This window comes from Micromonospora coerulea (genome assembly GCF_016598485.1).
Classification (GTDB): domain Bacteria; phylum Actinomycetota; class Actinomycetes; order Mycobacteriales; family Micromonosporaceae; genus Micromonospora; species Micromonospora coerulea.
Genome location: NZ_JAEMUW010000021.1, coordinates 1 through 106,235 on the forward strand (window position 1 = coordinate 1; position 106,235 = coordinate 106,235).

Annotated in this window: 103 protein-coding genes and 3 pseudogenes; 44 read left to right on the forward strand and 62 right to left on the reverse strand. The window is 73.8% G+C overall.

The genetic code is table 11. The features are described from left to right. Positions 1-55 precede the first annotated feature (55 nt). The 4 genes and pseudogenes from I8N68_RS34520 to I8N68_RS24210 all read right to left on the reverse strand — a co-directional run. Positions 56-505 (reverse strand): annotated as a pseudogene (locus tag I8N68_RS34520) (hypothetical protein); the annotation flags it as partial. An 80-nt stretch (positions 506-585) separates the two neighbouring features. Further along, a pseudogene (locus I8N68_RS34525) lies at positions 586-775 on the reverse strand (hypothetical protein); the annotation flags it as partial. Positions 776-1,090: 315 nt separating this feature from the next. After that, positions 1,091-2,023 (reverse strand): annotated as a pseudogene (locus tag I8N68_RS34530) (DUF3626 domain-containing protein). A 63-nt stretch (positions 2,024-2,086) separates the two neighbouring features. Further along, the gene (locus tag I8N68_RS24210) at positions 2,087-2,557 is read right to left on the reverse strand and encodes a VOC family protein (RefSeq protein WP_307812952.1); all 471 of its coding nucleotides are present in this window, start codon (positions 2,555-2,557) and stop codon (positions 2,087-2,089) included. Positions 2,558-2,693: 136 nt separating this feature from the next. On the opposite strand from I8N68_RS24210, the gene I8N68_RS24215 reads away from it, so the two are divergent. Continuing rightward, on the forward strand, positions 2,694-3,563 hold the full coding sequence (locus tag I8N68_RS24215; protein WP_200214504.1) for an MEDS and STAS domain-containing protein: 870 nt from the start codon (positions 2,694-2,696) through the stop codon (positions 3,561-3,563). A 173-nt stretch (positions 3,564-3,736) separates the two neighbouring features. Next, positions 3,737-4,144, forward strand: coding sequence for a tRNA (N6-threonylcarbamoyladenosine(37)-N6)-methyltransferase TrmO (gene tsaA, locus I8N68_RS24220; RefSeq protein WP_200214506.1), 408 nt, complete (start codon positions 3,737-3,739; stop codon positions 4,142-4,144). A gap of 105 nt (positions 4,145-4,249) precedes the next feature. Here the strand turns inward: tsaA and I8N68_RS24225 are convergent, their stop codons facing one another. The 3 genes from I8N68_RS24225 to I8N68_RS24235 form a co-directional block, all read right to left on the reverse strand. Continuing rightward, on the reverse strand, positions 4,250-4,777 hold the full coding sequence (locus I8N68_RS24225) for a hypothetical protein (RefSeq protein WP_200214509.1): 528 nt from the start codon (positions 4,775-4,777) through the stop codon (positions 4,250-4,252). A 128-nt stretch (positions 4,778-4,905) separates the two neighbouring features. Next, complete coding sequence (locus I8N68_RS24230; RefSeq protein ID WP_200214511.1) at positions 4,906-5,535, reverse strand: MBL fold metallo-hydrolase; 630 nt, start codon at positions 5,533-5,535, stop codon at positions 4,906-4,908. Continuing rightward, positions 5,532-6,620, reverse strand: coding sequence for an S-(hydroxymethyl)mycothiol dehydrogenase (locus I8N68_RS24235; protein ID WP_200214514.1), 1,089 nt, complete (start codon positions 6,618-6,620; stop codon positions 5,532-5,534). The genes I8N68_RS24230 and I8N68_RS24235 overlap by 4 nt, the downstream gene beginning before the upstream one ends. A gap of 203 nt (positions 6,621-6,823) precedes the next feature. Here I8N68_RS24235 and I8N68_RS24240 point away from each other — a divergent pair, with 203 nt between their 5' ends. Further along, positions 6,824-7,243 (forward strand): hypothetical protein, encoded by a 420-nt coding sequence (locus tag I8N68_RS24240; RefSeq protein WP_200214516.1) that lies wholly within the window; start codon positions 6,824-6,826, stop codon positions 7,241-7,243. 20 nt (positions 7,244-7,263) lie between these two features. On the opposite strand, the gene I8N68_RS24245 is transcribed toward I8N68_RS24240, so the two are convergent. The 3 genes from I8N68_RS24245 to I8N68_RS24255 all read right to left on the reverse strand — a co-directional run bounded on the left by I8N68_RS24245 (position 7,264) and on the right by I8N68_RS24255 (position 10,413). Further along, a complete protein-coding gene (locus I8N68_RS24245) occupies positions 7,264-8,559 on the reverse strand; it encodes an MFS transporter (RefSeq protein WP_200214519.1) in 1,296 nt (431 codons plus the stop codon). Then, positions 8,556-9,218, reverse strand: coding sequence for a GntR family transcriptional regulator (locus I8N68_RS24250; RefSeq protein ID WP_200214522.1), 663 nt, complete (start codon positions 9,216-9,218; stop codon positions 8,556-8,558). Before I8N68_RS24250 ends, I8N68_RS24245 begins: the two co-directional genes overlap by 4 nt. An 88-nt stretch (positions 9,219-9,306) precedes the next feature. After that, positions 9,307-10,413: a CapA family protein gene (locus I8N68_RS24255; RefSeq protein WP_200214525.1), complete on the reverse strand. Its 1,107-nt coding sequence runs from the start codon at positions 10,411-10,413 to the stop codon at positions 9,307-9,309. A 101-nt stretch (positions 10,414-10,514) separates the two neighbouring features. Here I8N68_RS24255 and I8N68_RS24260 point away from each other — a divergent pair, with 101 nt between their 5' ends. Beyond that, complete coding sequence (locus I8N68_RS24260; RefSeq protein WP_200214527.1) at positions 10,515-11,393, forward strand: glycosyltransferase family 2 protein; 879 nt, start codon at positions 10,515-10,517, stop codon at positions 11,391-11,393. A 78-nt stretch (positions 11,394-11,471) separates the two neighbouring features. Further along, complete coding sequence (locus I8N68_RS24265) at positions 11,472-12,641, forward strand: low temperature requirement protein A (protein ID WP_307812953.1); 1,170 nt, start codon at positions 11,472-11,474, stop codon at positions 12,639-12,641. 66 nt (positions 12,642-12,707) lie between these two features. On the opposite strand, the gene I8N68_RS24270 is transcribed toward I8N68_RS24265, so the two are convergent. The 3 genes from I8N68_RS24270 to I8N68_RS24280 are packed head-to-tail and all read right to left on the reverse strand — an operon-like array spanning position 12,708 to position 16,098. Beyond that, positions 12,708-13,565: an alpha/beta fold hydrolase gene (locus I8N68_RS24270; RefSeq protein ID WP_200214530.1), complete on the reverse strand. Its 858-nt coding sequence runs from the start codon at positions 13,563-13,565 to the stop codon at positions 12,708-12,710. Continuing rightward, complete coding sequence (locus I8N68_RS24275; protein ID WP_200214532.1) at positions 13,562-14,527, reverse strand: SDR family NAD(P)-dependent oxidoreductase; 966 nt, start codon at positions 14,525-14,527, stop codon at positions 13,562-13,564. The genes I8N68_RS24270 and I8N68_RS24275 overlap by 4 nt, the downstream gene beginning before the upstream one ends. A gap of 35 nt (positions 14,528-14,562) precedes the next feature. Beyond that, the gene (locus I8N68_RS24280) at positions 14,563-16,098 is read right to left on the reverse strand and encodes a flavin-containing monooxygenase (RefSeq protein ID WP_200214534.1); all 1,536 of its coding nucleotides are present in this window, start codon (positions 16,096-16,098) and stop codon (positions 14,563-14,565) included. A 114-nt stretch (positions 16,099-16,212) separates the two neighbouring features. Between I8N68_RS24280 and I8N68_RS24285 the strand changes: the two genes are divergently transcribed. Then, positions 16,213-16,875, forward strand: a complete 663-nt coding sequence (locus I8N68_RS24285; protein WP_200214536.1) for a TetR/AcrR family transcriptional regulator — start codon at positions 16,213-16,215, stop codon at positions 16,873-16,875. A gap of 6 nt (positions 16,876-16,881) precedes the next feature. Here I8N68_RS24285 and I8N68_RS24290 read toward each other — a convergent pair whose 3' ends face one another. Continuing rightward, a complete protein-coding gene (locus I8N68_RS24290) occupies positions 16,882-17,337 on the reverse strand; it encodes a hypothetical protein (RefSeq protein ID WP_200214538.1) in 456 nt (151 codons plus the stop codon). Beyond that, on the reverse strand, positions 17,337-17,813 hold the full coding sequence (locus I8N68_RS24295; RefSeq protein WP_200214540.1) for a hypothetical protein: 477 nt from the start codon (positions 17,811-17,813) through the stop codon (positions 17,337-17,339). The genes I8N68_RS24290 and I8N68_RS24295 overlap by 1 nt, the downstream gene beginning before the upstream one ends. Positions 17,814-17,856: 43 nt before the next feature. Here I8N68_RS24295 and I8N68_RS24300 point away from each other — a divergent pair, with 43 nt between their 5' ends. Continuing rightward, positions 17,857-18,870: a helix-turn-helix transcriptional regulator gene (locus tag I8N68_RS24300; RefSeq protein WP_200214542.1), complete on the forward strand. Its 1,014-nt coding sequence runs from the start codon at positions 17,857-17,859 to the stop codon at positions 18,868-18,870. A 33-nt stretch (positions 18,871-18,903) separates the two neighbouring features. Here I8N68_RS24300 and pdxR read toward each other — a convergent pair whose 3' ends face one another. Beyond that, positions 18,904-20,379, reverse strand: coding sequence for a MocR-like pyridoxine biosynthesis transcription factor PdxR (gene pdxR / locus I8N68_RS24305; RefSeq protein ID WP_200214544.1), 1,476 nt, complete (start codon positions 20,377-20,379; stop codon positions 18,904-18,906). Positions 20,380-20,407: 28 nt separating this feature from the next. Here pdxR and I8N68_RS24310 point away from each other — a divergent pair, with 28 nt between their 5' ends. Then, the gene (locus tag I8N68_RS24310; protein WP_200214546.1) at positions 20,408-21,019 is read left to right on the forward strand and encodes a LysE family translocator; all 612 of its coding nucleotides are present in this window, start codon (positions 20,408-20,410) and stop codon (positions 21,017-21,019) included. Between the two features lie 9 nt (positions 21,020-21,028). After that, entirely contained in the window at positions 21,029-21,730 is a 702-nt protein-coding gene (locus tag I8N68_RS24315) for a B3/B4 domain-containing protein (protein WP_200214548.1), read from the forward strand. 172 nt (positions 21,731-21,902) lie between these two features. Here the strand turns inward: I8N68_RS24315 and I8N68_RS24320 are convergent, their stop codons facing one another. Together I8N68_RS24320 and I8N68_RS24325 are read right to left on the reverse strand one after the other, a co-directional pair. Beyond that, positions 21,903-23,174 (reverse strand): exo-alpha-sialidase, encoded by a 1,272-nt coding sequence (locus I8N68_RS24320; RefSeq protein ID WP_200214550.1) that lies wholly within the window; start codon positions 23,172-23,174, stop codon positions 21,903-21,905. Continuing rightward, positions 23,167-23,703, reverse strand: a complete 537-nt coding sequence (locus I8N68_RS24325; protein ID WP_307812954.1) for an RNA polymerase sigma factor — start codon at positions 23,701-23,703, stop codon at positions 23,167-23,169. The genes I8N68_RS24320 and I8N68_RS24325 overlap by 8 nt, the downstream gene beginning before the upstream one ends. A 147-nt stretch (positions 23,704-23,850) precedes the next feature. On the opposite strand from I8N68_RS24325, the gene I8N68_RS24330 reads away from it, so the two are divergent. Together I8N68_RS24330 and I8N68_RS24335 are read left to right on the forward strand one after the other, a co-directional pair. Then, the gene (locus I8N68_RS24330) at positions 23,851-24,273 is read left to right on the forward strand and encodes a VOC family protein (protein ID WP_200214555.1); all 423 of its coding nucleotides are present in this window, start codon (positions 23,851-23,853) and stop codon (positions 24,271-24,273) included. After that, positions 24,270-25,229: an RNA polymerase subunit sigma-70 gene (locus I8N68_RS24335; protein ID WP_200214558.1), complete on the forward strand. Its 960-nt coding sequence runs from the start codon at positions 24,270-24,272 to the stop codon at positions 25,227-25,229. Before I8N68_RS24330 ends, I8N68_RS24335 begins: the two co-directional genes overlap by 4 nt. Positions 25,230-25,376: 147 nt before the next feature. Here I8N68_RS24335 and I8N68_RS24340 read toward each other — a convergent pair whose 3' ends face one another. Next, positions 25,377-25,565, reverse strand: coding sequence for a hypothetical protein (locus I8N68_RS24340; RefSeq protein ID WP_200214560.1), 189 nt, complete (start codon positions 25,563-25,565; stop codon positions 25,377-25,379). 135 nt (positions 25,566-25,700) lie between these two features. Continuing rightward, complete coding sequence (locus tag I8N68_RS24345; RefSeq protein ID WP_200214561.1) at positions 25,701-26,114, reverse strand: hypothetical protein; 414 nt, start codon at positions 26,112-26,114, stop codon at positions 25,701-25,703. A 68-nt stretch (positions 26,115-26,182) separates the two neighbouring features. Here I8N68_RS24345 and I8N68_RS24350 point away from each other — a divergent pair, with 68 nt between their 5' ends. Then, the gene (locus tag I8N68_RS24350; RefSeq protein WP_200214562.1) at positions 26,183-26,611 is read left to right on the forward strand and encodes an archease; all 429 of its coding nucleotides are present in this window, start codon (positions 26,183-26,185) and stop codon (positions 26,609-26,611) included. A 6-nt stretch (positions 26,612-26,617) separates the two neighbouring features. On the opposite strand, the gene I8N68_RS24355 is transcribed toward I8N68_RS24350, so the two are convergent. Next, positions 26,618-28,036: an RtcB family protein gene (locus I8N68_RS24355; RefSeq protein WP_200214563.1), complete on the reverse strand. Its 1,419-nt coding sequence runs from the start codon at positions 28,034-28,036 to the stop codon at positions 26,618-26,620. Between the two features lie 77 nt (positions 28,037-28,113). On the opposite strand from I8N68_RS24355, the gene I8N68_RS24360 reads away from it, so the two are divergent. Further along, positions 28,114-28,920 carry an SDR family oxidoreductase gene (locus I8N68_RS24360; protein WP_200214564.1) on the forward strand — a complete coding sequence of 269 codons (807 nt, stop codon included), beginning with the start codon at positions 28,114-28,116 and terminating at the stop codon, positions 28,918-28,920. 14 nt (positions 28,921-28,934) lie between these two features. On the opposite strand, the gene qcrB is transcribed toward I8N68_RS24360, so the two are convergent. The 9 genes from qcrB to coxB are packed head-to-tail and all read right to left on the reverse strand — an operon-like array spanning position 28,935 to position 37,665. Next, on the reverse strand, positions 28,935-30,707 hold the full coding sequence (gene qcrB, locus I8N68_RS24365) for a cytochrome bc1 complex cytochrome b subunit (protein WP_200214565.1): 1,773 nt from the start codon (positions 30,705-30,707) through the stop codon (positions 28,935-28,937). Then, entirely contained in the window at positions 30,704-31,567 is an 864-nt protein-coding gene (locus I8N68_RS24370) for a QcrA and Rieske domain-containing protein (protein ID WP_200214566.1), read from the reverse strand. Before I8N68_RS24370 ends, qcrB begins: the two co-directional genes overlap by 4 nt. Beyond that, positions 31,564-32,361, reverse strand: coding sequence for a cytochrome bc1 complex diheme cytochrome c subunit (qcrC, locus tag I8N68_RS24375; RefSeq protein WP_200214568.1), 798 nt, complete (start codon positions 32,359-32,361; stop codon positions 31,564-31,566). Before qcrC ends, I8N68_RS24370 begins: the two co-directional genes overlap by 4 nt. A gap of 3 nt (positions 32,362-32,364) precedes the next feature. Then, positions 32,365-32,757 carry a c-type cytochrome gene (locus I8N68_RS24380; protein ID WP_200214570.1) on the reverse strand — a complete coding sequence of 131 codons (393 nt, stop codon included), beginning with the start codon at positions 32,755-32,757 and terminating at the stop codon, positions 32,365-32,367. After that, positions 32,754-33,668 carry a cytochrome c oxidase assembly protein gene (locus tag I8N68_RS24385; RefSeq protein WP_200214572.1) on the reverse strand — a complete coding sequence of 305 codons (915 nt, stop codon included), beginning with the start codon at positions 33,666-33,668 and terminating at the stop codon, positions 32,754-32,756. The genes I8N68_RS24380 and I8N68_RS24385 overlap by 4 nt, the downstream gene beginning before the upstream one ends. Further along, positions 33,656-34,048 (reverse strand): hypothetical protein, encoded by a 393-nt coding sequence (locus I8N68_RS24390; RefSeq protein ID WP_200214576.1) that lies wholly within the window; start codon positions 34,046-34,048, stop codon positions 33,656-33,658. Before I8N68_RS24390 ends, I8N68_RS24385 begins: the two co-directional genes overlap by 13 nt. Next, entirely contained in the window at positions 34,048-34,677 is a 630-nt protein-coding gene (locus tag I8N68_RS24395; protein ID WP_200214578.1) for a cytochrome c oxidase subunit 3, read from the reverse strand. The genes I8N68_RS24390 and I8N68_RS24395 overlap by 1 nt, the downstream gene beginning before the upstream one ends. Continuing rightward, on the reverse strand, positions 34,674-36,602 hold the full coding sequence (gene ctaD / locus I8N68_RS24400; RefSeq protein WP_200214580.1) for a cytochrome c oxidase subunit I: 1,929 nt from the start codon (positions 36,600-36,602) through the stop codon (positions 34,674-34,676). Before ctaD ends, I8N68_RS24395 begins: the two co-directional genes overlap by 4 nt. A gap of 16 nt (positions 36,603-36,618) precedes the next feature. Beyond that, a complete protein-coding gene (gene coxB, locus I8N68_RS24405; RefSeq protein WP_200214582.1) occupies positions 36,619-37,665 on the reverse strand; it encodes a cytochrome c oxidase subunit II in 1,047 nt (348 codons plus the stop codon). A gap of 135 nt (positions 37,666-37,800) precedes the next feature. Here coxB and ccsA point away from each other — a divergent pair, with 135 nt between their 5' ends. The 6 genes from ccsA to I8N68_RS24435 all read left to right on the forward strand — a co-directional run bounded on the left by ccsA (position 37,801) and on the right by I8N68_RS24435 (position 42,883). Further along, complete coding sequence (gene ccsA / locus I8N68_RS24410) at positions 37,801-38,559, forward strand: cytochrome c biogenesis protein CcsA (protein ID WP_200214591.1); 759 nt, start codon at positions 37,801-37,803, stop codon at positions 38,557-38,559. Next, positions 38,556-38,966 carry a cytochrome c maturation protein CcmE gene (locus tag I8N68_RS24415; RefSeq protein WP_200214593.1) on the forward strand — a complete coding sequence of 137 codons (411 nt, stop codon included), beginning with the start codon at positions 38,556-38,558 and terminating at the stop codon, positions 38,964-38,966. Before ccsA ends, I8N68_RS24415 begins: the two co-directional genes overlap by 4 nt. Continuing rightward, positions 38,956-40,890 (forward strand): heme lyase CcmF/NrfE family subunit, encoded by a 1,935-nt coding sequence (locus tag I8N68_RS24420; protein WP_200214595.1) that lies wholly within the window; start codon positions 38,956-38,958, stop codon positions 40,888-40,890. Before I8N68_RS24415 ends, I8N68_RS24420 begins: the two co-directional genes overlap by 11 nt. Continuing rightward, complete coding sequence (locus tag I8N68_RS24425; protein WP_200214598.1) at positions 40,887-41,453, forward strand: TlpA family protein disulfide reductase; 567 nt, start codon at positions 40,887-40,889, stop codon at positions 41,451-41,453. The genes I8N68_RS24420 and I8N68_RS24425 overlap by 4 nt, the downstream gene beginning before the upstream one ends. Next, on the forward strand, positions 41,450-42,352 hold the full coding sequence (locus I8N68_RS24430; RefSeq protein WP_200214600.1) for a cytochrome c-type biogenesis protein CcmH: 903 nt from the start codon (positions 41,450-41,452) through the stop codon (positions 42,350-42,352). Before I8N68_RS24425 ends, I8N68_RS24430 begins: the two co-directional genes overlap by 4 nt. A 114-nt stretch (positions 42,353-42,466) precedes the next feature. Next, positions 42,467-42,883: an SSI family serine proteinase inhibitor gene (locus tag I8N68_RS24435; protein ID WP_200214602.1), complete on the forward strand. Its 417-nt coding sequence runs from the start codon at positions 42,467-42,469 to the stop codon at positions 42,881-42,883. 47 nt (positions 42,884-42,930) lie between these two features. Here the strand turns inward: I8N68_RS24435 and I8N68_RS24440 are convergent, their stop codons facing one another. Continuing rightward, positions 42,931-43,539 (reverse strand): hypothetical protein, encoded by a 609-nt coding sequence (locus tag I8N68_RS24440; RefSeq protein ID WP_200214604.1) that lies wholly within the window; start codon positions 43,537-43,539, stop codon positions 42,931-42,933. Between the two features lie 196 nt (positions 43,540-43,735). Between I8N68_RS24440 and I8N68_RS24445 the strand changes: the two genes are divergently transcribed. From I8N68_RS24445 to I8N68_RS24455, 3 genes are all read left to right on the forward strand, one after another. After that, on the forward strand, positions 43,736-44,626 hold the full coding sequence (locus I8N68_RS24445) for a pentapeptide repeat-containing protein (RefSeq protein ID WP_200214607.1): 891 nt from the start codon (positions 43,736-43,738) through the stop codon (positions 44,624-44,626). Positions 44,627-44,730: 104 nt separating this feature from the next. Further along, the gene (locus I8N68_RS24450; RefSeq protein WP_200214609.1) at positions 44,731-44,967 is read left to right on the forward strand and encodes a preprotein translocase YidC; all 237 of its coding nucleotides are present in this window, start codon (positions 44,731-44,733) and stop codon (positions 44,965-44,967) included. Between the two features lie 93 nt (positions 44,968-45,060). Further along, positions 45,061-45,291 carry a hypothetical protein gene (locus tag I8N68_RS24455; protein WP_200214612.1) on the forward strand — a complete coding sequence of 77 codons (231 nt, stop codon included), beginning with the start codon at positions 45,061-45,063 and terminating at the stop codon, positions 45,289-45,291. 113 nt (positions 45,292-45,404) lie between these two features. On the opposite strand, the gene rnhA is transcribed toward I8N68_RS24455, so the two are convergent. Further along, the gene (rnhA, locus tag I8N68_RS24460; protein WP_200214615.1) at positions 45,405-45,881 is read right to left on the reverse strand and encodes a ribonuclease HI; all 477 of its coding nucleotides are present in this window, start codon (positions 45,879-45,881) and stop codon (positions 45,405-45,407) included. 332 nt (positions 45,882-46,213) lie between these two features. Between rnhA and I8N68_RS24465 the strand changes: the two genes are divergently transcribed. From I8N68_RS24465 to I8N68_RS24490, 6 genes are all read left to right on the forward strand, one after another. Then, positions 46,214-47,317: an L-dopachrome tautomerase-related protein gene (locus I8N68_RS24465; RefSeq protein WP_307812955.1), complete on the forward strand. Its 1,104-nt coding sequence runs from the start codon at positions 46,214-46,216 to the stop codon at positions 47,315-47,317. Between the two features lie 1,009 nt (positions 47,318-48,326). Then, the gene (locus tag I8N68_RS24470; RefSeq protein WP_200214620.1) at positions 48,327-50,687 is read left to right on the forward strand and encodes a glycosyltransferase; all 2,361 of its coding nucleotides are present in this window, start codon (positions 48,327-48,329) and stop codon (positions 50,685-50,687) included. After that, positions 50,684-52,354: a glycosyltransferase family 39 protein gene (locus I8N68_RS24475; RefSeq protein WP_200214623.1), complete on the forward strand. Its 1,671-nt coding sequence runs from the start codon at positions 50,684-50,686 to the stop codon at positions 52,352-52,354. Before I8N68_RS24470 ends, I8N68_RS24475 begins: the two co-directional genes overlap by 4 nt. Continuing rightward, positions 52,351-53,727, forward strand: coding sequence for an alkaline phosphatase family protein (locus I8N68_RS24480; protein WP_200214625.1), 1,377 nt, complete (start codon positions 52,351-52,353; stop codon positions 53,725-53,727). Before I8N68_RS24475 ends, I8N68_RS24480 begins: the two co-directional genes overlap by 4 nt. Continuing rightward, positions 53,718-56,015 (forward strand): glycoside hydrolase family 71/99 protein, encoded by a 2,298-nt coding sequence (locus tag I8N68_RS24485; protein WP_200214632.1) that lies wholly within the window; start codon positions 53,718-53,720, stop codon positions 56,013-56,015. The genes I8N68_RS24480 and I8N68_RS24485 overlap by 10 nt, the downstream gene beginning before the upstream one ends. 50 nt (positions 56,016-56,065) lie before the next feature. Further along, entirely contained in the window at positions 56,066-58,897 is a 2,832-nt protein-coding gene (locus I8N68_RS24490; protein ID WP_200214635.1) for a CBM96 family carbohydrate-binding protein, read from the forward strand. On the opposite strand, the gene I8N68_RS24495 is transcribed toward I8N68_RS24490, so the two are convergent. Next, positions 58,892-60,097, reverse strand: coding sequence for a lycopene cyclase family protein (locus I8N68_RS24495; protein WP_200214717.1), 1,206 nt, complete (start codon positions 60,095-60,097; stop codon positions 58,892-58,894). The two genes, I8N68_RS24490 and I8N68_RS24495, sit on opposite strands and share 6 nt — an antisense overlap. Before the next feature lie 87 nt (positions 60,098-60,184). Between I8N68_RS24495 and I8N68_RS24500 the strand changes: the two genes are divergently transcribed. After that, positions 60,185-61,252 carry a Gfo/Idh/MocA family protein gene (locus I8N68_RS24500; protein ID WP_200214637.1) on the forward strand — a complete coding sequence of 356 codons (1,068 nt, stop codon included), beginning with the start codon at positions 60,185-60,187 and terminating at the stop codon, positions 61,250-61,252. Positions 61,253-61,258: 6 nt separating this feature from the next. Here the strand turns inward: I8N68_RS24500 and I8N68_RS24505 are convergent, their stop codons facing one another. Continuing rightward, positions 61,259-61,513 carry a hypothetical protein gene (locus I8N68_RS24505; protein WP_234040509.1) on the reverse strand — a complete coding sequence of 85 codons (255 nt, stop codon included), beginning with the start codon at positions 61,511-61,513 and terminating at the stop codon, positions 61,259-61,261. 564 nt (positions 61,514-62,077) lie between these two features. Between I8N68_RS24505 and I8N68_RS24510 the strand changes: the two genes are divergently transcribed. Together I8N68_RS24510 and I8N68_RS24515 are read left to right on the forward strand one after the other, a co-directional pair. Continuing rightward, entirely contained in the window at positions 62,078-62,593 is a 516-nt protein-coding gene (locus I8N68_RS24510; RefSeq protein WP_200214638.1) for a pyridoxamine 5'-phosphate oxidase family protein, read from the forward strand. 84 nt (positions 62,594-62,677) lie between these two features. After that, entirely contained in the window at positions 62,678-63,187 is a 510-nt protein-coding gene (locus I8N68_RS24515) for a mycothiol transferase (RefSeq protein ID WP_200214639.1), read from the forward strand. 177 nt (positions 63,188-63,364) lie between these two features. On the opposite strand, the gene I8N68_RS24520 is transcribed toward I8N68_RS24515, so the two are convergent. From I8N68_RS24520 to I8N68_RS24535, 4 genes are read right to left on the reverse strand one after another with little or no spacing between them, the layout of a single operon-like run. Further along, a complete protein-coding gene (locus I8N68_RS24520; protein WP_200214640.1) occupies positions 63,365-63,901 on the reverse strand; it encodes a GNAT family N-acetyltransferase in 537 nt (178 codons plus the stop codon). 39 nt (positions 63,902-63,940) lie between these two features. Beyond that, on the reverse strand, positions 63,941-64,534 hold the full coding sequence (locus I8N68_RS24525) for a hypothetical protein (RefSeq protein WP_200214641.1): 594 nt from the start codon (positions 64,532-64,534) through the stop codon (positions 63,941-63,943). Positions 64,535-64,594: 60 nt separating this feature from the next. After that, the gene (locus tag I8N68_RS24530; RefSeq protein WP_200214643.1) at positions 64,595-66,217 is read right to left on the reverse strand and encodes an AMP-binding protein; all 1,623 of its coding nucleotides are present in this window, start codon (positions 66,215-66,217) and stop codon (positions 64,595-64,597) included. Then, positions 66,214-67,905, reverse strand: a complete 1,692-nt coding sequence (locus I8N68_RS24535; protein ID WP_200214645.1) for an AMP-binding protein — start codon at positions 67,903-67,905, stop codon at positions 66,214-66,216. The genes I8N68_RS24530 and I8N68_RS24535 overlap by 4 nt, the downstream gene beginning before the upstream one ends. 76 nt (positions 67,906-67,981) lie before the next feature. Between I8N68_RS24535 and I8N68_RS24540 the strand changes: the two genes are divergently transcribed. From I8N68_RS24540 to I8N68_RS24550, 4 genes are all read left to right on the forward strand, one after another. Then, on the forward strand, positions 67,982-68,953 hold the full coding sequence (locus I8N68_RS24540) for a helix-turn-helix transcriptional regulator (protein WP_307812956.1): 972 nt from the start codon (positions 67,982-67,984) through the stop codon (positions 68,951-68,953). A 381-nt stretch (positions 68,954-69,334) separates the two neighbouring features. Then, the gene (locus I8N68_RS33720; protein ID WP_267909661.1) at positions 69,335-69,463 is read left to right on the forward strand and encodes a hypothetical protein; all 129 of its coding nucleotides are present in this window, start codon (positions 69,335-69,337) and stop codon (positions 69,461-69,463) included. A 217-nt stretch (positions 69,464-69,680) separates the two neighbouring features. Then, positions 69,681-70,985 carry an MFS transporter gene (locus I8N68_RS24545; protein ID WP_200214647.1) on the forward strand — a complete coding sequence of 435 codons (1,305 nt, stop codon included), beginning with the start codon at positions 69,681-69,683 and terminating at the stop codon, positions 70,983-70,985. 93 nt (positions 70,986-71,078) lie between these two features. After that, positions 71,079-71,357, forward strand: coding sequence for a low temperature requirement protein A (locus I8N68_RS24550; protein WP_200214649.1), 279 nt, complete (start codon positions 71,079-71,081; stop codon positions 71,355-71,357). A 113-nt stretch (positions 71,358-71,470) separates the two neighbouring features. Here I8N68_RS24550 and I8N68_RS24555 read toward each other — a convergent pair whose 3' ends face one another. From I8N68_RS24555 to aceB, 6 genes are all read right to left on the reverse strand, one after another. Continuing rightward, positions 71,471-72,160, reverse strand: a complete 690-nt coding sequence (locus I8N68_RS24555; RefSeq protein ID WP_200214652.1) for an ankyrin repeat domain-containing protein — start codon at positions 72,158-72,160, stop codon at positions 71,471-71,473. 70 nt (positions 72,161-72,230) lie between these two features. After that, complete coding sequence (locus tag I8N68_RS24560; protein ID WP_200214655.1) at positions 72,231-74,105, reverse strand: L-lactate permease; 1,875 nt, start codon at positions 74,103-74,105, stop codon at positions 72,231-72,233. Between the two features lie 43 nt (positions 74,106-74,148). Further along, entirely contained in the window at positions 74,149-75,552 is a 1,404-nt protein-coding gene (locus I8N68_RS24565) for a (Fe-S)-binding protein (RefSeq protein WP_200214657.1), read from the reverse strand. Then, a complete protein-coding gene (locus tag I8N68_RS24570; RefSeq protein WP_200214660.1) occupies positions 75,552-76,892 on the reverse strand; it encodes an FAD-binding oxidoreductase in 1,341 nt (446 codons plus the stop codon). The genes I8N68_RS24565 and I8N68_RS24570 overlap by 1 nt, the downstream gene beginning before the upstream one ends. Next, on the reverse strand, positions 76,892-78,364 hold the full coding sequence (locus I8N68_RS24575) for an FAD-linked oxidase C-terminal domain-containing protein (RefSeq protein ID WP_200214663.1): 1,473 nt from the start codon (positions 78,362-78,364) through the stop codon (positions 76,892-76,894). Before I8N68_RS24575 ends, I8N68_RS24570 begins: the two co-directional genes overlap by 1 nt. Before the next feature lie 44 nt (positions 78,365-78,408). Next, the gene (aceB, locus tag I8N68_RS24580) at positions 78,409-79,992 is read right to left on the reverse strand and encodes a malate synthase A (RefSeq protein WP_200214665.1); all 1,584 of its coding nucleotides are present in this window, start codon (positions 79,990-79,992) and stop codon (positions 78,409-78,411) included. A gap of 628 nt (positions 79,993-80,620) precedes the next feature. Between aceB and I8N68_RS24585 the strand changes: the two genes are divergently transcribed. The 3 genes from I8N68_RS24585 to I8N68_RS24595 all read left to right on the forward strand — a co-directional run bounded on the left by I8N68_RS24585 (position 80,621) and on the right by I8N68_RS24595 (position 83,024). Continuing rightward, positions 80,621-81,109, forward strand: a complete 489-nt coding sequence (locus I8N68_RS24585; protein WP_200214667.1) for a hypothetical protein — start codon at positions 80,621-80,623, stop codon at positions 81,107-81,109. Positions 81,110-81,199: 90 nt separating this feature from the next. Further along, positions 81,200-81,850 (forward strand): class F sortase, encoded by a 651-nt coding sequence (locus tag I8N68_RS24590; RefSeq protein ID WP_200214722.1) that lies wholly within the window; start codon positions 81,200-81,202, stop codon positions 81,848-81,850. A gap of 64 nt (positions 81,851-81,914) precedes the next feature. Next, positions 81,915-83,024, forward strand: a complete 1,110-nt coding sequence (locus I8N68_RS24595) for a magnesium and cobalt transport protein CorA (protein WP_200214670.1) — start codon at positions 81,915-81,917, stop codon at positions 83,022-83,024. A gap of 86 nt (positions 83,025-83,110) precedes the next feature. Here the strand turns inward: I8N68_RS24595 and I8N68_RS24600 are convergent, their stop codons facing one another. Next, a complete protein-coding gene (locus I8N68_RS24600) occupies positions 83,111-84,151 on the reverse strand; it encodes a phosphotransferase family protein (RefSeq protein WP_200214672.1) in 1,041 nt (346 codons plus the stop codon). 71 nt (positions 84,152-84,222) lie between these two features. Between I8N68_RS24600 and I8N68_RS24605 the strand changes: the two genes are divergently transcribed. Together I8N68_RS24605 and I8N68_RS24610 are read left to right on the forward strand one after the other, a co-directional pair. Further along, on the forward strand, positions 84,223-84,990 hold the full coding sequence (locus I8N68_RS24605; protein WP_200214674.1) for an SGNH/GDSL hydrolase family protein: 768 nt from the start codon (positions 84,223-84,225) through the stop codon (positions 84,988-84,990). 99 nt (positions 84,991-85,089) lie between these two features. After that, positions 85,090-86,064, forward strand: a complete 975-nt coding sequence (locus I8N68_RS24610) for a glycoside hydrolase family 6 protein (protein ID WP_200214677.1) — start codon at positions 85,090-85,092, stop codon at positions 86,062-86,064. Between the two features lie 7 nt (positions 86,065-86,071). Here I8N68_RS24610 and I8N68_RS24615 read toward each other — a convergent pair whose 3' ends face one another. The 3 genes from I8N68_RS24615 to I8N68_RS24625 form a co-directional block, all read right to left on the reverse strand. Beyond that, positions 86,072-88,132, reverse strand: coding sequence for a bifunctional polysaccharide deacetylase/glycosyltransferase family 2 protein (locus I8N68_RS24615; RefSeq protein WP_307812958.1), 2,061 nt, complete (start codon positions 88,130-88,132; stop codon positions 86,072-86,074). A gap of 113 nt (positions 88,133-88,245) precedes the next feature. After that, on the reverse strand, positions 88,246-88,662 hold the full coding sequence (locus tag I8N68_RS24620) for a hypothetical protein (protein ID WP_200214683.1): 417 nt from the start codon (positions 88,660-88,662) through the stop codon (positions 88,246-88,248). A gap of 142 nt (positions 88,663-88,804) precedes the next feature. Next, a complete protein-coding gene (locus tag I8N68_RS24625; protein WP_200214684.1) occupies positions 88,805-89,749 on the reverse strand; it encodes a hypothetical protein in 945 nt (314 codons plus the stop codon). Positions 89,750-90,009: 260 nt separating this feature from the next. On the opposite strand from I8N68_RS24625, the gene I8N68_RS24630 reads away from it, so the two are divergent. Then, positions 90,010-90,555: a hypothetical protein gene (locus I8N68_RS24630; RefSeq protein ID WP_200214685.1), complete on the forward strand. Its 546-nt coding sequence runs from the start codon at positions 90,010-90,012 to the stop codon at positions 90,553-90,555. 31 nt (positions 90,556-90,586) lie between these two features. Next, positions 90,587-91,003 (forward strand): YchJ family protein, encoded by a 417-nt coding sequence (locus I8N68_RS24635; protein ID WP_200214686.1) that lies wholly within the window; start codon positions 90,587-90,589, stop codon positions 91,001-91,003. A gap of 36 nt (positions 91,004-91,039) precedes the next feature. Here I8N68_RS24635 and I8N68_RS24640 read toward each other — a convergent pair whose 3' ends face one another. The 8 genes from I8N68_RS24640 to I8N68_RS24675 form a co-directional block, all read right to left on the reverse strand. Beyond that, the gene (locus I8N68_RS24640) at positions 91,040-91,585 is read right to left on the reverse strand and encodes a gluconokinase (protein ID WP_200214687.1); all 546 of its coding nucleotides are present in this window, start codon (positions 91,583-91,585) and stop codon (positions 91,040-91,042) included. After that, positions 91,575-92,804 carry a D-mannonate dehydratase ManD gene (manD, locus tag I8N68_RS24645; protein WP_200214688.1) on the reverse strand — a complete coding sequence of 410 codons (1,230 nt, stop codon included), beginning with the start codon at positions 92,802-92,804 and terminating at the stop codon, positions 91,575-91,577. Before manD ends, I8N68_RS24640 begins: the two co-directional genes overlap by 11 nt. A 24-nt stretch (positions 92,805-92,828) precedes the next feature. Beyond that, the gene (locus I8N68_RS24650; RefSeq protein WP_200214689.1) at positions 92,829-93,782 is read right to left on the reverse strand and encodes a sugar kinase; all 954 of its coding nucleotides are present in this window, start codon (positions 93,780-93,782) and stop codon (positions 92,829-92,831) included. After that, positions 93,779-94,402: a bifunctional 4-hydroxy-2-oxoglutarate aldolase/2-dehydro-3-deoxy-phosphogluconate aldolase gene (locus I8N68_RS24655; protein ID WP_234040510.1), complete on the reverse strand. Its 624-nt coding sequence runs from the start codon at positions 94,400-94,402 to the stop codon at positions 93,779-93,781. The genes I8N68_RS24650 and I8N68_RS24655 overlap by 4 nt, the downstream gene beginning before the upstream one ends. Positions 94,403-94,404: 2 nt before the next feature. After that, a complete protein-coding gene (gene dgoD, locus I8N68_RS24660; RefSeq protein WP_200214693.1) occupies positions 94,405-95,553 on the reverse strand; it encodes a galactonate dehydratase in 1,149 nt (382 codons plus the stop codon). 7 nt (positions 95,554-95,560) lie between these two features. Then, positions 95,561-96,376 (reverse strand): carbohydrate ABC transporter permease, encoded by an 816-nt coding sequence (locus tag I8N68_RS24665; protein ID WP_200214695.1) that lies wholly within the window; start codon positions 96,374-96,376, stop codon positions 95,561-95,563. Next, positions 96,373-97,320, reverse strand: coding sequence for a carbohydrate ABC transporter permease (locus tag I8N68_RS24670; protein WP_200214697.1), 948 nt, complete (start codon positions 97,318-97,320; stop codon positions 96,373-96,375). Before I8N68_RS24670 ends, I8N68_RS24665 begins: the two co-directional genes overlap by 4 nt. A 76-nt stretch (positions 97,321-97,396) precedes the next feature. Continuing rightward, a complete protein-coding gene (locus I8N68_RS24675) occupies positions 97,397-98,638 on the reverse strand; it encodes an ABC transporter substrate-binding protein (protein WP_234040511.1) in 1,242 nt (413 codons plus the stop codon). A gap of 184 nt (positions 98,639-98,822) precedes the next feature. Between I8N68_RS24675 and I8N68_RS24680 the strand changes: the two genes are divergently transcribed. Both I8N68_RS24680 and ligD read left to right on the forward strand, forming a co-directional pair. Then, entirely contained in the window at positions 98,823-99,581 is a 759-nt protein-coding gene (locus I8N68_RS24680; protein ID WP_307812959.1) for a FadR/GntR family transcriptional regulator, read from the forward strand. A gap of 73 nt (positions 99,582-99,654) precedes the next feature. Next, the gene (gene ligD, locus I8N68_RS24685; protein WP_372433836.1) at positions 99,655-100,620 is read left to right on the forward strand and encodes a non-homologous end-joining DNA ligase; all 966 of its coding nucleotides are present in this window, start codon (positions 99,655-99,657) and stop codon (positions 100,618-100,620) included. A gap of 6 nt (positions 100,621-100,626) precedes the next feature. Here the strand turns inward: ligD and I8N68_RS24690 are convergent, their stop codons facing one another. From I8N68_RS24690 to I8N68_RS24715, 6 genes are all read right to left on the reverse strand, one after another. Beyond that, entirely contained in the window at positions 100,627-101,034 is a 408-nt protein-coding gene (locus tag I8N68_RS24690) for a DUF2267 domain-containing protein (protein ID WP_307812960.1), read from the reverse strand. Positions 101,035-101,103: 69 nt separating this feature from the next. Continuing rightward, entirely contained in the window at positions 101,104-102,975 is a 1,872-nt protein-coding gene (locus tag I8N68_RS24695; RefSeq protein WP_234040535.1) for a transketolase, read from the reverse strand. Between the two features lie 143 nt (positions 102,976-103,118). Further along, positions 103,119-104,381 carry an MFS transporter gene (locus I8N68_RS24700; protein ID WP_200214705.1) on the reverse strand — a complete coding sequence of 421 codons (1,263 nt, stop codon included), beginning with the start codon at positions 104,379-104,381 and terminating at the stop codon, positions 103,119-103,121. A 251-nt stretch (positions 104,382-104,632) separates the two neighbouring features. Further along, positions 104,633-105,598, reverse strand: coding sequence for a mechanosensitive ion channel family protein (locus tag I8N68_RS24705; protein ID WP_200214707.1), 966 nt, complete (start codon positions 105,596-105,598; stop codon positions 104,633-104,635). Between the two features lie 81 nt (positions 105,599-105,679). Next, positions 105,680-105,898, reverse strand: a complete 219-nt coding sequence (locus I8N68_RS24710; protein ID WP_200214728.1) for a hypothetical protein — start codon at positions 105,896-105,898, stop codon at positions 105,680-105,682. Next, the gene (locus I8N68_RS24715) at positions 105,799-106,224 is read right to left on the reverse strand and encodes a zinc ribbon domain-containing protein (RefSeq protein WP_234040536.1); all 426 of its coding nucleotides are present in this window, start codon (positions 106,222-106,224) and stop codon (positions 105,799-105,801) included. The genes I8N68_RS24710 and I8N68_RS24715 overlap by 100 nt, the downstream gene beginning before the upstream one ends. Positions 106,225-106,235: the final 11 nt, after the last annotated feature.

Sequence of the window (106,235 nt, forward strand, 5' to 3'; positions counted from 1 at the left end):
CCGCAACCAAAGACGGCACCGGCCGATCCCAAAGGGACCGGCCGGTGCGGAAACCTCACCAGAGCTGCTGCACGATGTCCGCCGCCTGCTCCTCCCACTGCGCGTACGCGTAGGGGAAGGCGGAGACCTGCACCGTCTGGGCCGCCGCGGTCAGCGGCAGCTGCCGCCACCCGCCGACGTTCTTCAGCGCGCCGAAGAACGCCTTGGCGGCGTAGTCGGGGTCGGTGATCTGGTCGGGCGTGCCCCAACCGGACGACGGGCGCTGCTGGAACAGGCCCTGCGAGTCGTGGTCGTTGTACGCGCCGAGGTGACCGAGGTTGTACAGCTTCGACTCCTGCAGCGAGGTGGCGATGCCGATGACGGCCCCGCGCTCCCCCACGCCGGTCTCCTTGGCCGCCTTGATGATCGCCTTGGCGTTGGCGATCTGCGCGTCGTCGAGCGGGATGCGCGACTGTGCGCCCTCAAGGCCGTGCGGGATGAGCTCTTCCCGGCTGGGCCGGTTGGCCTTGGTGGGGACCTTGTCGCTGCCGGTGGTCAGGCCGGATTCGACGGTCTTCTTGCCGGTGGTCAGGCCGGATTCGGCGGTCTTCTTGCCGGTCGCCAGGTCGATCGCGGCGACGGCGCCGGAGTGCGGTCCGCTGGTGACGGGCGCGGCGATGGCCGTCGGGCCGAATGCGAGGCCACCCAGGGCGACAACGCCGGCGACGGTCAGCGCGGACTTGCGGTTCGGGGTCTTCGCGATGGCGGGGAGCCATCGAGTGAAGTTTTGCTTCACGATGGTTGCCCTTTCGATCGTTACGACGCGCTCCCGGGTGAGCGCCCCTCGGGGGAATTACCGGCCGGTACAGGTTTGCGGGCCGGCCGTACGGGGGACACAACCAGCTTCCGTTGTCGGTCATTCCGGAAATGCCGGGGTGGCGATGGGCTGCGGCCCAGGTCACGCAGGTATTCGGACAGCGGGCGGAAGCGGCGTCCGGGACGACACCGAGGCACCCGTTGCGGGGCACCCGACGCACCCGGAATGCGCCTGGGCCAGGAGAGCATCAGCGTCGCCAGTCCGGCCGAAAGTGGCCGGGCGGTGGGTGACCGGTCAGCGGGTGGGCGCGCCGAACCGGACGAGGACGTGCCAGAGCTGCTTGAGGTGCTGAAGCGTGACGTCGGTCGGGCCACGGTCGGCCCAGCGGTCCGGATCCGTGACCACCGACGCGGCGGCCCGACCGATCAGGGCGGCGTGAACCGGCTCCCCCGGCCGGGCGAACTCGGCGTGCACCCGCGCGGCCAGCGGTGGGATGGCCGCCCCCGGAACTCCGGGTCGATTCCGTCCACCGGCAGCCCGAAGCCGGCGTGCCACCGCAGCGGGAATCCGTGCCGCCGGGCGACGGCCGCCAGCGTCCGTCCCTCTTCGGTGTCCCGGAACGACGGGTCCACCACCAGGGCCGCCACGTCCCTCGCCAGGCTCAGCTCGCCGTGGATCTGGGCCTCGACGTAGTCGTCGAGCGCCCGCCCGGGGACGCCGGGCCGGGCCGCATCGCGTTCCCGCCGCCGCACGAGGGTGCGGAGCAGGGTATCGGTGTCGATGCCCGCCACCCCGAGGCTGACCCCGGTGCTCGCGGTGGCCTCCAGCAGCGCCGCGAGCACCGGCTCCAGGACGTCGACGGTGCCCAGGTCCTTGGGCCCGAGGTGGCTCCCAGCGGTCCCGGTCGCCGCCCGGAAAGGCGGTCAGGCCACCGTTTGAGATACCCGTTTCGAACTGGCTGCGGTAGACGCCCTCCTCGTCCAACGCGGTGGCCACCGTACGACCGTCGCGCAGCAGTCGGTCGGGGTGGAAGTTGAGCGTCAGCCGGCCGTGCGCGGCGACCGCCGCGATCACCTCCTCCGGCCGGTACGCGGCACCGGAACCGGCCAGGTGCCGGGCGATGACGGCGAGCGCCGCCGGCCGGTCGGCCAGCGCGACCTGCCGGACGTGCCGCAGGGCGGCGGCCTGCGGCGGCGTGAGCGCGCACTGGTCGGGAGAGACGGGCACGGCCGAAGTATCGGCAGCGCCACCGCCCGGCGCAGCCCAATTACGCCGGCTCGCCGCCGGCGGTCAGCCGTCCCGGTCGGTGCCGAAGCCGTCGAGCGCGGCCCGCTCGTCCAGCGTGCGCAGCTCCTCGAAGACGGTGATGTGCAGGCCCGCCGGCGCGTCGAGCCGCGCGTTGAGCGACTGCCATGGTGTCACCGTCGGTGGCGCCACCTCGCGGGCACCCGCCGCGACCAGCCGGTCCGTGACGGCCCGCCCGTCGTCCACTTCGAACGCGACCCGGATCCGCGGGGCGACCTGCCGGCCGACCTCCACCTCGTCGATCAGCCGGCGCTGCGCCGGATTCGCGATCTCCAGGGTGGCCCGGCCGGCGTCGAGGATCACCACCCGCGCCCCGTCCCCGCCGGAGTACGCGGCCTGCTCCGGCAGGCCGAGGGCGTCGCGGAAGAAGGCGACCGCGGCGTCGTAGTCCTCGGCCTCCACCACGAGGCGCAACTGGCGGACGGTCGGCGGCCGGTCGGTGGGATCGTCGGTCACGCCCTCCGATGCTAGTCCCGGCGGGTCCAGCCGGTGCGGAGGCGGGGCGACCCACGCAGTCGGCTCGACGCGGCCCGTTGGGCCGGCACCGGGGCCGGCGTAGAGTGAGCAACGCGCAGACCGGAAGGCGATGACAGTGACGGCATCCGCTGTGGTCGACCGGGTCCAGCTGGGAGACCACGTCTGCTGGGCACATGACGACGAGCGCGACGCGCGCGACGCCGTCACTCGCTTCACCGCCACCGGTCTCCGGCTCGGCCACAAGGTCATCTGCTTCACCGACACCTTCGCCCCTGCGGTGGTCCGGGCGAACCTCGAGGACGCCGGCGTGCCGACCCAGACGGCGGTGGCCGTCGGCCAGCTGCGCATCGTGCCGGCGATGGAGAGCTACGTGCGCCATCTCCGGGGCGGTCGGTTGGCCATCGGGGCCATGCTCGAATCCCTCGCCGGCGAGGTGGCCCGGGCCCAGCGCGAGGGCTACCCCGGCCTCCGGCTGGTCGGCGACATGACCTGGGTCGCGCGCACCGGCACCGGGCTGGACGACCTGACCCGTTACGAGGCGCAGGCGAACCGGTTCTTCCTGGACCGCCGGGTCGCCGGGATGTGCCTGTACGACCGGCGGCTGTTCCCGCCGGAGCGGCTGCGCGCGGTGGGCGCCGCGCACCCGGCCACCATCGGGCCCTACGCCGACCGGGAGTGGACCCCGCTGCTGCGGGCGTACCGGACGGCCGACCCGCCGGGGCTGCGGCTGGTGGGCGAGGCGGATCAGAGCAACCGGGACGCGTTCGCCGCCGTGCTCGGGGTCTTGACCGGGCAGGGCGTGGCCGGTCGGCCGGCGGTGCTCGACCTGTCCGGGCTGAGCTTCGCCGACGTACGCGCCGCCACCGCCCTGGTCCGGGCCGATCGGGCCGCCACCGCGGGCCTCCGGTTGGTGGGGTGCCGCCCCGCGCTGAACCGGCTGCTCGGCCTGGTCCGGGAGAGCGAGTCGGCGGAGTGGACCGCGTGAGCGCGCGCAGCGGCCCGCCGGCGGGCGGGCTGGTCCACGAGGGACTGTTCTACACCGAGGCCGCCAGCCTGCTGGCGGCCGGTCATCGTGCACGCCCTCTGCGACCTGGTGCGGGTGCACACCACCGCGGCCGGCACCACCGTCCGGCTGCACATGCTGCGGGAGGTATCTAGGTGACCGACGAGTACGCGCTGCGCCCGGTGGGCCGGGTGGAGTCGCCGCTGACCCATCCGGAGCGGGCGCCGAAGCAGGGCGACGCGGGCGCGCCGGAGGCCTGGCTGGTCTTCGACGAGCGGATGGCCACCGCGCTGCGCGACCTGCGTCCCGGGGCGGACGTGCTGGTGCTGACCTGGCTGGACCGAGCCCGGCGGGACGTGCTGGCAGTGCATCCCCGCGGGGACCGGTCCCGCCCGGAGACCGGTGTGTTCAGCACCCGGTCGCCGCACCGGCCGAACCCGATCGGGTTGCACCGGGTCCGGGTCCGCGAGGTCGACGGCCTGCGGGTTCGGGTGGCCGACCTGGAGGCCCTGGACGGTACGCCGGTACTGGACGTCAAACCGGTGCTCGACGGCGAACGCTGAGCCCGCATGAGGCCAATCTCCCGCTGGCCCGCTGTCACGACCATGGACTTGATCATCTACAACTTTGATCCACCTTGGCGACCAAGCCAGACTGTGCGACGGACGTCAGCCAGCCTCGACGACCGGCATTCGGCTTGGGAAATCCGGCGGCAGACCGTCCGGGGGAGCCGTTCCGCGTGCCTTCGCCGCCAGATAGGAGGTCAGGCTCCCGTCGTACTCACACCAGTCGTCGTTATGGCTGGCGATCAGCACGGTCCACGACTCGGCTTCCGCGCCTGTTGTGCGCCAGTAAGAGGTGTCACCTTCGGCGGAATCGCCCCAGGGGAGAAGCCGGCCAGGCTCGGGGTATGGGGGGTGACCGTGCGACATCCCGGCGTCACGCAGCTCCGACAGGTTGCGCAGGCCCTCCTGCACGCCACGGACGAAGTACTGCTCCTCTCCGGCCGACGGGATGTGCAGGCCCAGGAAGTCGTCCACCGTGAACGGCGGGTAGGCCTCCGCGAGGGCAACGAAGTCCGAGGGCAGTACGACACCTGTCTCGCGCCGGACGAACTCCCAGTCGATGAGTCGGTGCTCGGCCGACCGGATGCCCAGCAAAGCTGGGAGGGCTTCCTCCAGCTCGCGCAGACTCACCACGTCACCTGACTTCCGGGAGGGTGCCGACGGACGCACGGCTAGCTAAATCCCCTGGCCGTTAGCCAGGCCGCAGCGCTTCACAGCGCCTAATCATCTACGGTCTTGATCCACTTCCGCAACAGGCCCTAGTGCCCCCGGGCGAGCCACTCGTCCAGGTGCGGCGCCTCGGCACCGATGGTGGTGCTGTCGCCGTGGCCGGTGTGCACGACGGTCTGCGGCGGCAGGGTGAGCAGCCGGGCCCGGATCGACTCGACGATGGTGCCGAAGTCGCTGTGGGAGCGCCGGGTGGCGCCCGGCCCGCCGGCGAAGAGGGTGTCACCGGTGAACACCACGCCGAGGTCCGGCGCGTGGAAGCTGCACGCGCCGGGGCTGTGCCCGGGGGTGTGCAGCACCCGCAGGGCGGTGCCGGCCACCGCCACGGTCGCGCCGTCGGTCAGCTCGCCGTCGGGCGGCGCGTCGGGGTGAACCAGGTCCCACAGCACCCGGTCGGCCGGGTGCAGCAGCACCGGGGCGCCGGTCGCCCGGGCCAGCTCAGGCGCCACCCGTACGTGGTCGTCGTGGGCGTGGGTGGCCAGCACGGCGACCACCCGGCGGTCGCCGACGACCCGCCGGACGGCGGCCACGTCGTGCGGCGCGTCGATGACGACGCACTCGGCGTCGTCGCCGACCACCCAGACGTTGTTGTCCACGTCGAAGGTCTGCCCGTCGAGGGAGAACGTGCCGGAGGTGACGGTGTGGTCGACGCGGGCCGTCACGGGAAGACCACCACCGAGCGCAGCACGTCACCGTGGTGCATCCGGGTGAACGCCGTCTCGACCTGGTCCAGGGCGATCTCCTCGGTGACGAACGCGTCCAGGTCGAGGCGGCCCTGCAGGTAGAGCTCGGTGAGCAGCGGGAAGTCGCGGCTGGGCAGGCAGTCGCCGTACCAGCTGGACTTCAGGGCGCCGCCGCGGCCGAAGACGTCCAGCAGCGGCAGGTCGATGGTCATCTGCGGGGTGGGCACGCCGACCAGCACCACCGTCCCGGCCAGGTCGCGGGCGTAGAAGGCCTGCTTCCAGGTCTCTGGCCGGCCCACCGCGTCGATCACCACGTCGGCGCCGAAGCCGCCGGTGGCCGCGCGGATCGCCTCGACCGGGTCGTCGTCAGAGGCGTTGACGATGTGCGTGGCGCCGAACTTCCGCGCCCAGTCGAGCTTGCGGGAGTCGGTGTCCACGGCGACGATCGTGGTGGCGCCGGCCAGCGCGGCCCCCGCCACCGCCGCGTCGCCGACGCCGCCGCAGCCGATCACGGCGACCGAGTCGCCCCGGGTGACCCCGCCGGTGTTCATCGCCGCGCCGAGGCCGGCCATCACCCCGCAGCCGAGCAGGCCCACGGCGGCCGGCCGGGCGGCCGGGTCGACCTTGGTGCACTGCCCGGCGTGGACCAGGGTCTTCTCGGCGAAGGCGCCGATGCCCAACGCGGGCGACAGTTCGGTGCCGTCGGTGAGGGTCATCCGCTGGGCGGCGTTGTGGGTGTTGAAGCAGTACCAGGGGCGGCCGCGGCGGCAGGCCCGGCACACCCCGCAGACGGCCCGCCAGTTGAGCACCACGAAGTCGCCCGGGGCCAGCCCGGTGACCCCCTCCCCCACCTGCTCGACGATGCCGGCGGCCTCGTGGCCCAGCAGGAACGGGTACTCGTCGTTGATGCCGCCCTCCCGGTAGTGCAGGTCGGTGTGGCAGACCCCGCAGGACTGGACGCGGACCACCGCCTCGCCCGGCCCCGGGTCGGGCACCACGATGGTGGTGACCTCCACCGGCGCGCCCTTGCTCCGCGACACGACTCCCCGGACTTCCTGGCTCACGGTGCCTCCTTCGTTCGCGACTGCGGGGCTCGCAGGCCCGGCTCACTCCTCGCGCTCACGGTGCCCCCTTGCCTGCGAATGCGATCACGCTCCCCGCGAACCTACCGCCGGGCGCCACCGCCGGCCCAGCGCCGTTCGGCGGGTTAGCCCCGCCCGTAGCGGGTAGGCCGGGGCACGGTTCTCCGGCACCGACGGGGGTGGTCATGAAGCTGACGCATGCGCCGCTACGGCTCAGCATCGGCGCGTTCTTCCTGAATTCCGGGCTGAGCAAGCGCAGCCTGGAGGGCGAGGCGGCCGAGGCGATGCATGGCATGGCCGTGGGGGCGGTCCCGCAGCTCCGGCAGCTGGACGCCGCCCGGTTCGCCAAGCTGCTGTCCCGCAGCGAGATCGCCCTGGGTGCCGCGCTGGTCGCCCCGTTCGCCCCGACGTTCCTGGTCGGGCTGGGGCTGACCGCGTTCGGCGCCGGGCTGATGCAGCTCTACCTGAAGACGCCGGGCCTGCGGGAGCCGCACAGCCTGAAGCCGACGCAGGCGGGCGTCCCGATCGCCAAGGACGTCTGGCTGGTCGGCGCGGGGCTGACCCTGGTGCTGGACTCGCTCACGCACCGACGCCTCCGCCGCTGACCCGGCCGGTCGCCGACGGTTCAGGTGCCCGCGACGGCCGGGACCGGCGCGGTCGCCCGCTCGGCGGCGTGCCGGCGGCGCGCCGCGTTGCGGTAGCGCAGCACCTGCGCCGCGCCGAGGCCCCAGAGCAGATACTGCACGGCGAAGGCCCAGCGGAACGCGTCCAGCGGCGGGGTCGACCGGCCGGCGGGGGTGGCCAGGTCGAGGACCACGCCGACGGCCAGGATCAGGGCGATCGAGGCGACGAAGCCGCCCACGTTGACGATGCCCGTGGCGCTGCCGATCCGGTGCACCGGATTGAACGTGCGCGCGTAGTCGAAGCCGATCACCGAGCCGGGGCCGTTGACCGCGAGGACCAGCACCAGGGTCAGCAGCAGCCAGTGCGGCGCGCGGCCCGGCCAGGCGAGCACCACCGCCCAGACGGCGGCGGTGGCCGCCGTGATGGCGAAGACCACGACCGAGCGGCGGAACGGGTGGCGGGCGCACAGGTGCGCGATGACCGGCCCGCAGACCAGGGTCGCGAGCGTCATCACGGTGAGCAGTGCGGCGGCCGAGGTGGGCGACAGCCCCTGCCCCTGCACCAGGAACGGATAGCCCCACAGCAGCGCGAAGACCGCGCCGGAGAACTGGGTGACGAAGTGCGTCCAGAGCCCGAGCCGGGTGCCCGGCTGGGCCCAGGCATCGGCGAGCTGCCGGCGTACGGTGGCCAGGTCCGGGGCGACCGCGGCGGTCTGCCCGGCGTGCGGGGTGTCCCGTACCCCCACGAGCACCAGCAGCAGCACGGTCGCGCCGAGCGCGGCGGCGGTGAGGAAGGCCGGGGTCCAGCCGGCGTGGTGCAGCAGCGCCACCAGGGGTACCGCGCCGAGGATCGCGCCGAGCTGCCCCACGGTGCCGGTGAGCTGCACCAGCAGGGGGTTGCGCCGGCCCGGGAACCAGAACGCCACGATCCGCAGCACGCTGATGAAGGTCATCGCGTCGCCGAGGCCGACCAGCACCCGGGCGGCGACGGCCAGCCGGACGTCGGTGGCGACGGCGAAGCAGAGCTGCCCGGCCACCATCAGCGCCCCGCCGGTCAGCAGCAGCCGGCGGGAGCCGAAACGGTCGAGCAGCACCCCGACGGGCACCTGCATGGCGGCGTACACGGCGAGCTGGGCGACGGAGAAGGTGGCCAGCGCGGCGGCGTTGATGTGGAAGCGGTCGGCCGCGTCCACCCCGGTGACGCCGAGCGAGCTGCGGTGGAACACCGCGGCCACGTACGCGGTGACGGCCACCGGGTAGACCAGGGCGGCGCTACGGCGGGCGGCGGGGACCCTCACCGCAGGGTCCGCAGCACCGTGGCGGCGTTGTCGATGTGCGCGCCGACGGCGTCGAGCCAGGCGGCCGGGTCGTCGCCGTCGAGAGCGGCGAGCTGGCCGGCGTGCTCGGTGAGGGCCACCTCCGCCCAGCCGGGGGAGAGCCGGAAGGTGGCCTCCCCCATCCGTAGCTGCCGGTCGCGCAGCCGGTGGTAGAGCTCGGCGAGGATCTCGTTGCCGGCGGCCTCGACGACGGTGGCGTGGAAGGCCCGGTCGGCGGCCATCAGCGCGGTGACGTCGCCGGCGGCGTGCGCTCGGCGCATCTCGGCGAGCCAGCGGGCGAGGTCGGCCTTCAGCTCGGCGCGGCGCGGCCACACCCGCTCCGCGGCGTGCAGCTCCACCAGCCGGCGGGCCTCGATGACGTCGGCGATCTCGCGCGCCGAGACCGGGCGGATCAGCGCGCCGCGCTTCGGGTAGAGGGCGACCAGTCCCTCCGCCTCCAGCCGCAGCAGCGCCTCCCGGACCGGGGTCCGGGAGACCCCGGCCGCCTCGGCGATCTCGCCCTCGCTGACCAGCAGGCCACCGGGGTAGACCTGCTCCAGGATCGCCCGCTTGAGGTGCCGGTACGCCCGCTCCGCGGCGGACGGCGAGGCGGCGCGCGGCGAGGCGGTGGGGTGCGTCATGTATCTATGATGCGTCCCAGTCGGCGGCCGGACCCGGGCCGGTCGGGCGAAGGTGGTCCACGCCACGCCCCCGCCGCTCCCGGCGGGCTCAGCCGCGCCGCAGCATGAGCAGGCCGTCGTCGCCGAGGCCGAACCGGGTCCGGTACGGCGCGCCGAGCCCGTCCAGCAGCTCCGCCAGCCAGCGGCCCTCCGCGGGTGTCGCGGGTGCCAACCGCATCCGCCGCATCCGCAGCGGCACCAGCCGCAACCGGCGCAGGTCTCCCGTCTCGGCGTCCAGCGTGGCCAGATACAGCAGGCGCAGCTCTGGCCGGTACGACTCCTGCCCGCCGATCCCCTCGTAGTCGTCGATCAGGTCACCGCAGCCGTACAGCACGAGCCGGCCCCGGTGCAGCTCGACCGGGCGGGGGTGGTGCGACGAGTGCCCGTGCACCAGGTGCGCGCCGGCCTCGACGAGCCGGTGCGCGAACTGGACCTGCTCGTCCGGCACCTGGTACCCCCAGTTCGACCCCCAGTGCACCGAGACCACCACCAGGTCGGCCGGCCCGGCCTCCCGGCCGATCCGTTCGGCGAGCGCCGCGGCCGTCGCCTCCGAGGCGTCCGGCAGGTACGCCACCCCGGGCCGCCGGTCGGTCGCCGCCCACTGCGGCGGGATGCCGCTGGACGGCACGCCCACCGACCACACCAGCAACGAGCGATCACCGCCGAGCGGCACCCGCGCGGGGCGCCACGCCTCCGGGGCGTCCCGGCCAGCGCCGGCCGGCCTGATTCCGGCCTCCCGCAACGCATTCAGGGTGTCGGCGAGTCCCTCCGGCCCGAAGTCCAGTACGTGGTTGTTGGCCAGCGCGCAGACGTCGAGGCGGGCGGCGGTCAGGCAGGACAGGTTCGCCGGGTGCATCCGGTAGTGGATGCCCTTGCCGGGGGCGGGTTCGCCGCGCCCGGTCACCGCCGTCTCCAGGTTGACGATCCGGACGTCCGGGCGCAGCTCGTCGAGCAGGCGCAGCGCCTCGCCCCACGGCCACGCCGGCGGGGCCGGCCGGGGCACCGGCCCGGCGACGGACTCGGCCAGCTCGACGTACCGGCGGGCGTCGGTGACGGCCTGCTCCCACAGCTCGGGCGGCCCGGGCCGGGGCAGGATCTGGTCGACGCCGCGACCGGTCATCACATCGCCGGCGAGCAGGAGGGTGACCTCGGGCATGCCGTGACCTTCCCACCCGCGGCGGTCCCGCACCTGCCGACGGCGGAATTGCGCCGGCCGCGGTCGAGTGGCTGAGGCCGCCGGAGGGTATCTGGGCCGTCATGACTTCGGACCTGACGACCGTGGTCGCCACCCGAAACCGGCGGGACCAGCTCCTGGACCTGCTCCCCCGGCACGCCGCCCCGGTGATCGTGGTGGACAACGGCTCGGACGACGGCACACCGGCCGCGGTGGCGCGGGCGTTCCCCCACGTCCGCGTGGTCGAGCTGGGCCGCAACGCCGGTGCCGGGGCGGCCCGTAACGTCGGGGTGGCGCTGGCCGACACCCCGTTCGTGGCGTTCGCCGACGACGACTCGTACTGGGCGCCCGGATCGCTGGAGCGGGCCGCGGAGCTGCTGGGCGCCCATCCCCGTACCGCGCTGCTCACCGGGCAGGTCCTGATCGGCCGGGAGGGTCGGCCGGACCCGATCTCCGCGGGCATGGCGCAGGCACCGCTGGGCACCGCCCCGGGCGCGCCCGGCCCCGCCGTGCTGGGCTTCCTGGCCTGCGCGGTGGTGCTGCGCCGCGCGGCGTACCGGCAGGTCGGCGGCTTCGCCGAGCGGCTCGGGACGTACGGCGAGGAGGCGCTGCTGGCGATGGACCTGGCCGCCGCCGGGTGGCGCCTGGCGTACGTCCCGGAGCTGGTGGCCCACCACCTGCCGGCGGCGACGGACCGGGACGCCCGCGCCCGGCGGCGGATCGAGGCGCGCAACCGGGTGCTCACCGCCGCCCTGCGCCGGCCCGGCCGGGTGGTCCGCGCGGTGGTCGCCGAGACCTGGCGCGACCCGGCGGGGCGCGCCGGGCTGGCCGACGCCGCGCGGGAACTGGGCTGGGTGCTGCGCCAGCGGCGGCCGCTGCCGGCGGCCGTGGAGGCGGACCTCGCCACGCTGGCCGCCGCGGAGACCGACGTCGCGAGGCCCGCGCCCGCGCCGGCCGGCTGACCGGATCCGGGCCGGTCGCGGGCGCCGGTACGGCTATCGTGTGGGCGCAACCGGCCCGCCCCGGCGAGGAGCAGTCCCGTGACCACCAGCACCACGCGGTTCCGCTCCTGGTACCGGCCCATGCGGGGCCGCCGGCCCGACGAGCCGCACCGGACCGCCACGCCGCTGGAACTCTTCTTCGACCTCTGCTTCGTGGTGGCGGTGGCCCAGGCGTCCAACAGCCTGCACCACGACCTGGCGGAGAACCACCTCGGGCACGCGCTGGTCAGCTACCTGACGGTCTTCTTCGCGATCTGGTGGGCCTGGATGAACTTCACCTGGTTCGCCTCCGCCTACGACACCGATGACGACGTCTACCGGGTCACCACCCTGGTGCAGATCGCCGGCGCGCTGATCCTCGCCGCCGGCGTGCCACGCGCGTTCACCGACGCGGACTTCACCACCATCACCTACGGGTACGTGGTGATGCGGCTCGGCACGATCGTCAACTGGCTGCGCGCGTCCGCCGCCGACCCGGACCGTCGGGACACCGCGATCGCGTACGCGGTGGGGGTGGGCGTCGTCCAACTCGGCTGGCTGCTGCGGCTCGCCCTGCCGGACGGCTGGGGGATGCCGGCGTTCCTGGTGCTGGCGCTGGCCGACGTGCTGGTGCCGGTGGTCGCCGAGCGGCACGGCAAGACCGGCTGGCACCCGCACCACATCGCCGAGCGGTACCAGTTGTTCACCCTGATCGTGCTCGGCGAGGCGATCCTGTCCATCTCGGTGGCGATCCAGCGCGGGGTGGACGCCGGAAACCCGGAGCTGTGGGGGCTCGCCGCCGCCGGGATGGTGATCGTCTTCGCGCTCTGGTGGCTCTACTTCGATCGCCCTGGGCAGCTACCGCCGTCCAGCCTGCGCGGCGCGCTGTTCTGGGGGTACGGCCACTATCTGATCTTCGCGGCGATCGCCGCGGTGGGCGCCGGGCTGGCCGTCGCGGTCGACCACGACCTGCACGCCGCCCACGTCTCCGGCCGGGCCGCCGGGTACACCGTGGCGGTGCCCGTCGCGGTGTACCTGGTCGCCCTCTGGGCGCTGCACCTGCGCTGGAAGCGCGGCCTCGGGCTGGTGCTCTTCCCGATCGTGTCCGTGCTGGCGCTGGTCACACCCTGGCTGCCGGCGCCCGTGCCGGCGCTCGCCGTCCTGCTCCTCGTCCTGGTGGCGGTGACCCTGGTGCTGCGGCACCGCCAGGCCACCGACGTCCCCGGCTGACACGCGGCATCCCGCCGGCCGGCCCGCAGCCGGCCGCCGCCGGGCGGCGCCGGCCGGCGTGACCTGTCAGGGCCGGGCGGGGGCGCCGGCCCAGAAGTCGCGGAGCAGCGTGTGGAACTCCTCGGCGCACTCGATCTGCGGCATGTGCCCGGTGTCGCGGAACAGGTGGGTCCGCGCCCGGGGCAGCCGGGACCGGGCGGCCGCCAGGTGGGTGGCGGGCAGGATGAGGTCCCGATCGCCCCAGACCACCAGCGTCGGCAGGTCCAGCCGGGCCACCGCGTCGAGAAGTTCCGCGCGCCACTGCGGCCGTACGCCCCGCCAGGTGCCCAGGCTGCGGACCAGTTCCACCATCACCCGGGCGGCGTGCGGCTGCCGGGCCACCGCGAGCGCGGTCGCGATCCGCTCCTCGGTGGCGTACGCCGGGTCGCGGAAGATCGCCAGCTCGGTCCGGCGGGCGATGGCCGGATGGGGGCGCAGCAGCAGCCGGCCGAGCGGGCGCAGCGCGAGCAGCCGCAGCGCGATGGTGACCTCCCGGCCGAATCCGGCGCTGTTGACCAGCGCCAGGGTGGCCGCGTGGGACGGGTCCTCGACGGCCAGCCGCATCGCGACCGCGCCGCCGAGGGAGTTGCCGACCAGGTGCGCCGGGCGGTCGACGCCGGCCGCGTCGAGGAACTCCCCGACGGCCGCGGCGAGCGCCGGCAGCGTGTGCGAGGCGGCCAGCGGCGCGGAGCCGCCGTGGCCGGGCAGGTCGACGCTGACCACCCGGTGGTCGGCGGCGAGCAGCTCGTGCTGGGCGGTGAAGTCGTCCAGGGTGCGCCCGATGCCGTGCAGCAGCACCACGGCCGGGCCGGCGCCGGAGATCCGGCAGCGTACCCGCCGCCCGGCGACGGTGAACTCCTCGGCGGGCGGCAGGGAAATGGTCACGCCGGCTGCCCTGGGGTGGTCTCCGGAGTCAGCGGGTCGACCGCCGGCCGGGGCGCGGGCACCGCGTCGGCGGGGGTGGGCGCGGGCGCCGGGGCGGGTTCCAGCCGGGAGGCCGACCGGGCGGCCGGCCCGCCGGCGCCCCGGTTCAGCCCGGCCGCCAGGATCTGGTGGTAGGAGGCGGGGGCGATCCGGGCGAGCAGGTCGGGCAGCTTCGCCGACCAACCGATCAGCACCCGGCCGCGGCGGCGCTGCACCCCGCGCAGGATCACCTCGGCGGCCTTCGCCGGCTCGATGGAGAGCAGCTTCTCGAACTGTCGGCGGCCCTCCTCGTACTCCTCTGGCGAGACGCCGCTGCCGACGCGGGCGCTCTGCGCGATCCGGGTCCGGATGCCGCCGGGGTGCACGGAGGTGACGCCCACGCCGTCGTCGGCCAGTTCGTGCCGCAGCGCCTCGGTGAAGCCGCGGACGGCGAACTTGCTGGCCGAGTAGGCGGCCTGACCGGCGGGCGCGATCAGGCCGAAGAGGCTGGAGACGTTGACCAGGTGCGCGCCCGGCTCGGCCTTGAGCGCGGGCAGCAGCGCGTGGGTCAGCCGGACCACGGCCCGGAAGTTGATGTCGACGACCCAGAGGAACTCGTCCAGGGTGACCTGGTCGAACCGGCCGCCCAGCGCGACGCCGGCGTTGTTGACCAGCAGCCGGATCCGCGGGTGCGCCCGGCGGATCTCCGCGGCCACCCGGTCGGTCGCGTCGGCGTCGGCCAGGTCGACCAGGTGGGTGTCGACCCGCCGGTCGGGGTGCGCCGCGCGGATTGCGGCGACCACCGCGTCGAGCCGTTCGGCGTCCCGGTCGAGCAGCACCAGGTCGGTGCCGCGCCGGGCGAGGGCGTGCGCCAGGGCCTCGCCGATGCCGCTGGCCGCCCCGGTGACCACGGCGGTGCCGCCGGGGAAGACGAAGTCACGCATGCGATGTGCTCCTATCCGTGCCGATGGGGCGGCGGTCAGGCGACGGGGGTGTCGGCAGGCGCGTCCGCGTCCCGTGCCGCGAGCGGTTGCCCGACGGCGGGTTCGGCGGGTGCCGGCGCGGCGCGGGAGAAGCGGACGCCGGAGTCGGTGAGCCGGCCGTGCCGCATCAGCAGCACGTCGCGGGGATAGTTCTGGTGCAGCCGCCAGGGCGCCGCCGGGCCCTGCTTCGGCAGTTGGTCGACGGCGCGCAGCACGTAGCCGGCCTTCAGGTCGATGATCGGCTCCAGTTCGCCGGTGGCCGGCGCGACCGGGGTGACGATCTGCTGGCCGGTGGCGTCGAGGTGGCGCAGCAGGCGGCAGACGTAGGTGGCGACCAGGTCGGCCTTCAGGGTCCAGGAGGCGTTGGTGTAGCCGATCGTCATGGCGAAGTTCGGCACTCCGGAGAGCATCATGCCCTTGTACGCGACGGTGTCGGCCAAGTCGACCTCGGCGCCGTCCACGGCGACGGTCATGCCGCCGAGGGCGAGCAGGTTGAGGCCGGTGGCGGTGACCACGATGTCCGCCGGCAGTTCCTCGCCGGAGGTGAGCCGGATGCCCCGCTCGGTGAAGGTGTCGATGGTGTCGGTGACCACCGACGCCCGGCCCGCCTTGACGGAGTCGAACAGGTTGCCGTCGGGGACCACGCAGAGCCGCTGGTCCCAGGGGTTGTAGCGGGGCGAGAAGTGCCGGTCGATGTCGTAGCCGACGGGCAGCCTGCCCTTGGCCGCACGGCGCAGGAGGCCCTTCATCACACCGGGGGCGCGCCGGCTGAGCTGGAAGTTGGCCACGCCCAGCAGCACGTTCTTCCAGCGCACCACCGGATACGCGGCCTTCGCGGGCAGCCAGCGCCGCAGCGCGTCGGCCAGCACGTCGCGCGACGGCAGCGAGATGACGTACGTCGGTGAGCGCTGGAGCATGGTGACGTGCGCGGCCCGCTCGGCCAGCGCCGGCACCAGGGTGACCGCGGTGGCGCCGCTGCCGATCACCACCACCCGCTTGCCGGAGTGGTCGAGGTCCGCCGGCCAGTGCTGCGGGTGCACGAGCTGACCGGCGTACCGGTCGACGCCGGGGAAGTCCGGGGTGTAGCCCTCGTCGTACCGGTAGTAGCCCGAGCAGGTGAAGAGGAACGCGCAGGTGAGCACGACCTCCTCGCCGGTGTCGTCACGGTGCGCGTGGACGGTCCAGCGGGCGGTGGCGCTGTCCCACTCGGCACGGAGCACCCGGTGGTGGAAGCGGATGTGCCGCTCCACGTCGTGCTCGCGGGCGGTGTCCCGGACGTACTCACGGATGGCGTCGCCGTCGGCGATGGCCTTCGGGTTGGTCCACGGCTTGAAGGAGTAGCCGAGGGTGTACATGTCGGAGTCGGACCGGATGCCCGGGTAGCGGAACAGGTCCCAGGTGCCGCCGATCGCGCCACGGGCCTCGAGCACCGCGTAGCTCTTCTTCGGACAGTTGTGGCGTAGGTGCACGGCGGCGCCGATGCCGGACAGCCCGGCACCGACGATGAGGACGTCGACGTGGTCGGAGGCCATGACATCTCCCGTTCGCGGGGCAGTGGACCGGACACTATCCACCGCCGTCGACACCAGTCAACACCCTGTCGAGTCCGATCGACAGGGTGTTGAGCGGGTGTAGCATCAACCGTCATGACCACCGCCCGTACGCCGACCGGGTCCCCGCCGACCCGCGGGCGGCGACCGGGCCGCTCCACCGGTGACGACCGGGAGCTGGCCATCCTCGGCACCGCCGAACGGCTGCTGGCCGAGCGCGCCTTCGGCGAGATCTCCATCGACGACCTGGCCCGGGGTGCCGGCATCTCCCGGCCGACGTTCTACTTCTACTTCCGGTCCAAGGACGCGGTGCTGCTCACCCTGCTGGACCGGGTCATCGAGGAGGCGGACGCCGCCGCGGGCGACGTGCTGGACCGGCTCGCCGAGGACCCCCGGGCGCGCTGGCGGGAACTGATCGGGCGCTTCCACGCCACCTTCGGCGGCCACCGCGCGGTGGTGCTGGCCTGCGCCGAGGTGCGGGGCACCAACGCCGAGGTGCGCCAGCTCTGGGCCGCCGTGCTGGACCGCTGGGTGCACGCGGTCGAGACCGCCATCGAGGGGGAACGCCGGCGGGGCGCGGCCCCGGACGGACTGCCCGCCCGGGACCTCGCCATCGCGCTGAACTCGATGAACGAGCGGGTCTGGTACGCCACCTTCGCCGGTGACGGCCCGGCCGTGGCCGAGCGGGACGTGGTCGACGTCCTGCTCGACGTCTGGCTGACCGCGATCTACCGCACCACGACCCCGCCGCCGGCCTGACCCGGCTCAGCCGGTCCGCGCGAAGTCCATCACCCAGTTCGTCTCCCAGGTGCGCTCGCCGTCGGTGGAGAACGCCTGCTCCCACCGGCACGAGGTCGGGGTGATCCGGGACCAGATGAACCGGCACCGCACCGGCCGCCCCTCGTCGGTGTCGTCGGCGTAGAAGGTGCCCACGCCGTCGACGAACCGGCCGACCACGGGCGGCAGCTCCAGGATCCCCCGCCGGCTGTTCATCCAGTAGATCGACCAGAGCCCGGTGGCCGGGTCGAGGGTACGCACGGTCGAGCCGGAGAAGCCCCGGGTCGGGCACCGCATCTCGTCGAAGCTGCCGGCGCCGTCGAAGAACCGGTGCGCCACCGAGGTCGCCGGAAACTCGTCCCACTCGTCGCTGCCGACGTGCCGCTCGACCAGCCGCCGGTTGGTCACGTCCCAGGTCCCGACCAGGAAGTCGAAGTCGCCCATCAGCGGCCCACCGGCCCCTCGACGCGGGTGTCGCCCAGGTAGCCGGCCAGGTCGGGCCGGTCGGGGGCGAGGACGTGGCGGACCCAGGCGGCGCGCTCGTGTTCCAGCACGCCCAACTCCCAAACGCAGCCCACGCCGGGGCGGGGCATCGGCACGAAGTGTGCCGGGTCGCCGTCCGGGCAGTCCAGGGCGGGCTGGCCGGCGACCACGATCCGGCACTCCACCACGTTGTCCCAGAACCAGCTGTACGCCAGCAGGTAGGCGCCGCTGTCCGCACCCCGGTGCAGCACCACCCAGCTCGCCGGCGGGGTGCCGTCGTCGGGCCCGGGCAGCAGCTGGGGCAGGTACTCGTACGCGGCGGCCACCACCGCCGGCTCGAGCCGGCGGTCGGGCTGATCGATGTGGTAGCGCTTGACGTGCCGGCCGGCGACCTCGACGGTCCCCGGCACGGTCAGTTCCTTGTCGCGAAAAGCCATGCCGGGACGGTAGCCCCACTCCCCTGACAGCTACTGTCAGTGGATGCGGGCCAGTCGTCTCCTGTCGATCCTGCTGCTGCTCCAGACCCACGGCCGGCTCACCGCCGCCGAGCTGGCGCAGCGGCTGGAGGTCTCTGTCCGGACCGTCTACCGGGACGTGGACTCGCTGCACGCCGCCGGGATCCCGCTGTATGGCGAGGCGGGGCACGCCGGCGGCTACCGGCTGCTCGACGGCTGGCGGACCCGGCTGACCGGGCTCACCGCGGAGGAGGCGGACCGGCTGCTCTTCGCCGGCCTGCCGGGGCCGGCCGCCGAGTTGGGCTACCAGTCGGTCGTCGCCACCGTCCAGCTGAAGCTGCGGGCCGCACTGCCGCCGCTGCTGGCCGACCGGGCCGCCCAACTCCAGCAGCGGTTCCACCTGGACACCCCGGGCTGGTACTCCGACGGCGACTCCTCGCCGCACCTGGCCCCCACCGCCGACGCGGTCTGGGGGCAGCACCGGGTCCGGGTCCGGTACCGGAGCTGGCGGGGCGAGGTGACCCACACACTGGAGCCGTACGGCCTGGTACTCAAGGGCGGCCGCTGGTACGTGGTGGCCGCCCGGCCGGAACGCGCCGAGCCGGCTACCTACCGGGTGAACCAGATCCTCGAACTGACCATTCTGGACGAGACCTTCGACCGGCCCGCCGACTTCGACCTGGCGGCCTGGTGGCGGGCGCACGTGGTGGAGTTCCGGGCCCGGCTGCACCGCGACGAGGCGAGCATCCGCATCTCGCCGCCCGGTCGGGAGCGGTTGCGGGAGATCTGCAGCGACGCGGTGGTCGCCGCGGTCGACGCCAGCGCCGGCCCGCCGGACGGGGCCGGCTGGGTGCGGGCGGTGGTGCCGATCGAGTCGCTCACCCACGCCCACGGCGATCTCCTCCGGCTCGGCGCCGAGGTGGAGGTGCTCGCCCCCGCCGAGCTGCGCGCCCGCCTCGCGGACACGGCCGCCGCGCTCGCCGCGCTCTACGCGCCGACGCACTCGACGGCCGGCGCGCCGGTCGCCGCCGACGCGTAGGTCGCGCCCCGGGGGTACCGGTGCGCCGGCCGGTCAGCGCAGCTCGCGGAGGGCCGCGCCGAGGGCGGCGACGCCCCGCTCGAGGTCGCCCGGGGCGTTGGCCGCGTAGCCGAGGACCAGGCCGGGCGGCTGCGGTCGCTGCCCGTGCCAGGACAGCGGCTGCACCTTGACGCCCCGGCGCAGCGCCGCGGCGGCGAGGTCGAGGTCGGACACCGCCGGGTCGAGGGTGACCAGCAGGTGCAGGCCGGCCGCGGCGCCGTGCACCACCGCGCCGGGCAGGTGCCGCCCGATCGCGCGGATCATCGCGTCCCGCCGGTGGACGTGCCGGCGGCGCAGCAGCCGCAGGTGGCGTTCCAGCTCTCCGGTGTCCATCAGCTCGGCCAGCACCAGCTGGGGCAGCGCCGCGTTGCCGAGGTCGGCCATCCGCTTGGCCGCCACCAGGGCGGCATGGTAGCGGCGGGGCACCAGCACCCAGCCGGTCCGCAGCGCCGGGGCGAGCAGCTTGGAGACGCTGCCGGTGTAGCAGACCCGCTCGGGCAGCATGCCCCGCAGGGCCGGCACGGGCGGGCGGTCGTAGCGGTGTTCGGCGTCGTAGTCGTCCTCGACGACCAGACCGCCCCGCTGCGCCCAGCGCAGCAGCGCGCGCCGCCGCTCCCCGTCGAGCACCACCCCGGTCGGGAACTGGTGCGCCGGGGTGAGCAGCACCGCCGGGGCGCCGCTGGCGGCGAGGTCGTCGACCCGCAGGCCGTGCGCGTCGACCGGCACCGGCGGGGTGTCCAACCGCCAGTTGCGCAGGTGCTGGCGTACCCCGAGGGAACCGGGGTCCTCGACCGCGACCGTGTGGATGCCGTCATCGTGCAGCACCTGGGCGAGCAGCCCGAGCGCCTGGGACACCCCGGCGACGATCACCACCTCCGCCGGATCGACCGTGATGCCCCGGCTGCGGGCCAGCCAGGTGGCGACCGCGAGGCGCAGCGCGGGCGTCCCCGTCGGGTCGCCGTAGCCGAACGCCGCCGGCCTGAGCCGGTGCAGCACCGCCCGTTCCGCGCGCAGCCAGGCCGCGCGGGGAAAGGCCGCCAGATCCGGTACGCCGGGCGTCAGGTCGAGCTCCGCCGGGGCGGTACGCAACGCGTCGAACACGTCGGTCCCCGGCCGGTCGGCGAAGACCTCGGTCGACGCCGGGGATGCGGGTGACCGGTCGACCACCGCGGCCGGGGTGGCCACCACGACGGTGCCGGCCCGGCCCCGCCCGACGACGTGCCCGTCCTCGGTCAACCGCTGGTACGCCTCGGTCACCACGCCCCGGGAAACGCCCAGGTCGGCGGCGAGCACCCGGCTGGCCGGCAGCCGCGCGCCCACCGGGACCCGCCCGTCGGCGATCGCCGCCCGCAGCCGGCCGGCGAGCCAGTCGGCACGCCCGCCGGGTGCCGCCTCGCCGACGTCGAGCTGGAGGAAGTCGGAACCGGCCGTTATGGACCGGTCGCCAGCCGCCGCTTTGGCTCTGTCCACCGGACCATTGTGCCCGCAGGGTGGACGGGTGACCATCACCTTCCTCCTGACCACGCTGGTCGTGGCCGCCACCCCGGGCACCGGGGTGGTCTACACCCTGTCCGCCGGGCTTTCCGGCGGCCGCCGGGTGGGCGTCGTCGCCGCGCTCGCCTGCACGCTCAGCCTGGTGCCGCACGTGGCCGCGGCGGTCACCGGCCTGGCCGCCCTGCTGCACGCCAGCACCCCGGTGTTCCGGGTGGTGACCTGGCTGGGCGTGGCGTACCTGCTCTGGATGGGCTGGTCCACGCTGCGCGACCGAGGGCCGTTGCCGATCGACGGGGCGTCGGTCCCGGTCCGGACGGCCCGGCTCGTCGTCGACGGCGTGCTGGTGAACCTGCTCAACCCCAAGGTGACCGTCTTCTTCGTGGCGTTCCTGCCCCAGTTCGTGCCCCCGGACGCGCCCGCCGCCGCGCCCCGGATGCTCGGCTACGGAGCGGTGTTCATGCTGGTCACCCTGCTGGTCTTCACCGGCTACGGGCTGTTGGCCGGCACGGTGCGGCACCGGGTGCTGGCCCGGCCCCGGGTCACCGCGCTGCTGCGCCGCGGCTTCGCCGGCAGCTTTCTCGCCCTCGGCCTCGGCCTCGCCCTCACCGCCCGATAGGAGCCCGCGTTGCGTTTCCGGCACTCCCCCGAGATCTGGTCGACCTTCCCGGAGCTGGTCTGCGGCGTCCTGCACGCCACCGGGATCACCCCCGACGTGGACGTCGACGCGCGGCTGGCGCCGTTCGCCGAGACGGCGCGGGCCCGGCTGGCCGACGGCCCGGAGAGCGGCTTCCCGGAGATCCGGGCCTGGCGGCGGGCCTTCGCCACGATGGGGCTGCCGCCGACCCGCTACCGCTGCGCGGCCGAGTCACTGCTGCGCCGCTACCGGCGAGAGGCTTCGCTGCCCCGGCTGCACCCGTTGGTCGACCTCGGCAACGCCGTCTCGCTCGCGTACGCCGTGCCGGTGGCGGTGCTCGACGTCGCCCGGATCTCCGGCGACCTGGCGGTCCGGCACGCCACGGGCGAGGAGCGCTACCTGACCCTCGCCGGCGAGGAGGAGCGCCCGGAGCCGGGCGAGGTGATCTTCGCGGACTCGGCCGATCGGGCGCACTCCCGGCGCTGGACCCACCGGCAGAGCGGCCGGTCGGCGGTCGGGGACGCGACCGGCGAGGTGCTGATCGTCGTGGAGGCGATGCACGCCTCGGCCGGGGCCGACGTGCCCCGGATGCTGGCGGAGCTGAAGTCCGCGCTGGCCGAGGTCTGGTCGGCGCCGGCTCGAGCGGCGGCGCTCAGCGCCACCGCGCCGGCCTTCCGGATCCCGGTCGGCTGAGCAGGCGACGACGCCCGGTTGTGCCGTGACCGGCCCGGACCACGACGGCGGCGTCTCGTGGCGTGGCCGGGGCCGACCCAGGATCACGGCCTGTCGTGGCGTGGCCGGGGCCGACGGAGCACGGCGCGGCGGCCGCTCCCGGCGCCACCGGGCGCCGGGAGCGGCCAGGGTCTCACAACTCCGGCGGGGCCACCCAGGACCAGGTGAGACCGTCTGCGGAGAGCCAGGTGCCCTTGCTGTCCGGCCAGCCGGTCTGCACGTACCCGCCGGGCACCGGCCGGGCGTCCGCACCCGGTCCGAGGGTGGTGGGGCGAACGGTTCGGCCACCATCGGTGCTGGCGAGCATCACCGGCTTCTCCGCTGCCGAGATGCCGGCCTGGATCAGCAGGACCCCGTCGGGGCGGACGGCCGCCCGGATGGTCTGGTCGGCGACGTCGGTGGTGCCGGCGGCGCGCTGCCAGGTGGCGCCGCCGTCCGTGCTGCGCCAGATCACCAGCTTGCCGGTCACCCGGCCGACCGCGTAGACGGTGCGGCCGTCGTACGTGGCGACCGCCGCCCCGCCGACGTCGTCGGTGGCGGTGAGGTGGTCGGGGAACTCGTGCCGCTGCCAGGTGCGGCCGCCGTCCCGGCTCACCTCGACGGCGCTGCCGGTCCAGACCGTCCGGCCGCCCTTGCCGTCTCTCGAGCCGGTCCAGCCGCTGACCCAGAGACCGGCCGAGGCCGGCAGGCCGTCGGCGTACACGGCGTTCAGCAGCGTGGACCGCTTCGTCAGCTGGGCGATCTCCCCGGTGGCGGGGTCGACCGCGAGCAGCGGGTCGTGGTCCGGCCCGGGTACCTGGGCCAGCACCCGCCAGCCCGCCGGCAGCGCCGCCACCCGCCGGACGGTCACCTGACGCCAGGTCGCCCCACCGTCGGTGCTGGTGGTCCAGGCCGCGGACCGGCTGTCCGGCGTGGACCGGGAGACGTACCAGGCCGCCAGGGTGCGTGGGCCCACCGCCCGCAGGTCCACCATCGCGTCGTCGGGCACCGGCAGCCGACCGGTGCGCCAGGTCCGGCCACGGTCGTCGGTCGCCGCGAACCGGACCGGGCAGCCGGTCCGGCACTCGTGGTAGCGCAGGTAGAGGTGGTCCAGGTCGCCGGCGGCCGGCCGGCCGGTCAACACCTGGCGGCCCGCTCCGGGCGTGGGCGTCGCCTGCGGCCCGGGCATGAACTCCGGGGTGCGGTCCGGTCCGAAGGCCGGCGCCGGCGCCGGCGCCGGCTCCTCCGCCGGCCGGGCCGCGACCGCGATCCCCGACCCGGTGGCCACCACCGCCGCCGCGACGACCGCCGCCGCCGCGATCCGGGTCCGCCGCCGGCGTCGGGCCCGCGCCCGCACCTGCTCGAAGTGCGGCTTGAACGCCGCCTGGGCCGCGGTGTTGAGTCCGGCGAAGTCCAGCTCAGGCATGGCGGGCCTCCCGCTCGACGAGGGTGTGGACCGGGCCGCCCGGCTCGGTCTCGGCGAGGTGCCCGGCGAGGGCGCGGCGGGCCCGGACCAGGCGGGTCTTGACCGCCTCCACCGAGCAGCCCATCGCGACGGCCACCTCGGTCACCGGCAGGTCCGCCAGGTGGTGCAGCACGACGGTCTCCCGGGCCGGCCGGGGCAGCTTCTGCAGGGCCGCCACCAGGGCGACATGGTCCGGGGACAGGCCCGGTGTGCTCTGCTCGGCGGGGTGCAGCCGACCGGACCGGGCGATGCGGTGCAGGAGCGACCGGCGTCGGAACCGGGACCGGGCGACGTTCAGCGCGACCGTCCGCAGCCAGGCCTCCGGGTTGTCCACCTGGCGCAACTGGCCCGGTCTCGCCAGGGCCCGCACGAACGCCTCCTGCACGACGTCCTGCGCCTCGGCGTAGTCGCCGGTCATCGCGTACGCCTGGGCCACCAGGCGCGCCGCCGAGGCGGCGTACACCTGTCTGATCTGTTCCTGTGGGTCCACATCGTCCCCTCCCGTGTCCGGTCGCTGCATCCGGTACGACCCGTCAACGGGCGGCGAGGTGACATTCTCATCGGAACACCGATGAGTCCCCGACCGGACCGACGTTGTACGTCATGACAACCGTCACCGAGGCCAGGGAGGCCGATCATGGACTGGAAGCTCGAACTCGTCGTGGTGCCCGTCACGGACGTGGACCGGGCCAAGGCGTTCTACCTGGACCAGACCGGGTTCCGCCTGGACGTGGACCACTCCGCCGGGGAGGACTTCCGGGTCGTGCAGCTCACCCCGCCCGGCTCGGCGTGCTCGATCGCGCTGATGCGCAAGCCGGACGCCGCCGGCTCGGTGAGCGGCCTGCACCTGGTCGTCCCGGACATCGACGCGGCACGCGCGGAGCTGGTGGACCGGGGCGCGAAGCCCAGCGACATCTTCCACTTCGCGGCGGGCGGCGTGCAGACCCCCGGGCCGGACCCGGAGCGCCGCGATTACGGCTCGTTCCTGTCGTTGCGCGACCCGGACGGCAACGAGTGGCTGGTCCAGGAGGTCGGCCGGGTCGGGGCGGCGGCAGCGTGACGGCCGACCTGCACACCGCGCCGACCGACCCCGACTTCACCACGCTCACCGAACGCCACCGGCGCGAACTGCACGTGCACTGCTACCGGATGCTCGCCTCCTTCGACGACGCCGAGGACGCCGTCCAGGAGACGTACCTGCGGGCGTGGCGGGGGCGGGACGGCTTCGACGGCGCGCAGGTCCGGGCCTGGCTCTACCGGATCGCCACCAACGTCTGCCTGGACCTGCTGCGCCGCACCGGACGGCAGCCGCGCGCCGTGCGGTCGTACGCGGAGGTGCCGTGGTTGCAGCCGTACCCGGACCGGCTGCTGGACCGGGTCGCGCCGGGCGACGAGCAGCCGGACGCGGTGGCGGTCACCCGGGAGACCATCGAGCTGGCGTTCCTCGCCGCCATGCAGGTGCTGCCGGCCCGGCAGCGGGCCGCCTTCCTGGTCCGCGACGTGCTCGGCTGGTCCGCGGCGGAGACGGCGGAGCTGCTGGAGACCAGTGTGGCGGCGGCGAACAGCGCCCTGCAACGGGCGCGGGCCACCCTGCAGGCCCACCTGCCGGCCCGGCGGGCCGACTGGGCCGCGAACCCGGCCGACGAGCGGGAACGGGAGCTGCTGGCCCGCTTCATCGACGCCCACGAACGCTGCGACGCGGCCGCCGCCCTCGCCGCGGCCGCCCCGGACCTGCGGATCACCATGCCGCCGGCGCCGATGTGCTTCGACGGCGTCGCGGCCATCGCCCCGCTGCTGGAGCGGGCCTTCGGTCCGGAGCGGGAGGGCGACTGGCGGCTGCTGCCCACGTACGCCAACCGGCTGCCGGCCGCCGCGAGCTACCTGCGGCGGCCCGGCGACCCGGTGTTCCGGGCGTTCAAGCTGGACGTGCTGCGGGTGCGGGACGGGCGGATCGCCGAGATCACCACCTTCGGCCACGCGCTCTTCCCCGCCTTCGACCTGCCGGCGGTGCTCTGAGCCGGCCGGAGCCACCGCAGCCCGTCGGCGCCCGCTCGGCGACCGGGGCGGCGGTGGCCCGGCCGTCCGGCGACCGGCTGCCCGCTGTGCCGGGGACCGGGACACCGGACGGCCGGGACACGGACGGCCGACGGGCGGGGTGGCGGATCAGTCGGCCTCGCCCGGAGCGAGGTAGCGGTAGCGGTCGCCGAAGGTCTCGGCGAACCAGCCGTTGACGCTGTCCAGGCCCCGGTCGTTGAGCTGCGCGTCGTGGATGGGGACGACCCGGCGGGACTCGACCGCCCGGGCGAAGTCGAGGGCCTCGGTCAGCTTCAGCCAGGACGCCTGGGCCGGCACCAGCAGCGTGTCGACCGGTCGGCCGGGCGGCTGCAGCGAGTCGCCCGGGTGGTAGACCGCGTCGTCGACCAGGTAGCCGAGGTTGGCGCAGTCTCACCGCCGGAACCTACCGATGTCGCGCGCCCGGTGTGTCCCTCAGGCGCCGGGCCGCCACCGCGGATCCGGGCGGTCGGTGCCCGCGTCGCCACCGGTGAGTTCCTCGAACTCGGCCGAACTGATCTCCCCGGTCCGCAGCCGGCGCGCGTTCGCCGCGAACCGGGCCAGGGCCGCGCCCCGCGGGTCCGGCTCGGGAAGGAGGCCGTTCGCCGCGAGGATCGCCGTCCCCTCGGCGGCGGCGACCTGACCCGGATCGGCGGTGTCGACCGGCTCGCCGTGCAGCTCCCGCAGCGCCACCGCCAACCGGGCGTCGGCGGCCTGTCCGGTGCCCCAGAGCCGGGCCAGCTCGACCGTGCGGCCGAGGGTGTCCTCGCCGACCTTCTCGTTGCGCAGGAGGTCGCGCATCATGCTGCGGAAGACGAAGGTCACCGCGTCGGCGTCATCTGCGATCATGCCCGCAACCTACCCACCGGCTCCGACAATTCGTGGTGGCCGGCCGCGGGCGCCGGCATGATCGGGGCATGGAGCGACGACCGGCCCGCGGGCACCGGATGGTGCCGCACACCGCCGACGTGCGGATCGAGGCGTGGGCGCCGGACCGCGAGGGGTGCGTGGCCGAGGCGGTCACCGCGCTGGTCGACACCTTCGTGGATCCCGCCGGCGCGACACCCGAGGCCGACGTCGAGTTCCACGTACCGCCCGGCGCGGACGAGGACCTGCTGGTGGGTGTACTGGATGAAGTGATCTTCCGGATGGAGACGGAGGAGACGTTGCCGCTGGCGACCGAGGTTCGCCCGGCGGACGACGGCGGCCTGACGGTGCGCTGGCGCGCCACCGGCACCGACGCGGTGGAGCTGGTCGGCGCGGTGCCCAAGGCGGTGTCCCTGCACGAGCTGCGCTTCGGCGCCGACGGGGGCGGGTGGTCCTGTGCGGTGACGCTGGACGTCTGACGGCCCTCAGCCCTTGACCACACCGAGCGGGACGAGCCGGGCCACCCGCCGGCACAGCCCGGCGCCCTCGGCCGCGGCCACCACGGCGGTGATGTCCTTGTACGCGGCGGGCATCTCCTCGGCCAGCCCCCGCCGGGACGCGCCGCGCACCGCGATGTCCTGCGCCTCCAGCTCCCGCCGCGGATCGTGCCCGCGCACCGCCTTGGTCGCCTGCTTGCGGCTCTGCACCCGGCCGGCGCCGTGGCAGGTGGAGGCGAAGGCCGGTGAGCCCGCGACGCCGGTGAGCACGTACGAGCCGGTGCCCATCGAGCCCGGGATGAGCACCGGCTGCCCGACCGGGCGCAGGTCCTCCGGCAGGTCGGCATGGCCGGGCGGCAGCGCGCGGGTGGCGCCCTTGCGGTGCACGCAGAGCCGGTGCGCCGTGCCATCCACGTCATGCGTCTCGATCTTGGCGAGGTTGTGCGAGATGTCGTACACGAGGTCGAGGTCGGCGCCGGTGACCCGCGCGAAGACCTGCCGGGCCGCGTGCGCCAGCAGTTGCCGGTTGGCCCGGGCGTAGTTGGCCGCGGCGGCCATCGCGCCCAGGTAGGCCCGCCCCTCGTGGGACGAGACCGGCGCGCAGGCCAACTGCCGGTCCGGCACGTGGATGCCGTACCCGGGCATCACCTTCTCCATCGCCCGCACGTAGTCCGTGCAGATCTGGTGACCGAGCCCCCGCGACCCGCTGTGGATCATGACGCAGACCTGCCCGGCCCGCAGCCCGAAGCCGGCCGCCACCGCCTGGTCGTACACCTCCTCGACCGCCTGCACCTCCAGGAAGTGGTTGCCGGAGCCGAGGCTGCCGACCTGGCGCGCGCCCCGCTCCACCGCCCGCTCGCTCACCTGGGCGGGGTTCGCGTCCCCGACCGCGCCGTAGTCCTCGCAGCGGTCCAGGTCCCGCTGTACGCCGAAGCCGCGCTCCACGGCGTACCGGGAGCCGCCGCGCAGCACCCCGTCGAGTTCGGCGCGGTTGGTCAGGTGCCACACCGCGCCCTTGCCCATGCCGCGCGGGGTCGACTCGCCCAGGCCGTCCATCACCGCGTCCAGCCGGGGCCGCAGGTCGTCCCGGCTCAGCTCGGCGGTGAGCAGGCGCACCCCGCAGGAGATGTCGAAGCCCACACCGCCGGGCGAGACCACCCCGCCGGCCTCCACGTCGGTGGCGGCCACCCCGCCGATCGGGAAGCCGTAGCCCCAGTGCACGTCCGGCATCGCGTACGAGGCGTCCACGATGCCGGGCAGCGTAGCCACGTTCGCCACCTGGTCCAGCGACTTGTCCGCCCCGGCGTCCGGCAGCAGCGACCGGGACGCGAATACCACTCCCGGTACCCGCATCGGGTCGTGCCGGTCGATGCGGAACCGGTACGGCGACTCCTCGACCAGGTCCATGCCCGCCCGGCTACCCCGGTCCGGGGCGATTACACCCGGTCTGGTTCAGCTCGCCCGATCCGGGTAGTGCGGGCAGCATGCCCCAGCGATACGAGAACTACGACCGGATCGCCATCGTCACCGGCGCGGACTCCGGCATCGGCAAGGCCAGCGCGGTCGCGCTCGCCGACGCCGGCTTCGACGTCGGCATCACCTGGCACAACGACGCGAAGGGCGCCGACCGCACCGCCGAGGAGGTACGCGCGGCGGGCCGCCGCTGCGAGGTCGCCCGGCTGGATCTGACCCGGCTGCCGGACGCCGCCGCGGTGGTCGACGACCTGACCGACCGGCTCGGCGGGATCGGCGTGCTGGTCAACAACGCCGGCACCGGCCTGGCCACGCCCTTCGTCGACGTGGCTTGGCAGCAGTGGCGGGAGGTGCTCAGCGTCGACCTGGACGGGCCGTTCCTCTGCTCGCAGCGGGCCGCCCGCCGGATGCGGCAGGCCGGGGCCGGTGGTCGGATCATCAACATCACCAGCGTGCACGAGCACGCGCCCCGGGTCGGCTCGTCGGCGTACTGCGCGGCGAAGGGTGGGCTCGGCCTGCTGACCAAGGTGATGGCGCAGGAGCTGGCGGTGGACGGGATCACCGTCAACGCGGTAGCGCCCGGGGAGATCGCCACCCCGATGACCGGGCAGGAGGACGTCGACCCGTCCACCCAGGAGCGCCCGGGGGTGCCGGCGGGGCGGCCGGGGGACGCGCGGGAGATCGCCACGGTGGTGGCGTTCCTCGCCTCGCCCGCCGCCGCGTACGTGACCGGGGCGTCGTGGGTGGTGGACGGGGGGATGCTGCTGATGGGTCCGCAGGCCGCCGCCCTGCCGTCCGACGACTGGCGGTCGGTCTGAGGTCACCGGATGTCTCATGTCCGCCCGCCACCGGTCGACGCCTTGTCCGCGGTCTCCGGCGGCGCCGCGGGCTCCGCCCGCTCGCGCTCCTGTCGCCGCCGGTCCCGTCGGCGGTTCAGGAGAGCCGCGAGCAGCAGCGACCCGGCGGCCGCCGCGCGTCCCCACCCACGCAGGGCGGCGCGGACCGGACCGGGCGGCGGGGCCGGGGGCGGCCCGGGCACCACGACCCGGTCCACCCCGGGGTACGCGACCCGGGCCGCCGAGGCGGCCTCCTCCTCCGACAGCACCGCCCGACTACCGGTGATCACGAGGTGCCGGTCCGCGTCCCGGTAGCGCCAACGCCACAGGTCACCCTCCGGCCACATCTCGATCCGCTCCCCCGACCGGTCCCGGGCGGGCGTCTCCGACTCACCGGAGTCGGCTCCGGGCGGCCGAATCGAGCGATGTGCGGCCCGGCGCAGGTCCGCCCGGGTGAGCTCGCCGATACCGGCGGCGTCGCCGCGGCGCAGCGCCCGCGCGACCAGGAACGCGAGCAGCCCGGCGAGCAGCGGCAGGACGAGCACCAGCACCCGGAACAGCGACAGCAGGTCGTAGACGGGCACCCGGACCAGCCGGGCGATGATGTCGTCCCCCGCGGCGACCGTCAGCACCGCGTAGAAGGTCAGCGCGCCGACCCCGACGCCGAGGCGGACCGGGTGGTCCCGGGGCCGGTCGAGCAGGTGGTGCGCGCTGCGGTCCTTCGCGCGGAGCCGTTCGGCGAACGGCCAGGCGTAGAGGGCGAGGAAGGTCACCCCGCCGAGCACCACGCCGGGGAAGAGCGGGCCCGGAACGAGGTGCCCGGCGATCCGGAACTCCCAGGGCGGAAAGAGGCGCAGGGCGCCGTCGCCCCACGCCACGTACCAGTCGGGCTGCGCGGGCGAGGTGGCCTCGGCCGGTTCGAAGGGGCCGTAGAGCCAGACCGGGTTGATCTGGACCAGGCCGCCGAGCGCGAACAGCACCGCCAGCACCCAGGCGAACAGGGCGAGCGAACGCAGCGCGTAGCTCGGCCACAGCCGGGAGCCGACCACGTTGTGTTCGGTGCGCCCCGGTCCGGGGAACTGGCTGTGCTTCTGCCGCACCAGGATGCCCAGGTGCAGGGAGATCAGGGCGACGAGGACGGCCGGCACGAGCAGCACGTGAGCGACGAACATCCGGGGGATCATCGCGTCGGAGGGGAACTCCCCGCCCAGGGCCAGGGCGGCCAGCCACGCCCCGACCAGGGGGATCGACTCCACCACCGAGGTGAGGATCCGCAGGCCCACGCCGGAGAGCAGGTCGTCCGGCAGCGAGTAGCCGGTGAACCCGTTGGCCAGGGCGAGGGTCAGCATGGTCACGCCGATCAGCCAGTTGAGCTCGCGGGGCTTGCGGAACGCCCCGGTGAAGAAGATCCGGGCCAGGTGCAGGACGATCGCCGCGACGAAGACCAGCGCCGCCCAGTGGTGGGTCTGCCGGATCAACAGGCCGGCCCGGACGTCCCAGCTCAGCCGCACGGTCGAGGCGTACGCGGCGGAGGTGGTGGCGCCGTCCAGTGGCGCGTAGTCGCCGCGGTAGACCCGGTCCCCGTTGCTGGCGTCGAAGAAGAAGGTGAGGTAGACGCCGGTGAGGAGCAGCGCGACGAACGAGTAGAGCGCGAGTTCGCCCAGCATGAACGACCAGTGGTCGGGGAAGATCTTCGCCAGCGCCCGGCGGGTGAGCGGGGAGAGCCGCAGCCGGTCGTCCAGCGCCCGGGCCAGCCGGTCGGTGATCACGGCGAGTCCCAGAAGCCGGCGCCGGGCGGGGCGGTGAAGTCGCCGGTCGCGCGGAGGAAGCCGTCCGGGCCGACCTCGATCGGCAGGCCGGGCAGCGCCCGGGCCGCCGGGCCGGCCACCGGCCGGGCACCCGCCAGCAGGTCGAACGACGACTGGTGACAGGGGCAGAGCAGCTGCCCGGTGCCCTTGAGGTAGGACCGGACGGGACAGCCGGCGTGCGTGCAGAGCAGCGACCATACGACGAGGCCGTCGAGGTGGCCGCCGGCGGGCGGCCGGGAGAAGCGTTGCGGTTCGAGGCGCACCGCGAAGGCGGGAGCATCCCCGACGTCGACGTTGCCCTCGGGGAAGACCGCGACCACGGTGTCCGCGGGCACGTCGTCCGGCCGCAACGGCCGTCCGTCGGCGTCGACCAGCCGCACACCCGCTCCCCAGGGCGTGTCCTTGAGTGCCCGCACCGGGCGGGCCCGGTCGAACGGCAGCAGGGAGCGCAGCGGGAAGAGCGCCGCGGCGCCGAGCGCGGTCAGCGCCAGCCCGAGCGCGGCGAGCAGGCCCCGCCGACGTACCGGACTGTCCGGCGCGGTCAGCACCGCGGCGGTCATCGCCTGCTCCGTCGGAGGCGAGGTGAAGCCCTCGTGTTCCTCGACGTACCGGTCGACCGGCACGAGCCGGCGCGCCCACACGGCCAGGCCCACGGCCAAGCCGGCGAAGGCCACCGCGAGGCAGATCCCCTCCCTCGCAGTGTTCCCGCCCAGCCCGTACGTCACGGCGAAGCCCACCGCCCCGGCGGCGCTGACACCGAACGCGGCGACGATCCGGCGGCTCGCGGTCCGCTCGGTCGCCGACGGGCGCCGGGCGCTCACTCCGCCGCCCTCCGGCCCAGCCACCGGGCGGCGGCCACCAGCAGACCCAGTGCGGCCAGCCAGGCGACCAGTCCCTCGGCGAGCGGGCCCAGCCGGCCGAGCGGGTTGCCGCCCCGGTCCAGCCGCTCGTCGCGCAGCCGCTGCACGTAGGCGGCCAGGTCGTCGAGCTGCCGGTCGTCGAGCACCTGGTTGGGGAAGACCGGCATCAGGCCGGGACCGACCCGGACCGCCTCCGCGACCTGCACGGCGGTGCTGTCGTACAGCGGCGGCGCGACCCAGCCGTCGGTCAGCGCGGCGCCCGCGCCGGTCGCCCCGTGACAGGGCGCGCAGTTGGCGGCGAAGATCTCCCGGCCGGAGCCCGGGTTGCCCGGCGCGACCTGGGGAACCTTCGGCCCCCCGCCACCGAAGCTGGACACGTGGTCGACCAGCGCCGAAATGTCCGCGGCCGAGAACACCGGATCCCGGCGAGGCGCCTGCTGCACTTCGCGCGACACCGGCATCCGCCCGGTCGAGACCTGGAAGTCCACCGAGGCGGGGCCGACGCCGATCAGGGACGGCCCACGCTGGGCGCCCTGTCCCCGCTCGCCGTGGCAGCTCGCGCAGTGCTCCAGGTAGAGCTGGGTGCCGCGGTCGCCGGCGGGCGGTGCGGCGGCGGCCGGGGCCGCCGAGTCCGCCGCCGACCGGGCCGGGGCGAGGGCCACCGGTCCCGCGGCGAGCACCAGCACCGCGCCCAGCGCGAGGGCCCGGCGCGGGTGCAGGTCGGGCCGGACCCTCGCCGGTCGTGGTCGCCGCATCGGTCAGTCCAGGGTGTACAGGTAGGCGGCGATGTCCTGCGCGTCGATGGCGCTGACACCCAGCTTCGGCATGGCGGTGCCCGGCTCGACCGCCTGCGGGTCGGTGATCCAACGGCTCAGGTTGTCGGCGTTGTTGGGCAGCTGACCGGCGATGTACGAGCGGGCGCCGAACCGGGTCAGCGGCGGCCCGACCAGGCCGTCGGCGCGGCTGACACCGGGGATGGTGTGGCACGACCCGCAGCCGTACCGGGCGATCAGCTCGGCGCCCCGGTCCGGCCGTCCGCTGCGCACCTCGGGTGGCGGTGGTGGCGATGTCGAGGCGCATCCGGTGACCGCGGCGACCGACAGCACGGTCAGCGCCACCCCGAGCGCCCAGATCCGACCGGACAGCTTCATCGCACCATCCCTTCCGTTGCGGGCCCGGCCGCCACCGGGCCGTCGGCGGGGTGCACCGCGCCGGCGACCAGGGCATCGGGCCGGTCGCGGTCCAGGCGCAGCAGCCAGCGCAGGAACACGGTCAGCGCCACGACCAGTACGACCAGGTCCATCGGCGCCCACATCAGCAGGCCGGCCAGCTGCTGGTCGGCCAGCGGGTCGGCACCGAGCATCCGGTCGGGATAGACCGGGGCCGGGGCGAAGGTGAGCACCGCGCCGAGCGCCGAGGCCGGCAACATGGCGCCGACCAGCAGCAGCACCGTCACCGGGGCGGGCGCGCGGTGGCGCGGCGGGCCGAGCACCGGGGCCCAGAACAGCCAGGCCGTCGCCAGCAGGCTGAGGTGCTCGGCGGCATGCATGGCGGGCCGGTCCACCGCGGCGGCGTACGGCCCCGGCAGGTGCCAGAACCACAGCACGACGATCTGTCCACCCCCGGCCAGCAGGGCGTACGTGGTGGAACGGCGCAGGCGGCGCACGGCCGGCGCCACCCGCCACCGGGCCAGCAGCCGGCGCAGCGGCGCCGGGGCGGCCAGGCTCAGCGGCAACCCCGCCGCGCCGGCCGCCAGCAGCGGCCCCGCCACCAGCAGGAGCACCATGTGCTGCGCCATGTGCCCGGCGAACGAGGACTCGGCCAGCTCGTGCACCGGGCCCTGCTCGGCGGCGAGCACCGTGAGCACGCCGACGCCGAACGCGGCGACCCGCCAGCCCGCCACGATCCGGCCGACCCCGCGCCGCGTCCACAGCTCCTGGACCCCCCGGCCGTAGCCGGCCACCAGCAGGCAGAGCGCGGCGACCGCGAGCATGGTCAGCAGGCCCTCGGTCACCGGATCCTGACCGGGCTGGTCGGCCCGGTGCGCGCTCAGCCCTGACATGGCGGCAGCACCAGCACGGCGACCCCGCCGAGCACGATGATGGTCAGGAACAACAGGTTGGACCAGACCCCGACCACGGCGAGCATCCGGGACCGGCCGAACGGCCGGTCCTCCTCGCCGGCCCGCCCGGTCCGCCGCCACACCAGCGCGGCGACCAGCAGCGACCCCACGGTGAACAGGCCCGGGATCACCACCGCGAGTCCGACCGCCTGCCAGAGCGGTACGGCGGCGACGTGGTCGGAGCCGGCGGCGCAGGCCAGCTCGTCCAGGCCCCAGGCGGCGAACACGTGCACCCCCCAGGCCACCGCGCCGCCGAGCACGCCGTACCAGAGCAGCAGCCCGCCGGTCAGGCGCGCGTGCGGACCGGGGCGGGTGGTCATCACAGCCGTGGGGAGAGGTAGACGGTGAACAGGATGGCGACCCAGACCAGGTCGACGAAGTGCCAGTAGATCGCCGCGTTGCGGACGCGTTCGTGCCGGTGGGAGCCGAAGCTGCCGTCGCGCAGGGAGGCGGCCAGCAGCCAGCCGAGCATGGTCAGCCCGACCAGGACGTGCAGCCCGTGGAAGCCGGTGATCAGGTAGAACAGCGAGCCGTACACGTCGGTGGTCATGGTGAACCGCTTCAGCGTCTCGGCGTACTCCGCCGCCTCCAGGGCCAGGAAGGTCACCCCGAGCACGATGGTGGCGGCCAGTCCGGACCGCAGTCGCCAGCGCTGGCCCTGCCGGATGCCGCGCTCCGCCCACACCACCGGCAGGCTGCTGGGCAGCAGCACCGCGGTCATCACCAGGGGCGTGAGCAGCTCCGGGGTCTCGATGCCGTCGGGCGGCCACGTCGGGCCGTACTGGAAGCGGAGGTAGAAGTAGCTGCCGAGCAGGCAGGCGAAGAGGGTGGCCTCGGTGGCCACGAACATCACCATGCCCCACCAACCGGCGGACCGACCAACCGGCAGTTCGGTGCTCAGCGCCTCGGCGCCGGTCGCCGCCGCGACGACCCCGCCATGGTCGCTCACCGGGCCACCCCCAGTTCCTCGTCCGGGCGGCGGGGCGGCCAGAGCCAGACGGCGATCGTCGCCACCACCGCCAGGGCCGCGACCGCCGCCACCGGGTACCAGGCGAGGAGCATCGAGGTGAAGAAGATCAGCAGCGCGCCGGCCAGCACGAGCGGCATGAGGGTCGACTCCGGCATCTGCACCGCCCGTTCGGGGTGCGCGTCCAGCTCGCTGGTGATCAGGGTCCGCCGCCCGTCGCTGAGGATGCGGTCCGCGGTGGCGCCGGCGCCCACGGAGTCGGCGGTGCGCTCGTCCCACGCCGGGTGCAGGCTGTGCACGCGGGGCTGCACCGGGAAGTTGTACGGCTCGGGCGGCGACGCCGTGGTCCACTCCAGGCTGTCACCCTCCCACGGGTCCGGCGGCGCCGGCCGGCCCCGCCGGAGCGCATGTACCACCCCGACGAGCACGAGCAGCAGTCCGACGGCGAGCAGGTACGACCCGACGGTGCTGACCAGGTTCCACCCGTCCCAGCCCGGCTCGCTGCGGTAGGTGTAGACCCGCCGGGGCATGCCGAACAGGCCGTAGAGGTGCATCGGGAAGAACGTGACGTGCATGCCGGCGAAGACCAGCCAGAACGCCCAGCGACCCAACCGCTCGTGGTACATCCGCCCGGTGATCTTCGGCAGCCAGTAGTAGATGCCGGCGAGCATCGGGAAGACGGCCCCGCCGATCAGCACGTAGTGGAAGTGCGCCACCACGAAATAGGAGTCGGTGACCTGCTGGTCGAACGCGGTCACCGCGAACATCGCGCCGGTGAACCCGCCCAGCACGAAGGTCACCACGAATCCGATCACGTACAGCAGCGGCACCCGCAGGACGAGCCGGCCCAGCAGCATGGTGGCCAGCCAGGCGAAGATCTGGATGCCCGACGGGATGGTGATGATCGTGCTGGCCGCGCTGAAGAAGCTGTACGACAACTGCGGCAGCCCGGTGGCGAACATGTGGTGCACCCAGACCCCGAACGAGATGATCGAGATCGACACGATGGACAGCACGATCAGCGGGTAGCCGACCACGCCGCGACGGGTGAACGCGGGCAGCACGGCGGAGACGATGCCCAGCGCCGGCATGACGATGATGTAGACGTCCGGGTGGCCGAAGATCCAGAAGAGGTGCTGCCAGAGCAGCACGTTGCCCCCGGCGGACGGATCGAAAAAGTGGGTGCCGAACCGCCGGTCGAGGAAAAGCATCGCGTTGTCCGCGTTCAGCGCCGGCAACGCGAAGATCACCATGAACGCGGTGGCGACGATCGCCCAGACGAACAGCGGCACCCGGTTGAGCGACATCCCGGGGGCGCGCAGCTTGAGCGCGGTGACGATGAAGTTGATCGACGCGGCGGTGGTGGAGATGCCGAGGAAGAGCAGCCCGAGCGCGTAGACGTCCATGTGCAGGCCCGGGTTGTGCTGCTCCTCGCTGAGCGGGGCGTAGGCGAACCAGCCGTTGTTGGGCGCGGCGCCGAAGGGCAGGCTCGCCCACATGAACAGGCCGGCGAAGAGGAAGACCCAGTAGCCGAAGGCGTTCAACCTCGGGAAGGCCATGTCCCGGGCGCCGATCATCAGGGGCACCAGGAAGTTGCCGAAGCCGAACAGCATCGGGGTGGCGAACAGGAAGATCATCGCTGTGCCGTGCATGCTGAAGAGCTGGTTGTACTCCTGCGGCGACACCACCCCCGCCTCCGGCCGGGCGAGCTGGGTGCGCATCACCAGGGCGCTGAGGCCGGCGAGGACGAAGAAGAACCCGGCGGTGACGAGGTAACGCCGGCCGATCTTCTTGTGGTCGACCGTGCTGAACCAGCCCCGCAGCGTGGGGCGCTCGGCCCAGTGTTCCGCCAGCCGCGCCAGGTCCTGCGCGCTGACGCCGGGCGGCGGTGTGGTGGTCGTGGACATCGCTTCTCCTTCCCGCCTACTCCAGCGACCGCAGGTACGCGATGAGGTCGGGCAGTTGCGCGGCATCGACCGGCTGTGGGGGCATGGCGTTGCCCGGCTTGACCGTCTGCGAGTTGGCGATCCAGCCGCCCAGGTGACCGGCGTCGTTGGGCACCGCGCCGGCGCCGATGCTCCACCGGGAACCGACGTTCGACAGGTCCGGCCCGACCCGGCCCGCGGCGCCGGTGCCCCGTACCGCGTGGCAGGCGGCGCAGGTGCCCTGCACGAAGGCCCGCTGGCCCCGCCGCTCGGCGTCGGTCCGCGGCTCCCGGGCCGGGTCGTCGAGCCGGGCCAGCCAGGCGTCGAAATCGGGGCGGGACTGCGCCACCACCAGGAAGGCCATGTGGGCGTGCTGGGTGCCGCAGTACTCGGCGCACTGGCCCCGGTAGCTGCCGGCCCGCTCCGCCCGCAGCCAGGTCTCCCGGGTCTCACCGGCGATCAGGTCCGTCTTGGGCATGAGCTGCGGCACCCAGAAGCTGTGTAGCACGTCGTCGGTCCGCAGTCGCACCTTGACCCGCTCCCCCACCGGGATGTGAATCTCGTTGGCGGTGGCCCCCGAGGCGCCCGGGTAACGGACCTCCCACCACCACTTGTGGCCGGTCACCTCGACGGTGGGGGCGTCCGGACCGGGGCGGTCGCCCAACGCGGCGAGGTCGCGCAGGCCCACGCCGTAGACGGCGACCAGGATCACCAACGGCAGGCCGGCGCCGGCGAGCGTGACGAAGCGCAGCGGCTGACCGTGGCGGACGCGGGCGTTGCCCCGCCGGAACACCAGCGCCCAGACCAGCAGTGCCATCACCTCGACGAAGACGGCCACGGAGATCCAGAAGAGCAGCCACCAGAGGCCGGCGACGCGGGCCGCCCCGGCCCCGCCGGGACTCAGGGCGGACGGCGTGTCGCCGGCGCAGCCGCCGAGCAGGAGCAGGCCGGACAGCGCGGTCAGCACCGGAGGACGACGACGCGGCAGCCCGCGCCGCCGGGCTTGCCGGGCGACGCTCACGGTCAGGTTCGCTGCCTTCTCCACCGGGAGCGACATTAGACGTTTCCGGCTGATTCAAGCGCTTTTGCGCGATATGGGGATAGGCAGACGTTTGTGGAGCTTATGGTGAAACACGCAGCGAACCCATCCGGCAAGCGCCCGGGCGCGGACAGGGAGATCATGCGAGCCTCCACGGTGGACCTCGTCGCGGACACCGCCAGAGCGGCCGCCGCGCGCCGGACGATGGTCTGGACCGCCGGAGGGCTCGCCACGGCGGCGACCGTGGCCGGCGGGTGGCTCGCCCCGCCCGACGCGGTACAGGGCCCGGCGCAGCGACTGATGTACCTGCACGTCCCCGCCGCCTGGGTCGCCTACGCCGCGTTCGCCGTCGTGCTCGCGGCCAGCGGCGCCTACCTCGTCGGCGGCGAGCTGCGCTGGGACCGGTTCGCCCGGGCCGGCGCCGAGATCGGGGTGGTGCTGACCGCCGTCGCCATCGCCACCGGCTCTTTATGGGGGCGGCTGGTCTGGGGCGCCTGGTGGGCGTGGGACCCCCGGCTGGTCAGCACCGCGCTGCTGCTGCTCGCGTACGCCGGCTACCTGGCCCTGCGCCGCGCGGTGAGCGATCGGACCGACGCGCGCGACGGGGACGACCATCGGGTGGCGCGCCCGGCGGCACTGGTCGGCATCCTGGGGTTCCTGCTCGTTCCGGTGGTGCACTTCTCCGTCGTCTGGTGGCGGTCGCTGCACCAGCAGGCGACCGTGTTCGCCCCGCAACGTCCGCCGATCGACCCCCGGATGGCTCTCGCCCTGCTGCTCGCCGTGGCCGCCGCGACGCTCGCCGCGCTCTGCGTCCTACTGCACCGGGTCGTCCGGCTGGAGCGCCGGCTCGCCGCCGACGCCCCCCGCACGGCCGACCGCGTCCCGGCCCGGATCGGATGAACCGTCGCCGCACCGGCCGGACCGCCGTCGTCGCCGTGCTCCTCGCCACCGGCGCTGTGCTGGTGACCAGTGCGCTGCGCGGCACCCTCACCTACTACCGCACCCCGGCTGAGGTGCTGCGCGACCCGGACGCGGCCCGGGAACGGGTACGCCTCGGCGGCGACGTGGTGCCCGGGTCCCTGCGCCGCGACGGCGACCTGCTGGTGTTCCGCCTCGCCGAGGGGGGCCAGGCGATCACCGTCGAGCAGCTCGGCGCGCCGCCGGGGACGTTCCGGGAGGGCGAGGGGGTGGTCATCGAGGGCATCCTGTCGGCGGACGGGACGTTCCGCTCCGACCACGTCGTGGTCCGGCACGGCAACGAGTACCGCCCGTCCACCTCCCCGGTGGAGCCGGTCGATGCTCGGTGAGCTCGGCACGTCGAGCCTCACCGTCGGGCTGCTCTGCGCCACGCTGACCGCCCTGCTCTGGCTGCGGGTGGCCCTGTTCGGCGCGCCGACCCGGCCGGCCCGACTCGCGACCGCCGCGACGCTGGCCACCGCCGCCGTCGCCTGCGGTGTGCTGGAGGCGGCCCTGCTCCGGCACGACTTCAGCGTCCGGTTCGTGGCCGAGAACGGCGGACGCCGGGTGCCGCTGTACTACACGGTGACGAGCCTCTGGTCCGCCCTGGACGGGTCGTTGCTGCTCTGGCTGCTGGTCCTCGCCGGGTACGCGGTCCTGCTCGCCGGTCGGCGGCACCCGCCCCGGCTGCAGGCGTACGCGATGGTGGTCGTCAGCGCGGTGACCGTGTTCTTCTTCGCGCTGTCCTGCTTCGCCGCGAGCCCGTTCCGCGCGGTGGATCCGGTGCCGCCCGACGGTCCCGGGCCCAACCCGCTGCTGCAGCAGCACCCGGCGATGGGGGTGCACCCGCCCCTGCTCTACGTCGGCTACATCGGGCTGGTCGTGCCGTTCGCCTTCGCGCTCGCCGCGCCGCTGGCCGGGCGGGAGGGACGTAGCTGGCTGCGGGTGGCCCGGCCCTGGACACTGGTCGCCTGGGCGGCGCTGACCGCCGGCATCGGGCTCGGCGCCTGGTGGTCGTACGCGGTGCTGGGCTGGGGCGGCTACTGGGCGTGGGACCCGGTGGAGAACGCCTCCCTGCTGCCGTGGCTGACCGCCACCGCGTTCCTGCACACCGCCCTCGGTCCGGGCGCCCGCCGTGCCGGGTGGAACCTGGTGCTGGCCTGCGCGAGCTTCGTGCTGGTGCTGCTCGGCACCTTCCTCACCCGGTCCGGTGCGGTGGCCAGCGTGCACGCCTTCACCGAATCGCCGCTGGGCCCAATGCTGCTCGGCTTCGTGCTGCTGGCGGTCGTCGCGTCGACGATCCTGACCGGGTGGCGGACCCCCGAGCTGGCCGGCCGCACCGCGTCGCCGGTGCTGTCCCGGAACACCGCCGTCCTCGTCAACGGCGTGCTCCTGGTGACGATCGCGGCGGTGGTGCTGATCGGCACGATCTTCCCGCTGCTCTCCGGCCCGCTCGGCGGCGTCCGCACCTCCGTCGGCCCGGGCTACTACCACCGCACGGCGTTGCCACTGGCCATCGTGGTGCTGCTGGCGATGGGGGTGACTCCGGCACTGCGGGTCGGCGACCGGACCCAAGCGCTGCGGCGTCTCGCCGTGCCGGGTGCGGTGGCGCTGGCCACGGTCGCCGTGGTGGGTCTGCTCAGCCGGCCCGGCCTGCCCGCGCTCAGCGCCTTCGGCACCGCCGCGTTCGTGCTCACCGGCCTGGCCGGGCAGTTGCCGGACCGGCTCCGCCGGTCGGGCCGGGGCCGGCTCGCCGGACTGGTCGCGCACGCCGGGATCGCCCTGGTCGCGGTGGGCGTCGCCGGGTCCTCGGCGTACGGCCGGGACGCCGAGCGGACCCTCCGGACCGGCGAGACGCTGCGGGTGGCTGACGTGAGCGTCCGCCTGGTCGGGGTGGACCGGAGGGGCGACAGCGGCATGGCGGTGCGGGCACGGCTCCGGCTCTCCGAATCCGGCGACGCGGAGCGGGCGGTCACCCCGGCCCTGCGCTACCACCCGGCCCGGGACACCGCGGTCACGGTGCCGGCGATCGACACCGGGCTGCTTCGGGACACCTACGTCACCCTGATCGCGGTCTCCCCCGACGACGGCAGCGCCACGCTGCGGCTCGCGGTCAACCCGCTCGTCGGCCTGCTCTGGGCCGGCGGCGCCCTGACGGCCGCGGGGGGACTCGGGTCGGCGCTCGCCACCGCCCGCCGGCGACGCCGGGTCGGGACGCCGCGCGAGGGGGCCCAGCCGGCATCAGTCGCCGTTCGCGCCGGAGCCGCCGGATGATCCGCCCCGTCAGGCGGCGGCCACGCCGGGTACCGGTCTGGCCGCCGCTGGTCCTGGCGGTCACCGTCGCCGTCGGCGTGGTCGTGGCCGTCGGCCTGCCATCGGGATCGACGTCGCCGGGCGGCGACGCCGGGACAGCAGGACCGCCCGTCCAGGCCCCGGCGCTCTCGGGCCCCACGCTGGATGGTGGCCGGTTCGACCTGGCCGACGCCCACGGCCACGTGCTGCTGGTCAACGTCTTCGCCTCCTGGTGCGGACCGTGCCGGGACGAACTGCCGCTGCTGGTCGACGCCGGGCGGCGCTGGTCCCCGCAGGGGCTGCGGCTGGTCGGGCTGAACGTCCGGGACGGCAGCGAGGCCGTCCGTGCGCTGCTGGACGAGACGGGCGCGGCCGGGCTGACCGTGCTGCCGGACCCGGACGGCACCCGGGCGGTCGACTGGGGCGTCCGTGGCGTGCCGGAGACCTTCGTGGTGGACCGGGACGGCCGGATCGTCGACCGGCAGCGGGGTGTGGTCACCCGGCAGTGGCTGGAGCAGCGGGTGGCGCCGCTGCTGGCCGGATGAGGTGGCGGCCGGCCGCGGGGACGCTCGTCCTCGTGGCCCTGCTCGCCGCGGCCGCCGCGGGTCTTGCCCGGTCGGCCGCCGGAGCCGGCCAGGACGACCCGGTCCGCTCGGTCACCGCCGACCTGCGCTGCCCGGCGTGCCAGGGCGAGTCGGTGGCGGACTCCCGCTCACCGATCGCGGCGGCGATGCGGCAGGCGGTGGCGGACCAGGTGGCCCAGGGGCACAGCCGCGACGAGGTCCGGCGCTGGTTCGTCCAACGCTACGGCCCGGACGTGCTGGCCGACCCGCCGGCCCGCGGCGTGGAGCTGCTGCTCTGGGCCGTACCCGCGCTGACCCTGCTGGCCGCCGGCTACGCGGCCCGGCGCACGCTGCGGCCCCGGCCACGGCGCACCGATGACCTGCCGGCGGCGCCACCGGCCGACGGGCCGCCACCGGGCGGCGCGGCCCGTCGGGCCTGGCGGTGGTCCGCGCTCGGGCTGATCACCGTCGTGGTGTCGGTGGCCGTCGCCGCCCGCGGCCTCGACCGGCCCCGGCCGGACCCGGCGCCCGCGGATCCGGTCGCGGTGGCGGTGGGCCTGGCGCGCGACCTGGAGGCGCAGGACCGGTACGACGCCGCCGCGCAGATGTACCGGGAGGCGCTGCGCGACCGGCCCGACGACACGATCCGGCTGCGACTCGCCTTCGCCCTGCTCCGGGCGGGAGACGCGACCGGCGCGGGACAGGCCGCGCAGGAGGTGCTGAGTCACGCCCCGGACTCCCCGGACGGCCTGCTCGTGCTGGGCCTCGCCCAGCGGCGTACCCGCCCCGCCGAGGCGCCGCGCACCCTGCGACGCTTCCTGACCGTCGCGCCGGAACACCCGGCCGCCCCGGAGATCACCAGGCTGCTGGCCGCGGCGTAACACTTCGTGACGTTTCGCGTTCACACCGTCCACTTAGGGTTTGCCACGGCCCGGCCGCACGACGGCCGGCCCGCAGCCGGCCCCCACCCGGGGCCCCGACGGAAGGACGTCACCATGCCCTTCGCCCGACGCACCGCCGCGCTCGCCCTGGCCGCGACCCTCGGTGGGCTCGCCGCCGTGGCCGCCCCGCACCCCCGCACGGCCGGGGCGGCGCCCCGCCCCGGCCCCGAGACGCCCTCGGTGCTGCTGCTCACCGTGGACCCGGCGACCGCCGCGTCGCGGTCCACCGTGCTGGTCTGCGGTCCGGCCGGCGGCCTGCACCCGGACCCGACGACCGGCTGCCGGCTGGTGGCCCGGGTCGACGGCGACCTCGCCGCCCTGGACGTCGACCCGGGCCTGTGCACCCTGGAACACGCCCCGCTCACCGTGCGCGCGCTCGGCTTCTGGCAGGACCGGCCGGTGTCGTACACCCGGACCTTCGACAACCGCTGCGCGCTGCGGCGCGGCACCGGCACGCTGTTCGACTTCTGACCCGTACGCGGCGCCCGCGCCCGCGCGGGCGCCGCCACCGGCGGCGCTCAGCTGGGCTGCGAGATGGAGGCCTGCGCGAGGTACGCGATCTGCGCACCGAAGGCCATCAGCGCCACCACCACCCCGACCACGACGGCGACGGTCGGGGTGCCGCCCGCCAGGCCGGTCAGCAGGGTGGCGCCGAGCCCGATCAGCAGCGAGTTGACCGCCCCGACCATCGCCGCCGTGGTGAGCAGCAGCTGCCAGCGACCCGGCCGGCTGCCGACCGCCGCCCAGGCGGCGCGCCGCAGGTCCCCGGCGACGACCGCGTCGGCGAAGAAGTCGTGCTCGCCGGCGAACTGGCGGTGGTAGTAGGCGCGGATGCGCTGGATGCGCTGGAGATCCAGCGAGTTCTCCACCATGCTCTGCACCAGCCGGCCGAAGGTGAACAGCCCGGTGATCACCAGGGTCGGCACCACCACGCCGAGGTACGGCTTGAGCAGCTGACCGCTGCCCGAGACGAAACCCAACCCGATCAGTGCGGCGGAGAGCAAGGTCAGGAACACCGTGGCCCGCCCGACCGACTCGGCGATCGTGGCGCCGCGGGAGGTCTGCAGCGTGAAGTGCTCGGTGGTCAGGGCGGTGAGCAGCGCCTGCTCCCGTGCCTGCTCGTCCATCCCGCCGCCCCTTCGTGCCGGTCACGGTCACGATACGAAGGTCCGGGACGCCGGCGTGGGCGAACCGGCGGACGACCGGCGCGGGCAGCCGGGCCGCCGGGACGCCCCCCGGCGGGTGGGCGGAGAATGAGTCCGGTCGCGGCGACCTCGCCGCGGGCACCCTCAGCGACTCCGAGCGGCGGGAGGCCGGTCCAGCGTGGCGGACACCACCGAACAGCAGTCGGCGGCGACGGTCGACGAGCGGGAGCTGCGCGCCGACTGCACACGCTGCTTCGGGATCTGCTGCGTCGCGCCCGCCTTCGCCGCCTCCGCCGACTTCGCGCTCGACAAGCCCGCCGGGCAGCCCTGCCCGAACCTGGGTCCGGACTCCCGCTGCGGCATCCACCGCGACCTGCGCCAGCGCGGCTTCCCCGGCTGCACGGTCTTCGACTGCTTCGGCGCCGGCCAGCACGTCGCGCAGGTCACCTTCGGCGGGCGGGACTGGCGGACCGATCCGGCGACCGCGCGGCAGATGTTCGACACCTTCGCGGTGATGCGGCCGCTGCACGAACTGCTCTGGTACCTGACCGAGGCGCTGGCGCTGACCCCGCCGGGTCCGTTGCGCGACGACCTGACCGACGCGCTGGAGGAGACCGGTCGGCTCACCGACGGCACCCCGGAGCAGCTGCTCGCCCTCGACGTCGACGCCCACCGGGGGCGGGTCAACGGGGTGCTCTCGCGGGCGGGCGAGCAGGCCCGGGCCGGGCGGGCCGGCGCGGACCGGCGCGGCGCGGTGCTGATCGGGGTGGACCTGCGCCGGGCGGCCCTGGCCGGGGCGAACCTGCGCGGCGCCTGCCTGATCGGCGCGGACCTGCGCGGCGTGAACCTCGGCGCCGCCGACCTGACCGGCGCGGACCTGCGCGGGGCCGACCTGCGCGGGGCCGACCTGAGCCATTGCCTCTTCCTGCACCAGTCGCAGCTCGACGCGGCCCGCGGCGACCACCGCACCGTCCTGCCCGCCGCGCTGCGCCGGCCCGCCCACTGGTCGCTGACCCTCACCCCGACCCGCCCCCGGTCCGGGCGTCCCGAGGCCCGTCGCCGGCGCTGACCCGCGTCGGCGCCGCCCGGGCGGGCAAGGTTTCGTCCGGGCGCGCTCGGGTAGCCGGGATGGCCGCCGCCCCGCCGGCGGCCAGCGGCACCCAGGGAGGCGACGTGGCTTATCGGGCACGCTACGGCGAGGAGCCGGTGGATCCGGCGCACGCCGAGGACGAGGCCGGTCAGGCCCGCCTGGTGCAGGTCGAGGCGGACACCGACGTCCCGGCGCCGGACGACGGGGGACCCAAGCCGGATCTGGTCACCGAGGACGACGGGTCCGGGGTGGCCGGCGGCTCCTCGGGCAGCAGCTCCGGCGGCTCCGGCATGCCGGGCCACCCGGACGCGCCCCGCTGACCGCGCCGGAGCGGATCGGGCCCGCGCCGGCCCGGGTGACGACGGCCGGACCGGACGACGTTTGCCGTCGTCCCACACGGGCAGGAGTGCGACATGACGAGTGAGGATCCCGTCGGCCGGGCGGCCACCGACGAGCCGGACGGCACGACCGCGTACGGGGCGTCGCTGCGAGCGCCGGGCGACTCCCTGCACACCACCGACGACACCGGCGACGACTTCGCCGATCTGCCGGCCGAGGAGGCGCAACCGGCCCGGGGGACCAGCCGCGCCGGCTACGACGTCGACGCCGTCTCGGGCACCGGCGAACCACGCGTCGAGGAGTGACCCGACTGCCGTCCGGCGCGGTCAGCCGACGCTGAGCGCGCCGGACGGGCCAAGCTCCACCGCACGCCGGACCCGCTCGTCGGCCGGCGGGCAGGCCGACGCAACCCGCCACTTCAGCGGGCGGTGGCCACCTCCGCGCGGGCCTCGGTCATGCCCCGGTTGGCCAGCGCGTCGGCCCGCTCGTTCTCCGGGTGGCCGTTGTGCCCCTTGACCCAGAGCCAGGTCACGTCGTGCCGGGCGCAGGCGTCCTCCAGCCGCTGCCACAGGTCGGCGTTCTTCACCGGCTGCTTCGCCGCGGTCAGCCAACCGTTGCGCTTCCACGAGGCCAGCCAGCCGGTGATGCCGTTGCGCACGTAGGTGCTGTCGGTGTGCAGCCGCACGGTGACCGGGCGGGTCAGGCTCTCCAGCGCCCGGATCGCGGCGGTCAGCTCCATCCGGTTGTTGGTGGTCGGGGTGGCCTCACCGCCGCACAGCTCCCGCTCGTGGTCACCCCAGCGCAGCAGCACACCCCAGCCGCCGGGGCCCGGATTGCCGCTGCACGCCCCGTCGGTCCAGATCTCCACGACCCTGCCGGCCGCCGCGTCCACCATGCCGGCAACCTACCGGGTACGCCGCCCGGCCGAGCCACCCGACCCGGCTGCCGGCCGACGGACAATCCCCGCAGCCCGGGTAGGCCGGCTCGCCGCGGACGACCGGGTCGCCGGGCAATCACGGTTTGCGGCCCGGTTCACCGGGAACCGGACGCGCAACACCGAGCGGTCGACGTCCCGCCCCCGCCGCCATGCCGGTCGGGGACGGGCCGGGTACGCGGCCGCGGCGCCGCAGCCGACGCCGGCCGAACGACCAGGAAGAAGGCAGGCATGGGAACTGTGGTGGAGCGGGGTCGGCACCCCGTCGCGGTCGAATCCGCCGGGAGCGGGTCGTGACCGGGCCGGTGCCCGACGAGCCGGTCGGCGAGCTGGAACTGGTGCACACCTTCACCGGGCCGATGCCCACCGGGGTCACCGTCTCGCACACCGGACGGATCTTCGTCAACTTCCCCCTGTGGGGCGACGAGGTGCCGGCCACCGTGGTCGAGCTGCGCGACGGTCAGGAGGTCCCGTTCCCGGACCAGCGGTGGAACAGCCCATCCGGCGACGACGACGCGAAGGCCTTCGTGTCGGTGCAGAGCGTGGTGGTCGACCCGGCCGACCGGCTCTGGGTGGTCGACACCGGCAGCCCGATGGTGCGACCCACCAAGCCGGGTGGGCCGAAGCTGGTCCGGGTCGACCTCGACACCGACACGGTCGCCCAGGTCATCACCTTCCCCACCGACGTGGCCCTGCCCACCACGTACCTCAACGACGTGCGCTTCGACCTGCGCCGTGGCGACGCGGGGGTCGCCTACATCACCGATTCCGCCCACTCCGGTCCGAACGGGATCATCGTGGTCGACCTGGCCACCGGCGCCTCCTGGCGGCGGCTGCACGACCACCCGTCGACGAAGGCAGAACCGCTGGCGGCCTTCCGACCGGTCGTGGAGGGGCGGCCGTTCCTGGAGCGACCGCCGCAGGGGTCGCCGAATCCCCCGGCCACGGGCTCCGACGGCATCGCCATTTCCGCCGACGGCTCCCGGCTGTACTACTGCCCGCTCGCCTCCCGCCGCTGGTACAGCGTCGCGACCGACGCACTCGCCGACCCGTCGCTGAGCGAGGAGCGGGTGTGGGCGACGGTGGTCGACGAGGGCGACAAGGGCGGCGGCTCCGACGGCCTGGAGACCGACGACGCCGGCCGCTTCTACCTCACCTCCTACGAGCACAACGCGGTGCTGCGCCGCCGGCCGGACGGTGCGTTCGAAACCCTCGTGCACGACCCCCGTCTGCTCTGGCCCGACACCCTGTCGGTCGCCTCCGACGGGCACCTGTACGTCACCGCGAACCAGCTGCACCGGCAGCCGAGGCACCAGGGCGGGCAGGATCTGCGGCGCAAGCCGTACGCGCTGTTCCGCACGCCCATCGACGCCAAACCGGTGCTGCTGCGCAGGTGACCGCCCCGCGCGACCCGGAGGCGGATCCGCCGGGGGCGTCGCGGTGCTGGGCAGCGGGTGGTGATCGCCACCTACCGGCCGGCCTGACCCCCGTCCGCGATCCGGCGGCGGGCACGGGGGCGAATGCGGAGCTTCCCCAAAGGAACGCTGCGCCGCCCGCTCGGGACCTCCGCGCCGACCAATGCGTTCGGGTTGAATAGGCCCGTCGAGATGGTCGGTCCCGCCGATCGGATGCGAGACCGTGCCGAGCAGCCGGGTCCTCAATGGTCCACTCGGACATCGGAGCCGGCGGTGGACCGGTCGAGACACCACATCATTCGGTGAACATGTTCGGAATACCGGGGACGGCGACAACCCTTTCCGAAGGCGGGCGTTCCACCGAACGGCCACCCGGGCTCGACGAAAACAATTTTCCGACCATCGCGGTCAGTGAACGCGGCCGGCAGCAGCAGGCCCATCGATCCGGCCGCTCCGCTGCCGTACGCCGTTGAATGACAAGGCGTCTACCCGACCGCGACGACCGGCGGCGACCCCTCGCAGGCGCCGCCCGGCGATTACTCAGCGCATCAGGACGGTGGCCGAGCCGCAGTAAGCGCAGGTGGGCGGGTGGCCGAACGGCTGGAGTTCGGCTCGCGTTCCTGTCGCGTTCATGACTCGTTGAGTGTTGGACACCTCGTGTTCACCTTTCGTAACCTCTGACCAACCCGCGGCCACCCCCGTCATTTCCGATCGCGCCAAGGCCCGAACCCGTGTCGGTTCCGGCGCACATTTCCCGTACCGGCACGCTTCTTTCGCCCGTTCCTGAGCCGGATATCCGGCGGCTCGGTACTGCCCAGAAGCGCAACTGATGGAGGGTCGAATGACCGAGGTTGCACAGACACCTTCGATTGGTAAGGAAGACGAAGAGCCCGGAAATCCGGGCGGCGATCTCCGGGGAGGCCAGAACGGGCGCGGGTCAGACCTGGCACCGCAGTATCTGCACCGACCCAGCTCGGACCGGCAGGTCCGCTTGAGCGTCATCGTGCCGACCCGCAACGAGGCGGAGAACATTCCCGCGCTGCTGTCCCGACTGGGCCCGGCTCTCGCGCCGCTCCACGCGGAGATCATCGTCGTGGACGACAGCGAGGACGACACGCCGGCGGTTCTGGCTCGGCACGCAGCCGACGTCCCGGTCGCCGTACGGCTGCTGCACCGGCCCCCGGGCGCGCGCGCCGGTGGGCTGAGCGGTGCCGTGGTGCGCGGCGCGCGGCACGCCCGCGGCGAGTGGATCCTGGTGATGGACGCGGACCTCCAGCACCCGCCGGAATCGGCCGGCATGCTGGCGAGCATCGCCCTACGGCACGACGTGGACGTGGTGGTCGGCACCCGCTACGCCGGGGAGGGCTCCAACGAAGGGCTCGGCGGCGCCGCCCGCGAGGTCACCTCGTCGTGGGCGACCCGGCTGGCGAAGAGCCTCTTCCCGCGCCGGCTGAACACCGTCACCGATCCGATGAGCGGCCTGTTCGCCTTCCGCCGGGCCGCCGTCGACCTGGACCACGTGAACCCCATCGGATTCAAGGTCCTGCTGGAGCTGCTCGTCCGCTACCCCGGCGCCCGGGTCGCGGAGGTCGCGTACGAGATGGCTCCCCGGCAGGCCGGCCATTCCAAGGCGTCGGTGCGGGAGGGGCTGACCTTCCTGCGGCACCTGTGGCGCCTGCGCAGCCAGCGGCTGGTCGGCCAGATGCGCGAAGGCCCGGCGGCCGCCCGGGACCGGCTGTCGGAGTTCTCCAGGATGATCGCCTTCGGGCTGGTCGGACTGTCCGGGTTGGTGGTCAACACGGCCGCGTTGTGGTTCTTCTACGAGCCGGCCAGCCTGCACCACCTCCTGGGCGCCGCCCTGGCGACCCAGCTCTCGACTGCGTGGAACTTCGCCCTCGTCGACGCCCTCATCTACCGGCGCAACCGACAGGGCACCCTGGCCGGACGGGCGGGCCGCTTCTTCCTGCTGAACAATCTGCTGCTGCTGTTGCGCCTGCCGCTGCTGCAGGCACTGGTCTGGGCCGGCGTCGGAGTCCTGACGGCGAACGCGCTCACGCTGGTCGCCCTGTTCCTCGTCCGGTTCCTGGTCAACGACCGGGTCATCTATACCGGGGGCAGCACCGGCCGGCGCGATCCCGTGCGCATGCTCGTCAACCTGGAGGCCCCCGAGGCCGCCGCCGCCCCCTCCCGCAAGCGGTACCAGTACCTCAAGTACCGGTACGACGTGGCCGGGGTGGTCACCATCGGGTCCCAGATCATGCTGCCGGAACTGGAGTTCTTCCGCGCCCAGTGGATCGCCGACTCGGATGTCGACATCGCGGTGCGGGTCAGCGACGTGGGAGGCCGGGGGCCGCGGCGCCGCGCCGCCATGACCGAGTACGCCAACCAGTCCGTCCTGCGGTACGAGGAGCACCTGGGCCGGCTGGGCGCGAACTTCCGGATCCAACTCGGCTCGCCGATCGACATCCAGGTCGGTCCCCTGCTCGCCCGTTCACCGCACGTGGTCTACACCAACATCATCGAAGCGTTGCTGCGGTTCGTGCTCGTGTCGCGGGGTCACATGCTCCTGCACTCGGCGTGCGTCAGCCTGAACGGCGTCGGGGTGATGCTCTCCGCCCTCACCGACACGGGCAAGACGGCCACCGTGCTGCGCCTGCTGCGCGACCATGGCGGGCTCTTCCTCTCCGACGACATGACCCTGATCAGTCCCGACGGCGTCGCCATGTGCTTCCCCAAGCCGCTGACGATCAGCGCGCACACGCTGCGCGCGGTGCAGGCCCAGGACCTGACCCCGGCCGAGTGGCGCCGGTTGCAGTTCCAGAGCCGGCTGCACTCCAAGGGTGGCCGGTCGCTGGCCCTGACCCTGAGCCGGTTCAACCTGCCGATCATGGGCATCAACGCCATCACCCAGCGGCTCGTCCCGCCCCCGAAGTACAGCGTCGACCGGCTGGTTCCCTGCCGCATCGGCCTCAGCACCCGGGTGGAGGAGCTGTTCATCATCGAGCGCGGCACGCCCCGGATCAGTGACCTCGGCCAGGGCGAGACGCTGGAGCGGATGATCCAGAACACCGACGACGCGTACGGCTTCCCGCCGTTCCGCTACCTGGCGCCCGCGATCACCGTCGGCGGGCAGGGGTACGTCCAACTGCGCCAACGGGAGCGGGAGATCCTCACCGGCTTCCTGTCCCACGTCCGCAGCCGGGTAGTGGTCTCGGACCGGTTCGGCTGGGCCGACGAGATCCCGCGCCTGCTGCAGGAGGACCGCGGGTACCCGCCGGCCGCGCAGCAGGTGATTCTTCCGACCTGGCCGCAGTGGAATGGGGCACTGGCCCCGAGCGGAGCGCATGCGTGAGCGTGACCCGATCCTCGGTCGGGGAGGTGGAGCACGACCGTTGCGCTACGACGGTCGTGCTCCACCCTGTCGGCCAACCCGAGCCGGCGTCACGACCCGACGGCGCCGGCCAGGAACGTCGGTGGCGCCGGTGGGCGGCGCCCGGCGCCCTCGTCGCCATCGCGGCGCTGGCGCTGTTCCTGCGGGTGTGGCAGCTGGACGCCCTCGGCTTCAACAGCGACGAGGCAGTCTATGCCGGGCAGGCCGCCTCGCTCGCCGGGAACCCGAACTACTCGCCGTTCTTCCCGGTCTTCCGCGCCCATCCGATGCTCTTCCAGACCCTCCTGTCGCCGTTCTTCCGCACCGGCGAGGTCGACGTGGCCGGGCGGGTGGTGGTGGCGGTGCTCGGTGTGGCGACCGTACTGGCCGTCCACCTGTTGGGCGCCCGGCTCTACGGCCGGCGCGTCGGGCTGGTGGCGGCGCTGCTCATCGCCGTCATGCCGTACCACGTGGTCGTCACGCGGCAGGTTCTCCTCGACGGACCGATGGTCCTGTTCGCGACGCTCACCCTGTACTGCCTGGTGCGGTTCGTCCAGGCCCAGCAGGTGCTCTGGTACGTCGCGGCCGGCGCGATGCTGGGCGTGACGATGCTGACGAAGGAGACGAGCATCGTCCTGGCCGGCGGCGTCTACGCGTTCCTGGCGCTGACGCCGACGGTGCGTCGGCCGGTGCGCATGTCGGTGCTGGCCCTCGCCCCGATGGTGGTGGTCTTCGCGACGCACCCGGTCTCGCAGGCGCTGGCCGGACGCACCGAAACCGGTCGCAGCTATCTGGTGTGGCAGCTGTTCCGGCGGCCCAACCACTCGATGGGGTTCTACGTCGAGACCGTGCCGGTGGCGATGGGCCTTCTGGTGGTGACCGCGGCCGTCGGCGGCCTGTGGTGGCTGCGCGGGCGGCGCTCCTGGCGGGAGACGCTGCTGGTGTCGTGGATCGCCGCCCCGGTCGTGTTCTTCCAACTGTGGCCCGTCAAGGGTTTCCAGTACCTGCTGCCCGCCGCGGCGCCCGTCGCGGTGCTCGCCGCCCGGGCGCTGACCGCGCTACCGGTACCGGAGCGGATGGGCCGCCTGCTCCGCCGGGCCGTCCGGCGGCCGGACGCCCGACCGTCGACGGCGGTACGGACGGTGCGGACGGTGCGGGCCGCCGTGATCGCGGTGGTCACCCTGAGCTTGCTCGTCCCCAGCTGGAACGCCGTCAACCGGGCGAACAACGCGACGTTCCTCGCCGGGTCCGGCGGGGTGCCGGGGGGCCGGGAGGCCGGCCGCTGGCTGGCCGCGAACACGCCGGAGGGGTCGGTGGTACTCACCCTCGGCCCGTCGATGGCCAACATCATCCAGTACTACGGCCACCGCCGCAGCTACGGGCTCTCGGTCAGCCCGAACCCGCTGCGGCGCAACCCGTCGTACGCGCCACTGCCCAACCCCGACTGGTGGCTACGCCACAACGACCTGCAGTACGTCGTCTGGGATTCGTTCTCCGCCGGACGCTCGGCGTTCTTCTCCGAGCGGTTGATGGTCCTGATCCGCCGCTACCACGGGCGCGTCGTGCACACCGAGCACGTCGACGGGACCGACTCCACGGGAGCTCGCGTCCCGGTTCCGGTGGTCATCATCTACGAGGTGCGTCCATGACCGACCCCACTCGCCCGTGCGGAAGCCGCGCCGGTCGCCTGGTGACCCGCGCGCTGCTGATCACCTGCCTGCTGGCGCTCGCGAACCCGGCCGCGGCCGCGCACGCCGCACCTCGGACGGCAGCCCCGCCGAGCCCCACCACACCGATCGACCACTTCGTCTTCCTGATGCAGGAGAACCACACCTTCGACAACTACTTCGGCACCCGCCCCGGCGTCGACGGGATCCCCGCGGGCACCTGCATGCCGGTCCGCCGGGGCCAGGCCGAACCCTGCGTCAAGCCCTTCCACCTGGGCGAGTTGGGCAGCCTCGACCTCGACCACACCGCGGAGGCGTTCCGGGTGCAGCACAACGGGGGCCGGATGGACGGCTTCGTCGAGGGCGTGAGCACGCAGGGCAAGGACGGCAACCTCGCGATGGCCTACTACGACGACCGCGACCTGCCGTACTACTGGAACATCGCCGACGAGTACGTGCTCTTCGACCGCTTCTTCAGCTCGTCGAATTCAGGCAGCATCCGCAACCACATGTTCCGGGTGACCGGCGGCCCGGGCGCCACCGGAGCCTCCGAGTCCATCCCGAAGGAGGGCTGGGGCGACATCCCGACCATCTTCGACCGGTTGGAGGCCGCCGGGATCAGCTGGAAGTTCTACGTGGAGAACTACGACCCCACGATCACGTACCGGTCCCGCAGCGCTGAAGAGGACATCGACCGGGGAGCGCAGGTGATCTGGGTGCCGCTGCTCGCCTACGCGCGCTACGTCGACGACCCGCGGCTGTTCGGCAAGATCGTGGACCTGGACGAGTACTACGAGGACGCCGCCAAGGGCCAGCTGCCCGCGGTCTCCTTCATCGCCCCGGCCGGCGACAGCGAGCATCCGCCCGGCAGCATCCGGGCCGGTCAGAACCTCGTCCGGACGCTGCTGACCCAACTGATGCGCTCGCCGAACTGGAACTCCTCGGCCTTCCTGTGGTCCTACGACGACTGGGGCGGCTGGTACGACCACGTCGCGCCGCCCCAGGTCGACTCCTACGGATACGGCTTCCGGGTGCCCGCCCTGCTGGTGAGCCCGTACGCCCGACGCGGCCACGTCGAGTCCACCACCCTGGACTTCACCTCCGTGCTCAAGTTCATCGAGGTCAACTGGCGGCTGAAGCCGCTGGCCGACCGGGATCGCAGGGCGAAGACGTTCCTCGACGCCTTCGACTTCGATCGACCGCCACGGCCGGCGGTCCTCCTCAGCACCGAACGCACGCCCCCGGTCGTCACCAGACCCGACCCGGTCCCGGTGTACGCCTCGTACGCCGTCACGGGCAGCCTCGTGGCGGCGCTGGTCGGCGCAGCGGCGCTCAGGCGGCGGCGATGGACGTGACCCGGCCGATCGCACGGGCCGTGCTCCTGTCGCTGGTCGCGGCCGCGCTGACGGTGGTCGTGCTACCGACCGCCGCAGCTGCCCGGCCCGCCTCGGCACGGCCGGGCACGCTGCACCTGCAGACGGTGCCCCCGCTGTCCGGCGTGGTGGTGAAGGTGGACGGGAGGGTGGCCACGTCCGACGCCAAGGGTCGGATCCGGGTCGACGTGCGCAACTTCGTCGACCTGAAGAAGCGCGTCGCCGTTCCGGAGACCCGGATCAGCCCGGATCGCAAGGTCGTCTTCGACCGCTTCCGCGGGGACGTCGACGCCGGCGTGCGCGGCAAGGTCGTGGAGCTGGGCCTGCGTACCGCCCGACTGGTCTCCTGGAGCTTCATCGACCGCTTCGGCAACACGGTGCCCGCAGACCGGGTCACCGCCATGCGGCTGCGCAGCAACACCGGTGAGATCCACGACCTGAGCGGTGCCGAACTGGCCCGGCCCCGCTGGGTCGCGGAGAGCCGCACCCAGCAGGGCCCCCAGGGCCTGGCATCCAAACAGCTCTACTACGTGGTCGACAGCGCGATGGTCGACGGCACCTCCGTGGTCAACCGCGCGGGACAGCGGTTCGTGCCGTGGGATCAGCAGGCGTGGGTGGTGCAGTTGCTCTTCTTCCGGGTCTCGTTCACGGCGACCGACATGTTCTTCACCCAGCGGGCCGGCGACGGCATCGAGCTCACCCGCGCCGACGGCGGCGTCCAGCGGCTCCCGTTCGGCCGGGACGGCACGGCCCTGGTGCCCGACCTGCCGCGCGGCACGTACACGATCACCGTCTTCGGCGGCGGCGTGTCGTTCGGACGTCCGGTCAGCATCAGCAAGGACCAGGAGGTGACGCTCACCGTGATCAGCGCGGCCGACCTGACCCTGGTGACGGTCGCGGTGCTGGTCGTCGCGGTGGGCCTGATCCTGCTCGGACGGCCGCACCTGCTCGGCCGGCTGCGCCGCGCCGGCAGTGCCCTGACGGCCCGATACCGGGCCCGGCGGCACTCCCGACCACAGCACCGCAGGCGGTTGCGGACGAAACCCGCGGCCGTACGCCGACAGCACGTTCAGGCCGCGGACGACCGGCGGTCGGCGCCGGCCCGGAGCGGAGCCGCCCTGCTGCTGCTGCTCGCCGCGCTCGCGGTCACCCTGCTGCCGTCGGGGACGGCGCACGCCGAGGCAGGCCACCGGCGGGACACCCCCCAGCCGTCGGCGGCCCCCGTCCCGGTCCTCGCCTACTACTACATCTGGTTCAACCCGACGTCCTGGAACCGGGCGAAGATCGACTATCCGCTGCTCGGGCGGTACTCCAGCGACGACACCGAGATCATGCGGCGGCACGTGCGGATGGCGAAGACCGCCGGCATCAACGGGTTCCTGGTGTCGTGGAAACACACGCCGCAACTCGACGAGCGCCTGGCCAAGCTGGTCGAGGTGGCCCGGGAGGAGAAGTTCCGCCTGGGCATCGTGTACCAGGGGCTCGACTTCGCCCGTACCCCGCTGGCCTTCGACACCGTCCGCACGGACCTGTCGTTCTTCGCCACCCGATACGCCACCGACCCCGTCTTCGACATCTTCGGCCGGCCAGTGGTCGTCTGGACCGGCAGCGACCGCTTCACCGCCGCCCAGATCAAGGAGACGGTCGGCGGCGTACGCGGGAAGCTGCTGGTCCTCGGCAACGCCAAGAGCATCGGAGACGTCGAATCCAATCAGGCCGCGCTCGACGGCCAGGCCTACTACTGGTCCTCGGTGGACCCGGTGACCGGAACGACCGGGCGGAAGCTGGCGGAGATGGCCCGGGCTGTGCACCAGCGCGGCGGATTGTGGATCGCCCCGGTGACGCCCGGCTTCGACGCCCGCCTGGTCGGCGGCAAGCGGGAGGTCCCGCGCCGAGAGGGTGACACCCTCCGGGCCTCCTTCGCCGCGGCGCGCCTCTCCCAACCCGACGCGATCGGGGTGATCAGCTGGAACGAGTTCAGCGAGAACACCCACATCGAGCCGAGCGAACGCTTCGGCGCGGCCGACATCAACGTGCTGGCGGACCTGCTCGGGGTCGGCGTCGACGTGGACGTACCGGTGGACAGCAGTGAGCCGGGTGACGGCGGTCACTGGGGGCTGAGCGCCTGGGGCGCGCTCCTGGTCGCCGGCGCCGCGGTGGTGCTGTTGCCGCTCGGGGTGGCCTTCCAGCGACGTCGCTCCACACCGGCCGGTACCCCTCGCGACCGACCGACCGGCACCGGAACGGAGGACCTCTTCGCCGACCTCTGATGACGATCCGCTCCTGGGGAGGTGAGCCGCAACGGTCAAAAGGAGACCCGATGAAGCTACGCAACAAGACCCGCCGCACGGCCGCGTCCACCGTCGTCGCGGTATGCATCGCCGGGGCGACCCTGGCCATGAGCGGTCGCGCGGAGAGCGCCTCTCCCACCTGCCAGTCGTCGAATGCGGGGACCTACACGGTGCTGGTCTGCCTCGCCCAGCCATCGAGTGGCAGCCCGATTGTGGGCGACGCCGTCGTAGTGGCGACCGTCAACGTGACGGTCGGCACGAGCCCCGGCGTCGCCAAGACCGAGTGGACCCTCAACGGCGAGCATCTGCTCACGGACTTCCAGTCGCCGCACCAGTTCACCCTCTCCACCGCCGACTTCGCGGACGGCGAATACGCGATCGGCGTCTCGGCGAAAATGCGCGACGGGTACCTCACCCCGGCAGCGGTCGTCACCGCCACCTTCGCCAACGGCAACGCCACCACCCCGCCGAACACCCGGCAATGGGCGGTGCCGCCCATCCACGCTCGCGGTCCGCAGGAAGCCTTCGTGGTGGCCGCCGTCGGTGACGGTGCCGGCGGTGAGACCAACGCGGTCAACGTCACCAACGCACTCGTCGGGTGGGACCCGGACCTGTTCCTCTACCTCGGCGACGTGTACGAAGAGGGCACCCTGACGGAGTTCAAGAACTGGTACGGCGGCCCTACCGCATTCTACGGTCGGCTGCGCGGCGTCACTACTCCCATCATCGGGAACCACGAATACAACGGTTCCGTAGCTGACGGCTACTTCCACTTCTGGGACAACATTCCGCACTACTACAGCTACGACGCCAACGGCTGGCATTTCATCGCCGTCGACTCGACCAGCAACTACAACAAGGTCGCGCCGGGCACCCCGCAGTACGAATGGCTCGCTGACGACCTCGCCGCCAACCGCAGCCCGTGCACAGTCGTGTTCTGGCACCACCCCCTCTTCAGCGTGGGGTCTGAGGACCCCGCGCCGCGGATGCAGCCCATGTGGGACCTCATGGCCTCCCACCAGGTCACCCTGCTCGTCACCGGACACGACCACAACTACCAGCGCTGGGCGCCCATGGGCGCGGGCGGCGCGCTCGCCGGCGGCGGCATAGTCGAGCTCGTGGTGGGCGGCGGCGGCCATTCGAGTCAGGGCTTCGCCAGCTCGGATGCCCGCGTGGTCAAGACGAACAAGAGCTACGGCGCCGTGCGCATGGAACTCTTCGGCAACCGGGCCGATCTGCGGTACCACGCGGCCGGCGCCACGGGCACGAGCCTCGTCGACTCGTCGACCGTCTCCTGCAAGGGCGCCGACGGGCTGGCCCCGACCCCGCCCGCCGACGTGACCGCCACCGTGAACCCGACCCCGTCCGTGAGCCTTGCCTGGACCGGTGCGACCGACAACTACGGCGTGACCGGCTACCGCGTATTCCGCGATGGCACCGCGGTGGCCGACCTGCCCGCGACCGCGACGTCGTGGACGGACACCTCCGTCGCGGGCGCGACCCGGTACGCATACACGGTCGATGCCGTCGACGCCGCCGGAAACCGCTCCACCCGCACCCCACCGGTGGCCGTGACGACCCTCGGCCCGGACACCACGCCCCCTACCGCTCCGGGCGGGCTCGCCGCCGCAGCCGCCCCGGAGGCGGTCACGCTCACCTGGTCACCGGCAACGGACAACGTCGGTGTCACGGGATACACGGTGCTCCGCGACGGCGTGGTGGTGGCGACCGTGACGGCCACGACATACGCCGACAGCGCCGTGCCGGCGAACGAGTCACACACCTGGAGCGTGCGGGCGCTCGACGCGGCGGCAAACGCCGGCGCCGAATCCAACGTGGTCACCGCGGTGCGCGACACGCTGGCACCGTCGGCCCCGGCCAACCTGACGGTCACCGGCGTGGAGCCCGGCGCGGTCAGCCTCGCCTGGGACGCGTCGACCGACAACGTCGGGGTCGCGCAGTACCGGGTGTTCCGCGACGGAAGCCTCCTGGCGGGGATCTGGCCGGATCAGACGTTCACCGACTACACGGTCGGCACCACCGGCACGTCACACACGTACCTGGTTACGGCTGCCGACCCCGCGGGGAACGTCTCCGGCCCGAGTAACCAGGTGACTGTCACCGCCGCCGACTCCAGCCCACCCACGGCGCCCACCAACCTGCGAGGTGCGGCCACCGGACCCAACCGGGTCGAGCTGTCGTGGGCGCCCGCGACGGACGACGTCGGCGTGGCCGCTTACACGGTGTACCGAAACGGCACGGCCCTCGGGACCACTACGGGCGCGGCCTTCACCGACACCACGGCCCTCTCGGAGACTCCCTACACGTACCTGGTCTCCGCCTCCGACGCGGCCGGAAACTCCTCAGACCTGAGCGCGCCGGCCCTGGTCACCACGCCAGCCGCCACGCCGGTCCTGGCCGTGGCGGACACCTACGTCAAGGAGTCCAGTCCCTCGAGCAGATATGGGAGCACCACGGTCCTGCGGGTCGACGGAGATCCGGTCACGAACGCCTACCTGAAGTTCACGGTGTCCGGGCAGACCGGCCTGGTGCTGCGCGCGCGCCTGAAGATCTGGGTCGCGGCCGGCTCGTCCACCGGGTTCGTCGTCCGCCCGGTCGCGGACTCGACGTGGTCGGAGGCGTTGACGAACTGGAACAACGCCCCCCTGATCGACAACACGTCGATCGCCGCCACCGGCCGGACCACAACCGGCACCTGGGTCACCCTCGATGTCACGCCCCTGATCAGTGGGAACGGCACGTTCACCGTCGGTCTGACCTCAATCGGCGCCTCGGCGAGCAGCTACGGCAGCCGCGAGTCCAGCACCGCCCCGCTGTTGCTGCTGGACGTGACCTCATGAAGGGCGGCGGATCCGGGCGCGGAGCCGGCCGACGGCGTCGCCGAGCACCGCGCCGGTCATCGGCAGCAGCGGGCTGGACCGCATCACCGCCAGTTCCTCCGCCGGGGAGGTGACCCCGTCGAGGAAGCGCAGCACCCGCTCGGCCGGATTGCGGTCGAAGAGCCGGTCGAAGAACTCCACCCCGCCGACGTGGCCCCGGTCCAGGGCGCGCAGTGCCACCGCGTCCATCCACAGGTGACGGCGCGGGTAGGCGGCCCGGGGCACCGGCGGCCGGCCGGCGGCGAGGGCGGCGGCCACCTGCTCGGCCTGCCGGTGCATAGCAGAGAAGGTGAAGCCGGTGGAGGGCCGGGTGGCGCCGCCGGCGGTGCCGAGGCGGACCACCCGGGGCGACGGGCGGGCCACGAACGGGCCGTCGGTCATCGGGATCACCCCGTGCTCGACCTCCCGCACCCGCAACGTCGCCGGGTCGAGGCCGAGCAGGTCGAGGTAGCCGCGCAGGGCGGCGTCGTAGCCGGGGTCGGTGAGCAGGTCGGGTGAGAACTCGGTGTACTCGACCAGGGCGTACCGGTCGCTGACCGGCAGCACGTAGCCGAACGACACCCCCCGGGCGGGCTGCTGGGTGCGGAAGTCCATCAGCACCGCCCGGTCCGGGTCGAACGTCGGCGCGTCGGCCTCCACCCACCAGCCGCGGAAGTGCTGCAGCCAGCTGGTGCGCCCGGGCCGCGCCGGCGGGTGGGGCCGGGAGTCGAGGACCCAGCCGGCCCGGACCAGCCGCCGGCCGTCGGGGTCACGGACGGTCACCCGGTGACCGTCGTCGTCGAGGGCGCCCGCCGCCGCGCCGATCCGGACGGCGCCCAGCTGTGCCTCCGCCTCGGCAGCCCGGTCGTAGACCGGGGCCGAGCGGAGCATGGCGTACCGCAGCGGGGCGAGCGACAGGACGCGGCGGCCGGCGGGCGTGACCACGTCGGCCCGCGACCAGCTCGCGCTGAGCATCGGGTCGAGGTCGTTGCCCGGGGTGCCCCAGAACGCCCACGTCCGGTCCTGGCCGCGCTTGTGCACCGGGTCGACCACGGCGATCCGCAGCCCGGACACCCCGCGCCGGTGCAGGGCGGCCAGGACCAGGGAGGCGGCGCCGCCGCCGCCCACCAGCGCGAGGTCGACGTCGGCCGGGGATGCGTCCACCCCGCCACGCTGCCACACGCCGGGCCGCCGCCGGCCGGGGGACTCGCCGACCCGCGCCCGGGGCGGCGCGTAGATTCGGGGAAACACCGAGGAACGGGGGACGGCATGGCGCAGGCGCCGCTGCGGGTGGGGCTGCTGGGGTACGGGATCGCCGGGCGGGTGTTCCACGCCCCGCTGATCGCCGCCACGCCCGGGCTGCGGTTGGACGCCATCGTCACGGCCAACCCCGAGCGGCGCGAGCAGGCCCGCCAGGAGCACCCCGACACCCGGCTCCTCGACGACGCCGACCAGCTTTGGGCCGCGGCGGACGCCCTCGACCTGATCGTGGTGGCGACGCCGAACCGGCAGCATGCGCCGATGGCCCGGGCGGCGGTGGCGGTCGGCCTGCCGGTCGTGGTGGACAAGCCGCTCGCGCCCACCGCCGTGGAGTGCCGGGCGCTGGTCGACGAGGCGGCCGACCGGGGTGTGCCGCTGACCGTCTTCCAGAACCGGCGCTGGGACGGCGACCTCCTGACCGTCCGGCGGCTCGTCGAGGCGGGCGAGCTGGGGCGGGTGAGCCGGTTCGAGTCCCGGTTCGAGCGCTGGCGGCCGGCGATCAAGCCGGGCTGGCGGGAGAGCGCCGCGCCCGGCGAGGCCGGCGGCGCGCTCTTCGACCTCGGCGCTCACCTGGTCGACCAGGCCGTCCAGCTGTTCGGGCCGGTGGAACAGGTCTACGCGGAGGTGGACCGGCGGCGACCGGGCGCCGAGGTCGACGACGACGCGTTCGTGGCGCTGACCCACACCGGCGGGGTCCGCTCCCACCTGTGGATGAGCGCCGTCACGCCGCAGCTCGGGCCGCGGCTGCGGGTCCTCGGCGACCGCGCCGGCTACACCACCTACGGTCTGGACCCTCAGGAGGACGCGCTGCGCGACGGCGGCCGGCCCGACGCGCCCGGCTGGGGCGAGGTCACCCCCGACCGGTACGGCCAGCTCGGCGTCGACGGCGAGCTGCGGCCGGTGCCCACCGAGCCGGGCCGCTACCAGGCCTTCTACGCCCAGGTCGCGGCGGCGCTGCGCGACGGCACGCCGATGCCGGTCGACCCGCGCGACGCGGTGGCCACCGTCGCGCTGATCGAGCTGGCGCACCGCTCCGCCGCCGAGGGTCTGGTGCTGCCCGTCCCGCCGCTCGCCTGACCGGGGTCAGTGCGGGAAGGCCCGGGGCACCCGCCGCTCGACCTCCTCGCGGAAGTCCTCGATCCGGGACGCCACCTGCCGCATGCCGACGGTGGACTCCAGCCGGTCCAGGTAGAGCGAGCGGCGGGCCAGGCCGGCCAGGTCGAAGCTGAAGTAGACGGCCATCAGCGGGTTGACGAACAACGTGCTGCCCCGGGTGCGTCGGGTGACGTGGATGTCACCGGACGCGCCGCGGGTGGCCGCGGCGATCTGCCCGTGCACGATGCTGGGCCGCAGCGGGGTGGCGGCACGGCGAGCGACGGCACGGGGAGTCCTCCTTCGGTCGGCCCCACCCTAGGCGACGGTCGCTGAGCGGTCGTCCGGCGCGGCGCGGGATCGACGTACGCGGCGGCGACCGTTGACCGGTCGAAGACCCGCCAGGTCACCGCGGTCACCGCGACGGCGACCACGAACCCCACCCAGTACGGCGCGGTCAACCCGAACCGGGCGGCGACCACCCCGCCGAGCAGCGCGCCGAGACAGTTGCCGCCGGCGGCGATGAAGAGCGCGGTGCTGCCCACCCGCCCCTGCAACGCGGTCGGGGTCAACCGGTGGCGCAGCGAGTTCGACACCATGCGCCGGTGACAGGGGCCGAAGCGGGAGCACGTCCCGCTGGTCCTCCACCGGGTCGCCGTAGCCGAAGGGTCCCGAGGAGCTCACCCGTCTCCGCACCCATCAGCAGGTCGACGTGCGGGACGGCCGGTGTCCATCGCGCCAGCATCGACAGCCGGCCGCAGTGCCGGCAACCGGATACCGGCCGGTGACGCAGGAATGCCATGATCCCCTATGCCTGTCACAAATTCCTGGCTCGCCGGCCCCTCCCCCACCGCCCGCCTCGACCGGGACCGCCTCTCCGAGCGGATCCTCAACCTGCTGTCGTCGCAGAACATGTGTGTGCTCGCCACCGCCGGGCCGGGCGGGCCGCTCGCCACCCCCGTGCGCTACTTCCACCTGGACTTCACCCTGATGTTCACGGCGGTCGCCGGCTCGCCGAAGATGCGCAACATCGCCGCCGACGCCCGGGTGTCGATCGGTGTCTTCGCGCCGCTGGTCGGACAGGCCAGCAGCCGGGGCGCGCAGGTGTTCGGGCGGGCCCGGGTGCTCAGCCCGGACGACCCGGACTTCGACCGGCACTGGCCGGCGTACCGGTGGCAGTCCGACCACGTCGAGCGGTCCCGCCCGTTGGACGAACCGCCGACCGGCCCGCTGGTCGTGGTGCCGGCGGAGCGGATCGTCTACACCGAACACTGGCTGCGCCGCGACGGCTACGCCCCCCGCCAGTTCTGGCGGGCGTCCCCGTAGGGCGGCCGATCGGGTGCCACTCACCCGAGCGGGATCACCGGCCGCACGAACATCTGGTCAGGGGCGCCGGGCATACTGCCGGCCATGACCGTCGCCTTCCCGGAACCCGGTCCCTCGTCGGACGTGCCCGCCCTCTTCCTGACCTATCTCGACTTCTACCGGAAGACGGTCGCCGACCGGTTCACCGGGCTCACCGACGCGCAGGCCCGCTCGATCCGGGTGCCCTCCGGGTGGACCCCGGTCGAGCTCGTCAAGCACCTGACGTTCATGGAGCGGCGGTGGCTGGTGTGGGGCTTTCTCGGCGAGCAGGTGTCCGACCCGTGGGGCGACCACCTGCGGGACCGCTGGCACGTCCGACCGGACGAACGCATCACCGACCTGGTGGCCGCCCTGCACGCGGCCGGGACGCGCACCCGAAAGATCGTGGAGTCCACCCCGCCCGGCACGCTGGCCGCGCTGGGTGGGCGGTTCACCGACGAGGCGAGCCGCCCCACCCTGGTCGCGATCCTCTTCCACGTCCTGCAGGAGTACGCCCGGCACGCCGGCCACCTCGACATCGTCCGCGAGCTGATCGACGGCCGCACCGGGGAATGACGGTCATCCGTGGAGCGGTCCCGGTCGCTGGGCGAGCCACCGAGCGGCCCGCTGGTGGTGGTCGCCGCGGAGCGAATCGTCTACACCGAGCACTGGCTGCGCCGGGACCGGCCCAGCTCCGGTACGAGATCACAACGGTCGGACACGGCCGCTGGTTAGCCGGGGCCACCGCCAGCGTCAGCGCAGGTCGGGACGGCGAAGGCGCCACAGCGTCTGCCGGCGCAGCGGAACCTCCTCCTCCGGGTCGTCGAAGTCCTCGCCCGGGTCGGTGGTCATGCCGAGGCGACGCATGACCGCCTGGGAGCGGAGGTTCGTCGGGGTCGTGACGGCCAGGATCTCCGGCAGACCGAGGACGTCGAAGCCGTACTCCAGCACGGCCTGGGCGGCCTCGGTGGCGTAGCCGTGGCCCCAGGCGGAACGGGCCAGCCGCCACCCGATCTCCACCCCGGTGAACGGCACCCCGTCGTCCACGTCGTCCAGGCCGGTGAAGCCGATGAACTCACCCGTGTCGCGCACCTCGACCGCCCAGAAGCCGTAGCCCTTACGGTCGATGTCCTGCTGAAAGTGGCGCACCGAGGCGGTGGCCTGCTCGAGGTCGAGCACCAGGCCCAGGTGCTCCCGTACCAGCGGGTCCGCGTTCATCGCGGCCCACGGGGCCAGGTCGGACTCCCGCCAGTCCCGCAGGACCAGCCGCTTGCTGTTGATCTCCGTCACCGCGCGAAGATATCCCCGCGCACCAGCCGCCGTTGCCCCTCAGCAGAGGGTGACGGCCATCCGGTCACCGGCGACCCTCAGCAGACCGCTCTCCTCCACCGGGGCCTGACCGGTGAAGATCAGCGCCTGCTGGCCCCCCACCGGGATAACCCAGTGCGCCTGCCACCATGGCGCGCCGTCATGCTCGTACGCCAGCTCCACCACGTCGATGTCCTCGCCGAGGAGACGCCGGTCAACGATCCGCTGGCCCGGTGCCACCAGGGCGTCCGGGGCCGCGAGCCGTTCGAGGGGCGTCGGTCCCTGCGGGAAGATCATCGCCTGGTCGGACGCGATCAGGTAGCACGGCGTATGGTCCGCCGGGTCGTGCGGCGACTGCACGTCGAACCCGTCCGGCCAGCAGAGGGTGAACGGCCCTACCTCCAGCCGCCAGTCCCCGGTCACCGTGCCCTCGGTGACGTCCACCACGTCGGGCACCGACGCCGAGCCCGGCCCGATCACCGCCCGGCGCTCCCCTTCCCAGGAGCCAACGGCCACCTCCACAAGGGACGGACCGGCGGCCCGCGCGAACCGGTACGGCCAGTACGGCACCAGCCGCAGCCCGTGCCCGGCGAGCCGGACGAACACGTGACCCACGTCGACCTCCCCAAGTCGGACGGCCACACGTGGGGCCATCCGACCGGGAAGCGTAGATCGTCAGCCCTCGCCCGCCGCGCCCAGACCCTCGCGGCGCAGCTCCACCTTGCGGACCTTGCCGCTGACGGTCATCGGGAAGGCGTCCAGCACCCGGACGTACCGGGGGACCTTGTAGTGGGCCAGCCGTTCCCGGCAGAACTCCGCCACCTCCTCGACGGTCAGGGTGTCGTGCCCGTCGCGCAGGATCACGCAGGCCAGGATCTCCTCGCCGTACCGCTCGTCGGGGACGCCGACCACCTGCACGTCGGAGATCTTCGGGTGCCGGTAGAGGAACTCCTCGATCTCGCGCGGGTAGACGTTCTCCCCACCCCGGATGATCATGTCCTTGATCCGGCCGACGATGGTCAGGTAGCCGTCCTCGCGCATCACCGCCAGGTCCTCGGTGTGCATCCAGCGGGCCGGGTCGATCGCCTCGGCGGTCTTCTCCGGCTCCTCCCAGTAGCCGAGCATCACCGAGTACCCGCGGGTGCACAGCTCACCCGGCTCACCCCGGGGCACGGTCACCCCGGTCGCCGGGTCGACCACCTTCACCTCGACGTGCGGAAGCACCCGTCCCACGGTGGCGGTGCGCCGGTCCAGGTCGTCGTCGTGCCGGGTCTGCGTCGACACCGGCGAGGTCTCGGTCATGCCGTAGCAGATCGACACCTCGGCCATGTTCATCTCGGCGATGACCCGCTTCATCACCTCCACCGGGCAGGGTGAGCCCGCCATGATTCCGGTGCGCAGGCTGGACAGGTCGTAGCTCGCGAAGCCCGGCAGGGCCAGCTCGGCGATGAACATCGTCGGCACCCCGTACAGCGAGGTGGCCCGCTCGGCCGCGACCGCGCGCAGTGTCGCGGCCGGGTCGAAGGTCGGCGCCGGGATGATGACGCATGCGCCGTGACTGGTCGCGCCCAGGTTGCCCATCACCATGCCGAAGCAGTGGTAGAAGGGCACCGGCAGGCAGACCCGGTCCTGCTCGGTGTAGCGGACCAGCTCGCCGACGAAGTAGCCGTTGTTGAGGATGTTGTGGTGCGACAGGGTCGCGCCCTTCGGGAACCCGGTGGTGCCCGAGGTGTACTGGATGTTGATCGGGTCGTCGCATGAGAGCTGCGCCGCCCGCTCGGCCAGCCGCGCCGCCGGCACCGCCACCGACCCGGCCACCAGGTCGTCCCAGCTCGACTCCCCGATGTAGACGACCCGCCGCAACCCCGGGCAGGCGTGCCGGACCTGCTCGATCATGAAGCGGTAGTCGCTGGTCCGGTAGGTCGGCCAGGAGATCAGCAGGCTCACCCCGGACTGGTTCAGCACGTACTCCAGCTCGTGCCGCCGGTAGGCGGGGTTGATGTTCACCATGATCGCCCCGATCGCGGCGGTCGCGTACTGGACCAGCACCCACTCCGGGCAGTTCGGCGCCCAGATGCCGACCCGGTCACCCTTGCCGACCCCCGCCGCGAGCAGGCCGCGGGCCAGCTCGTCCACCGCGCGGCCGAATTCGGCGTACGACCACCGCCGACCGCTCGGGCAGTCCACCAGGGCCTCCCGGTCCGGGTACGCCTCGATTGCGCGGGCCAGGTTCGCGCCGATGGTGTCGCCGAGCAGCGGGGCGTCGGAGGTCCCGCTGGCGTACGAGGGAAGGCTCACCGGAAGTCCTCCTCGCGGTACTCGCCGGCCGGCCGGGCCTGCGCGTCGGCGTGCTTGTCCCGCTCGGCGGAGCGCAGCTCGGTCCGTCGGATCTTGCCTGAGATGGTCTTCGGCAGGTCGGCGAACTCCAGCCGCCGCACCCGCAGGTACGGCGCCAGCCGCGCCCGCGAGTGCGCGAAGATCGCCGCCGCCGTCTCCGCCCCCGCCGCCCAGCCGGGCGCGAGGACCACGTACGCCTTCGGCACGGCCAGCCGCACCGGGTCCGGCGACGGCACCACCGCCGCCTCGGCCACCGCCTCGTGCTCCAGCAGGACGCTCTCCAGCTCGAACGGCGAGATCCGGTAGTCCGACGCCTTGAACACGTCGTCGGTGCGCCCCACGTAGGTGAGCCACCCGTCGGCGTCCCGGGAGGCGATGTCGCCGGTGTGGTAGAAACCGCCGCGCATCGCGCTGCCGGTCAGCTCGTCGTCGCCGCGGTAGCCCACCATCAGTGCGGTCGGCCGGTGCGCCAGGTCCAGGCAGACCTCGCCGTCGTCGCCGGGCTCCCCGGTCACCGGGTCGAGCAGGGTCACCACGTAGCCGGGCAGCGGACGCCCCATCGAGCCGGGCCGCACCGGCGCGCCGGGCGGGTTGCCGATCTGCGCGGTGGTCTCGGTCTGCCCGTACCCGTCCCGGACGGTCACCCCCCAGGCCGCCTCGACCTGCTCGATCACCTCCGGGTTCAACGGCTCCCCCGCGCCCACCACGGTCCGCGGCGGGGTGCGCAGCTGGGTCAGGTCGGCCTGGAGCAGCATCCGCCACACCGTCGGCGGGGCGCAGAAGCTGGTCACCCCGCACCGGTCCATCGCGGCCATCAGCCCGGTCGGGTCGAAGCGGGTGTAGTTGTAGACGAAGACCGTCGCGCCGGCGTTCCACGGGGCGAAGACGTTGCTCCAGGCGTGCTTCGCCCAGCCGGGCGAGGAGATGTTGAGGTGCACGTCGCCGGGGCGCAGCCCGATCCAGTACATGGTGGAGAGATGCCCCACCGGGTACGACGCGTGGGTGTGCTCGACCAGCTTGGGCCGGGCGGTGGTGCCGGAGGTGAAGTAGAGCAGCAGCGGGTCGTCGGCCCGGGTCACCCCGTCGGGCGGGAACGCGTCGGACTCGTCGTACGCGTCGGCGTAGGGGTGCCAGCCGTCGACGGCGGCGCCGACCGCGATCCGGGTGTAGTCGCCGGGCACCTCGGCGAACTTGCCGGTGTACTCCGCCCCGACCACCACGTGCCGGGCGGCGCCCCGCTCCAGCCGGTCGGCCAGGTCGGCGGGGCCGAGCAGCGGCGTCGCCGGGATGATCACCGCGCGCAGCTTGATTGCCGCGAGGATCGTCTCCCAGAGCTCCAGCTGGTTGCCGAGCATCAGGATCAGCCGGTCCCCGGCGCGCACCCCCCGCCCGCACAGCCAGTTCGCCACCCGGTTGGAGCGGGCCGAGAGCTCCGCGTACGACCAGCGTCCCTCTCCCCCGTCGGCCTCGACGATCCAGAGCGCGGTGCTGTCGTTGCCCCCGGCGAGCACGTCGAACCAGTCCAACGCCCAGTTGAACTCGGCCAGGCGCGGCCAGCGGAACTTCTCGTACGCGGTGTCGTAGTCCTCGCGGTGCGCGAGCAGGAAGTCGCGCGCCTCGCGGAAGGCGTCGGTGCCGGCGGTGGCCATGGGGGTGTCCTTCCTGTCACCGGGCGCGCGGCCAGGCGGGGACGGCGCCGCGCGCAGTACCCTCATCCTCGATCGGGTGACGCAGGTCTCACCACCCCCGGACGGGGGTGGCCACGGGACGCCCGGCGCCGGGGAGGTGACGACGCTGGAGCCGCTGTATCCGCGCGACGACGGCGACCAGATCCGCCGCGCCCTGCTGACCCTGCTGCGCGGCACCGGGCTGCCGGTCGCCTTCGGCGGCATGGTCCAGCCGGGCGGGCCACCCCGGATGACCATCACTGAGCTGGCCGGCACCACCACCGCCGCGCTGCGCGGCCTGGCCATCAACGCCGGCGCCGGCCTCGGCGGCAAGGCCCTCGCGCTCGGCCTGCCGCTGCGGGTCGACGACTACCCGGTGGCCCGCTCGATCAGCCACGAGTACGACGGCCCGGTCGCCGCCGAGGGGCTGCGTTCGGTCGTCGCCGTGCCGGTGGTGGTGCGCCGGGAGGTCCGCGCCGTGCTCTACGGCGCCGTCCGGCAACGGCTCGCCCTCGGCGACCGCCTCGTGGCCACCGCCGTGGACGCCGGACGCGAGCTGGAACGACGGCTGACGGACCGGGATGCCGCCCGGGCCGCGCTCACCACCCTGCGCACGGCCGCGCCCCGACCAGAGGGCCGGGGCCGTCACCCCGACGCCGTGTCGGATCGGGGCGCCGCCGGGCCGGACTGGGAGGAGGTCCGGCGGGCCCACGCCGAGCTGCGCGGACTCCTGCGCCGGATCGACGACCCGGGGCTGCGGGACCGGCTCGACGCGGTGGCCGATCGGCTCGCCGGCGCGGTGACCCGACCCGAGGGTGGCGCGCCGGCCCCGGCGAGTCCGCTCTCCCCGCGCGAGACCGACGTGCTGGCCTGCGTGGCGCTGGGCTGCACCAACGCCGACGTCGCCGACCAGCTCGGGCTGGGAGCGGAGACCGTGAAGAGCTATCTCCGCTCGGCGATGCGCAAGCTCGGCGCGCACACCCGCCTGGAGGTCGTGGTCGCCGCCCGCCGCGCGGGAATCCTCCCCTAGGACCCGCGGTGAGCTGGTGGCGGCGAGACCGCTGGCGACGCGTCCACTTGCCCTGGGGCCGCACGTCACGACCTCTAAAGCATCCTAGGAGGCTAGCTCCGGCGGCCGAGGCGCCGGAGGACTGGACAGGCAGCCGCCTGGTTGCCTATCGACATACATCAGGACCACCCCGGAGCGGCTCCGGCGGGCGCTGACCGAGCCGGAGTTCACCCGCCGCTACTGGGGCGGCGTCACACTGGTCTCCGGCTGGCGGCCCGGCTCGCCCCTGCTCTCGCAGCACGCGCCGGACGCAGAGGCGAAGGGCCTCGGCCAGCGAGTGCTGGCGGCCGAGCCGTATCCGCCGGCCCTCCTTCAGCTGGCACGGCTTCCAGCCGGAGCGAGGTGCACCGGGCGATCAGCGGTCAGCTCGACGGCAGCGGCGGCTGGCCGCAGTTGCTCGCCAGCCTCAAGACGCTGCTGGAGACGGGCGAGCCGCTGCCGCAACCGGTCCCTGCCGCCCCGGCCGGTTGAGGACGGCCGGGGTGTAGCTCGCCAGGACCCGTCGGCGTCATCCGCACTCATCGGTCGTACGGTGAGGTGGGCGATCGGCAGGCTCCGTTCGGCGCCGGGTGGGCGCGGCGTAAGTGCCGAGACGGAGAGTCCGGAAGGGCGGCACTCGGGTCGTTGGAAGCGCCGCGCAGGCAGGTCATGCGACCGGTGGCCGCCGCTCCAGGCGGAGGTGTTGGTGGTGGCGCAGACGGACGCCAGGCGGGACGCCCGCAGCGATGGCCGGTTCGTGGTGGGGTGGCGTGCCGTGGCGCCGTACCGGCCGCTGATGGCGCTGATGCTGGTCAGTTCGACGGCGTCGTTCGCGGCTCTCGGCGTGCTGTCGTTGTTCGCCCGGGAGGAGTTGGGCGCCTCGGACACCATGGTGACGGCCAACTTCGTCGTCATCGCGCTGGCCAGCATGGTGGTCATGCTCGCGACGGGCCACCTGTCCGACGGTGGCGGTGTCCGACGCGTGATCATTCCAGCGAGTCTCGCGTGGCTGGGCGTCGGCTACGTGCTCCTCGCGAGTGTGCGGTCGTACCCGGCGATGCTCGCCGTCGGGGTCGTCTTCTTCTGCGCGGTTGGCGTCCCCAACGCGCAGCTCATGGCCTACGCCCGCGACCTCGTTGAACGCCGGGACGACCCCGCCACGTCCACCGCGGTGATTGCCATGATGCGCATCGTGTTGTCCATCGGTTCGTTCACCGGGTTCGGCATCGGAGGTCTCGGTCTGGCCCATCTCGGGGCACGTTCGCTCTTCCGGGTCGTGGCCGTCGCCTGCCTCGCCTGTCTGGCGCTGTCGTGGTACCTGCTGCGCGAGGGCCACGCCGTCGCCGCCGCGGCCCCGCATCCGGTCACGGATGAGAACACCGACGACCGGGACGGCGTTCCGACGAGGACGGCTGGTGGTCGGCGGCTACTGCTGATCCTCGCGGTCGTCATGGTGCTGTTCTCCAGTGGACGCATCATGCTGCTGTCCCAGCTACCGATCCTGATGCGGGTATCCCTGCACACCCCGCTGGAGCTGACCGGGTTCGCGCTGGCGCTGCCGCCACTGTGCGAGCTGGTACTCATGCCGGCGATGGCGTTCGCGGCCCTGAGGTGGGGACGCGGCAGAGTGTTCCTGGTAGGCGGCGCCGCGAGCGTGGCCTACTACGGCGGCCTCGTCGTTGTCACCACCCCTGGGCAGCTGATGCTGCTGCAGGTCGTCTACGCGGTGTTCGGCGCCGCCACGATCATGGTCGGCATCGACCTCGCACAGCGGTTGATGCTGGGAAGGGCCGGCGCGGCAACGTCGATATACCTCAGTCACGAGAACCTGGCGACCGTCAACGGAAGTCTCGTGGCAACCGCGTCCGTTGCGGCGCTGGGACACCAGGTCGGCTTCCTCGTCCCGGCAACGCTGTGTCTGGTGGCGCTCGCGCTGGCCACGTGGACGTTCGCCCAGCATCCGGAGGCGTTCGACCTGCGCGCAGGTCACCGTGCGGCCGGCGCCGACGATTAGCCCTGACCGGGGAATGCCGCGGACCATTTCTGCAGCGCCGGGAATCCCGATGCCGGCCAAGACTGACGTCCTCATAGGCAGAGTGGATGAGTGGTGGCATACCGGCCGACCACCGCGCCGGACCCCCTGGGACACGCCGCCCTGTACGGCGGGGTGATCGTCTACCTCATCGGCGACCAGCTGATCTGGCAACGTGCCCGCGGCAGGACGTCCCGGCGACGCATGCTCGGGATGCTGCTCGTGGCGCTCAGCACGCCAGCAACGGCCCTCCTACCCGGTCTCGGGGCGCTGGTCCTGCTCACCGCGGTCGGCATCGGACTCGCCACCACCACACCGTTTCCTGCCACCAGGGCACGACGCGGCGGCCGGTAGGCACCCGTCGGTCGGGTTGGCCGGGCGGAGCGGGCTGCCGCATGGCCCGAGCGGACTCGTCGGCCGTGCGGCGGAGAAGCTGTTGCCGGGTGTCCGGTCCAGCCCGGTGACCGCTACCTGGGGCGCGCCGCCAACCAGGCGATGAGCTCCTCGTTACCGCTGCTCCTGGCGGCGTCGGCGGCGGTCCGCCCCGACCAGGGCGCCCGCCACGCCGGTGACGCGCCGCGCGCGACCAGGAGCTTCGCGGCGTCGAGCCGACCGGCGCGACAGGCGTTCCAGAGCGGACCGTTCAGGTCGGTCGTGGCCTCGGCGAGGCGGGCGACGACGGGCAGCGGACCCACCGCGGCGGCGTGCCACAGCTCGGTGCGGGCGCCCCGCTCCACCAGCCGACGCGCCGCGCGCCACTGCCCGTAGCCGACGGCGCAGGACAGGGGCGGGCCGCTGTCGATCGACGAGCCGGGGGCCTCGATGTCGGCGCCGGCGTCGAGCAGCGCGTCGACGAGCACGACGTCGTCGTTGCTGGCCGCCCAGTGCAGGGGCCGTTCGAGGTGCCACATGCCCGCCGCGGGCGCCTCGAGTGGCGCGCCCGCGGCGACGAGCACCCGGACGGTCTCGGCCGCCCGCGGTCGGTGCCCGGGTGCGTCGGCCAGCAGGTGCAGCGGTGAGCGCACTCCGCCGCCGCGGTCCTCCACCGGCTCCGTGGCGAGGTGCGGATACTCGCGCAGCAGGCGGGCCAGCCGTTCGACCTCACCGTCGACGATCGCGGCGGTCAGCTCGGCAGCGAGCGGCTCGTCCGCACGCATGGCTGTCACTCTCCTTTCCGCGGTGGCGGTCCGGGCCCCTCACCGGCGCCCGGACCGCCGCAGCGTGCGGTCAGGGCACCATCCAGCCGAGGACCGGGGAGCCCTGCAACGCGACCAGTACGCACATGAACAGCAGCAGGAGCAGGCTCCAGCCGAACACCTTGCGGAAGATCTCCCCCTCGCGGCCCGCCATGCCGACCGCGGCGGCCGCGATCGCCAGGTTCTGCGGGCTGATCATCTTGCCCAGCACGCCGCCGGAGGAGTTGGCCGCCGCGAGCAGCACCGGGTCCAGCCCGGCACGGGCCGCGGTCTGCACCTGCAACGCCCCGAACAGCGCGTTGGCCGAGGTGTCCGAGCCGGTCACCGCGACCCCGATCCAGCCGAGGATCGCCGAGAGGAAGACGAACGCCCCACCGGCCGCGGCCAGGAACGCGCCGAGGGTGTTGGTCTGTCCGGACTGGTTCATCACGTACGCCAGGGCGAGCACCGCCATCACGGTGACGATCGCGTACCGCAGCTCCGCGTAGGTGCGCCCGTACGCGCGCAGCGCCCGGGCGGCGGAGACCCGCAGCACCAGGGCGGTGAGCAGGCCGGCGAGGATCATCAGCGTGCCGGCGGCGGGCAACCAGTTGAGGGTGAACGTGGCCGACGACAGTGGCTTGCCGTTGCCGCCCAGGATGTCCAGGCCCGGCCAGGCGAACTTCACCGTCCACGGTTCCTTCGCCAGCGCCGCCTTCACCGGGCCGAGATTCGCCACGGAGAAGATCGCGATGATGATCAGGTAGGGCGCGTACGCGCGGACCACCTCGGCCGGGGTGTCGGCGAGCCGGGGAGCCGCCGTGCCGGCGCGCACCTGGTCCGTGGGCCGGGGTTCCAGCTCGCCGTCCCCGCGGTGCCGACCGACCGGGGCCGTGGCGTCGACGCGCGGGTCGTCCGGCGGCGTCTCCGCACCGGAGCCGCCCAGCCCGGGGGCGGCCGTGGTGGTCGTACCGGAGCGCGAGCCGGCGGCGGCGCGGACGGCGCCGGGGCCGGTCAGCTCGGCCTCGGCGGGCCCGCGGGCGGCCGGCACGGTCGCCGGCTCGCGGCCCAGGTCGGCCGGAGTGACCGGGCGCCAGATCCGGACCAGCAGCACCACGGCGGCGGCCGAGACCAGCGCGGCGACGATGTCGGTCAGCGGCACGGAGATGTAGTTCGCGGCGACGAACTGCGCCAGGCCGAAGCTCACCCCGGCGACCAGGGCGGCGGGCCAGGTCTGCCGGATGCCGCGGCGGCCGTCGACCAGGGCCACCAGCATCAGCGGTACGACCACCGCGAGGATCGGGGTCTGCCGGCCGACCATCGCGCCGAGGGTCTCCACGGTGAGCCGGGAGTCGTCGTTGGCCCCGGAGGTGACGCTGGCCAGGGTGACGATCGGGGTGGCGAGCGCGCCGAAGGCCACCGGCGCGGTGTTGGCCAGCAGCGCCACCGAGGCGGCGTGGATCGGGCGGAAACCCAGCGCCATCAGCATCACCACGGTGATGGCGACCGGGGTGCCGAACCCGGCCAGGGCCTCCAGCAGCGCGCCGAAGCAGAACGCGATGATGATCGCCTGGATCCGCATGTCCGGGCTGACCCGTTCGAAGGAGCGGCGCAGCACGTCGAAGTGTCCGCTCTCGACGGTGAGGTTGTAGACCCAGATGGCGTTGATGACGATCCACAGGATCGGGAAGAAGCCGAAGGCGGCGCCCTCGGTGGCGGACAGCACGGCCTGCCCGACCGGCATGGCGTAGACGGCGACCGCCACGACAAGCGCGACCGCGAGCGAGATCAGCCCGGCCAACCAGGCCTTGACCTTCAGCACGCCGAGCAGGACGAAGAGGGTGAGCAGGGGCAGGACCGCGAAGATGGCCGAGAGCGCCACGGAGTCGGCGACGGGATCGGTGACGACGGTGAACTGGTCGAACATGGGTCACCTCGAGCCTTCCAGGACCGGTGGGGTGGATTGGGCCCTACAGCAACTCCGCGACGGGACGGTTCCGCAGAGAGGCGTCGAGGACCTGGGCGGTGTGGGCCAGCGCGATGTCGCCGCCCGCGCGGGTCACCGCGGCGGCGACCTGCATGAGGCACCCGGGGTTGGCGGTGACGAGCAGCCGCGCCCCGGTGGCCAGTACGGTCCCGGCCTTGCGGTCGCCGAGTTGGGCGGCCGGTCCGGGATTGAGCACATTCCAGATGCCGGCGGAGCCGCAGCAGATCTCCGGGTCGGCGATCTCCCGCAGCTCCAGCCCGGGGATGCCGCGCAGCAGCCGGCGGGGCTGGTCGCGGACGCCCTGGGCGTGGGCGAGGTGGCAGGCGTCGTGGTACGCGACGGTCACCGGCAGCGGATGCCGGGGGGCGACCGGGCCCAGCTCGTCGAGGAGTTCGGACAGGTCGCGGACCCGGCCGGCGAAGTCGGCGGCGAGCGTGGCGTAGCGGGCGTCGTCGCGGAGCAGCTCGCCGTACTCCTTCAGGGTGGAGCCGCAGCCGGCGGCGTTGACCACGAAGAAGTCGATGCCGGCGGCGGCGAACGTGTCGAGCATCCGACGGGCGAAGTTCTGTGCCTCCTCCTCGCGTCCGTTGTGCACGCTCAGCGCGCCGCAGCAGCCCTGCCGGTCGGGCAGGATCACCACCTCGCAGCCCTCGGCGGCGAGCACGCGGGCGGTGGCGGCGTTGACCTCGGGGAAGAACGCGGACTGCACGCAGCCGGTCAGCATGCCGACCACGGCCCGCCGGGCACCGACCGCGGGCAGCCGCGCCGGGAGGCGGGCGGGCCGGCGCAGCGGCGGCGCGAGGGACTCCAGCGCCGCGATGGTGGGCGCGAGCCGGGGCAGCAGCCCGGTCCGCGCGACCAGCCGGCGCAGCCCGCTGGCCCGGTACGCGCGCAGCGGCCCGCGCAGCAGCCGCAGCCGCCGCCGGTACGGGAAGAGCGCGAAGATCGCCGCGCGCAGCGCCCGCTCCCGCGGTGTCCGGCTGTGCCGGCGTTCGACCTGCTGCCGGGTGTCCTCGATCAGCCGGTCGTAGCGCACCCCGGACGGGCAGGCGGTGACGCAGGACATGCAGCCGAGGCAGCGGTCGAAGTGGGCGACCATCGGGTCCGACAGCGGTTCGCCCTCCAGGCCCTCCTTCATCAGGTAGATCCGCCCGCGCGGCGAGTCCATCTCCTCCCCCCACAGCACGTAGGTGGGGCAGGTGGGCAGGCAGAAGCCGCAGTGCACGCAGTCGGCGACCAGCTCGGCGGCGGGCGGGTGGTGGTCGTCGAAGGCACCCTGCCCGGGCGGCTGGGCGGCCAGCCCCAGCACGTCGCGCGGTCCGCTGGCCGGGAAGGTGCCGCCAGGCGAGGTGACCGGACGGTCGCCCGGCTGCTGGGGGATGGTCATCAGATCCCTCCGACGAATCGGCCCGGCGCGAGCCGGGCATCCGGGTCGAAGCGCTGCTTGACCCGGCGCATCAGCGCCAGGCCGTCGACCGGCCCCCACAGGTCGACCCGGTCCCGTACGGCGGCGGGCGCGGTGAGCACCACCGCGTGCCCGGCGACGGCGGCGGTCGCGGTGCGCAGCTCGTCGACCAGGCCGGCGACCCGGTCCGGGTCGGCCGTGCCGGGCACGCCGGCGTGGAGGACGCCGACGCCGGCCGAGCCGCGCAGCGCGAGCGGCAGGTGGTGCCGGTCGGCCGCCGCGCGGGCGTCGGTCAGCAGTCGCGGTACGCCGGAAAGCGCGGCGGTCAGCTTCAGCCCGGTGTCCCCGGCGTGCCACGGGTGCTGACCCCAGCCTCGGGGCGGCGCGTCGGCGACCGTGGTGTCGGCGCCGAGCAGCCGGCGCGCGGCTTCGGCGCGGGCGGCGACCCCGGCCGGGGTGCCCTCCAGCAGTACGGTCACCGCCGCTGGCCCGCCGGCCGGCATGTCCACCTCCAGCGCGGCGGGCACGAGCTGCGCGGCGCGTACGGTGGCGGCCAGCCGGCCCGCCTGCGCCGGGTCGCCAACCCGGCGGGTGACGTACGCGGCAGCGGCCGGCAGCGGGTGCAGCCGGAACGCGCACTCGGTGACCAGCCCGAGCGTCCCGTACGCGCCGGTGACGAGCTTGCCCAGGTCGTAGCCGGCGACGTTCTTGACCACCTTGCCGCCGGCGTGCGCGACGACCCCGTCGGCGCGGACCAGGGTGACCCCGATGAGCAGGTCCCGCACCGTGCCGTAGAGCATCCGCCGGGGCCCGCCGGCGTTGGTGGCGACCGCCCCGCCGACCGTGCCGCCGGGCGGCGACGCGTCCAGGGCGAGCTGCTGGCCGGCGCCGGCCAGGGTGGCGGCCAGCGCGTCGAGGCGGGTGCCGGCGCGGACCACGGTGATCAGGTCACCGGCGGCGTGCTCGACCACCCCGGCCAGCCCGGTGGTGTCGAGGATCAGGTCGAGCCGGCGCGGTGGGTTTCCCCAGTCCAGCTTGGTACCGCCGCCCCGGAAGGTCACCGCCAGGTCGAGGTCGGCGGCGGCGCGCAGCAGCGCCGCCGCCTGGCGGGTGTCGCGGGGCGCGGCCACGTACCGGGCCGGCAGCCCGGCGACGGTGTCGCGCTCTCCCGCCGCCCGGACCGGCCCGGGACCGTCGGATCCCGGCGCGGCGGCCGGCGCCGGCCGGGGGGCGGAGCGGGCGGGGCCGACGGCGGACGGGTCGTCGGTGCCGGCTTCCCGGCATGCGGCGCGGAGGCGGTCGAGGGTCCGGTCGGCGGGCATCAGAAGACCTCCGCCAGGCCGGCCTCCTGCGCCGGGTGGACGCCTTTGCGGCGGCCGGGTACTTCCCCGCAGAGCCGGGGCGTCGGGAAGATCTTGCCGGGGTTGGCCAGCCCGGCCGGGTCGAACGCGCAGCGCAGCAACTGCATGGTGTCCAGGTCGTCGGCGCTGAACATGCGCGGCAGGTACTTCGCCTTGTCCATGCCGACGCCGTGCTCGCCGGTGATCGACCCGCCGTGGCGGACACAGAGGTCGAGGATGGCGCCGGAGACCTCCTCGGCGCGTTCGGCCTGCCCGTCGACGGCGGCGTCGAAGAGGACCAGCGGGTGCAGGTTGCCGTCGCCGGCGTGGAAGACGTTCGCCACCCGGATGCCGCGCTCGGCGGAGAGCTCGCCGATGCGGCGCAGCACCTCGGGCAGGGCGGTACGCGGGATCACGCCGTCCTGGACGATGTAGTCGGGGCTGATCCGGCCGACGGCGGCGAACGCGGACTTGCGGCCCTTCCAGAACAGCGCCCGTTCGGCGTCGTCGGCGGCGATCCGGATCTCGAACGCGCGGTTGTCCCGGCACAGCCGCTCGACCTGGTCGAACTGGGCGGCCACCTCCGGTTCGGGCCCGTCCAGCTCGACGATGAGCACCGCCCCGGCGCCGGCCGGGTAGCCACAGTGCACGGCCGCCTCGGCGGCGGAGATGGCGAGCGCGTCCATCATCTCCACCGCCGCCGGCACCACCCCGGCGGCGATGATCGCCGAGGTGGCCGCGCCGGCCTGGTCGGTGCTGTCGAAGGCCGCGAGCAGCGTGCGCACCGATTCGGGCAGCCGGGTCAGCCGCACGGTCACCTCGGTGGCGATGCCGAGGGTGCCCTCCGACCCGATGAACGCGCCGAGCAGGTCGTAGCCGGGGGCGTCCGGGGCGCGGCCGCCGAGGCGTACCCGATCACCGTCGGGGGTGACCAGCTCGATGCCGGTGATGTGGTGGGCGGTGAAGCCGTACTTGAGGCAGTGTGCGCCGCCGGAGTTCTCCGCCAAGTTGCCGCCGATGGAGCAGATCTGCTGGCTGGACGGGTCGGGCGCGTAGTAGTGACCGTGCGGGTTCGCGGCCCGGCTGACCGCCAGGTTGATCACGCCCGGCTGCACCACGGCACGCTCGTCCTCCGGTGCGACCTCGATGATGTCGCGCATTCGCGAGGTGACGATCAGGACGCCGTCGGCGTGCGGTAGTGCGCCGCCGGAGAGCCCGGTGCCGGAGCCGCGGGCCACGAACGGCACCCCGGCGGCGACGCAGGCGCGGACCACCGCGGCGCACTGCGCGGCGTCGGCGGGAAGGGCCACCAGGGCCGGGACGACCTTGTACTGGGCCAGCCCGTCGCATTCGTAGGTGCGCAGCTCCTGCCGGTCGCTGATCACCCGGTCGGCGCCGACCGCGGCCCGCAACGCGGCGGCGAGGGCGGCCAGGTCCGTCGTGGTCGTGCGCATCGCCCACCTCCGCGTCGCGTCGGTCGTCGGTCGTCGGTCGTCGGTCAGGGCATCCGTTCGTACGCGGGCACGGTGAGGAAGTCGGCGAAGTCGTCGGCGACGGCGACCTCCATGAACAATGCCCGGGCGGCGGCGTAGTCGCCCGGCTCGCCGGGGAGGCGGCCGATCTCCTCGTCGGCGATCCGCTCGACCAGCTCCCGGGTGACCCGCGCGCCGGTGTCGTCGAGGGTGACGTCGTTGTGCAGCCACTGCCAGACCTGGCTGCGGGAGATCTCCGCGGTGGCCGCGTCCTCCATGAGGTTGAAGATGGCCACCGCGCCGGTGCCCCGCAGCCAGGCGGTCAGGTACTGCACGCCGACGCTGACGGCGTTGCGCAGCCCCGCCTCGGTGTGCCCGCCTGGGGTGGCGTGCACCGAGAGCAGGTCGGCTGCGGCGACCCGGACGTCGTCGCGGGTGCGGTCGAGCTGGTGCGGCCGGTCGCCGAGGACGGCGTCGAAGACCTCGCGGCAGATGGGCACCAGGTCGGGGTGGGCCACCCACGAGCCGTCGAAGCCGTCGTTGGCCTCGCGGGTCTTGTCGTCCCGCACCTTCGCCAGGGCGGTCTCGTTGACCTGCGGGTCCCGCCGGCTGGGGATGAACGCGGCCATCCCGCCGATGGCGTGCGCCCCGCGCCGGTGGCAGGTGCGCACCAGCAGCTCGGTGTACGCGCGCATGAACGGCACGGTCATGGTCACCGCGTTGCGGTCGGGCAGCAGGAAGTCCGCGCCCCGGGTTCGGAACTTCTTGATCACGCTGAACATGTAGTCCCACCGGCCGGCGTTCAGCCCGGCGGAATGCTCCCGCAGCTCGTAGAGAATCTCGTCCATCTCGAAGGCGGCCGGGAAGGTCTCGATCAGCACGGTGGCCCGGATGGTGCCGCGCGGCAGGCCGAGCCGGTCCTGGGCGGTGAGGAACACGTCGTTCCACAGCCGCGCCTCGAGGTGACTCTCCATCTTGGGCAGGTAGAAGTAGGGCCCGGCGCCCCGGTCGAGCTGCCGGCGGGCGCAGTGGAACAGGTAGAGCCCGAAGTCGACCAGGCTGCCGGAGGTGCGTTCGCCGTCGACCAGGAGGTGCTTCTCGGTGAGGTGCCAGCCCCGGGGCCGGACCACGATGGTGGCCAGCTCGCCCTCGTTGAGGGTGTACCGCTTGCCCTCGGGCGAGGTGTGGTCGAGCTTGCCGTCGATGGCGTCGCGCAGGTTGAGCTGACCGGAGACCACGTTCTCCCAGAGCGGGGTGTTCGCGTCCTCGTGGTCGGCCAGCCACACCTTCGCGCCGGAGTTCAACGCGTTGATGGTCATCTTCGCGTCGGTGGGGCCGGTGATCTCGACGCGGCGGTCGACCAGGCCGGGGGCCGGCTCGGCGACCCGCCAGTCGGCCTCGCGGATCGCGCGGGTCTCGGGCAGGAAGTCCAGCAGCGCGCCGTCGGCCAGTTCGGCTTCGCGGCGCCGCCGCCGGTCGAGCAGCTCGCGGCGCCGTGGGTCGAAGGCGCGGTGCAGCTCGGCGAGGAAGGCCAACGCGTCGGGGGTGAGGATCTCGTCGTACCGGGGGTGCATCGGTCCCGTGACCTCGACACCGGCGGGTTCCGTCATCGGCTCGCTCCTCACGCATGTGCGGCGATCAATCCGATGTGCTCCTGCCGACTCTAGTTCCCGCTGGTCGAGGCTGGGACCTGAGCGACGGCACAGCCGCCGGGAGCGGTCGGCCCGGTGCGGCGAGCGGTGCCTGGCGGGCGGCGAACGGCGGATCGGCCCGGTGCGGCGTCCATCCTGGAGCGGCCGCCCCGGGCCTCGGCGCGGCGTCGACGGCCACGTCGACCGCCGACGACGGAGATCGCCGGTCGCCGGTCGGCGCGGGTCGGCCGAGCGGGTCGAGAGTCGCCGCCCGTCGGACGCAAGCAGCGGGCCACGGAACGGTTTCCGACATCCGGCGCACGAACCGGCACAAGGGGCGGACGGCGGCGATGACCCCAGCCGGGGCGAACGGGACGGGCGGCCTCGGGACGGTCGACGGCTTCCGGGCGTTACGGGCGGTCCTGGGCGGGCATTTCCGCAGCTCCCCGGCGGGAGGGGGAACACGTGACGGCAACGAAGATTTCTCATTTACGCCGGACGGGCACCGCAACCCTCCTAGTGTTGGCCACACCGGTGCTAGTCACGGAGTTGGCCACCCGAACGACGTCCCACGCAGACAGCGGACGAAAAGTGAGGGAAGACGCGCATGAAGGCACAGTCAATTCTCGGATCGGCGGTGGTCGGCGTGGGCCTCGGCGCACTCCTGCTCCCGGCCGCCGCGCTCGCGCAAACCACGACCGTCTCACCAGCGACCACCCCGGTCGGCGGGACCGTCGTGCTCACCACGACCTGCAACCCGAACGTAGGTGACGCGATCTTCCGGGTCACCGGGCCCAACCGGGACCAGAACGTCCGGTCCACCACCGCGGCGGCGGGCGGCGGCCTGAGCGCCGAACTCTTCACCGCCGGGTTCACCCTGGGCACCTACACGGTCACGACGACCTGCGGCGACGGCAGCAGCGGGGGCAGCGCGCAGTTCACCGTCACGCCGATCGGCGGCGCGCAGGCCGGCGCCGGCGGCAGCGGCCCGGACACCGGCGTGCTGGCCGCGGGCGGCGCGCTGGCCGCCGGAGCCGTCGCCGGTGGGGCGTACGTGCTGATCCGCCGCCGGCGCCGGGCCGCCGTCGTCGCCTGAGCGGCACCACACACCATCCCTTGTGCGCGGGTGCCCGCGCCGGTCCGACCGGCGCGGGCACCGCGCCCACGTCGGACGGAGGTGCCAGAGCTGTCGCCGCAGCGCAACCCCGAGCGCGGGCCGTCGCGGGTCCGTACCGCCGCGGTGGTCGCCGCGATCACCCTGGCCGCCGCGACCGGGGCCGGGCTGGTCGCCGCCGGCCTGGGCACCACGGCCGTCCGGCCACCGCAGCCGGGGAGCTCGGCCGCCCCGACCGGCGAACGCGCCGGCTCGCCCGCGCCGGCGCTACCCCGGTCCCGACCGGTCCGGATCGCCATCCCCCGGATCGGCGTCGACGCGGAGATCATCCCGGTGGCCACCGACCGCAACGGCGCCCTGGAGGTGCCGCCGCTCGATGAGCCGGAGCTGGCTGGCTGGTACCGCCGCGGCCCGACCCCCGGCGAGGCCGGCAACGCGGTCCTGGTCGGGCACGTCGACTCACAGGCCGGCCCGGCCGTCTTCTTCGACCTCGGCCGGCTCCGGGCCGGCGACGTCGTCGAGGTCACCCGGGCCGACGGCCGGCGGGCGACGTTCACCGTGGACGGTGTCGGGGCGTACCCGAAGGAGCGGTTCCCCACCGAGCGGGTGTACGGCGGGGACGCGACGGCCCGGCTGCGGCTGATCACCTGCGGCGGCCGGTTCAACCCCCGCACCGGCAACTACCCCGACAACATCGTCGTCTTCGCCACCGCCACGCGCTGACCGCGCCGACGGCACACGTGCCGTACGGTAGGCCGTCAGTTTCCGGGCGGGGCGGAGGTGCGCGGTGGACCGGTCGGCGGTACGGACGCGGCGGAGCCCACGGCTCCCCGGCCTGCTCGGGCGGCTGCTCGGCCGACCGGCCGAGGCGACCACGCCAGCGCCCCGGCGGTCCAACCCGGACGCGGTGGTCGACTGCGCCGTCTACGTCAACGGACGCCGGGAGCCGGGGCGGCCGCACTACGCCGACGCGTACGCCCGCAGCCGCCGGACCCGGCGCTCCTTCGTCTGGCTCGGCCTGCACGAGCCGAATGCGGCGGTGCTGGCGGCGGTGGGCCGCACCTTCGGGCTGGACGAGCTGAGCGTGGCGCAGGCCCTCGCCGACGGGCACCGCCCGACCGTCCAGCGGCACGGCGACGTCACCCTGCTGGTGCTGCGCACCGCCGGCTACGTCGAGCACGACGAGCTGACCGACACCTCCGAGGTGATCGACACCGGGGACGTGATGGTGTTCCTCGGCGACCGCTTCGTGATCACCGTCCGGCACGGGGCGGCCGGTGCCCTCGCCCCGGTCCGGGAGGAGATCCAGCGTCGGCCGGGCGTGCTGGCCGAGGGACCGTGGGCGGTGGCGTACGCGGTCTGCGCCCGGATGGTGGAGCTGTACCTGGAGGTCTCCGGGCACCTGGAGCGGGATCTGGAACGCGTGGAGGAGAGCGTCTTCGCCCGCGACCGGGGCGCCGACATCCAGCACATCTACCAGCTCAAACGGGAGGTGGTGGAGTTCAAGCGGGCGGTGCTGCCGTTGCAGGCGCCGCTGCGCGCCCTGGTCGAGCAGCGCGACGGCGGGCCGCCACCGGCGTTGCAGCGCTGGTTCGTGGACGTGGAGGGCCACCTGACCCGAGCGGTGGACCGGATCGGCGGGTACGACGACCTGCTCAACTCGATCCTGCAGTCCCGGCTGGCGCAGCTGGCCGTGGAGCAGAACAACGACATGCGCAAAATCGCCTCCTGGGCGGCGATCGCGGCCACCCAGACCGCGGTGGCCGGCGTCTACGGGATGAACTTCGCGCACATGCCCGAGCTGGGCTGGCGCTACGGCTACCCGGCGGCGCTGCTGCTGATGGCGCTGGCGGGGATCACCCTGTACCGGCTGTTCCGCCGCTCCGGCTGGCTGTGACCGGGTGCCGACCCACGGGCGTTGGTTGGCGGCGTTGCGGCCGCAGGCGCTGACCGGCGACGGCTGACCGGGCCGGTCGGGGCGGGTCAGCCGCGACCGAGGTCGGCCAGCTCCCGGTCGAGCAGCTCGGCGAGGCGGGCCACGCGTCCCGGGTCGGACCGGGCCGTGATCCCCCGGCTCGGCATCTCCACCGTCATCAGCAGGTACAGGTGCAGGCGGTACAGGCCCAGCCGGCGGCGCGCCGCCGCGTCGAGGCGCACCGGCGCGACCGCCCGGTAGCCGCGCACGAACGCGTCGTCCGGCTCGTCCTCGGCCCGCCGGAACAGCAACGGCGACACCAGGTCCACCAGCGGGTCGCCGTGCAGGTGGCGCTCCCCGTCGACCAGGCCACTGAGCCGCAGTTCGCGGTCCGGGCCGGCGACGGCGAGGACGTTGCCGGCCCAGCCGTCGAAGTGGACCAGCGCCGGGCGGCGTACCGCGTCCAGGACGGCGGCGTGCCGGTCGACCAGCGCCCGGATCCGTGCCGCCGGCACCGGCAGCGGCACCCGCCAGTCGGTCGCGTCGGCGAGCAGGCCGTCCAGCATCGCGGTGAAGGCGGCCCGCCAGCTCGCCCCGCGGGCCCGCCCGCCGTCGTAGCCGTACCGGTCGCCGGTGACCCGATGCAGCGCGGCGAGCGCGGCGCCGAACTCGGCGCGGACCCGGCGGGTGTCGGCGCCCGCCCGGCTGAGCTCGTGCACGGTACGGCCGGGCAGCCGGCCGGTGAGCAGCCAGTCCCCCAGCTCCGGGTCGCTGCCATGGTGCAGCAGCGGCGGGACGGGGACGGCCGGGGCCCGCGCGGCGACCCGGCGCAGGTAGCGGGCCTCGGCGGCGACCAGACCGCGCTCGTAGCGCAGCAGCGGCACGTGCGGCGGCGGCCCGACCTTGAGCACCATCTCGCGGCGGTCGTCCAGGGTCACCCACCAGACGGCGGCGAATCCGCCACCGTCGAGCGGCCCGCAGCCGGTGACCCGGGGCGACGGGCCGAGGGACGCCGCGACGTACCGGCGGACCTGGTCGGGGTCGAGGCGGCGTTGGGTCGGGCTCGCCGCGCGCCCCGGCACGGCGTGCCTGCCCGGTGACGGTTCCATCTCGCGGCCCAGGCTAGCGGCGCGGGCGGCCCTGCGGTGCCCCGCCGGTGCGCCGTCCTAAGCTGGCGGCCATGTTGTGGCGGCGGTACGTGGCGATCGGCGACAGCACCACCGAGGGGCTGGACGACCCGGACGGCGAGGGCGGCTACCGGGGCTGGGCGGACAGGTTCGCGCTGGCGGTGGCCCGCGCGCAGGGCGGCCTGGAGTACGCCAACCTCGCGATCCGCGGCCGGACCACCGCACGGATCCGGGCCGAGCAGCTGCCGGTGGCGCTGGACCTGGCGCCGGACCTGGCCACCGTGGTGGCCGGGATGAACGACGTGCTCCGGCCGTCGTTCGACGCCGAAGGGGTGGCCGAGGACGTCCGGGCGATGCAGCGGGCGCTGGTCGGCCAGGGCGCCACCGTGCTCACCTTCACCCTGCCCGACCCGGCCCCGGTGATGCCGCTGGCCCGACCGCTGCGCGGGCGGGTGCTGGCGCTCAACGCGGCGGTCCGGGCGGCCACCGCCGAGACCGGCGCGACGCTGCTCGACCTGGGTGCACATCCGGTGGCCTCGGACCCGCGGCTGTGGAGCGACGACCGGCTGCACGCCAACCGCGCCGGGCACGAGCGGATCGCCGCCGCGCTGGCGCACACCGCCGGCCTGCCCGGGTACGACGACTCCTGGTCCCACCCGCTGCCGGTGGCCGCCCACCGACCCCGGCACGAGCTGGTCCGGGCCGAGCTGGCCTGGACCCGCCGGCACCTGCTGCCCTGGCTGGCCCGGCACCTGCGCGGCCGGTCCTCCGGGGACGACCGCGTGGCCAAGCGCCCGGTGCCACTGCCGGTGGAGCTCTGACGGGCGTTCGTCCGCAGGCCCTCGCCCGGCCGCCCCGCCGGACACCGGGACGTCCTCCGCCGCACTGCGGCGGCGGGCGGGGGCGCATAGGTTGACCGGATGCGCGCACTCCTGCTCGGCGGCGTCCTGGCGGCGGCCCTGCTGGCCGCGATCGGCGGCTGCGGCGGCGGGTCGTACGCGCCGCTGCGGCACCCGTTCCGCGGCGCGACTCTGCTGGTCGACGCCGACAGCCCCGCGGCGCACTGGCGGCGCGACCACGGCGCGGCCTGGCTCGACCCGATCGCCGGCACCCCGCAGGCGCGCTGGCTGACCGGCCCGGAGGAGCTTCCCGACCTGGCCGGGGTGCTCGCCGCAGCCCGCCGGCAGGGCGCCCTGCCGGTGCTGGTGCTCTACCACGTGCCGAACCGCGACTGCGCCGGCCCGGGCGCGGGCGCCCGCGACGCCAGGGCGTACGCCCGCTTCGTCGACCAGGTGGTCGACGCGCTCGGCGACCACCGTGCGGCGGTCATCCTCGAACCCGACGCGGTCGCCGCCGAGTGTTTCGACGACGCCCGGGCGGCGCTGCTGGCCCGCGCGGTCCGGGTGCTCGCCGACGCCGGCCACCACGTCTACCTCGACGCCGGTCACCCGCGCTGGCACGACCCGCGGGAGACCGCCGAGCGGCTGCGGCGCGCGGGCATCGCCCGCGCCGAGGGTTTCTCGGTCAACGTGGCCAACCGCCAGTCCACCGCCGACAGTCACCGTTGGGGGCTGGCGGTGTCCGACCTGGTCGGCGGCCGGGAGATGGTCATCGACACGTCCCGCAACGGGCTGCCGGCGCCGCCGGACGACCAGTGGTGCAACGCCACCCCGCAGGCGCTGGGCGCGCCGCCCACCACCGATCCCCGGCTGGCGCGGGTGGCGGCGCTGCTGTGGGTGAAGAGCCCCGGCGAGTCGGACGGCCCCTGCGGCCGGGGCGAGCCGCCGGCCGGCGTCTTCTCCCCCGCGCAGGCCCGCGCGCTGATCGCGGACGCGCCCGGGCTGCCGGCGTCGGCCCGGCGGGCGGCCCGGGCCGCGACCGCCCCGCTCACCTGATCCGCCGTCACCCGGCCGTCGGCTGGGCCGCCACCTCCCCGGTACGGCGCAGCTTCTGCCATTTCAGCGCGCCCCCGCTCAGCGCGGTGACCACCGAGTGCACCAGCACCAGGTACATCACCTGCCGGTAGACGAACTGCTGCAACGGCAGCGCCCAGAGCGGGCGCAGCGGTTCCCGGTCGAGGCGGAACGCGAGGATCGCGGTGATCACCTGGATGGCCAGCACGGCGAGCCAGGCGAGCACCGTCTCGTACCGGTCGAGGAAGAACAGCCCGTACACGGCGAAGATGTCCACCACCGGGGCCAGCAGCGGCAGCAGCACCGAGAACAGGGCGATGAACGGCAGGCCACGCCGGCCGAAGCGACCGGACGGGCCGCGTTCGATCAACGCCCGCCGGTGCCGCCACAGCGCCTGCATGGTGCCGTAGCTCCACCGGTACCGCTGCCGCCACAGCTGCGGCAGGGTGCTCGGCGCCTCGGTGCGGGCCACCGCGGTCTCCTCGTACACCACCCGCCAGCCGGCGCGGTGGATGCCCATGGTGAGGTCGGTGTCCTCGGCGAGGGTCGCCCGGCTCAGCCCGCCGGCGGCCAGCACGGCCTCCCGGCGGAACGCGCCGAGCGCGCCGGGGATGGTGGGCATGCAGTGCAGCGTGTCGTAGAGGCGCCGGTCGAGGCTGAACCCGATGACGTACTCGATGTGCTGCCACCGGCCGATCAGCCGGCGCCGGTTGCCGACCTTGACGTTGCCGGCCACCGCGCCGACCCGCGGGTCGCCGAAGGGCTGCACCAGGCGGTGCAGCGCGTCCGGTTCCACCACGGTGTCGGCGTCCACCATGACCAGCAGGTCGTGCCGGGCCAGTGCCACGCCGGCGTTGAGCGCGGCGGCCTTGCCGCCGCCGGGCACCTGGACCACCCGCACGTTGGGCAGCCCGAGCCTTTCCACCTCCTGCGCCGTGCCGTCGTCCGACTCGTCGTCGACGACCAGCACCTCGATGCCGGGATGGCTGCCGGAGGCCAGCGAGTGCACCGCCGCGGCGATCGTGGTGCGCTCGTTGTACGCCGGCACGATCACCGTCACCGGCTCGGTGATCCGGTCGCCCCAGGACCAGGTGGGCGCGCGCCGGCGGTGGGCGTGCCGCACGGCGTAGCCGAAGAGCAGCAGGGTACGGGCCAGGGTGAGCAGGCCGACCACGATCAGCAGCAGCCAGAACCCGCGGGTCGTCGCGTCGGCGATCCGCACCGCCCAGACCAGCAGGCCGCCCTGGATCCGGTCGCCGGTGCCGGCGGGGGTGGCGGCGGGCCAGCCGAGCCCCTGCGAGACGGTGGTGAAGCGGTAGCCCCGGGCCTGCATCTCGGGGATGAAGCGGTCCAGCGCGGCGACGGTCTGGGCGCGGTCGCCGCCGCTGTCGTGCAGCAGGACGATGGCGCCCCGGTCCCCCTCCGGGGTGGCGTTGCGGACGATGGCGTCCGGGCCCGGCCGCGCCCAGTCCTGGCTGTCGGTGTCCTCGAAGACGGAGACGTACCCGAGTCGCCCGGAGTCGCGGACGACCGCCCAGTCCGCGTCATCGACCGCGTCGACGGCGCTGGAGTACGGCAGCCGGGCCAGTGGCGCGCGGACCCCGGCCGTGTATCCGATGACCGCCTCCGTCTGCGAGTACTCCAGCCGGCGCCGCCACGTCGGCAGGTTGGTCAGCTCGGGGTGGGTGAAGGTGTGGATGCCCAGCTCGTGGCCCTCCCGGACCATCCGCCGGGTGATGTCCGGGTGCCGGCTGACCTGGGAGCCGAGGACGAAGAAGGTGGCCGGCGCGTGGTGCCGGCTGAGCACGTCCAGCACCTTCGGTGTCCACACCGGGTCGGGGCCGTCATCGAAGGTGAGCGCGATCGTCCGGGCGGGCATCCGCCGCGCGTCGAGCGTGCCGCCGCGCAGGTCGACGACGGTGCCGCCGTCGCGTACCGGCGCCGGCACGGAGTCGCTGCTCCGGGTTCCGGTCCGCTGGTGGTCGGGGGCGAAGCGCGAGTTGGCGTACGCGCCGACGGCGAGCACGTTGACCAGGATGAACGTGATCACCGCGGCGAACACCCACCGGCCTCGGGCGCTCGGGCGCCGCCGAGTGGACTCCCGTGGCGAGGGCGTGAGGTCGCCGGTGCCGCCGATCCGTTCCCCGCCGCGCCAGAGCGCCATCAGGCGGGCACCGGCAGTCCGAGCACCTCCGCGCCCTGGCTGACCCAGAGCGCCACGATCAGGAGCAGGGCCAGCAGCACCAGCGCGGAGGCGACCCGGCGCAACGTCCGGGCCCGCCGGCCGGAGTGGTCCACGAAGATCTCGGCGGTGGCATCCGGAGCCTGCAACGTCTCGGTGGCGCCGTCGGCCCCGCTCCCGTCGCCCGGCGGCTCGGCGGGCAACGTCGACAGTGGCGGCCGCGGCGACGCGCCGCCCCGCGGCAGGGCGGTGGGGACCGCCGCCACGCCGACGTCCGGGCCGGCGGCGGCGCTGGGCGGGGTCGCCGTCCCGCGGGCGACGGGTGCACCGCCCGTCCGCGATCGCCCCCGCCCGGGTTGGCCGGGCATGGGCACTCTGGCGACGTGGCGCTTCTTCATGTCTCCAGGCTATGCACGATTCCTGGTTCCCACATGATCAACTAAGCGGCGGCTCAACTCACCCGCGCGGCGCGACCCCACCGACCGGAATGGATCATCCTTCGTGCACCGTGGCACCCCGATGATCCGGCCAATGAGGCCCTCACGGCCGGTTCAGCAGATCGGCGCGTTCCGCCTCGAGGGCCGACAACCGGGCACCCACCCCGGCGGCCCGCTCCCGCAGTAGGCGGTGCACGGGCGCGAGCTCGTTGAGCGACCGGTCGACGTCCCCGCGGGCATTCTCGACCCGCCGCAGCACCGCGAAGTCGGTGACGATGTTGTCCAGCCAGATGTCGGTGAACCGGGTCAGCTCCCCGATGCCCAGCGACGGCGCGTACGGCCCGGCGTCGGTCACGTCGGCCAGTTCCGTCCACAGCGTCGCGAGGTTGGCGTCCACGCGAGCCGCGGCCTGGGCAGCCTGGTCGAGGATCTCGTGCTTGATGACGCTGCTGATCAGGCCGCCGCCCAGCGTGTCGTAGGTCGACCAACCCGACGCCCGGTCGAGCAGTCCCCGCAGCTGGTTCAGCGCTCCCTCGGCGTTGTTCGCCGCGCGGACCGCCTCGGTCAGCTCGCGGTGCTCCCCGGCGAGCCGCCCCCGCGCGTCGGCCAGCTCCAGCAGGCGTGACCCGCGTGGATCGGCGGAATCGGCGAGCGCCCGTTCCCGCTCGTCGAGCAGCGCCTCGTACTCCCGGGGCGCCGAGGCGAGCCGGCGCTGCCGGGCCTTCGCGGCGGCGACCTCCTCCTGCAGCGCGGTGAGCAGCCGCTCGGCCTCGGCCAGGCGGAGGCGGGCGGCGAGGGCCTCGGCGCGCTCCCGGGCCAGCGCGTCGCCGCGCGCGCCACGAAACGAGGCGACCACCCGGCTCAGGGTGAGTCCCTCCAGCCGGTCGACGTCGGCCTGTTCGGCGTCGAGCCGCTGTCGCAGGACGTCGACGTGCGCCCGCATCGCGCGGATCCGCCCCGCCAGGTCGCGCAGCCGGTGCCCGGTGAGTTCATGCTCACGCAGGGCCTGCGCGGCCGCGGTGAGGCGTTGCTCCATGTCGTTCCCCATGCCGCCATTGCACAACCGGCCGGCAAGGCCCGGCCTGCTGGTCCCGCTGAGCCGCCCGACCGGCGGCCGGGCACGGGGACCAGAGCCGCCGCAGACGCGGTCGCGGCCCCTGCTCAGACCCGTCGGCACGGGCTGCCGCGCGGGAGTTTGGCTGCCGGGGGCGCGGGAAGACACCTGCCCGCCGAGCGTGCCGGTCGGCGGGCCGCCGTCCGCCGGCGCTCGCTCCGGCGGCACGGACGACGCGCACCCGAGGAGGAGCGATGGCCCAGGCGGCCACCAGGCCCAGCAGCGCCCGGAAAGCCACCGGCGCGCGGAAGGCTCCGATGCCGAACAAGGCCGCGGCGAAGAAGGTCGCGACCGCCACGAAGCGGGCCACCGGGGCCAGCCTGGCGAAGGCGCCAGGCGAGAAACCCACCCCGACGACGGCCCGGGTCGCCCGGAAGAAGGCCGTCTCGGCCACCGCGACGCCCACCCGTAAGGCAACCGCCAAGGCCACCGCCGCCAAGAGGGCGCCGGCCACGAAGGCCGCGGCGAAGAAGGCGCCCGCCACCAAGGCCGCGGCCAAGAAGGCGCCCGCCAAGAAGGCCACGGCGAAGGCGCCGGCCAAGAAGGCGGGCGCCAAGAAGGCCACGGCGCAGGCACCGGGGAAGCAGGCGAGGGCCAAGAAGGCAGCGGCGGCCGTCCGGGCCCGCACCATCGCCGAGACCCGTACCCCGGCCAAGAAGGCAACCACCATGGAGTCGTTCGGCAGGCGGACCACGGCCCGCCGACCCAACCGCGGGCCGGTTGGCCGGGCTGGTCGCTGAACGGGCCGAACCTTTCGGCGAGAATGACGGAATGGCGAAACGCGGTGCCCGCCGGAGCGCGGCCGACGAAACCCTGCCCTGCCCGTGCGGGTCCGGCCTGCCGTACGCGGACTGCTGCCGCCCGGTGCACCGGGGCGAGGCTCCGGCGGCGACCGCCGAGGCGCTGATGCGCTCGCGGTTCAGCGCCTTCGCCGTCGGCGACGCCGACTACCTGCTGCGCAGCTGGCACTCCTCGACCCGGCCGGCCCGGCTGCATCTGGACCCGAGCCTGCGGTGGACGCGTCTGGAGATCCTCGGGACCGACCGGGGTGGCCTCTTCGACTCCGAGGGGACCGTCGAGTTCCGCGCCCACTACCGCGAGGCGGGCCGGCCGGGGACGCTGGCCGAGCGCAGCCGCTTCGTCCGGGAGGACGCTCGCTGGGTCTACCTGGACGCCCTGCCCGAGTGAGCGCCGGGCCCGGACCGACGCCCGGGCCCGGTCGCCCTACCGGCTACCGGCAGCGGCTCCGGCGGGCAGTCCGAGACGGTCGACCGCAGCGGTGACCAGCTCCTCCGGCGGCAGCGTGATCTCCAGGACGACGCCGGACTCGTCCGGACCCAGGTGTTCCAAGATCGCTCGCTGGGAGTCGAGCAGGCTGGCCGGCATGTAGTGCCCGGCGCGGCGGCTCATCCGGTCCCGGATGAGCTCCGCCGCCCCGGCCAGGTGGACGAACTCCACGTCCGGCGGGCCCTCCCGCAACACGTCCCGGTAGGACCGCTTCAACGCCGAGCAGGCCAGCACCGTGGACACCCCCTCGGCGTGCCGGGCGGCCATCCACGCGGCGAGGTCGCGCAGCCACGGCCAACGGGCGTCGTCGTCCAGCGGTACGCCGGACCGCATCCGCGCCACGTTGGCCGCGGAGTGGAACTCGTCCGCCTCGGCGAACCGGAGCCCGGTCAGCTCGCTGATCCCCCGCGCCACCGTCGTCTTGCCCGCCCCGGACACCCCCATCACCACGACGTGCCGGGTGAGCGGTCGGTCACCAGTCATGGACGGTGCCGTCCTTGAGCCGGTTGAACGGCAGGTACGCCGGCTGGTACGGGAACCGGGCGGCGGCCTCCTCGTCGAGTTCCACGCCGAGACCGGGCCGCTCCCCCGGGTGCAGGTAGCCGTCGGTGAAGCTGAACGACTGCCGGAACACCTCGTTGGTCAGCGCGCCGTGCTGCATGTACTCCTGGATGCCGAAGTTGTGGATGGCCAGGTCGAGGTGGAGCGCGGCGGCCATGCCGACCGGCGAGATGTCGGTCGGGCCGTGGATGCCGGACTTGATCTGGTACTGCGCGGCGAAGTCGAGCAGCTTGCGCATGGCCGTGATGCCACCGGTGTGGGTGACTGCGGACCGGACGTAGTCGATGAGCTGTTCCCGGATCAGCGTCTGGTAGTCCCAGACCGTGTTGAAGACCTCGCCGATGGCCAGCGGGGTGGTGGTGTGCTGGCGGACCAGGCGCAGCGCCTCCTGGTTCTCCGCCGGGGTGCAGTCCTCCAGCCAGAACAGGTCGTACGGCTCCAGGGCCTTGCCGAGCTTCGCGGCCTGGATGGGAGTCATCCGGTGGTGCCCGTCGTGCAGCAGCGGCAGCTCGGGGCCGAACTCGTTGCGGACCGCCTCGAAGACGCCGGGCAGGTGGCGCATGTACGAGCGGGTGTCCCAGTCCTCCTCGGCGGGCAACGGCGTGCGCTGGGCCGGCTCGTAGTCGTACCGCTTGCCGTCGACCCCGGGCTGGGCGGCGACGCCGTAGACGGCGTTGATGCCGGGCACCGACGTCTGCACCCGGATCGACCGGTAGCCCAGGTCGAGGTGCAGGCGGATCGAGTCGAACAGCTCCGGCAGGTCCCGCCCGGAGGCGTGCCCGTACGCCATGATCCCGGTCCGGGACGCGCCGCCGAGCAGCTGGTAGAGCGGCATCCCGGCGGCCTTGGCCTTGATGTCCCAGAGGGCGACGTCCACGGCCGCGATGGCGGCCATGGTGACCGGTCCGCGCCGCCAGTACGCCGAGCGGTAGAGGAACTGCCAGGTGTCCTCGATGCGGTGCGGGTCCCGGCCGATCAGCAGGGGGACGACGTGGTCGGTCAGGTAGGAGGCGACGGCCAGCTCCCGTCCGTTGAGGGTGCCGTCACCCAGTCCGGTCAGCCCCTCGTCGGTGGTGATCTTCAGGGTGACGAAGTTGCGGTCGGGGCTGGAGACGATGACGTCCGCCGCGATGATCTTCACGCAGGTGCCTTTCTCGGGTGATGCTCAGCGAAGGGTGCTGCCGGGCTGCAGGTCGTCCAGGAGGGACAGTTCGTCGCGGCGCGGCAGGGCCTCCCAGTCGCCGTGACCGGCGACGGCGAAGGCGCCGAGGGTTACCGCGCGGCGCAGCCGCCCGGCCAGGTCGAGGCCGTCGAGGTGCCCGGAGAGGTAGCCGGCGGTGAAGGCGTCACCGGCGCCGACGGTGTCCACCGCGGTGACCGGCAACGCCGCCGTGCGCCGGACCCCGTCGCCGGTGTACGCCCGGGCGCCCTCGCCGCCGAGCTTCACCAGCACGGTCGTCACGCCCCGCGCCAGCAGCCCGGCCACCACGGTCTCCTCCGCCGCGCCGGGTTCGCCGACGAGGTCCAGCTCGTCGGTGGAGGCGACGACGACCGAGGCGTACCCGGCGAGGGGGGTGAGCACCGCGCGGGCGTCGTCGCGGCTCCACAGCTTCGCCCGGTGGTTGACGTCGAGACAGACCAGTGCCCCGGCCCGGGACGCCGTCTCGGCCGCCCACCGGGTGGCCGCGCGGGCGCTGTCGGACAGCGCCGGGGTGATGCCGGTCAGGTGCAGCACGCGGGTCCCGGCGGCCAGGGCCGGGCGCAGGTCCTCGACGTCCAGGGCGGACCCGGCCGAGCCGGCCCGGTGGTAGCGCACCCGGGTCAGGTCGGCGGTACGGCGTTCCAGGAACATCAGCCCGGCCGACCGCTCCGGGTCCCGGGTGACGTGGTCGACACCCACGCCCTCGGCGCGCAGTTGGCGCAGCACGTACCCGCCCAGCTCGTCGTCGCTGACCCGGCCGGCCCAGGCCGCCCGGTGGCCGAGCCGGGCCAGCCCGATCGCCACGTTGGACTCGGCCCCGGCGAGGTGCATGGTGAGGGCGCCACCTGCCGCGAGGGGCCCGGCCGACCGCAGCGACACCAGCGCCTCGCCGAAGGTGAGCAGGTCGACGGCGGTCATGACGTCGCGGCGACGTAGGCCCGGGCCCGCTCCCGCAGCGGGCCGAGGTCGCCGCCGGAGGCGGCGTCGCCGACCAGCGGACCCCCGACGCCGACGGCGATCGCGCCGGCGGCGAGGTAGCCGGGCAGCTCGGCGAGACCCACCCCGCCGACCGCGACGAACGGGATGTCCGGGAACGGGTCGCGCAGCGCCTTGAGGTACGCGGGCCCGCCCACCGACGCCGGGAAGAGCTTGACGACGGAGGCGCCGGCCCGGACGGCGGCGTACGCCTCGGTCGGGGTGAGCGCTCCGGCGGTGACCGGCAGGCCACGGCGGACCGCCTCGGGGATGGAGTCGACGACGGCCGGGGTGACCACGAACTGCGCACCGGCCGCGGCCACGTCGGCGACGGCCGCCGGGGTGAGCACCGTTCCCGCACCGACCAGCGAGCCGGCCGGGGCGGTCGCCCGGATCGCCGCGATCGCGTCGAGCGCACCCGGCGTGGTCAGCGCCACCTCCACCACCCGTACGCCCGCGGCCAGCAGGGCGGTGCCGGTGGCGATGGCGGCGGCGGTGTCGGTGCCGCGGATGACCGCCAGCAGGCGGGTGGCGGCGAGTTCGGCGGTGAGGTTGAGGGTCATGGTCACCATTCCGCGTAGGAGCCGTCGAGGTGTCGGAACATCGGGCTGCGCCAGGCGTGACCGCGCTTGTCCGCCGACCGCACCGCCTGCTCGTCGATCTCGATGCCCAGGCCGGGCGCGGTGAGCCGCTCGACGTACCCGTCGACGAAGGTCAGCGGGGTCTTGTCGAGGCAGTAGTCGAGCACCTCGGCGCCGAGGTTGTAGTGGATGCCGATGCTCTGTTCCTGGATCAGGTAGTTCGGCGTGGCGAAGCCGAGCTGCAGGCAGGCCGCCAGAGCGATGGGCCCGAGCGGGCAGTGCGGGGCGAGCTGCACGTCGTACACCTCGGCGAGCGCGGCGATCTTGCGTACCTCGGTGATGCCGCCGGCGTGCGAGAGGTCCGGCTGGGCGACCGCGATGCCGGCCTGGAAGACGGGCAGGAACTCCTGCCGGCTGTAGAGCCGCTCCCCCGTGGACACCGGCGTGGTGGTCGACCGGACGAAGTCGCCGATCAGGTGGGAGTTCTCCGGGACGACCGGCTCCTCCAGGAACAGCGGCCGGTACGGCTCCAGCAGCGGCGCCACCCGGCGGGCGTTGGCCAGGGTGAACCGGCCGTGGAAGTCGACGGCGACGTCCCGGTCGTCGCCGAGCACCTCGCGGGCGGCGGCCACCCGGGCGACCACCCCGTCGAGCTCGGCCACCGAGGCGATCGGGCTCATCCGGCCGGAGGCGTTCATCTTGACTGCGGTCAGTCCCGCCTCGACCTGGGCGGCGATGTGGTCGCGGACCTCGCTCGGCTCGTCCCCGCCGACCCAGCCGTACACCCGGATCCGGTCCCGGACCGGGCCGCCGAGCAGCTGGTGCACGGGGGCTCCGAAGTGCTTGCCGGCGATGTCCCAGAGCGCCTGGTCGAGGCCGGAGACGGCGCTGGCCAGGATCGGGCCGCCCCGGTAGAACGAGCCCTTCGTCATGACCTGCCAGTGGTCCTCGATCCGCAGCGCGTCCCGGCCGATCAGCAGCTCGCCGAGCTGCTCGACGGCGGTCCGGACGGTCTCGGAGCGTCCCTCGCAGGTGGCCTCGCCCCAGCCGACGATCCCGGCGGAGGTCTCCACGCGGACGAAGAGCCAGCGGGGTGCGACGAGGAAGGTCTCGATGCGCGCGATTGTCGTCATGGTCTGTTCAGCCCTTCGTCGCGCCGGCGGTGAGGCCGGAGACCACGTACTTCTGCACGAACAGGGCGATCAGCATGATCGGCAGGGTCACCACGGTGGCGGCGGCCATCAGCCCACCCCAGTCGATGCTGGCATAGCCGACGAAGTCGAAGATCGCCACGGGCAGGGTCTTGGTGTCGGCGCCGGAGAGCACCAGGGCGAACATGAAGTTGTTCCAGGAGAAGATGAACGACAGGATGCCGGCGGTGGCGATGCCGGGCACCGACAGCGGCAGGGTGATCCGCCGGAACGCGCCGATGTGGGTCAGCCCGTCGACCAGCGCCGCCTCCTCCAGCTCCTCCGGCAGGCCGTCGAAGTAGCCCATCATGATGTAGACGACCAGCGGCAGCGAGACGAACATGTGGCTGAGGATCAGCACGCCGAAGCCGCCGACCATCTTCAGGTTGGAGAAGACGTAGTACCAGGGCACCAGCAGCGAGACGCCGGGGATGACCCGGGCCATCAGCACCACCAGCGCGGACTTGCGCATGTTGAACCGGCTCATCGAGTACGCCGCCGGCACGCCCAGGAGCAGCGACGCCACCGTCGCGGCGAAGGCCACCCACAGGCTGTTGCCGATGAACTGGACGTAGTTCGCCTGCTTGAGCACGGTGACGTAGTTGTCCGTGGTGGGTGAGAAGACCAGCGCCTTGCCGGTGTCGTAGATGTCGACGTTGGTCTTGAACGACGCGGCGACCATCCAGAGCAGCGGCGCGAGCAGCGACAGCACCACGACGGCGAGCGCCACCACCCGGAACACCCGGTACGTGGGACGGGGCTTCATCGGTGCGCCTCCTTGCGGCGGGCGGTCAGCGCCCACATCGACCCGATGATGATCAGGAAGAAGATGATGAGGACGGTCGAGGAGACGCCGTACTCGTTGTAGTCGAAGCTGAGGCCGTAGGCGTACACGTTGAGCGTCTCCACCTCGTGGAAGGAACCGCCGCCGCGACCCTTGGTGGCGTAGAGGATGTCGAAGGTCTTCAGCGCGTCGATGCCGCGCAGCAGGATCGCCACGATCACTGTGGGCATCAGCAGCGGCAGGGTGACGTGCCGGAAGCGCTGCCAGGTGCTGGCACCGTCGATCCGGGCCGCCTCCTGCGGCTCCTCGGAGAGCGAGGTGAGCCCGGCGAGCAGGATCAGCACCACCATCGGCGTCCACTGCCAGACGTCGATGAAGATGGTGGTGGGCAGCGCGGAGTGCTGGCCGGCGAGCCACGGCTGCGGTCCGATGCCGACCCAGCCGAGCACCTGGTTGGCCAGGCCGATGTTGGGGTCGAAGATGAGCCGCCACATCATGCCGACGGCGACCGGGGTGGCGACCAGCGGCATCAGAATGGCCACCCGGACCCACTTCTGCCCCTTGAACGGGCGCCACAGCAGCAGGGCCACCGCCATGCCGAGCACGACCTCGAAGAGCAGCGCGACGACGGTGAACGTGGCGGTCCGCCCGACGGCGGGCCAGAACCGCTCGGTGTCCGACAGCACGTCGAGGTAGTTGCGGAAGCCGACGAACTCGCTCTCGGCGCGGACGGAGCCCTCGGCGTCGGTGAGGCTGAGGTAGCCGGTCCAGGCCAGCGGGAAGACGATCAGCGCGGCGACGAAGATCATCGCCGGCGCGGCGAAGAGCCACTTGCGGTGCTCGTTGGCCCAGCGCGCCCAGCCGGGCGTGTCGGGCGTTTCCGAGGCGCCGCCGGTCGCTCGGGCGGGGGTGGTGACTGTTGCCATGGGATCTCCGGGAGTGGGCGGGCCGACGGGGTGACGCGGGTGGTGGGGCCGACCGGCCCCACCACCCGCGCGCGGCTTACTTGGCCTCGTCGTCCAGGAACTTCTGGAACGCGGTGTTCGCCGCGTCGGCTGCGGCCGCGGCATCCTTGCCGGCGATCGCGTCGACGATCGGCTGACCGACGATCTCGCGGGCCTCGGCGACCTTCACGACCAGCGGCCGGTCGTGGCCCACGCCGTCCTTGGTGCTGGCGGCGATGGCCTCGACCAGGTCCTTCGGGTAGGTCGCGGTGCCCTCCGGGTTGGCCCAGACGGAGGTACGGGCACTCGGCACGCCGGACTTCTGCTGGGCGAGCGTCTGCTGCTTGCCGGTGGCCCACTCGATGAACTTCCAGGCGTTGCCCTTGTTCTCCGAGCTGTCGTTGACGCCCAGCGCCCAGGACGGGACGTTGTACGGCTTCGAGCCGGCCGGGCCGGCCGGGAACGGCGCGAAGCCGACGGTGTCGGCCACCTTGGACTTGGCCGGGTCGGTGGCGTTCTTGTAGAGCGAGTCGGCCTCGGTGTAGAAGGCGGCCTTGCCCTGGGTGAAGATGGCCATCGCCTCGGGCCAGCTCATGTCGGTGCTGACATTGGCCGGGCCGTGCTCCTTGATCAGCCCGCCGTAGTAGGCGTACGCCTGCTTGGCGGCGTCGCTGCTGACGGTGGCCTTGCCGCTGTCGTCGACGAAGTCACCGCCGAAGCTGTACAGGAAACTGGAGAACTGGGTGACGGCCGGCGACTTGCCGGTCCGGGCGACGAAGCCCGCGACGCCCGGCTGGGCGGCCTGGATCTTGGCGGCGGCGGCCTTGAGCTCGTCGAGGGTCTTCGGCGGGGCGCTCAGGCCGGCCTTGGCGAGCAGGTCTTTGCGGTAGTAGAGGACCTCCTGCTCGGTGATGATCGGGACGCCGACCGGCTTGCCCTGGTACGAGGTGGCCTCCACCGGTCCGGCCTGGAAGTCGGCGAAGTCCCAGTCCTTGTTGGACTTCACCTGCTCCGACAGGTCGGCGAGGTACTTGTTCTTGGCGAACAGCTTCCCCTCCTGGAGGGGGCGGTACATCATCACGTCGATGTCGGACGAGCCGGCGTTCAGCTTGACGTTGTACTGGTCGGAGAGCTGGTCCTCGCCGAGCTGGGTGATCTCGACCTTGAGTCCGGTCTGCTTCTCGAACTCGGGCAGGGCCTGCTTGATGTCCTCCGTCCAGACGTGGTTCGCCAGGGTCACCCGGACCGTCTTGGACGCTGCGCTGTCGTCGCCACCGCCGCCGCAGGCGGACAGGCCCATGGCGGCAACCACAGCCAGAGAAGTACCGAATATCGATCGACGCCGCACGTCCATCTCCTTCTGTCGTGGCCGCCGCCCGGGGGGAGGAGCGCCACTTCGTTGTAACGTCCGCTTAACGACGGGATGCTAGGCGCAAAAAGCCGACTTATTCAAGAGGTGATCTCTAACTGATATGCTCCGAAGCGTGGATCAGTCCTCTCCAGGGGTCGCACCCGCCCAGCACGCCCCTGCCGAGGCCGGGCTGCACGCCCGCGTTCTCGACCACCTCGGCACCGCCATCTGCGGCGGCGAGGTGGCCGCCGGCTCCGTCCTCAACATCGACGACCTGGTCGAGCGGTACGCGGTCTCCCGCTCGGTGATCCGCGAGGTTCTGCGGGTGCTCGCGTCCATGGGATTCGTCGAGACCCGGCGTCGGGTCGGGGTCATGATCCGACCGGCCGAGGCGTGGAACGTCTTCGATCCGCAGGTGATCCGCTGGCGCCTCGCCTCCGCCGGCCGGATGGGGCAGCTCCGCTCGATCACCGAGCTGCGGACCGCGGTCGAGCCGCACGCCGCCTGGCTGGCCGCCGGCCGGGTCGGCCACGACGAGGCGAGCGAGCTGGTCGGGCTCGCGGCCAAGATGTGGGCCGCCGGGAAGGCCGGTGATGAGGAGCGCTTCCTCAGCCTGGACATCGAGTTCCACCGGCGGGTGCTGGTCGCCTCCGGCAACGAGATGTTCGCGAAGCTGCAGGAACTCGTCGCCGAGGTGCTCACCGGCCGGCATCACTACCACCTGATGCCGCACTACCCCCACGAGCAGGCCCTGCAACTGCACGCCGACGTCGCCCAGGCCATCCAGCGGCGCGACGGCGAGCGGGCCCGGGAGGCCATGGTGCGGATCATGGAGCAGGCGTTCGACGAGATGAAGTCCATGTGGGAGCAGACCGGCGAACCCGTCCGGTGAGCGAGTCGCCCGGGACCGAACGGAATGACCGGAAACCTGCTCCTCCGCGTGCGGGATTGGCCATGCTCGAGGCGTGAGTGCCAGGATGCCGGGTCTCGTGCCGCCGATGCTGGCGTCCAGCGGCGCGCTGCCCAGCGGACCCGGCTGGGCGTACGAGTTCAAGTGGGACGGCGTGCGCGCGGTCGCCTACGTGGGCGACGGGCTGCGGCTGCTCAGCCGCAACGACCGCGACGTCACCCGGGCCTATCCGGAGCTGGACGAGCTCACGCGACTGCTCGCCGGGCGGCGAGCGGTACTCGACGGCGAGATCGTGGCGCTCGACGCGAAGGGCCGGCCCAGCTTCTCGGCGCTGCAACACCGGATGCACGTTCGCGCGCCGAGCGCCGCGCTGGTCGCCGCCACTCCCGTCCGGCTGTACCTGTTCGACCTGCTGCACCTCGACGGGCGGGACTTGACCTCCCTGCCGTACGCCGAGCGCCGCACGGCGCTGCAGGAGCTGCAGCTCAGCGGGCAGAGCATCGACACGCCGCCGCACTGGACCGGCGACGCCGGCCGGGACCTGGCCGGCGCGGCGGCGGACCTCGGCCTCGAAGGGGTCGTGGCCAAGCAGCTCCGCTCGCCGTACGAGCCGGGCCGGCGCTCGCCGGCGTGGGTCAAGGTGCCGCTCAACGACACCATCGAGGTCATCGTGGGCGGCTACCAGCCCGGCGCCGGCCGGCGCGCCGGCACCATCGGCTCCCTGCTGCTCGGCATGTACGACGCCCACGACCGGCTGACCTACATCGGACACGTCGGCACGGGCTTCACCCAGACCGTCCTGCGCGACCTGCAGCAACGCCTGCAGCCGCTGAGCCGGCCCGACTCACCGTTCGACTCCCCGGTGCCGCGCGAACACGCCCGCCACGCCGTCTGGGTCCAGCCGGTCCTGGTCGGCGACGTCGCCTTCCGCTCCTGGACCCCCGACCGCCGGCTGCGCCACCCCTCCTGGAAGGGGCTGCGCAGCGACCGCGAGCCCGCCGAGGTCCGGCTGCGGGCGTGACCCCGCCTAGGTGCCGACCTGGCGGGGTTCGAGCCGGGTCGCCGCCGGCCCCGTCAGCTGCCAGAACTCCTTCGGCAACTGGGCAATGGAGTCCTCGTACTCCTTCGCTCTGACCGCGTCGCGCAGCGTGTCCAGCACGGCGCGCACACCGTCGGTCGCCGCCTGGAACTCCACCGCGGCGCGTTGCTGCACCCGCTCGAAGAACTCGGGAAGCTCGAACGGTTCGGCGTTCTCGTCGGGCTTGCGTAGGTCTCCCCGCAGCTCCTCCGGGAGCTGGGCGGCGAGATCCCGTGCCTGGCCGCCACTGAGCCGCTCGGCCAACGTCGCGAGCGTGGCACGGGTGATCGGCTCGGCCAGCGTCGGTGACATCTTCGGTCGCGTCGCCACCGATTGGATGAACTCCGCGTACTCCACCTGAGGCCCCCTCTCGCCGCGGATGCTGCGTCTACCCGCGCACCCGCCGGTGAAACGGCAGCCGCCGCGTCAGCGGCTCGAGGCCAGCGCGGCGCGCGCCGCCGCGACGATGGCGCTCACCCCGATCCCCGCCTGGTCCATCAGCTCGGTCGACGTTCCGGAGGTGGGTAGGTCGCGTACCGCGAGGTGTGCCACCCGCACCGGCTCGGCCAGGTCGGCCAGCGACTCGAGGACGGCGGATCCGAGCCCGCCCTCCGGGTGGTGGTCCTCGACCACCACCAGCCGGCCGCCGGTGCCCCGGACGGCGTCCAGCAACCGCTGTCGGTCCACCGGCTTGACCGAGTAGAGGTCGATGACCCGGGCGTTGATCCCCTCGCCGGCCAGCTGGTCGGCGGCGGCGAGGCAGTTGTGCACCGTCACCCCGGCACCGATCAGCGCCACCTGGTCGTCGTCGCCACCCCGGAGCAGCTTGCTGCCGCCGACGGGGAAGGCGTCGCCGTTGTCGTAGAGCACCGGGTACTTGCCTCGGGTGGTGCGTAGGTAGTTGACGCCCTTGCGGTCGACCATCCCAGCGACGAGTGCGGCGCAGGACACGGCGTCGCTGGGATAGAGGACGGTGGACCCCTGTACCGCCCGCATGGCCGCGAGGTCCTCCAGCCCCATCTGCGAGGGACCGTCCGCCCCGATCTCCACGCCCGCGTGTGACCCGGACAGGGCGATGTCGGCCCGGGAGACGCCGGCCATCCGGATGAAGTCGTAGGCTCGGGAGAGGAAGGCCGCGAACGTCGAGGCGAAGGGCCGGTACCCGCGCACCTGCAGCCCGACCGCGGCGGCGACCATCTGCTGCTCCGAGATGAACATCTCGAAGAACCGATCGGGGTACGCCTCGCCGAACTTGTCGGCGCGGGTGGAGTCGCTGACCTCGCCGTCCAGGGCCACCACGTCCGGCCGCGAGCCCAGCGCCCGCAGCGCGTCTCCGTACGCGTTCCGGGTGGCCACCTTCGTTCCCTTGTCGTACCGGGGCAGCTCGGGCGGCTGCCCGGTGACAGTAGGGGCGGGCGGGGCGGGCTCGGGCCGCGGCGCCGTGACCCGGATCTGGCGGACCCCACCCAGGGCCTGCACGGCGCGCTCGGCCAGCTCCGGTTCCAGTGGCTTGCCGTGCCAGCCCGGCTTGTTCTCGACCTCGGGCACGCCCTTGCCCTTGACCGTCCGGGCGAGCACCACGGTCGGACCGGTCGCCTGCCGGGCCCGGCCCAGCGCCTCGTCGATCGCGGCCAGGTCGTGGCCGTCGATGACGAGCGCCTGGCAGCCGAACGCCTCGACCCGCCGCCGGTAGGTGTCCATGTCCCATTCCAGCTCGGTCGGGCCCCGCTGCCCGAACCGGTTCACGTCGACGATCGCGGTGAGGTTGTGCAGGCCGTAGTGGCTGGCCTTGTCCAGCGCCTCCCAGATGGAGCCCTCGGCCATCTCGCTGTCGCCGCACAGCGCCCACACGTGGAACGGCAGGTGGTCGAGGTGCCGGCCAGCGAGCGCGATGCCGACGCCGGCGGGCAGTCCCTGACCGAGCGAGCCGGTGGCGACGTCGACCCAGGGCAGGACCGGTGTGGGGTGTCCCTGCAGGGGCGACCCGAACTGCCGGTAGGTTTCCACCAACTCCTCGTCGCTGATCACGCCGGCGGCCTTGAAGACCGCGTAGAGCAGCGGCGAGGCGTGCCCCTTGGAGAAGATCAGGTGGTCGTTGGCGCGGCCGTGCGGGTCCGCCCAGTCGTAGCGCAGGTGCCGGGAGATGAGCACCGCGAGCAGGTCGGCGGCGGACAGGCTGGAGGTGGGGTGCCCGGACCCGGCCCTGGTGCTGCACCGGATCGAATCCACTCGTAGCTGGGCGGCGAGCTCGCCCAGTCGGGTGAGCTCCTCCGCAGGCAGGGTGCGCTCTGCTTCCATCGTCACCGGCGTCGCCTCCCGCGATCGGCCCTTCTCGGCCAGCCCGTCGCCGTCGGGCCGGTCGGCCCCACGGCGAGTCCGCGCCTGCTGACCGCCTCGGGACCTACCGTAGTCAGGAAAGCCGGGCATCATCCGGTAACCACCTATTTGCCAGGCGGACGCTCGGTCCAGGTCGGGGAGCTGACCAGCCAGCAGGCCACCGCCAGGTACGGCAGCGCGGCCAGCGCGAACGCGACACCGTTGCCGGCCGCGCCGGCGAGGAGACCGTAACCGCCGTAGAACGCGATGATGGTCAGGTCCGTCGCCATCCCGGCCACCGATGTCACCGTCGCCCGGGCCGTCCCGGTGATCCGGGCCTGCAGCCGCACGTCGGCGAGCACGGTGGCGAGCTGGAACGCGGCGAACGCCACCGCGAGCAGCAGGAAGCCCACCGGGCGGCCGACCAGGGCACCGGCCGCCAGTGTCGCCGCGGCGAGCACCAGCAGGCCCGCGTAGCCGCGATTGGTCAGCCGCTCCCCCACCGGGGCCAGCAGCCCGCCCACGGTCATCCCGGCCCAGAGGAGCAGGAGCAGCAGCGGCACGGCGGCCTCGGCGACGCCGGTCTCCCGGGCCAGCAGCGAGGTGTACTCGTCGAGGCCGCCCCAGACCGCGGTCACCGCGGGGACGAGCAGCACGGCCGCGCGTACGGCGTGGCCGGCCCGGGCCTCGGCCAGGCCGGCGCGCAGGCTGTCCCGCCACCCGGGTTCGTCCGCCCCTTCCGCCGACAGGTCGTCCGGCGGTCGCAGGGAGTCCGGTGCCGAGGTGGGGACCGCCGGCTGCCGTGCGGGGCGGTGTTCGGGGAACCGCGCCGCGACGGCCGCGGCGAGCAGGCAGGCGAGCACGCTGGCCAGGCCGACCGCCGGGTAGCCGCCGGCGGCGAAGACCGGCACGGCCACCGCTGCGGAGGCCGCCGCGGCGAGCACCTCGGTGGTCCGCGCCCGACCGGTCAGGCGGGCGTACCGGTCGGTGGCGGCGAGCCGGTCGAGCTCGGTGAAGACCAGCGCCTCCAGCGCCCCGGAGCGCAGCGCCCCGCCCGCGCCCCAGAGCACGAAGCCGACGGCGAACGCCGGGTAGGAGGGGGCGAGCAGCCAGAGGGCGAAGCCGGCGGCGGGCAGCAGGGGCGCCAGGACGAGCAGCAGTCGCCGGGAGACCGCGTCGGCCCACGCCCCGGAGGGCACCTCCACGACGATGCTGGTGGCCGACCAGATGACGAACAGCGAGGAGATCTGCCCGACCGACAGGCCGGTGTCGGCGAACAGCAGCACGTAGAACGGATAGAGCAGGACGAATTCGGTGAGGAACGCGTAGCCGTAGAGCGTGGCCGCCAGGCGGCGGGTCGCCGGTACGCGCGCAGCAGCGATGGTCATGAGGCCTTCCCACGGGGACGGAACGGACACCGGACGTACGGCGTCCGCGGCGGCCCGCGGCATCGGCCTTCAGGGTCGGATCAACATCGCCAGGTCATGCGCGCCATCGTAGCGTCCGCGCGGCCCTCGGGACCGTCCCGTTTCGGGCTGCGGGACATCCAGCCCACGGACTCCTTGATCGGCGGAGAAGTCCCCCGGGAACGTGAATCGGGGTGGGACCTGGCGGCCCCACCCCGATCGGACGCTGATCGTCAGCGGCGGAACTTCTCGGCGTCGGCCTGCGGAATGACCATCGTGGACTCGTTGTCCACCGCCTGCTCGGCGGTGGGCTGCCGGGGCGTCGTCGGCTGCGTGCGCTCGGCGTCGCCGTACGGCGGGACCGGCTGGGTGGGCTCCGCCGCGCCGTACGGGGCGACGAGCTGGGTGCGGTCGGCGTCGGCCTCCCGGGGGACCGGCTGGGTCAGCTCGGCCTCCGCGTACGGGCTGGCCGGCTCGCTCAGCCGGGCCTCGACGTCGCGCCGGCCCGCCTGGTAGGCGCGGGCGTGGGTGGCGATCGTCCGCGACTCCTCCTCGGCACGGGTCAGCCAGTTCTCCCAGCGGCTCTGCATCGGGCGGACCAGACCACCGCCCACTCCCACGACCAGGATGCCGCCGACGGTGGCGAGCACCGCGACCAGCACCGGGGTGGTCACCGCGGTCGCCACGCCGATCTGGTTCAGCGCGGCGATGATCCCCAGACCCAGGATGAACACCGAGGCGATGGTGGCCAGGATCCGCCCGTAGGACAGGCCACCGAGGGCGCTGGAGATGATGTCCTTGACCGCCTTGGCGATCGCCGCGGCCACCACCACGATGACGATCGCCACGAACGCCCGCGGCAGCCACGCGACGACCCCGGCGATCAGGTCGGAGATCGGGTTCGGGCCCCAGATGCCGAAGGCGAGCTGGAGGGTCACCAGCAGCACGGCGTAGTAGGCGAGCTTCGCGACGATGTCGCTGGCGTCGTACTTCGAGCGGGCCAGCGCGGTCTTGATGCCGCCGCGCTCCACCGCCCGGTCGAAGTGCACCCGTTCCAGCACCTTGTCCACGATCTTCAGCACGGCCTTGGCGATCAGCCAGCCGACCACCAGGATCGCGATGAACGCGACCGCCTTGGGTAGGAAGAGCATCACCGAACGGAACGCGTCGCCCACCGCGTTCCCGAAGTTGTCTTTCATCGAAGGGCCTCCACGCAGTGGCTCGGGTCTGTCGGGTCTGTCGGCTCCGACCTACCCGAACCGGCTCCGCGGGAAACGCGGTCAGCCCCGCTGGCAGCGGTAGCTGACCTCGGTGCCGGCCTGCACGGGCGACGGCTCGATGAGGTTGACGGTGGCCGTCTCCCGCGTCGCGCCGACGCCGCTGAACGTCCACTTGAGGGTCAGCAGGACGCTCCGCTGGCCCCGGCCGACCCGCTCGCTGAGCAGGCTCCCCGGTGCCGCGTCGGAGCGGAACCACTGTTGACGTTCTCTCCGCTCCAAAGGGCGGAGATTCCCGCCGCGCCACGCATGAAATCGCCTGTGGCGTTCGGGTGGATTCCTGCTTCTCGGCACGGTGCCGGCACGAGTGCCGGTCTTACCTGCGCTCCACAGGCGTTTGGGTTGTCCCAGCGTCCCTGGGCCAACACGTTGATCGCTGCGTTGACGTCCCTGTCATGGGCAGCTCCGCAGGTACAGGTCCACGACCGGACGTTCAGCGGCTTCGGGCCGTCGATGCGGCCGCACGCCGAACACATCTGCGACGTGGGCGCGAACCGGTTGACCTTGCCGAAGGCGCGCCCGGACCGGGCTGCCTTGTACTCCAGCATCTGCACGAACT

Excerpts from the sequence above, each read along its gene's own strand:
- I8N68_RS24240 (WP_200214516.1), top strand. The coding sequence starts at position 6,824 with ATGAAGCTGACGCATGCGCCGCTACGGCTCAGCATCGGCGCGTTCTTC.
- I8N68_RS24250 (WP_200214522.1), bottom strand. The coding sequence starts at position 9,218 with ATGACGCACCCCACCGCCTCGCCGCGCGCCGCCTCGCCGTCCGCCGCG.
- I8N68_RS24255 (WP_200214525.1), bottom strand. The coding sequence starts at position 10,413 with ATGCCCGAGGTCACCCTCCTGCTCGCCGGCGATGTGATGACCGGTCGC.
- I8N68_RS24260 (WP_200214527.1), top strand. The coding sequence starts at position 10,515 with ATGACTTCGGACCTGACGACCGTGGTCGCCACCCGAAACCGGCGGGAC.
- I8N68_RS24275 (WP_200214532.1), bottom strand. The coding sequence starts at position 14,527 with ATGCGTGACTTCGTCTTCCCCGGCGGCACCGCCGTGGTCACCGGGGCG.
- I8N68_RS24280 (WP_200214534.1), bottom strand. The coding sequence starts at position 16,098 with ATGGCCTCCGACCACGTCGACGTCCTCATCGTCGGTGCCGGGCTGTCC.
- I8N68_RS24285 (WP_200214536.1), top strand. The coding sequence starts at position 16,213 with ATGACCACCGCCCGTACGCCGACCGGGTCCCCGCCGACCCGCGGGCGG.
- I8N68_RS24290 (WP_200214538.1), bottom strand. The coding sequence starts at position 17,337 with ATGGGCGACTTCGACTTCCTGGTCGGGACCTGGGACGTGACCAACCGG.
- I8N68_RS24295 (WP_200214540.1), bottom strand. The coding sequence starts at position 17,813 with ATGGCTTTTCGCGACAAGGAACTGACCGTGCCGGGGACCGTCGAGGTC.
- I8N68_RS24300 (WP_200214542.1), top strand. The coding sequence starts at position 17,857 with ATGCGGGCCAGTCGTCTCCTGTCGATCCTGCTGCTGCTCCAGACCCAC.
- I8N68_RS24320 (WP_200214550.1), bottom strand. The coding sequence starts at position 23,174 with ATGCCTGAGCTGGACTTCGCCGGACTCAACACCGCGGCCCAGGCGGCG.
- I8N68_RS24330 (WP_200214555.1), top strand. The coding sequence starts at position 23,851 with ATGGACTGGAAGCTCGAACTCGTCGTGGTGCCCGTCACGGACGTGGAC.
- I8N68_RS24345 (WP_200214561.1), bottom strand. The coding sequence starts at position 26,114 with ATGATCGCAGATGACGCCGACGCGGTGACCTTCGTCTTCCGCAGCATG.
- I8N68_RS24350 (WP_200214562.1), top strand. The coding sequence starts at position 26,183 with ATGGAGCGACGACCGGCCCGCGGGCACCGGATGGTGCCGCACACCGCC.
- I8N68_RS24355 (WP_200214563.1), bottom strand. The coding sequence starts at position 28,036 with ATGGACCTGGTCGAGGAGTCGCCGTACCGGTTCCGCATCGACCGGCAC.
- I8N68_RS24360 (WP_200214564.1), top strand. The coding sequence starts at position 28,114 with ATGCCCCAGCGATACGAGAACTACGACCGGATCGCCATCGTCACCGGC.
- qcrC (WP_200214568.1), bottom strand. The coding sequence starts at position 32,361 with ATGCGGCGACCACGACCGGCGAGGGTCCGGCCCGACCTGCACCCGCGC.
- I8N68_RS24380 (WP_200214570.1), bottom strand. The coding sequence starts at position 32,757 with ATGAAGCTGTCCGGTCGGATCTGGGCGCTCGGGGTGGCGCTGACCGTG.
- I8N68_RS24385 (WP_200214572.1), bottom strand. The coding sequence starts at position 33,668 with ATGTCAGGGCTGAGCGCGCACCGGGCCGACCAGCCCGGTCAGGATCCG.
- I8N68_RS24390 (WP_200214576.1), bottom strand. The coding sequence starts at position 34,048 with ATGACCACCCGCCCCGGTCCGCACGCGCGCCTGACCGGCGGGCTGCTG.
- ctaD (WP_200214580.1), bottom strand. The coding sequence starts at position 36,602 with ATGTCCACGACCACCACACCGCCGCCCGGCGTCAGCGCGCAGGACCTG.
- ccsA (WP_200214591.1), top strand. The coding sequence starts at position 37,801 with ATGCGAGCCTCCACGGTGGACCTCGTCGCGGACACCGCCAGAGCGGCC.
- I8N68_RS24415 (WP_200214593.1), top strand. The coding sequence starts at position 38,556 with ATGAACCGTCGCCGCACCGGCCGGACCGCCGTCGTCGCCGTGCTCCTC.
- I8N68_RS24420 (WP_200214595.1), top strand. The coding sequence starts at position 38,956 with ATGCTCGGTGAGCTCGGCACGTCGAGCCTCACCGTCGGGCTGCTCTGC.
- I8N68_RS24425 (WP_200214598.1), top strand. The coding sequence starts at position 40,887 with ATGATCCGCCCCGTCAGGCGGCGGCCACGCCGGGTACCGGTCTGGCCG.
- I8N68_RS24430 (WP_200214600.1), top strand. The coding sequence starts at position 41,450 with ATGAGGTGGCGGCCGGCCGCGGGGACGCTCGTCCTCGTGGCCCTGCTC.
- I8N68_RS24435 (WP_200214602.1), top strand. The coding sequence starts at position 42,467 with ATGCCCTTCGCCCGACGCACCGCCGCGCTCGCCCTGGCCGCGACCCTC.
- I8N68_RS24440 (WP_200214604.1), bottom strand. The coding sequence starts at position 43,539 with ATGGACGAGCAGGCACGGGAGCAGGCGCTGCTCACCGCCCTGACCACC.
- I8N68_RS24455 (WP_200214612.1), top strand. The coding sequence starts at position 45,061 with ATGACGAGTGAGGATCCCGTCGGCCGGGCGGCCACCGACGAGCCGGAC.
- rnhA (WP_200214615.1), bottom strand. The coding sequence starts at position 45,881 with ATGGTGGACGCGGCGGCCGGCAGGGTCGTGGAGATCTGGACCGACGGG.
- I8N68_RS24480 (WP_200214625.1), top strand. The coding sequence starts at position 52,351 with ATGACCGACCCCACTCGCCCGTGCGGAAGCCGCGCCGGTCGCCTGGTG.
- I8N68_RS24485 (WP_200214632.1), top strand. The coding sequence starts at position 53,718 with ATGGACGTGACCCGGCCGATCGCACGGGCCGTGCTCCTGTCGCTGGTC.
- I8N68_RS24490 (WP_200214635.1), top strand. The coding sequence starts at position 56,066 with ATGAAGCTACGCAACAAGACCCGCCGCACGGCCGCGTCCACCGTCGTC.
- I8N68_RS24500 (WP_200214637.1), top strand. The coding sequence starts at position 60,185 with ATGGCGCAGGCGCCGCTGCGGGTGGGGCTGCTGGGGTACGGGATCGCC.
- I8N68_RS24510 (WP_200214638.1), top strand. The coding sequence starts at position 62,078 with ATGCCTGTCACAAATTCCTGGCTCGCCGGCCCCTCCCCCACCGCCCGC.
- I8N68_RS24515 (WP_200214639.1), top strand. The coding sequence starts at position 62,678 with ATGACCGTCGCCTTCCCGGAACCCGGTCCCTCGTCGGACGTGCCCGCC.
- I8N68_RS24535 (WP_200214645.1), bottom strand. The coding sequence starts at position 67,905 with ATGGCCACCGCCGGCACCGACGCCTTCCGCGAGGCGCGCGACTTCCTG.
- I8N68_RS24555 (WP_200214652.1), bottom strand. The coding sequence starts at position 72,160 with ATGCGTGCGGACGAGCCGCTCGCTGCCGAGCTGACCGCCGCGATCGTC.
- I8N68_RS24560 (WP_200214655.1), bottom strand. The coding sequence starts at position 74,105 with ATGTTCGACCAGTTCACCGTCGTCACCGATCCCGTCGCCGACTCCGTG.
- I8N68_RS24565 (WP_200214657.1), bottom strand. The coding sequence starts at position 75,552 with ATGACCATCCCCCAGCAGCCGGGCGACCGTCCGGTCACCTCGCCTGGC.
- I8N68_RS24570 (WP_200214660.1), bottom strand. The coding sequence starts at position 76,892 with ATGCCCGCCGACCGGACCCTCGACCGCCTCCGCGCCGCATGCCGGGAA.
- I8N68_RS24575 (WP_200214663.1), bottom strand. The coding sequence starts at position 78,364 with ATGCGCACGACCACGACGGACCTGGCCGCCCTCGCCGCCGCGTTGCGG.
- aceB (WP_200214665.1), bottom strand. The coding sequence starts at position 79,992 with ATGACGGAACCCGCCGGTGTCGAGGTCACGGGACCGATGCACCCCCGG.
- I8N68_RS24585 (WP_200214667.1), top strand. The coding sequence starts at position 80,621 with ATGAAGGCACAGTCAATTCTCGGATCGGCGGTGGTCGGCGTGGGCCTC.
- I8N68_RS24600 (WP_200214672.1), bottom strand. The coding sequence starts at position 84,151 with ATGGAACCGTCACCGGGCAGGCACGCCGTGCCGGGGCGCGCGGCGAGC.
- I8N68_RS24605 (WP_200214674.1), top strand. The coding sequence starts at position 84,223 with ATGTTGTGGCGGCGGTACGTGGCGATCGGCGACAGCACCACCGAGGGG.
- I8N68_RS24610 (WP_200214677.1), top strand. The coding sequence starts at position 85,090 with ATGCGCGCACTCCTGCTCGGCGGCGTCCTGGCGGCGGCCCTGCTGGCC.
- I8N68_RS24620 (WP_200214683.1), bottom strand. The coding sequence starts at position 88,662 with ATGAAGAAGCGCCACGTCGCCAGAGTGCCCATGCCCGGCCAACCCGGG.
- I8N68_RS24625 (WP_200214684.1), bottom strand. The coding sequence starts at position 89,749 with ATGGGGAACGACATGGAGCAACGCCTCACCGCGGCCGCGCAGGCCCTG.
- I8N68_RS24630 (WP_200214685.1), top strand. The coding sequence starts at position 90,010 with ATGGCCCAGGCGGCCACCAGGCCCAGCAGCGCCCGGAAAGCCACCGGC.
- I8N68_RS24635 (WP_200214686.1), top strand. The coding sequence starts at position 90,587 with ATGGCGAAACGCGGTGCCCGCCGGAGCGCGGCCGACGAAACCCTGCCC.
- I8N68_RS24640 (WP_200214687.1), bottom strand. The coding sequence starts at position 91,585 with ATGACTGGTGACCGACCGCTCACCCGGCACGTCGTGGTGATGGGGGTG.
- I8N68_RS24650 (WP_200214689.1), bottom strand. The coding sequence starts at position 93,782 with ATGACCGCCGTCGACCTGCTCACCTTCGGCGAGGCGCTGGTGTCGCTG.
- I8N68_RS24655 (WP_234040510.1), bottom strand. The coding sequence starts at position 94,402 with ATGACCCTCAACCTCACCGCCGAACTCGCCGCCACCCGCCTGCTGGCG.
- dgoD (WP_200214693.1), bottom strand. The coding sequence starts at position 95,553 with ATGACGACAATCGCGCGCATCGAGACCTTCCTCGTCGCACCCCGCTGG.
- I8N68_RS24665 (WP_200214695.1), bottom strand. The coding sequence starts at position 96,376 with ATGAAGCCCCGTCCCACGTACCGGGTGTTCCGGGTGGTGGCGCTCGCC.
- I8N68_RS24670 (WP_200214697.1), bottom strand. The coding sequence starts at position 97,320 with ATGGCAACAGTCACCACCCCCGCCCGAGCGACCGGCGGCGCCTCGGAA.
- I8N68_RS24675 (WP_234040511.1), bottom strand. The coding sequence starts at position 98,638 with ATGGGCCTGTCCGCCTGCGGCGGCGGTGGCGACGACAGCGCAGCGTCC.
- I8N68_RS24695 (WP_234040535.1), bottom strand. The coding sequence starts at position 102,975 with ATGGAAGCAGAGCGCACCCTGCCTGCGGAGGAGCTCACCCGACTGGGC.
- I8N68_RS24700 (WP_200214705.1), bottom strand. The coding sequence starts at position 104,381 with ATGACCATCGCTGCTGCGCGCGTACCGGCGACCCGCCGCCTGGCGGCC.
- I8N68_RS24705 (WP_200214707.1), bottom strand. The coding sequence starts at position 105,598 with ATGAAAGACAACTTCGGGAACGCGGTGGGCGACGCGTTCCGTTCGGTG.
- I8N68_RS24715 (WP_234040536.1), bottom strand. The coding sequence starts at position 106,224 with ATGCTGGAGTACAAGGCAGCCCGGTCCGGGCGCGCCTTCGGCAAGGTC.